This is a genomic window from Rhodococcus sp. TAF43 (assembly GCF_052113525.1).
GTDB lineage: Bacteria > Actinomycetota > Actinomycetes > Mycobacteriales > Mycobacteriaceae > Prescottella.
In genome coordinates this window covers 1-115,343 of sequence record NZ_JBFRDL010000005.1, presented here as the reverse complement: position 1 = coordinate 115,343, position 115,343 = coordinate 1, and the positions used below count along the sequence as shown (strand labels likewise).

At 68.8% G+C, this 115,343-nt stretch carries 103 protein-coding genes, 6 tRNA genes and 2 pseudogenes (1 of these 111 running past the window's edge); 34 read left to right on the top strand and 77 right to left on the bottom strand.

Annotated elements, in window-relative coordinates:
* The 15 genes from metK to AB4Z09_RS05555 form a co-directional block, all read right to left on the bottom strand.
* Positions 1-109, bottom strand: the 5' portion of a protein-coding gene (gene metK / locus AB4Z09_RS05625; protein WP_114722680.1) for a methionine adenosyltransferase. 1,103 nt of this gene lie to the left of the window's left edge; the window shows 109 of its 1,212 coding nt (coding positions 1-109); its start codon is at positions 107-109; its stop codon lies off the left edge, out of view.
* Positions 110-282: 173 nt separating this feature from the next.
* Positions 283-1,566, bottom strand: a complete 1,284-nt coding sequence (gene coaBC / locus AB4Z09_RS05620; protein ID WP_429516383.1) for a bifunctional phosphopantothenoylcysteine decarboxylase/phosphopantothenate--cysteine ligase CoaBC — start codon at positions 1,564-1,566, stop codon at positions 283-285.
* A complete protein-coding gene (gene rpoZ / locus AB4Z09_RS05615) occupies positions 1,563-1,844 on the bottom strand; it encodes a DNA-directed RNA polymerase subunit omega (protein WP_114722678.1) in 282 nt (93 codons plus the stop codon). The genes coaBC and rpoZ overlap by 4 nt, the downstream gene beginning before the upstream one ends.
* Positions 1,845-1,949: 105 nt before the next feature.
* The gene (gene gmk / locus AB4Z09_RS05610) at positions 1,950-2,516 is read right to left on the bottom strand and encodes a guanylate kinase (protein ID WP_442239328.1); all 567 of its coding nucleotides are present in this window, start codon (positions 2,514-2,516) and stop codon (positions 1,950-1,952) included.
* Positions 2,517-2,594: 78 nt separating this feature from the next.
* On the bottom strand, positions 2,595-2,915 hold the full coding sequence (mihF, locus tag AB4Z09_RS05605; protein ID WP_007535578.1) for an integration host factor, actinobacterial type: 321 nt from the start codon (positions 2,913-2,915) through the stop codon (positions 2,595-2,597).
* A gap of 474 nt (positions 2,916-3,389) precedes the next feature.
* Positions 3,390-4,238: an orotidine-5'-phosphate decarboxylase gene (gene pyrF / locus AB4Z09_RS05600; protein ID WP_442239327.1), complete on the bottom strand. Its 849-nt coding sequence runs from the start codon at positions 4,236-4,238 to the stop codon at positions 3,390-3,392.
* On the bottom strand, positions 4,235-7,582 hold the full coding sequence (gene carB / locus AB4Z09_RS05595) for a carbamoyl-phosphate synthase large subunit (protein ID WP_442239326.1): 3,348 nt from the start codon (positions 7,580-7,582) through the stop codon (positions 4,235-4,237). Before carB ends, pyrF begins: the two co-directional genes overlap by 4 nt.
* Positions 7,582-8,742 carry a glutamine-hydrolyzing carbamoyl-phosphate synthase small subunit gene (gene carA, locus AB4Z09_RS05590; RefSeq protein WP_174909931.1) on the bottom strand — a complete coding sequence of 387 codons (1,161 nt, stop codon included), beginning with the start codon at positions 8,740-8,742 and terminating at the stop codon, positions 7,582-7,584. Before carA ends, carB begins: the two co-directional genes overlap by 1 nt.
* A complete protein-coding gene (locus tag AB4Z09_RS05585; protein ID WP_114722673.1) occupies positions 8,739-9,281 on the bottom strand; it encodes a PH-like domain-containing protein in 543 nt (180 codons plus the stop codon). Before AB4Z09_RS05585 ends, carA begins: the two co-directional genes overlap by 4 nt.
* Positions 9,281-10,600, bottom strand: coding sequence for a dihydroorotase (locus AB4Z09_RS05580; RefSeq protein ID WP_442239339.1), 1,320 nt, complete (start codon positions 10,598-10,600; stop codon positions 9,281-9,283). Before AB4Z09_RS05580 ends, AB4Z09_RS05585 begins: the two co-directional genes overlap by 1 nt.
* 56 nt (positions 10,601-10,656) lie before the next feature.
* On the bottom strand, positions 10,657-11,598 hold the full coding sequence (locus tag AB4Z09_RS05575) for an aspartate carbamoyltransferase catalytic subunit (RefSeq protein WP_442239325.1): 942 nt from the start codon (positions 11,596-11,598) through the stop codon (positions 10,657-10,659).
* Entirely contained in the window at positions 11,595-12,206 is a 612-nt protein-coding gene (pyrR, locus tag AB4Z09_RS05570; protein WP_114722671.1) for a bifunctional pyr operon transcriptional regulator/uracil phosphoribosyltransferase PyrR, read from the bottom strand. Before pyrR ends, AB4Z09_RS05575 begins: the two co-directional genes overlap by 4 nt.
* Before the next feature lie 170 nt (positions 12,207-12,376).
* Positions 12,377-12,916: a transcription antitermination factor NusB gene (nusB, locus tag AB4Z09_RS05565; protein ID WP_114722670.1), complete on the bottom strand. Its 540-nt coding sequence runs from the start codon at positions 12,914-12,916 to the stop codon at positions 12,377-12,379.
* On the bottom strand, positions 12,917-13,480 hold the full coding sequence (gene efp / locus AB4Z09_RS05560) for an elongation factor P (protein WP_114722669.1): 564 nt from the start codon (positions 13,478-13,480) through the stop codon (positions 12,917-12,919). It lies immediately after the preceding gene.
* 16 nt (positions 13,481-13,496) lie between these two features.
* On the bottom strand, positions 13,497-14,615 hold the full coding sequence (locus AB4Z09_RS05555) for a M24 family metallopeptidase (RefSeq protein ID WP_174909929.1): 1,119 nt from the start codon (positions 14,613-14,615) through the stop codon (positions 13,497-13,499).
* Between the two features lie 134 nt (positions 14,616-14,749).
* On the opposite strand from AB4Z09_RS05555, the gene AB4Z09_RS05550 reads away from it, so the two are divergent.
* The gene (locus AB4Z09_RS05550) at positions 14,750-15,430 is read left to right on the top strand and encodes a B-4DMT family transporter (protein ID WP_174909928.1); all 681 of its coding nucleotides are present in this window, start codon (positions 14,750-14,752) and stop codon (positions 15,428-15,430) included.
* A 107-nt stretch (positions 15,431-15,537) separates the two neighbouring features.
* Here the strand turns inward: AB4Z09_RS05550 and aroQ are convergent, their stop codons facing one another.
* From aroQ to AB4Z09_RS05490, 12 genes are all read right to left on the bottom strand, one after another.
* Positions 15,538-15,966, bottom strand: coding sequence for a type II 3-dehydroquinate dehydratase (gene aroQ / locus AB4Z09_RS05545; RefSeq protein ID WP_174909926.1), 429 nt, complete (start codon positions 15,964-15,966; stop codon positions 15,538-15,540).
* The gene (gene aroB, locus AB4Z09_RS05540) at positions 15,963-17,072 is read right to left on the bottom strand and encodes a 3-dehydroquinate synthase (RefSeq protein ID WP_114722665.1); all 1,110 of its coding nucleotides are present in this window, start codon (positions 17,070-17,072) and stop codon (positions 15,963-15,965) included. The genes aroQ and aroB overlap by 4 nt, the downstream gene beginning before the upstream one ends.
* Before the next feature lie 4 nt (positions 17,073-17,076).
* The gene (locus AB4Z09_RS05535; RefSeq protein ID WP_114722664.1) at positions 17,077-17,631 is read right to left on the bottom strand and encodes a shikimate kinase; all 555 of its coding nucleotides are present in this window, start codon (positions 17,629-17,631) and stop codon (positions 17,077-17,079) included.
* Between the two features lie 4 nt (positions 17,632-17,635).
* Positions 17,636-18,823: a chorismate synthase gene (aroC, locus tag AB4Z09_RS05530; protein WP_114722750.1), complete on the bottom strand. Its 1,188-nt coding sequence runs from the start codon at positions 18,821-18,823 to the stop codon at positions 17,636-17,638.
* Positions 18,824-18,883: 60 nt separating this feature from the next.
* On the bottom strand, positions 18,884-19,465 hold the full coding sequence (locus AB4Z09_RS05525) for a prepilin peptidase (protein WP_174909923.1): 582 nt from the start codon (positions 19,463-19,465) through the stop codon (positions 18,884-18,886).
* 108 nt (positions 19,466-19,573) lie between these two features.
* Positions 19,574-20,389, bottom strand: a complete 816-nt coding sequence (locus tag AB4Z09_RS05520) for a shikimate dehydrogenase (protein WP_441346812.1) — start codon at positions 20,387-20,389, stop codon at positions 19,574-19,576.
* Between the two features lie 5 nt (positions 20,390-20,394).
* Positions 20,395-21,858 carry an endolytic transglycosylase MltG gene (mltG, locus tag AB4Z09_RS05515; protein WP_174909919.1) on the bottom strand — a complete coding sequence of 488 codons (1,464 nt, stop codon included), beginning with the start codon at positions 21,856-21,858 and terminating at the stop codon, positions 20,395-20,397.
* Entirely contained in the window at positions 21,855-22,328 is a 474-nt protein-coding gene (gene ruvX / locus AB4Z09_RS05510; RefSeq protein WP_254622984.1) for a Holliday junction resolvase RuvX, read from the bottom strand. Before ruvX ends, mltG begins: the two co-directional genes overlap by 4 nt.
* Before the next feature lie 137 nt (positions 22,329-22,465).
* Positions 22,466-25,150: an alanine--tRNA ligase gene (gene alaS / locus AB4Z09_RS05505; RefSeq protein WP_174909915.1), complete on the bottom strand. Its 2,685-nt coding sequence runs from the start codon at positions 25,148-25,150 to the stop codon at positions 22,466-22,468.
* A 204-nt stretch (positions 25,151-25,354) separates the two neighbouring features.
* Positions 25,355-26,770, bottom strand: coding sequence for a replication-associated recombination protein A (locus AB4Z09_RS05500; protein WP_442239324.1), 1,416 nt, complete (start codon positions 26,768-26,770; stop codon positions 25,355-25,357).
* A 53-nt stretch (positions 26,771-26,823) separates the two neighbouring features.
* A complete protein-coding gene (locus AB4Z09_RS05495; protein ID WP_174909912.1) occupies positions 26,824-26,982 on the bottom strand; it encodes a hypothetical protein in 159 nt (52 codons plus the stop codon).
* Between the two features lie 130 nt (positions 26,983-27,112).
* Positions 27,113-27,646: a hypothetical protein gene (locus AB4Z09_RS05490; protein ID WP_442239323.1), complete on the bottom strand. Its 534-nt coding sequence runs from the start codon at positions 27,644-27,646 to the stop codon at positions 27,113-27,115.
* A gap of 63 nt (positions 27,647-27,709) precedes the next feature.
* On the opposite strand from AB4Z09_RS05490, the gene AB4Z09_RS05485 reads away from it, so the two are divergent.
* On the top strand, positions 27,710-28,471 hold the full coding sequence (locus AB4Z09_RS05485; RefSeq protein WP_442239322.1) for a TetR/AcrR family transcriptional regulator: 762 nt from the start codon (positions 27,710-27,712) through the stop codon (positions 28,469-28,471).
* Between the two features lie 6 nt (positions 28,472-28,477).
* Here the strand turns inward: AB4Z09_RS05485 and AB4Z09_RS05480 are convergent, their stop codons facing one another.
* Together AB4Z09_RS05480 and aspS are read right to left on the bottom strand one after the other, a co-directional pair.
* Positions 28,478-29,656 (bottom strand): kinase, encoded by a 1,179-nt coding sequence (locus AB4Z09_RS05480; RefSeq protein WP_442239321.1) that lies wholly within the window; start codon positions 29,654-29,656, stop codon positions 28,478-28,480.
* Between the two features lie 200 nt (positions 29,657-29,856).
* Complete coding sequence (gene aspS / locus AB4Z09_RS05475) at positions 29,857-31,638, bottom strand: aspartate--tRNA ligase (protein ID WP_114722654.1); 1,782 nt, start codon at positions 31,636-31,638, stop codon at positions 29,857-29,859.
* 167 nt (positions 31,639-31,805) lie between these two features.
* Between aspS and ypfJ the strand changes: the two genes are divergently transcribed.
* The 3 genes from ypfJ (at position 31,806) to AB4Z09_RS05460 (ending at position 35,615) form a co-directional block, all read left to right on the top strand.
* Positions 31,806-32,747 carry a KPN_02809 family neutral zinc metallopeptidase gene (gene ypfJ, locus AB4Z09_RS05470; RefSeq protein WP_442239320.1) on the top strand — a complete coding sequence of 314 codons (942 nt, stop codon included), beginning with the start codon at positions 31,806-31,808 and terminating at the stop codon, positions 32,745-32,747.
* Between the two features lie 58 nt (positions 32,748-32,805).
* Positions 32,806-34,344: an AMP-binding protein gene (locus AB4Z09_RS05465; RefSeq protein WP_442239319.1), complete on the top strand. Its 1,539-nt coding sequence runs from the start codon at positions 32,806-32,808 to the stop codon at positions 34,342-34,344.
* Positions 34,345-34,463: 119 nt separating this feature from the next.
* Positions 34,464-35,615 (top strand): acetyl-CoA C-acetyltransferase, encoded by a 1,152-nt coding sequence (locus AB4Z09_RS05460; RefSeq protein ID WP_442239318.1) that lies wholly within the window; start codon positions 34,464-34,466, stop codon positions 35,613-35,615.
* A gap of 9 nt (positions 35,616-35,624) precedes the next feature.
* Here the strand turns inward: AB4Z09_RS05460 and AB4Z09_RS05455 are convergent, their stop codons facing one another.
* On the bottom strand, positions 35,625-36,650 hold the full coding sequence (locus AB4Z09_RS05455) for an Rv2578c family radical SAM protein (protein ID WP_114722650.1): 1,026 nt from the start codon (positions 36,648-36,650) through the stop codon (positions 35,625-35,627).
* A 119-nt stretch (positions 36,651-36,769) separates the two neighbouring features.
* Between AB4Z09_RS05455 and AB4Z09_RS05450 the strand changes: the two genes are divergently transcribed.
* Entirely contained in the window at positions 36,770-37,135 is a 366-nt protein-coding gene (locus tag AB4Z09_RS05450; protein WP_174909900.1) for a RidA family protein, read from the top strand.
* A gap of 115 nt (positions 37,136-37,250) precedes the next feature.
* Here the strand turns inward: AB4Z09_RS05450 and AB4Z09_RS05445 are convergent.
* Positions 37,251-37,658, bottom strand: a pseudogene (locus AB4Z09_RS05445) (M23 family metallopeptidase); the annotation flags it as partial.
* 664 nt (positions 37,659-38,322) lie between these two features.
* Entirely contained in the window at positions 38,323-39,369 is a 1,047-nt protein-coding gene (locus AB4Z09_RS05440) for an alpha/beta hydrolase (protein ID WP_174909896.1), read from the bottom strand.
* Between the two features lie 269 nt (positions 39,370-39,638).
* Between AB4Z09_RS05440 and AB4Z09_RS05435 the strand changes: the two genes are divergently transcribed.
* Positions 39,639-39,962 (top strand): hypothetical protein, encoded by a 324-nt coding sequence (locus AB4Z09_RS05435; RefSeq protein WP_114722647.1) that lies wholly within the window; start codon positions 39,639-39,641, stop codon positions 39,960-39,962.
* Between the two features lie 134 nt (positions 39,963-40,096).
* On the top strand, positions 40,097-40,693 hold the full coding sequence (locus tag AB4Z09_RS05430) for an AAA family ATPase (RefSeq protein ID WP_442239317.1): 597 nt from the start codon (positions 40,097-40,099) through the stop codon (positions 40,691-40,693).
* Positions 40,694-40,704: 11 nt separating this feature from the next.
* Here AB4Z09_RS05430 and AB4Z09_RS05425 read toward each other — a convergent pair whose 3' ends face one another.
* From AB4Z09_RS05425 to AB4Z09_RS05400, 6 genes are all read right to left on the bottom strand, one after another.
* On the bottom strand, positions 40,705-41,262 hold the full coding sequence (locus tag AB4Z09_RS05425) for a TetR/AcrR family transcriptional regulator (protein ID WP_442239316.1): 558 nt from the start codon (positions 41,260-41,262) through the stop codon (positions 40,705-40,707).
* Between the two features lie 14 nt (positions 41,263-41,276).
* On the bottom strand, positions 41,277-42,761 hold the full coding sequence (locus tag AB4Z09_RS05420; RefSeq protein WP_254622911.1) for an MFS transporter: 1,485 nt from the start codon (positions 42,759-42,761) through the stop codon (positions 41,277-41,279).
* 124 nt (positions 42,762-42,885) lie between these two features.
* Positions 42,886-44,868, bottom strand: coding sequence for a 5-oxoprolinase/urea amidolyase family protein (locus tag AB4Z09_RS05415; protein ID WP_442239315.1), 1,983 nt, complete (start codon positions 44,866-44,868; stop codon positions 42,886-42,888).
* Entirely contained in the window at positions 44,865-45,530 is a 666-nt protein-coding gene (locus tag AB4Z09_RS05410; RefSeq protein ID WP_441346819.1) for an urea amidolyase associated protein UAAP2, read from the bottom strand. The genes AB4Z09_RS05415 and AB4Z09_RS05410 overlap by 4 nt, the downstream gene beginning before the upstream one ends.
* Positions 45,531-45,538: 8 nt before the next feature.
* The gene (locus AB4Z09_RS05405; RefSeq protein WP_442239338.1) at positions 45,539-46,372 is read right to left on the bottom strand and encodes an urea amidolyase associated protein UAAP1; all 834 of its coding nucleotides are present in this window, start codon (positions 46,370-46,372) and stop codon (positions 45,539-45,541) included.
* A gap of 25 nt (positions 46,373-46,397) precedes the next feature.
* Positions 46,398-47,918, bottom strand: coding sequence for an amino acid permease (locus AB4Z09_RS05400; RefSeq protein ID WP_442239314.1), 1,521 nt, complete (start codon positions 47,916-47,918; stop codon positions 46,398-46,400).
* Between the two features lie 248 nt (positions 47,919-48,166).
* On the opposite strand from AB4Z09_RS05400, the gene AB4Z09_RS05395 reads away from it, so the two are divergent.
* The 4 genes from AB4Z09_RS05395 (at position 48,167) to AB4Z09_RS05380 (ending at position 52,100) form a co-directional block, all read left to right on the top strand.
* Positions 48,167-49,588 carry a putative nucleotidyltransferase substrate binding domain-containing protein gene (locus AB4Z09_RS05395; RefSeq protein WP_442239313.1) on the top strand — a complete coding sequence of 474 codons (1,422 nt, stop codon included), beginning with the start codon at positions 48,167-48,169 and terminating at the stop codon, positions 49,586-49,588.
* A gap of 48 nt (positions 49,589-49,636) precedes the next feature.
* A complete protein-coding gene (locus AB4Z09_RS05390) occupies positions 49,637-50,317 on the top strand; it encodes a TetR/AcrR family transcriptional regulator (RefSeq protein WP_442239312.1) in 681 nt (226 codons plus the stop codon).
* A 95-nt stretch (positions 50,318-50,412) separates the two neighbouring features.
* Positions 50,413-50,742 (top strand): type VII secretion target, encoded by a 330-nt coding sequence (locus AB4Z09_RS05385; RefSeq protein WP_442239311.1) that lies wholly within the window; start codon positions 50,413-50,415, stop codon positions 50,740-50,742.
* A complete protein-coding gene (locus tag AB4Z09_RS05380) occupies positions 50,739-52,100 on the top strand; it encodes a hypothetical protein (protein WP_442239310.1) in 1,362 nt (453 codons plus the stop codon). The genes AB4Z09_RS05385 and AB4Z09_RS05380 overlap by 4 nt, the downstream gene beginning before the upstream one ends.
* A gap of 26 nt (positions 52,101-52,126) precedes the next feature.
* On the opposite strand, the gene AB4Z09_RS05375 is transcribed toward AB4Z09_RS05380, so the two are convergent.
* The 5 genes from AB4Z09_RS05375 to AB4Z09_RS05355 form a co-directional block, all read right to left on the bottom strand.
* Positions 52,127-53,131 carry a malate dehydrogenase gene (locus tag AB4Z09_RS05375; protein WP_442239309.1) on the bottom strand — a complete coding sequence of 335 codons (1,005 nt, stop codon included), beginning with the start codon at positions 53,129-53,131 and terminating at the stop codon, positions 52,127-52,129.
* A gap of 106 nt (positions 53,132-53,237) precedes the next feature.
* Complete coding sequence (locus tag AB4Z09_RS05370) at positions 53,238-55,841, bottom strand: helix-turn-helix transcriptional regulator (protein ID WP_174909878.1); 2,604 nt, start codon at positions 55,839-55,841, stop codon at positions 53,238-53,240.
* A gap of 99 nt (positions 55,842-55,940) precedes the next feature.
* The gene (locus AB4Z09_RS05365; RefSeq protein WP_174914655.1) at positions 55,941-56,522 is read right to left on the bottom strand and encodes a hypothetical protein; all 582 of its coding nucleotides are present in this window, start codon (positions 56,520-56,522) and stop codon (positions 55,941-55,943) included.
* A 46-nt stretch (positions 56,523-56,568) separates the two neighbouring features.
* Positions 56,569-57,843: a histidine--tRNA ligase gene (hisS, locus tag AB4Z09_RS05360; protein WP_174909876.1), complete on the bottom strand. Its 1,275-nt coding sequence runs from the start codon at positions 57,841-57,843 to the stop codon at positions 56,569-56,571.
* A 15-nt stretch (positions 57,844-57,858) separates the two neighbouring features.
* Positions 57,859-58,539, bottom strand: a complete 681-nt coding sequence (locus tag AB4Z09_RS05355; protein ID WP_114722637.1) for an MBL fold metallo-hydrolase — start codon at positions 58,537-58,539, stop codon at positions 57,859-57,861.
* A gap of 185 nt (positions 58,540-58,724) precedes the next feature.
* On the opposite strand from AB4Z09_RS05355, the gene AB4Z09_RS05350 reads away from it, so the two are divergent.
* Together AB4Z09_RS05350 and AB4Z09_RS05345 are read left to right on the top strand one after the other, a co-directional pair.
* Positions 58,725-59,594 (top strand): peptidylprolyl isomerase, encoded by an 870-nt coding sequence (locus AB4Z09_RS05350; protein ID WP_174909874.1) that lies wholly within the window; start codon positions 58,725-58,727, stop codon positions 59,592-59,594.
* Positions 59,594-60,382: a peptidylprolyl isomerase gene (locus AB4Z09_RS05345; protein WP_174909872.1), complete on the top strand. Its 789-nt coding sequence runs from the start codon at positions 59,594-59,596 to the stop codon at positions 60,380-60,382. Before AB4Z09_RS05350 ends, AB4Z09_RS05345 begins: the two co-directional genes overlap by 1 nt.
* A gap of 88 nt (positions 60,383-60,470) precedes the next feature.
* On the opposite strand, the gene AB4Z09_RS05340 is transcribed toward AB4Z09_RS05345, so the two are convergent.
* The 10 genes from AB4Z09_RS05340 to AB4Z09_RS05295 all read right to left on the bottom strand — a co-directional run bounded on the left by AB4Z09_RS05340 (position 60,471) and on the right by AB4Z09_RS05295 (position 71,932).
* A complete protein-coding gene (locus AB4Z09_RS05340) occupies positions 60,471-62,813 on the bottom strand; it encodes a RelA/SpoT family protein (RefSeq protein ID WP_174909870.1) in 2,343 nt (780 codons plus the stop codon).
* Between the two features lie 82 nt (positions 62,814-62,895).
* Positions 62,896-63,462, bottom strand: a complete 567-nt coding sequence (locus AB4Z09_RS05335) for an adenine phosphoribosyltransferase (protein WP_114722633.1) — start codon at positions 63,460-63,462, stop codon at positions 62,896-62,898.
* Between the two features lie 8 nt (positions 63,463-63,470).
* Entirely contained in the window at positions 63,471-65,225 is a 1,755-nt protein-coding gene (locus tag AB4Z09_RS05330; RefSeq protein WP_114722632.1) for an ABC transporter substrate-binding protein, read from the bottom strand.
* Between the two features lies 1 nt (position 65,226).
* A complete protein-coding gene (gene secF, locus AB4Z09_RS05325) occupies positions 65,227-66,408 on the bottom strand; it encodes a protein translocase subunit SecF (protein WP_114722631.1) in 1,182 nt (393 codons plus the stop codon).
* 4 nt (positions 66,409-66,412) lie between these two features.
* The gene (gene secD, locus AB4Z09_RS05320) at positions 66,413-68,113 is read right to left on the bottom strand and encodes a protein translocase subunit SecD (RefSeq protein WP_429516398.1); all 1,701 of its coding nucleotides are present in this window, start codon (positions 68,111-68,113) and stop codon (positions 66,413-66,415) included.
* A 138-nt stretch (positions 68,114-68,251) separates the two neighbouring features.
* Positions 68,252-68,587, bottom strand: a complete 336-nt coding sequence (yajC, locus tag AB4Z09_RS05315) for a preprotein translocase subunit YajC (RefSeq protein ID WP_114722629.1) — start codon at positions 68,585-68,587, stop codon at positions 68,252-68,254.
* Between the two features lie 166 nt (positions 68,588-68,753).
* On the bottom strand, positions 68,754-69,893 hold the full coding sequence (ruvB, locus tag AB4Z09_RS05310) for a Holliday junction branch migration DNA helicase RuvB (protein ID WP_254622909.1): 1,140 nt from the start codon (positions 69,891-69,893) through the stop codon (positions 68,754-68,756).
* Positions 69,890-70,495, bottom strand: coding sequence for a Holliday junction branch migration protein RuvA (ruvA, locus tag AB4Z09_RS05305; protein ID WP_114722628.1), 606 nt, complete (start codon positions 70,493-70,495; stop codon positions 69,890-69,892). Before ruvA ends, ruvB begins: the two co-directional genes overlap by 4 nt.
* The gene (gene ruvC / locus AB4Z09_RS05300) at positions 70,492-71,067 is read right to left on the bottom strand and encodes a crossover junction endodeoxyribonuclease RuvC (protein ID WP_114722627.1); all 576 of its coding nucleotides are present in this window, start codon (positions 71,065-71,067) and stop codon (positions 70,492-70,494) included. Before ruvC ends, ruvA begins: the two co-directional genes overlap by 4 nt.
* Positions 71,068-71,179: 112 nt before the next feature.
* Positions 71,180-71,932, bottom strand: coding sequence for a YebC/PmpR family DNA-binding transcriptional regulator (locus AB4Z09_RS05295; protein ID WP_114722626.1), 753 nt, complete (start codon positions 71,930-71,932; stop codon positions 71,180-71,182).
* Positions 71,933-72,226: 294 nt separating this feature from the next.
* On the opposite strand from AB4Z09_RS05295, the gene AB4Z09_RS05290 reads away from it, so the two are divergent.
* A complete protein-coding gene (locus AB4Z09_RS05290) occupies positions 72,227-73,261 on the top strand; it encodes an alpha/beta hydrolase (RefSeq protein ID WP_442239308.1) in 1,035 nt (344 codons plus the stop codon).
* Between the two features lie 31 nt (positions 73,262-73,292).
* Here AB4Z09_RS05290 and pdxT read toward each other — a convergent pair whose 3' ends face one another.
* The 10 genes and pseudogenes from pdxT to AB4Z09_RS05240 form a co-directional block, all read right to left on the bottom strand.
* The gene (gene pdxT, locus AB4Z09_RS05285) at positions 73,293-73,898 is read right to left on the bottom strand and encodes a pyridoxal 5'-phosphate synthase glutaminase subunit PdxT (protein WP_114722624.1); all 606 of its coding nucleotides are present in this window, start codon (positions 73,896-73,898) and stop codon (positions 73,293-73,295) included.
* Positions 73,899-73,988: 90 nt separating this feature from the next.
* On the bottom strand, positions 73,989-74,810 hold the full coding sequence (locus AB4Z09_RS05280; RefSeq protein WP_114722623.1) for an acyl-CoA thioesterase: 822 nt from the start codon (positions 74,808-74,810) through the stop codon (positions 73,989-73,991).
* 108 nt (positions 74,811-74,918) lie between these two features.
* Positions 74,919-75,821 carry a pyridoxal 5'-phosphate synthase lyase subunit PdxS gene (gene pdxS, locus AB4Z09_RS05275; RefSeq protein ID WP_174909860.1) on the bottom strand — a complete coding sequence of 301 codons (903 nt, stop codon included), beginning with the start codon at positions 75,819-75,821 and terminating at the stop codon, positions 74,919-74,921.
* Positions 75,822-75,980: 159 nt separating this feature from the next.
* Positions 75,981-76,800, bottom strand: a pseudogene (locus AB4Z09_RS05270) (exopolyphosphatase).
* A complete protein-coding gene (locus AB4Z09_RS05265; protein WP_114724170.1) occupies positions 76,797-77,924 on the bottom strand; it encodes a glycosyltransferase family 4 protein in 1,128 nt (375 codons plus the stop codon). The pseudogene AB4Z09_RS05270 and the gene AB4Z09_RS05265 overlap by 4 nt, the downstream one beginning before the upstream one ends.
* Positions 77,921-78,826: a phosphatidylinositol mannoside acyltransferase gene (locus tag AB4Z09_RS05260; RefSeq protein ID WP_442239307.1), complete on the bottom strand. Its 906-nt coding sequence runs from the start codon at positions 78,824-78,826 to the stop codon at positions 77,921-77,923. The genes AB4Z09_RS05265 and AB4Z09_RS05260 overlap by 4 nt, the downstream gene beginning before the upstream one ends.
* Positions 78,823-79,515 (bottom strand): phosphatidylinositol phosphate synthase, encoded by a 693-nt coding sequence (gene pgsA, locus AB4Z09_RS05255; RefSeq protein ID WP_114724172.1) that lies wholly within the window; start codon positions 79,513-79,515, stop codon positions 78,823-78,825. Before pgsA ends, AB4Z09_RS05260 begins: the two co-directional genes overlap by 4 nt.
* 103 nt (positions 79,516-79,618) lie before the next feature.
* Positions 79,619-80,179, bottom strand: a complete 561-nt coding sequence (locus AB4Z09_RS05250) for an HIT family protein (protein WP_302675483.1) — start codon at positions 80,177-80,179, stop codon at positions 79,619-79,621.
* Positions 80,176-82,227 (bottom strand): threonine--tRNA ligase, encoded by a 2,052-nt coding sequence (gene thrS / locus AB4Z09_RS05245; RefSeq protein WP_114724174.1) that lies wholly within the window; start codon positions 82,225-82,227, stop codon positions 80,176-80,178. Before thrS ends, AB4Z09_RS05250 begins: the two co-directional genes overlap by 4 nt.
* A 110-nt stretch (positions 82,228-82,337) precedes the next feature.
* Positions 82,338-82,748 carry a TIGR02611 family protein gene (locus AB4Z09_RS05240; protein WP_174914651.1) on the bottom strand — a complete coding sequence of 137 codons (411 nt, stop codon included), beginning with the start codon at positions 82,746-82,748 and terminating at the stop codon, positions 82,338-82,340.
* Between the two features lie 417 nt (positions 82,749-83,165).
* Between AB4Z09_RS05240 and AB4Z09_RS05235 the strand changes: the two genes are divergently transcribed.
* Genes AB4Z09_RS05235 through AB4Z09_RS05225 form a run of 3 tightly spaced genes read left to right on the top strand, consistent with a single transcriptional unit; the run spans position 83,166 to position 87,835 of the window.
* A complete protein-coding gene (locus tag AB4Z09_RS05235; protein ID WP_442239306.1) occupies positions 83,166-84,416 on the top strand; it encodes a hypothetical protein in 1,251 nt (416 codons plus the stop codon).
* Positions 84,417-84,471: 55 nt separating this feature from the next.
* Positions 84,472-85,479 (top strand): transporter substrate-binding domain-containing protein, encoded by a 1,008-nt coding sequence (locus AB4Z09_RS05230; protein WP_254622907.1) that lies wholly within the window; start codon positions 84,472-84,474, stop codon positions 85,477-85,479.
* A gap of 4 nt (positions 85,480-85,483) precedes the next feature.
* Positions 85,484-87,835, top strand: a complete 2,352-nt coding sequence (locus AB4Z09_RS05225) for a serine/threonine-protein kinase (RefSeq protein ID WP_174909852.1) — start codon at positions 85,484-85,486, stop codon at positions 87,833-87,835.
* A gap of 103 nt (positions 87,836-87,938) precedes the next feature.
* Here the strand turns inward: AB4Z09_RS05225 and AB4Z09_RS05220 are convergent.
* A tRNA-Val gene (locus AB4Z09_RS05220) sits at positions 87,939-88,010 on the bottom strand.
* A gap of 470 nt (positions 88,011-88,480) precedes the next feature.
* Here AB4Z09_RS05220 and AB4Z09_RS05215 point away from each other — a divergent pair.
* The 5 genes from AB4Z09_RS05215 to AB4Z09_RS05195 all read left to right on the top strand — a co-directional run bounded on the left by AB4Z09_RS05215 (position 88,481) and on the right by AB4Z09_RS05195 (position 88,981).
* Positions 88,481-88,553 (top strand) — tRNA-Gly (locus AB4Z09_RS05215).
* A 25-nt stretch (positions 88,554-88,578) separates the two neighbouring features.
* Positions 88,579-88,649, top strand: a tRNA-Cys gene (locus tag AB4Z09_RS05210).
* Between the two features lies 1 nt (position 88,650).
* Positions 88,651-88,725, top strand: a tRNA-Val gene (locus AB4Z09_RS05205).
* Positions 88,726-88,770: 45 nt separating this feature from the next.
* A tRNA-Gly gene (locus AB4Z09_RS05200) sits at positions 88,771-88,846 on the top strand.
* Positions 88,847-88,906: 60 nt separating this feature from the next.
* Positions 88,907-88,981 (top strand) — tRNA-Val (locus AB4Z09_RS05195).
* Between the two features lie 213 nt (positions 88,982-89,194).
* Here AB4Z09_RS05195 and AB4Z09_RS05190 read toward each other — a convergent pair.
* A complete protein-coding gene (locus AB4Z09_RS05190; protein ID WP_254622981.1) occupies positions 89,195-90,580 on the bottom strand; it encodes a GH1 family beta-glucosidase in 1,386 nt (461 codons plus the stop codon).
* A 58-nt stretch (positions 90,581-90,638) separates the two neighbouring features.
* Here AB4Z09_RS05190 and AB4Z09_RS05185 point away from each other — a divergent pair, with 58 nt between their 5' ends.
* Positions 90,639-91,841: an MFS transporter gene (locus AB4Z09_RS05185; protein WP_174909850.1), complete on the top strand. Its 1,203-nt coding sequence runs from the start codon at positions 90,639-90,641 to the stop codon at positions 91,839-91,841.
* Positions 91,842-91,953: 112 nt separating this feature from the next.
* On the top strand, positions 91,954-92,484 hold the full coding sequence (locus AB4Z09_RS05180) for a GNAT family N-acetyltransferase (RefSeq protein WP_174909848.1): 531 nt from the start codon (positions 91,954-91,956) through the stop codon (positions 92,482-92,484).
* Between the two features lie 32 nt (positions 92,485-92,516).
* On the opposite strand, the gene zapE is transcribed toward AB4Z09_RS05180, so the two are convergent.
* Positions 92,517-93,530, bottom strand: a complete 1,014-nt coding sequence (gene zapE / locus AB4Z09_RS05175; protein WP_174909846.1) for a cell division protein ZapE — start codon at positions 93,528-93,530, stop codon at positions 92,517-92,519.
* A 22-nt stretch (positions 93,531-93,552) separates the two neighbouring features.
* Here zapE and AB4Z09_RS05170 point away from each other — a divergent pair, with 22 nt between their 5' ends.
* From AB4Z09_RS05170 to msrB, 4 genes are read left to right on the top strand one after another with little or no spacing between them, the layout of a single operon-like run.
* Positions 93,553-94,350, top strand: coding sequence for a pyrimidine reductase family protein (locus AB4Z09_RS05170; protein ID WP_174909844.1), 798 nt, complete (start codon positions 93,553-93,555; stop codon positions 94,348-94,350).
* Between the two features lie 22 nt (positions 94,351-94,372).
* Complete coding sequence (locus AB4Z09_RS05165) at positions 94,373-95,947, top strand: alpha/beta hydrolase (RefSeq protein ID WP_442239305.1); 1,575 nt, start codon at positions 94,373-94,375, stop codon at positions 95,945-95,947.
* A gap of 52 nt (positions 95,948-95,999) precedes the next feature.
* On the top strand, positions 96,000-97,250 hold the full coding sequence (locus AB4Z09_RS05160) for a glycosyltransferase family 87 protein (RefSeq protein WP_442239304.1): 1,251 nt from the start codon (positions 96,000-96,002) through the stop codon (positions 97,248-97,250).
* Positions 97,251-97,284: 34 nt separating this feature from the next.
* Positions 97,285-97,722 carry a peptide-methionine (R)-S-oxide reductase MsrB gene (gene msrB, locus AB4Z09_RS05155; protein ID WP_442239303.1) on the top strand — a complete coding sequence of 146 codons (438 nt, stop codon included), beginning with the start codon at positions 97,285-97,287 and terminating at the stop codon, positions 97,720-97,722.
* A 72-nt stretch (positions 97,723-97,794) separates the two neighbouring features.
* On the opposite strand, the gene AB4Z09_RS05150 is transcribed toward msrB, so the two are convergent.
* From AB4Z09_RS05150 to hemE, 8 genes are all read right to left on the bottom strand, one after another.
* A complete protein-coding gene (locus AB4Z09_RS05150; protein ID WP_442239302.1) occupies positions 97,795-98,217 on the bottom strand; it encodes a hypothetical protein in 423 nt (140 codons plus the stop codon).
* 69 nt (positions 98,218-98,286) lie between these two features.
* Positions 98,287-99,291, bottom strand: a complete 1,005-nt coding sequence (locus AB4Z09_RS05145) for a DUF1648 domain-containing protein (RefSeq protein WP_442239301.1) — start codon at positions 99,289-99,291, stop codon at positions 98,287-98,289.
* Positions 99,288-99,638 (bottom strand): GntR family transcriptional regulator, encoded by a 351-nt coding sequence (locus tag AB4Z09_RS05140; RefSeq protein ID WP_174909838.1) that lies wholly within the window; start codon positions 99,636-99,638, stop codon positions 99,288-99,290. Before AB4Z09_RS05140 ends, AB4Z09_RS05145 begins: the two co-directional genes overlap by 4 nt.
* Before the next feature lie 36 nt (positions 99,639-99,674).
* Positions 99,675-101,945, bottom strand: coding sequence for a molybdopterin-dependent oxidoreductase (locus tag AB4Z09_RS05135; RefSeq protein WP_442239337.1), 2,271 nt, complete (start codon positions 101,943-101,945; stop codon positions 99,675-99,677).
* Between the two features lie 49 nt (positions 101,946-101,994).
* Positions 101,995-102,414: a hypothetical protein gene (locus tag AB4Z09_RS05130; protein WP_174909836.1), complete on the bottom strand. Its 420-nt coding sequence runs from the start codon at positions 102,412-102,414 to the stop codon at positions 101,995-101,997.
* A gap of 119 nt (positions 102,415-102,533) precedes the next feature.
* Positions 102,534-103,229 (bottom strand): hydrogen peroxide-dependent heme synthase, encoded by a 696-nt coding sequence (gene hemQ / locus AB4Z09_RS05125; protein WP_114724213.1) that lies wholly within the window; start codon positions 103,227-103,229, stop codon positions 102,534-102,536.
* A 5-nt stretch (positions 103,230-103,234) separates the two neighbouring features.
* Positions 103,235-104,599: a protoporphyrinogen oxidase gene (locus AB4Z09_RS05120; RefSeq protein ID WP_429516405.1), complete on the bottom strand. Its 1,365-nt coding sequence runs from the start codon at positions 104,597-104,599 to the stop codon at positions 103,235-103,237.
* Entirely contained in the window at positions 104,596-105,663 is a 1,068-nt protein-coding gene (hemE, locus tag AB4Z09_RS05115; RefSeq protein ID WP_174909834.1) for a uroporphyrinogen decarboxylase, read from the bottom strand. Before hemE ends, AB4Z09_RS05120 begins: the two co-directional genes overlap by 4 nt.
* A gap of 118 nt (positions 105,664-105,781) precedes the next feature.
* Between hemE and AB4Z09_RS05110 the strand changes: the two genes are divergently transcribed.
* On the top strand, positions 105,782-106,369 hold the full coding sequence (locus tag AB4Z09_RS05110) for a DUF3000 domain-containing protein (RefSeq protein ID WP_114724190.1): 588 nt from the start codon (positions 105,782-105,784) through the stop codon (positions 106,367-106,369).
* 45 nt (positions 106,370-106,414) lie between these two features.
* On the opposite strand, the gene AB4Z09_RS05105 is transcribed toward AB4Z09_RS05110, so the two are convergent.
* Positions 106,415-107,695, bottom strand: a complete 1,281-nt coding sequence (locus AB4Z09_RS05105) for an alpha/beta hydrolase (RefSeq protein WP_258558162.1) — start codon at positions 107,693-107,695, stop codon at positions 106,415-106,417.
* Positions 107,696-107,797: 102 nt separating this feature from the next.
* Here AB4Z09_RS05105 and AB4Z09_RS05100 point away from each other — a divergent pair, with 102 nt between their 5' ends.
* Positions 107,798-109,225 carry a WS/DGAT/MGAT family O-acyltransferase gene (locus tag AB4Z09_RS05100; RefSeq protein WP_174909832.1) on the top strand — a complete coding sequence of 476 codons (1,428 nt, stop codon included), beginning with the start codon at positions 107,798-107,800 and terminating at the stop codon, positions 109,223-109,225.
* On the opposite strand, the gene AB4Z09_RS05095 is transcribed toward AB4Z09_RS05100, so the two are convergent.
* Positions 109,170-110,021, bottom strand: coding sequence for an alpha/beta fold hydrolase (locus AB4Z09_RS05095; RefSeq protein ID WP_114724192.1), 852 nt, complete (start codon positions 110,019-110,021; stop codon positions 109,170-109,172). The two genes, AB4Z09_RS05100 and AB4Z09_RS05095, sit on opposite strands and share 56 nt — an antisense overlap.
* A 266-nt stretch (positions 110,022-110,287) precedes the next feature.
* Between AB4Z09_RS05095 and AB4Z09_RS05090 the strand changes: the two genes are divergently transcribed.
* From AB4Z09_RS05090 to AB4Z09_RS05080, 3 genes are all read left to right on the top strand, one after another.
* On the top strand, positions 110,288-111,520 hold the full coding sequence (locus tag AB4Z09_RS05090; protein WP_442239300.1) for an HRDC domain-containing protein: 1,233 nt from the start codon (positions 110,288-110,290) through the stop codon (positions 111,518-111,520).
* 120 nt (positions 111,521-111,640) lie between these two features.
* Positions 111,641-112,867, top strand: coding sequence for a thiolase family protein (locus AB4Z09_RS05085; RefSeq protein WP_429516407.1), 1,227 nt, complete (start codon positions 111,641-111,643; stop codon positions 112,865-112,867).
* On the top strand, positions 112,868-114,973 hold the full coding sequence (locus AB4Z09_RS05080; protein WP_442239299.1) for a 3-hydroxyacyl-CoA dehydrogenase NAD-binding domain-containing protein: 2,106 nt from the start codon (positions 112,868-112,870) through the stop codon (positions 114,971-114,973). It abuts the gene before it with no gap.
* Between the two features lie 71 nt (positions 114,974-115,044).
* Here AB4Z09_RS05080 and AB4Z09_RS05075 read toward each other — a convergent pair.
* Positions 115,045-115,343: hypothetical protein (locus AB4Z09_RS05075; protein ID WP_442239298.1), on the bottom strand; the 299-nt coding region annotated here is incomplete at its 5' end.

The window sequence follows — 115,343 nt, the reverse complement described above, 5'->3', positions numbered from 1 at the left end:
TCTCGAGCATCGCGTCGAGGATGGAGTCACTGATCGCATCACAGATCTTGTCCGGATGACCTTCGGTCACGGACTCACTGGTGAATAGCCGCTTGCCGGACGTGCTCACAGATCTCCCTCTCGACGTTCTGTCCAGGGTCCGTGTCCCTCGAATCCGACGACGCGAATTCGGTTGGCCCCGATACGACACCTGAGCTGATTTTCGTTTCTACTTCTATTCAATACCGCGCTCGACCCTAGTGCCAGAAAGCGGGTCCCGGCGGCGATCGCCACCGGAGTGTGTTACTCGGGAACGAGCAGCGCTGCGAGTGCATCGAGCACCCGACTGGCCATCAGTGACTTCGACCCGGGCTCGATCGCGGACTCGGTACCGTCGGCGCCGAGCAGCCAACCGTCGTTGTGGTCGACCTCGAAGGCCTTACCCTCACCGACAGCGTTGACGACGAGAAGATCACAACCCTTGCGTGTCAACTTCGTTCGCGCATGATCGAGAACACTGCCCGACGCGTCACCGGTCTCGGCCGCGAAACCGACGATCGCGGTCGCGGTATCGACGGTTCCGTCCCGTCGAGCCTGCACGAGACCCGCGAGAATGTCCTCGTTTCGGATCAGCGGAATCGAATCGGGTTCGTCGGCGCCCTTCTTGATCTTGCTGGTGGCGACGGTGGCCGGCCGGAAGTCCGCCACCGCGGCCGACATGATCACGGCATCCGCATCGACGGCGTGCTTCATGACCGCCTCGCGCATCTGCTCCGCGGTCCGCACATGGACGACGTCGACGGCAGCGGGATCCGCGAGTTCGGCCGTGGCACCCGCCACGAGCGTCACCTCGGCGCCACGCTGGGCTGCGAGGCGCGCGAGCGCGTACCCCTGCTTACCGGAACTACGGTTCCCGAGGAACCGCACCGGGTCGAGGGGTTCGCGGGTACCACCGGCCGAGATCACGACCCGTCGCCCCTCGAGATCCCGGGGCAACGCGGCCGGTCGCTCGAGCAGGAGCGACGCGAGCGCGACGATCTCCTCGGGATCAGGCATCCGGCCCGCGCCGGTGTCCTTGCCGGTGAGCCGACCGGACGCCGGTTCGATCACGGTGTTGCCCCGCTCGCGCAGGGTCGCGACGTTACTCACCGTCGCGGGGTGCTCCCACATCTCGGTGTGCATCGCCGGAGCGAACACGACCGGACAACGCGCGGTCAGCAGCGTCGCGGTCAACAGATCGTCGGCACGACCGGCGACGGCCCGGGCCATGAGGTCCGCGGTGGCCGGCGCGATGACGACCAGGTCGGCCTCCTGGCCCAGACGCACATGCGGCACCTCGGGCACGTCGGCGAACACGCCGGTGTGCACGGGGTTGCCGGACAGCGCCTCGAAGGTGGCCCGACCGACGAACTGCAGCGCAGACTCGGTAGGAATCACCCGGACGTGGTGACCGCTCTCGGTGAAGCTGCGCACGATCGCACAACTCTTGTAGGCGGCGATCCCGCCGCCGACACCGACGACGATCCGCTTGGGGCCCTCGGATGCCGTGCCGGGTTCGCGCTCAGGCACGGACGTTGCTCCGCTCACTCGCCTTCGGTGTGCTCGAGCAGGTCGGCGTGGATCTCGCGCAGCGCGATGGACAGCGGCTTCTCCTGCAGACCCGGCTCGACGAGCGGGCCGACGTACTCGAGGATGCCGTCACCGAGCTGGTTGTAGTAGTCGTTGATCTGCCGGGCGCGCTTGGCCGAGTAGATGACCAGCGCGTACTTGGACGACGTGCGCTCGAGGAGCTCGTCGATCGGCGGGTTGGTGATGCCGAGCGGGGTGTCGTAGGCAGGCAGGGCACGACCTGCGGTGTCGGACACTACTGCTTCGGTGCTGCTCACTCGGTTCTCCTGAACTTGACTGGAAACTGTCAAATTGAATGTCGGAATTAGGGGCAACGGCACTTGGTCAGGACCGGAAAGGACCTAGACCTGTCGTCCAGCCAACAAGGATACCAACTCATCGCAGGCCTGGCTGACGTCCTCGTTCACGATGACCGTGTCGAACTCGTCCTGGGCCGCCAATTCGACCTTCGCAGTCTGCAGGCGGCGCTCGACGACGTCGGCCGGTTCGGTACCGCGACCGGTCAACCGCGAGACCAGAACGTCCCAGCTCGGCGGTGCCATGAACGCCAGGATCGCTTCCGGCATCGACGCCCGCACGGAGCGGGCACCCACCAGATCAACCTCGAGCAGCACCGGCTTGCCGTCCACGAGCGCCTGGCGCACCGGCTCGGCCGGAGTACCGGAGCGCTGCAGGCCACCGTGGATCTCGGCCCATTCGAGCAGGTCACCGGCGGTGATCATGCGGTCGAACTCTTCCCGCGAGATGAAGTGGTAGTCCTGTCCGTCCACTTCGCCCGGCCGCGGGTCCCGGGTGGTCACCGAGACGCTGAAGACGATCTCGGGCATACGTTCACGCAGCAACCGGACAACGCTGGACTTACCCACGGCCGAGGGGCCGGCCAGTACTACCAGCCGGCCCCTCCGCACTGCGCTGCCATCCTCGGTCGAGGCCGAGGTGACGTTGCTGCCTGACACTCGTTGTGCGTCAGCAATCACTTGTCGCGCTCAGGCCTCGAAATCGAACCTGGCGAGCAGAGCCTTGCGCTGCCGATCGCCGAGGCCACGAAGGCGACGGGTCGGAGCGATCTCGAGCTCGGTCATGATCTCCTGCGCCTTGACCTTGCCAACCTTGGGCAGGGCCTCGAGCAGAGCCGACACCTTCATCTTGCCGAGGATCTCGTCCTCTTCGGCATCCTTCAGGACCTGCTTCAGGTCGGTGCCGCCGCGCTTGAGGCGCTCCTTGAGCTCAGCCCGGGCCTTACGGGCGGCAGCCGCCTTCTCCAAAGCAGCAGCGCGCTGCTCGTCGGTCAACTGGGGAAGGGCCACGGTTCCTCCGTCTCGTCGTGTGCAAATGGTCTACAACCACTGGATAACCAGCGGCGATAGCGACCGTACTCACGCCGGGCGCCGATTGCTAACCCACCCCCCGACGTCAGCGCCCGATTCGGGTGGGTTATGTGTTCATTCGACGGTGCGTTCGAAGGGACCGCGTCCGAGCACCCACATCCGCCGACCGCCGGGCGCCGACACCCCGAAGTCTCCCTGTTTTCGCAGGTCGACGGACATTTATCCCGATCGGAAGCGCCGCCGGACCGGCCCCGCGACGTGGCATGTCCCACAGTTCGTCCGGTGGGAGGCGCCAGGTCGGAAAAATTTGGAAAAGATTACGAAAACTTCCGTGCGTCAGCGCGTGTCGTGCAATCGCCGGGTGGCCCGAACCGGCCGTCACGACGACGAAGGCCGGGTTCGGGCCGAGCCCGAACCCGGCCTTGCCGGAGATTGCACGACGCGCGCCGGCGCCTAGTCCTGCAGGAACGCGAACGCGTCGACGGAACGCGCCACAGCCTCCTGGATCGCCGACACCGACGGCCCCGCCCGCAGCACCTCGCGCGACACGCTCGGCACCACGGCACGCAGGCTGTCGCCCGCCAGCCGCCGGACGTCGTCGGCGGTGCCGCCCTGATGGCCCACACCGGGCATCAGGATCGGCCCGTGCAGGCCGCTCAGGTCAGGGGCCTGCGTGAGCGTGGCGCCCACGACGACACCGACCGAGCCCAGGACGTCCGCGCCGGCATTGCGGGCGGCGGCTTCGTCGACCATCACCTGACTGACCTTGCGGCCGTCCACGGCGGTCGAGAGCTGCACCTGCGCGCCCTCCGGATTGGACGTCGCCGCCAGCACGAACAGTCCACCGTCGTTGCGCTCGGCGAGCTCGAGCACGGGATCGAGCGACCCGAAGCCCAGGTACGGCGACACCGTCACTGCGTCGGACGCGAGCGGCGAGCCCTCCCCCAGCCACGCCTGGGCGTACGCGCTCATCGTGGAGCCGATGTCGCCACGCTTGGCGTCGGCCAGGACGAGCGTGCCGGCCTCCCGCAGGACCGTGATGGTGCGTTCGAGGACCGCGAAGCCACCGGAGCCGTACGCCTCGAAGAACGCGACCTGAGGCTTGACGAGGGCAACCCGGCCGACGAACGCCTCGACGCAGATCTCACTGAACTGCTCGAGGCCCTCGACGGTCTGCTGCAGGCCCCAGGCCTGCAGCAGCTCGGGGTGCGGGTCCACGCCGACGCACAGCGGGCCGTGATGGCCCAGTGCCGCGTGGACCCGCGCCCCGAAGGACGTGCCCGACGTCTGCTCCGACGTCACTGCTGCGAGTCCCGCAGACGCGAGTGCAGCTCCTGCAGCGACTGGACGCCGATGTCGCCGCGGATGGCGGCCTCGATGCCCTGCACGGCTGCGGACGCACCCTGCACGGTGGTGATGCACGGGATGTTCTTCGACACCGCGGCGCTGCGGATCTCGTAGCCGTCGACGCGCGGGCCGGAGTTGCCGTACGGGGTGTTGATCACCATGTCGACGTCGCCGGCCTTGATCTGCTCGACGATGGTCTGCGCACCCTCGGGCAGGTCCTCGCCGGACTGCTTGTGGACCTGCTCGCACGTGATGCCGTTGCGGCGCAGGACGTCGGCGGTGCCCTCGGTCGCGAGGATCCGGAAGCCGAGGTCGGCGAGACGCTTGACCGGGAAGATCAGCGAACGCTTGTCCTTGTTGGCGACCGAGACGAACACCGAGCCGCTGGTGGGCAGCGAGCCGTACGCGGCGGTCTGGCTCTTGGCGAACGCGGTACCGAAGTCCGCGTCGATGCCCATGACCTCGCCGGTGGACTTCATCTCGGGGCTCAGCAGCGTGTCGACGCCGGTGCCGTCGGCGCGACGGAACCGGTTGAACGGCAGCACCGCTTCCTTGACGGCGACCGGTGCGTCCATCGAGACCGTTCCACCGTCGCCCTCGGCGGGCAGCAGTCCCTGGGTGCGCAGTTCGGCGATCGACTCGCCGAGCATCACCCGGGCACACGCCTTCGCCAGCTGCACCGCGGTGGCCTTGGAGACGAACGGCACGGTCCGCGACGCGCGCGGGTTGGCCTCGAGGACGTACAGGATGTCGTCCTTGAGCGCGTACTGCACGTTGAGCAGGCCCTTGACGCCGATGCCCTTCGCGAGCGCCTCGGTGGAACGACGGACGTTCTCCAGGTCGGCGCGGCCGAGGGTGATCGGGGGCAGCGCGCACGCCGAGTCACCGGAGTGGATACCGGCCTCCTCGATGTGCTCCATGACGCCGCCGAGGTACACCTCGGTGCCGTCGCACAGGGCGTCGACGTCGATCTCCACCGCGTCCTCCAGGAAGCGGTCGACCAGCACCGGCCGGTCGTCGGAGATCTCGGTGGCGCGGGAGATGTAGCTCTCGAGCGCCTTCTCGTCGTACACGATCTCCATGCCGCGGCCGCCGAGGACGTACGACGGACGCACCAGCACCGGGTAGCCGATGCCGGACGCGATGTCGCGCGCACCCTCGAACGTGGTGGCGGTGCCGAACTTCGGAGCCGGCAGGCCGGCCTCGGTCAGCACGCGACCGAACTCGCCGCGGTCCTCCGCCAGGTCGATGGCCTCGGGGCTGGTACCCACGATCGGCACACCGGCCTCCTTGAGGCGCTTCGCCAGGCCCAGCGGGGTCTGGCCGCCGAGCTGGACGATGACGCCCGCGACGGTGCCGGACTCCGACTCGGCGCGGTAGACCTCGAGCACGTCCTCGAACGTGAGCGGCTCGAAGTACAGGCGGTCGGCGGTGTCGTAGTCCGTCGAGACGGTCTCCGGGTTGCAGTTGACCATGACGGTCTCGTAGCCGGCCTCGGACAGCGTCTGCGCGGCGTGCACACACGAGTAGTCGAACTCGATGCCCTGACCGATGCGGTTCGGGCCCGAGCCCAGGATCAGCACCTTGGGACGCTCGGTCTGCGGCGCGACCTCGGTCTCCGCCTCGGGATCGAGCTCGTACGTCGAGTAGTGGTACGGCGTCTTGGCCTCGAACTCGGCGGCGCAGGTGTCGACGGTCTTGTAGACCGGGCGCACCTTCAGCTCGTCGCGCAGCGCGCGGACCGCGTCCTCCGCGGCCTGGCCCTCACCGAACTCGGGGCGCAGTGCCGCGATCTGCCGATCCGACAGGCCGTGGTACTTGGCCTGACGCAGCAGCCGCTCGTCGAACTTCTCCGCAGCGCGGATCTGCTCGCCCAGCTCGTGGATCTGCTGCATCTGATCCAGGAACCACGGGTCGATCGCGGTCGCGTCGAACAGCTGCTCGATCGTGGCGCCCAGCGCGAACGCCTTCTCGATGCCGTACATGCGGCCGTCGTGCGGAACCTTCAGCTCCTCGAGCAGCGACTCCAAGTCCGTCGCCTCCACCTCGGGGCCCGTCCAGTAGCCGGCGCGCTTGGTCTCGAGCGAGCGCATGACCTTGCCGAACGCCTCGGTGAAGTTGCGGCCGATGGACATGGCCTCACCGACGGACTTCATCGTGGTGGTCAGCGTGCCGTCGGCGCCCGGGAACTTCTCGAACGCGAACCGCGGCGCCTTGACGACGACGTAGTCGAGGGTCGGCTCGAAGCAGGCCGGGGTCTCGCCGGTGATGTCGTTGACGATCTCGTCGAGCGTGTAGCCGATGGCCAGCTTCGCGGCCATCTTCGCGATCGGGTAGCCGGTCGCCTTCGACGCCAGCGCCGACGAGCGGGACACGCGCGGGTTCATCTCGATGACGACGAGGCGACCGTCGGTCGGATCCATCGCGAACTGGATGTTGCAGCCGCCGGTGTCGACGCCGACCTCGCGCAGGATGTCGATCGAGAGGTCGCGCATCTTCTGGTACTCGCGGTCGGTGAGCGTCATGGCCGGGGCCACCGTCACCGAGTCGCCGGTGTGGACACCGACCGGGTCGACGTTCTCGATGGAGCAGATGATCACGACGTTGTCGCGACCGTCACGCATCAGCTCGAGCTCGTACTCCTTCCAACCGAGGATGGACTCCTCGATCAGGACGTTCGCGGTGGGCGACGCGGCCAGGCCGCCTCCGGCGATGCGCTCGAGATCCGCCTCGTCGTACGCCATGCCGGAGCCCAGGCCGCCCATCGTGAACGACGGCCGCACGACGACGGGGTAACCGAGCTCGGCGACCGTGGCCTTGACCTCGTCCATCGTGTAGCAGACACGCGAGCGCGCGGACTCGCCGCCGACCTTCTCGACGATGTCCTTGAACTTCTGGCGATCCTCGCCGCGCTGGATGGCGTCGAAGTCGGCACCGATCAGCTCGACGTCGTACTTCTCCAGGATGCCCTGGTCGTGCAGCGCCACGGCGGTGTTGAGCGCGGTCTGGCCACCGAGCGTCGCCAGCACGGCGTCGATCTTGTGGCCCTTCTCCGCCTCCCGGGCGATGACCTTCTCGACGAACTCGGCCGTGATCGGCTCGACGTACGTGGAGTCGGCGAACTCGGGGTCGGTCATGATCGTGGCCGGGTTGGAGTTCACCAGGGAGACGCGCAGGCCCTCCTCGCGGAGAACCCGGCAGGCCTGGGTGCCCGAGTAGTCGAACTCGCAGGCCTGTCCGATGACGATCGGCCCGGAGCCGATCACCAGGATGTGCTCGAGATCTGTACGACGTGGCATTACTTCTTGACTCCCTCGAGCAGGTTGGCGAAACGGTCGAACAGGTACGCGGCGTCGTGCGGGCCGGCCGCGGCCTCGGGGTGGTACTGCACGGAGAACGCGGAATCGTCGAGCAGGCGGACGCCCTCGACGGCGCCGTCATTGGCGCATGTGTGGCTCACGACCGCGCGGCCGAACGGGGTGTCGAACTCCTGGCCTGCTTCACCCTCGAGCGCGAAGCCGTGGTTCTGCGCGGTGATCGCGATGCGTCCGGTCTCGTGCTCGACGACCGGGATGTTGATGCCGCGGTGGCCGAACTTCATCTTGTAGGTGTTCAGTCCCAGCGCGCGGCCCAGGATCTGGTTGCCGAAGCAGATGCCGAACAGCGGCAGCCCCTGGCCCAGGATCTCCTTGGTGAGGTGCACGGCACCGTCCGCGGTGGCCGGGTCGCCCGGGCCGTTGGACAGGAAGACGCCGTCGGCCTTGATGTCCAGGATGTCGTGCAGCGTCGCGGTGGACGGCAGCACGTGCACGCGCATGCCGCGCTCGGCGAACATGCGCGGCGTGTTGGTCTTGATGCCGAGGTCGATGGCCGCGACGGTGTAGCGGGCCTCGCCGCCGGCCGGCTCGACGATGTAGCCGTTCGGGGTCGACACCTCGCCGGCCAGGTCGGCTCCGAGCATCGTCGGCTGGCTCTTCACCCGATCCAGCAGGACATCCACGTCGGCGAGCGCGTCGCCCGAGAAGACGCCGGCGCGCATCGAACCGCGGGTGCGCAGGTGCCGAACCAGGGCGCGGGTGTCGATGCCGGCGATGCCGACGACGCCCTGGCGCTCGAGCTCGTCCTGCAGCGACCCGGTCGCCCGCCAGCTGGAGGTGCGGCGCGAGGGGTCGCGCACGACGTAGCCCGCGACCCAGATCTTCGACTCCGACGACTTACCGGTGGGGCCGACGGACTCGTTGTCCTCGTCGTTCCAGCCGGTGTTGCCGATCTGCGGTGCCGTCGACACCACGATCTGACGGTGGTAGCTGGGATCGGTAAGGGTCTCCTGATAGCCCGTCATGCCGGTGCTGAAGACCGCCTCGCCGAGGGTCTGCCCCACGGCACCGAACGTCGTTCCCCGGAAGACACGGCCGTCCTCGAGAACCAGGACCGCCGTATTGCTGTCAAAGCCGCTCATGCGTCTTCTCCGTTCTGCTCGACCTCACCAGAGCCCGCCGCATTCGCTGTGTCATCACTGTCTGTGTCGCGCACCCACTCGGGGTACACCGTCTTGTCGTCTCCGCGGAATCCCGTGTCGATCTCGGTGCCGGTGGGCAACTCCCACCGGATCACCAGGACTCCGTCCTTCGTCATCACTTTTCCGGCAAGGCCGCGCTCGGTGCGGATCGCCCGGATCGATCCCTCGGGAATCCAGATCGCCGACGCGCCGTCCCGCTCGAGCAGGATGCCGCCCGTCCAGCGGCTGAGCGCACCGGTCGCACGGAAGCCGATGTCGCCGACCGCGATGCGGTCCTGCCAGCTCGGGGCGATCGTGCTGCCCACGTACAGGCCGGTGCTCGGGGCGATCAACTGCTTGCCGAGGTCCGCGGGAACCTGCGGCAGCTCACCGATCCGGTCGGCCTGGCGCCTGGCCCGACCCTTCCAGCCGCGGTACATCAGGAAGATCGCCAGCGCCCAGACCGCGATGCAGCCGACCACCCACAGAATGCGCTCCATCAGTACACCTCTCCCAGTGGCCGGACCTTGCCGTCACGTGCGGTGACGCGGCCGCGCAGCACCGTGGCCGTCACCCTCGCGGGCAGCGTCATCGACTCGTACGGCGTGTTGTTCGCGACGCTGGCCAACTCCGGGCCGTGCACCGTCCACTCGGTGTCGGGGTCGACGAGCACCAGATTGGCCGGCTCGCCCACCTCGATCGGGCGACCCTGGTCGTCGAGTCCGACGATCTCGGCGGGCCGCTCGCTCATCACGCGGGCCACGCCGCGCCAGTCCAGCAGGCCCGGACGGACCATCGTGTCCACGACGATCGACAGTGCCGTCTCGAGCCCGAGCATGCCGGGGCGGGCCTGCGAGAACTCGCAGCACTTGTCCTGTTCGGCGTGCGGCGCGTGATCGGTGGCCACGCAGTCGATGATCCCCTCGGCCAGCCCACGGCGCAGCGCCGCGACATCGGACGCCTCGCGCAGCGGCGGGTTGACCTTGTTGACCGCGTCGTACGTCTCGAGGCGCGAGTCGTCGAGCAGAAGGTGGTGCGGGGTGACCTCGGCGGTGATGGAGATGCCTTGACCGCGCGCCCACTTCACGAGCTCGACGGAGCCGGCGGTCGACGCGTGGCAGATGTGCACGCGAGCGCCGGCGTCACGGGCCAGGAGCGCGTCGCGGGCGACGATCGACTCCTCGGCTGCGCGCGGCCAACCGGTCAGTCCGAGTCGGGCCGCGGTGGGGCCCTCGTGTGCGACTGCACCCTCGGTCAGGCGCGGCTCTTCCGAGTGCTGCGCAATCAGGACGCCGAGCGACGCGGAGTACTCCAGCGCGCGGCGCATGATCAGCGGGTCCGCGACGCAGTGGCCGTCGTCGGAGAACAGCTTCACCCGGCCGACACCGCCCGCCATCGTCGCCATCTCGGCGAGCTGCTTGCCTTCGAGGCCGACCGTGACCGCACCGACCGGGTGCACGTCGACGAGCCCGACCTCCTGGCCGCGTCGCCACACGTGGTCGGTGATGACGGCGGAGTCGGCCACCGGGCTGGTGTTCGCCATCGCGAACACCGCGGTGTAACCGCCGAGGGCCGCCGCCGCCGAACCGGAGTCGATGGTCTCGGTGTCCTCGCGGCCCGGTTCACGCAGGTGCGTGTGCATGTCGACGAAGCCGGGCAGCAGGATCTGCCCCTGCCCGTCGATCACCTCGGTGTCGTCGCCGGCATTCAGTCCGGCACCGATTTCGAGGATCTGGCCGTCGCCCAGCAGCAGGTCGGTCGGATCGCCCTCGCCGTACACCAGAACGTTCTTGATCAACACGTTCCCGCTCGCGGACATCTGCGGCGCCACCTTCTCGTTTCTCGTCTTGTCGTTACTCGTTGTGTTCAGGTCGCTCACGCGACCTCTTCCGTTCCCACCAACAGCCGGAACAGCACTGCCATCCGGACGTGGACACCATTTGTGACCTGCTGCAGCACAGCCATTTTCGGCGAATCCGCGACCGACGACGCGATCTCCATGCCGCGCAGCATCGGACCGGGGTGCAGCACCACCGCGTGGTCGGCGAGCAGGCCCAGGCGCTTCTCGTTGAGGCCGTAGGTGATCGAGTACTCGCGCGGCGACGGGAAGAACCCGCCGTTCATCCGCTCGGCCTGCACCCGCAGCATCAGGACCGCGTCGAGTCCGGGCAGTTCGGCGTCGATCGAGTGCGACACCCGCACCGGCCACGTCTCGACCCCGGCCGGCAGCAGCGTGCGCGGCGCCACCAGGACCACCTCGGCACCGAGCATCGACAGCAGTAACGCGTTCGACCGCGCCACCCGGCTGTGCAGGATGTCGCCGACGATCGCGATCCGCCGACCCTCGATGCCGCCGAGCCGCTGACGCAGCGTCAGAGCATCGAGCAGGGCCTGCGTCGGATGCTCGTGGGTGCCGTCACCGGCATTGATGATCGACGGACCGCCGTCCTCGGCGGCACCGGTCCACGCCGCGATCTGATGCGCCGCACCCGAGGCCGGGTGCCGGACGATCAGCGCGTCGGCGCCGGCCGCGCGCAGCGTCATCGCGGTGTCGCGCAGCGACTCGCCCTTCGACACCGACGAGCTGGACGCGCTGACGTTGATCACGTCGGCACTCATCCACTTGCCGGCCACCTCGAACGACACCCGCGTGCGGGTGGAGTTCTCGAAGAACACCGTCATCACGGTCCGCCCGCGCAGCGTCGGGAGCTTCTTGACCTCACGCCCGAGTAGCGCCTGCTCGAACCGTTCGGCCTCGTCGAGTAGCTCGGTCGCGGAATCCCGGTTCAGATCCGCGATGGAGAGCAGGTGCTTCACTTCTCGTTCTCCTCTGCGTGCCCGCTCGAGAGCACCACACCGTCACGGCCGTCGTGCTCGGCAAGGAGCACGGCAACATCCTCGGTGCGTGCGGTGGGCACGTTCTTGCCTACGTAGTCGGCGCGCAACGGCAGCTCACGATGTCCGCGGTCGACCAGGACCGCCAACTGGACCGCACGCGGGCGGCCGAGGTCACGCAGCGCATCGAGCGCGGATCGGACCGTCCGGCCGGAGAACAGGACGTCGTCGACGAGCACGACGAGCGCGTTGTCGACACCGCCTTCCGGAACCGAGGTCCGCTCGAGCGGGCGGTGCGGCTTGGTCCGCAGATCGTCGCGGTAGAGCGTGATGTCGAGGGAGCCGACCGGCGGGCGGACACCCGCGAACTCCTCGATCTTGTCGGCGAGGCGTGCGGCGAGCGTGGTGCCTCGGGTGGGAATCCCGATCAGGACGACGCGAGGTGCGGAACCATCCGTGGCGTCGAGCGCGGTCTTCTCGATGATCTGATGCGCGATGCGGGCGATGGTCCTGCCGACGTCGGCCGGGGACAGCAGTTCGCGCGCGTTCGCGGGGGGAAGACCGGATGAGGGCCCTTCGGGCATACGCATAGAGCGACCTCCTTCTCCGCCTCTCTGGACGGATCGTTAAAGGATGTCTGACGCCGGTCAGCCTATCAGCGGCGACCACCGCGCCAGATTCCGGGTAGGCCGAGTCCTCGAAGTGTGCCGAACGCGCTGCCGCCCACCCCGAAATCGGGATGGGCGGCAGCTTGTCCACTTCAGGACTCGGAATCTTCACCGCCGGCAGGGCCGGCGGGGGTGTCAGCGTCGTCGGCGGTGTCCGCCTTCGCGCGCTGCGAGGTCGCCGCGGCCGCGGCCCGGACCTGCGGGGCCACCAGCACGACCTGACCCAGCACTCCGTTCACGAAGCTGGGCGAGTCGTCGGTGGACAGCTCCTTGGCGAGTTCGACAGCTTCGTCGACGGCGACGACGGGCGGGACGTCCGTCGCGTGGAACAGCTCCCACACGGCGATCCGCAGGATCGCCCGGTCGACCGCAGGCAGACGCTCGAGCGTCCAGTCCTGCAGATGCGACTCGATCACCTGATCGAGCCGGTCGAGGTTCTCCGCGACACCCTGCACCACGGTCACCGTGTACGGGGCCACCGGGGCAACGGAATCGTCGCGGGTCGCGAGCTGCGCCCGCTCCTCCGCGAGATCGACCGGGTCGACGTCACGCGCCTCGGCCTCGAACAGGAAATCGACGGCCCGCTTGCGGGCCTTGTGACGTGCTCCGAGTTTCTTATGCGTACCCGACACTCAGGAATTCACGCGCCCGAGGTAGTTGCCGTCACGCGAATCGACCTTGAGCTTGTCGCCGGTGTTGATGAACAGCGGGACCTGGATCTCGGCGCCGGTCTCGAGGGTGGCGGGCTTGGTGCCGCCGGTCGAACGGTCACCCTGCAGGCCCGGATCGGTGTGCTTGACCTCGAGCTCGACCGTGACCGGGAGCTCGACGAACAGCGGGGCATCCTCGTGCGTCGCGACCTGGACCTGCATGTTCTCGAGCAGGAAGCGCGCGCCGTCGCCGACGGTGGCCTCGCCGATCGGGATCTGGTCGTAGGTGTCGCCATCCATGAAGATGTAGTCGCTACCGTCGTGGTACAGGTAGGTCATGTCGCGGCGGTCGACCGTAGCGGTCTCGACCTTGACACCCGCGTTGAAGGTCTTGTCGACGGTCTTGCCCGACAGGACGTTCTTCATCTTGGTGCGGACGAACGCAGGGCCCTTGCCCGGCTTGACGTGCTGGAACTCGATGATCTGCCAGAGCTGGCCCTCGATCTTCAGTACGAGCCCGTTCTTGAAATCACTGGTGTCTGCCACTTAGTTCGCGTCTCCTTCAGACGATTACGAGATCCTTGCTGGTGAGAGTGAGGAGTTCCGGCCCCTGCTCGCGAACGACGAGCGTGTCCTCGATCCTGACGCCACCGCGCCCGGAGAAGTACACACCCGGCTCGACGGTCACCACCGCACCGCAAAGCAGTGTACCGGTGCCGAGCTTGCCGATCCCGGGTGCTTCATGGATCTCCAGCCCCACGCCGTGGCCGAGTCCGTGCAGGAACAGGTCGCCGTATCCGGCGCTCTCGATCACCGACCGGGCCGCCGTGTCCACCGCGCCGACCTCGGCGCCGGGCGCGAGCGCTGCCCGACCCGCCGCCTGCGCCTCCCGAACCAGGTCGTAGAGGTCCCGCTGCCACTGCGAGACCTTCTCCAGCACGTACGTCCGGGTCATGTCGGAGTGGTAGCCGCCGATCTGCGCACCGAAGTCCAGTTTGAGGAGGTCGCCGGACCGCAGGACGGCGTCGGTGGGTCGATGGTGCGGGATCGCCGAGTTCGGGCCGGCGGCGACGATCGTCTCGAACGAGATTCCGTCGGCACCGTGGTCGAACATGAGCGACTCGAGTTCGCGACCCACCTCGCGTTCGGTCCGCCCCGGCCGCAGTCCCCCGCGCTCGATCAACGCCGCGAGGGCATCGTCGGCCGCCGCGCACGCCCGACGCAGCAGGTCGATCTCGCCCTCGTCCTTGACGGTTCGGAGTTGCTCCACCAGACGCGGGGCGCGGGTGAAACCGATCTCCGGTGCCGCCTCGACCCAAGCGGCGTGCTGGTCGAACGTCACGACGTGGCTCTCGAAGCCGAGCTTGCCGGCGCCCCAGGCGACAGCGAGTTCGAGCAGGCGCGGCGCGCTCGCGCGGGCGATCTCCGCCCGCAGGTCCGGCACCTGCTCGGCGACCTGCACCAGGTATCGACCGTCGGTGCAGATGACGGTCCGGTCCTCGGCACCCGACTCGTCGGCGGCGGTCACGAGCAACGCCGCATTCGAGCCGGTGAATCCGGTGAGGTAGCGGATGTTGAGCAGGTCCGTCACCAGCAGCGCGTCGAGGCTGTGCTCCCGCAGGAGAGCACGAAGTCGGCCGCGGCGCGCAGCGGTCGAAGCGGTCACCCGGTGGATCGACATGCCTCCGAAACTACCCTGCAACTACCCTGCGCCCACCCTGCTCCCCCGGCGCGACAGACGTGTCCGACGCCTCTTCGACCCGTTTGTGTGGGTTAGGACACAAGTGCCGAACCCTGCTGGTTACGCTGTGTCACATGAATGGGTGGGTCGTACGCGGTCTCGGTCTGGCATTGGTACACGTCGTGGTGCGCACTTTCCTGGGAGCCGCGGTGACGCAGTGGCCCCAGCAGGGCAGCATCCTGAGGTGGTTCTCGTTGATCCTCGTGATCCTCGCGGCGTTCCTGTGGGGCGCGCTCGACGGCATCCGCGACCGTCGCGCCAATCCCGACCCGGACGAGTCCGCGGATCTGACGATGATGTGGCTCAAGGCCGCCGCCGTCGCCGGCATCCTCGCCGGCGCCGCGGCCTGGATCCTCGGACTGATCTTCGACATCGCGATCACCAACGGCTCGCTGTTCTTCGAGGTCACCTCCGGCGCAGCCTTCACCATCCTGCTGATCTTCATCCCGGCGACGATCGGCGTCGCCCTCGGCCGGTTCCTCGTGGGACGCGATTCCGCGAAGGCACGGGCCGCCGGCGCAGTCGCGTATGCGGACGACGCCGATGTCGACGTCGAAGAGTCCGCCGCCGAGAACTACGCCGGCAGCGAGTGGTCGTACGAGCACGGCACCGAGGCCGGCTACGGCTACACCGACAGCGCCGCGGGAGACGGGAGCGGCGAAGGCGCGGTGCCCGCCGACAACACCGACACCGAGGTGTTCGCGCCGGTCGACCCGGACGGCAAGCCCGGTGGGGCGCACCGGGCCGACACGTAGACCGCGCAACGAACTCGCACTGAGAGACGAACGGGCCGGGGCGGATGATCCGCCCCGGCCCGTTCTGTCGTGCCAGGCTTCCCGACTCGCGTCGAGGCGCAGCTGTGTCAGCCGCGCTCGGCCAGGAACCGCAGCGCCAACGCATAGCCGGCGACGCCCAAGCCGACGATCGACCCGGTCGCCACCGAACTCAGGTACGAGTGGTGACGGAACTGCTCCCGCGCATGGACGTTCGAGATGTGCAGTTCCACCAGGCCGGCGGTCAGCTCGGCGCACGCGTCGCGCAGCACCACCGAAGTGTGGGTGAGCCCGCCCGCGTTCAGGATCACCGGCTCGCGGGCGTCCGCCGCGTCGTGGATCCAGCCGAGCAGTTCGCCTTCGCTGTCGCTCTGCCGGACGACCACCTCGATACCGAGGTCGGTGGCGGCCTTCTCACAGAGTGCAATCAGGTCGTCGTGCGTGGTCGAGCCGTAGACCTCGGGCTGCCGCTTGCCGAGCCGACCCAGGTTGGGTCCGTTGATGACCTGCACCCTCACAGCAGTACCGCCCCGCCGCTCGGGCTCTCGTCGCGTGCGACAGCCGAGTAGGCGGCGGCGAGCAGCGACGGATCCGGCCCCTCGAGCCGACCCGGCTTGGCGAGTCCGTCGAGCACGACGAAGCGGAGCAGGCCGGCGCGGTTCTTCTTGTCGGTCTGCATACCCTCGAGAAGCTGCCCGAACGCGTCGCCGTCGTACGTCGTGGGAAGACCGACCAGCTGCAGGATCGAGCGGTGCCGGTCGGCGGTGGCGTCGTCGAGTCGTCCGGCCAGGCGGCCGAGCTCGGCGGCGAAGACGAGTCCCACCGACACGGCGGCACCGTGGCGCCAGCGGTACCGCTCGCGGCGCTCGATCGCGTGGCCGAGGGTGTGGCCGTAGTTGAGGATCTCGCGCAGGTTCGACTCGCGCAGGTCGGCGGCGACCACCTTCGCCTTGACCTCGACCGAGCGGCGGATCAGTTCGGGCAGCACGGTGCCCGTCGGGTCCAGCGCGGCGGCGGGGTCGGCCTCGATGAGGTCGAGGATCACCGGGTCGGCGATGAATCCGGTCTTGATGACCTCCGCCATGCCCGCGACGATCTCGTTGTGCGGCACCGTCTCGAGCGTCGCCAGGTCGATCAGGACCGCCGACGGCTCGTGGAACGCACCGACCAGGTTCTTGCCGGCCTCCGTGTTGATCCCGGTCTTGCCGCCCACTGCGGCGTCGACCATGGCCAAAAGCGTCGTCGGGACGTGCACGATCCGCACGCCGCGCATCCACGTCGCGGCGACGAAGCCCGCGAGGTCGGTAGCGGCGCCGCCGCCGAGGCTGACGACCGCATCGCTGCGCGTCAGTCCGATTCGACCGAGCACCTCCCAGCAGAAGCCCGCGACCGCGAGGTCCTTGCCGTCCTCGGCGTCGGGGATCTCGACACGGTGGGCGTCGATTCCCTTCTCCGCCAAGGCTGCGCGCACGGCCTCCGCGGTCTCCGCGAGCGGCGGCTGGTGGAAGATGGCCACCGTGCGGGTGCCCTCGAGTTCCTCGACGAGCTCGCCGAGCAGACCTCGCCCGATGATCACGGGGTAGGGATCGGCCGTGGCGACCTCGACGCGTACCGGTTCGGTCACTTCTCTACTGCTCCGCTTCTGTGTCGTCTCTTGCCGGGTCGCCTGCGGCGGCCCCGTCGGTCAACTTGGTCACCAGCTGCTGGACGACCCGGCTGGGACTCCGGCTGTCGGTGCGTACCCGAATGGTCGCCACCTGCCGGTACAGCGGGCGGCGGCGACGCATCAGGGCGTGGTACTTGGCCTTGGGGTCGGCGCCGGCCAGCAGCGGTCGCCCCGTGTTCGCTCCGGTTCGCTTGAGCCCCTCGGCGACACTGATCTCCAGGTACACCACGGTATGCCCCGCCAACCGGGAACGGGTGCGTTCGGACAGGATCGCGCCGCCGCCCAGGGACAGGATCCCGTCGTGCGACTCGAGGGCCTCCCCGACCACCCGCTCCTCGATCTCCCGGAAGAAGGGCTCCCCATCCGTCTCGAAGATCTCCGGGATGGTGCGCCCGGTCTCGCGCTCGATCTCGGTGTCGGTGTCGAGCAACTCCAGATCGAGTGCCTGCGCGAGACGTCGGCCGATGGTCGACTTTCCCGCGCCCGGCGGCCCGATCAGGACGGCGCGCGGCGTCATCGCATCACCGCGACAGACGGGCCGCGATGCCGTCGACGTAACGCTGGTAGTTCGAGCGGGTCTCCGCGAGGGAGTCGCCACCGAACTTGTCGAGCGCGGCCTGGGCCACCACGAGCGCAACCATCGCCTCGGCCACGACACCGGCGGCCGGAACCGCGCACACATCCGAACGCTGGTGGATCGCCACGGCCTCCTCGCCGGTCGACATGTCGACCGTGGACAGCGCGCGCGGGACCGTCGAGATCGGCTTCATCGCGGCGCGCACACGCAGCGCCTCACCGTTGGTCATGCCGCCCTCGAGGCCGCCGGCGCGGTTGGTCGAACGCAGGACGCCGTCGGGGCCGGGACGCATCTCGTCGTGCGCGGCGCTGCCGCGGCGGCGTGCGGTCTCGAAGCCGTCACCGACCTCGACGCCCTTGATCGCCTGGATGCCCATCAGGGCGGCGGCGAGCTTGGAGTCGAGCCGGTCCGCGCCGCTGATGAACGAGCCGAGGCCGACCGGCAGACCGTGGACGATCACCTCGACGACACCGCCGAGGGTGTCGCCGTCCTTCTTGGCGGCCTCGATCTCGGCGATCATCGACTCTTCCGCGGCCTTGTCGCAGGCACGCACGGGGCTGGCATCGATGGCGTCGAGCGCGTCGGCGGCGGGACCGGGGCCGACGTAGGGGTCGGAGGCGCCGATCGAGATGACGTGCGAGACGACCTCGACGCCGAACAGCTGGCGCAGGAACTGACGGGCCACGGTTCCGGCCGCGACGCGGGCCGCGGTCTCACGGGCGCTGGCGCGCTCGAGGACGGGGCGGGCGTCGTCGAAGCCGTACTTGAGCATGCCCGAGTAGTCGGCGTGGCCGGGGCGCGGACGGGTCAGCGGCGCGTTGCGGGCCTGACCGGCGAGCTCCGCCTCGTCCACCGGGTCGGCGGACATGATCGTCTCCCACTTGGGCCACTCGGTGTTGCCCACCTCGACCGCGATCGGACCGCCGAGGGTGCGACCGTGCCGCACGCCACCGATGATCGTGACCTTGTCGGCCTCGAACTTCATGCGGGCACCGCGGCCGTAGCCGAGGCGACGGCGCGCAAGCTGCGCCGCGATGTCGTCGGACGTCACCTCGACGCCGGCAACCATCCCCTCGAGCATGGCAACGAGGGCGGGACCATGGGACTCTCCAGCAGTTATCCAGCGCAACACATCCAGCATCTTTCCACGAGCACGGCGTCCGGTACGACAGCGGGCCGTCCGCCGCTCCCGTCACACCGGCCACATCGCCAACGCGGTCGCCGCGCACATCGACGGACCGTGGGCGATCATCCCGTCCGCTCTCCCCCGCAACACGCCCACCACGGCGGTGAGGACTGGCGCGAGGGCGGCGGCCGCGAGCCACGTCTGGGCCCCGCCGAGGCCCGCCGCGGCGCCCAGACCGAGCGCCAGTTTGACGTCGCCCGCACCCATGGCCGCGGGCGCCGTCAGGTGCACGAGCAGGTACAGCCCCGACAGCATCAGGCCGCCGACGACCGCCGTCCGCCACTGCCCCGTGGCGGTCGCGAAGCCCACGATCGCCACCGCGCCCGGAAGGGTCAGGACATTGGGGAGACGGCGCACCCGCAGGTCGACGACACCGGCCGCGATCGTCCACCACACGAACAGCAGCGCCGGTGCGAGGGTGGGCACGAGCCCGTTCCGCACCGCGACCGCCGCGAACCCGAGTGCACACGCGACCTCGCACCATCCGGCGGGCACCGGCGACTCGCGCGCGAGCCGTGCCACGACGCGCCTGGTTCCGGCCCCGGCGGCGACACCCGCCGCAACGCCCACCACACCGATCCACCACATGCCGAGAGCATGCGGTGCGTCCAGGACGCCCGGCCCCGGGAATCGGCGGCCGCGAACAGATCTGTGGATGCGTGTGCGGCTGTGGAGAACCGCGGACCGGGTCCGGGCTCAGCGCGGCAGTGCCGCCGCCATCGCCTCTCGCGGTGCGGGCATGCCGGTGAACTGCTCGACCTGCCCGTACGCCTGGTTGAGCAGCATCGCCAGACCACCGACGACGGTTCCGCCGGTGCGCTCGACCGCGTCCGCCAGCGGGGTGGGCCACGGATCGTAGATCGCGTCGAGCACGAACGGGGCCCGACCGATCGCGTCGGCGAACGGCGCGGCGGCCCCCGCGGGAACGGTGCTCACCAGTGCAGCCGACGCGGTGCAGACGTCGGCCAGTCGCCCGTCGTCGAACGTCAGGTGCCGCACGGACAGCCCCACCGCCTCCGCGCACTCGAGCGTGGGCCGAGCGCGGTCGGCATCACGCGCGACGACCGTCACCGATGCCACGCCCATGTCGGCGAGCGCGACGAGAGCCGGGCGGGCCGTTCCGCCGGCGCCGACCACGACGGCCGCGGCACCGGCGAGGTCACCGATCCCACCCTCGACGAGGGCGCCGCGGACACCGTCGACGTCGGTGCAGTCGGCGCTCCAGCCGCCGTCGATGCGGACGAGGGTGTTCGCCGAGCCGATCGTGACCGCCCGCTCGGTGCGTTCGGTCGCGAACTCGAGGGCCGCGACCTTGCCAGGCATCGTCACCGACAGTCCCACCCATTCGGGGCCGAGGCCCGCGACGAGACCGGGCAACTGCTCACCGGTGCATTCGATGCGCTCGTACGTCCAGTCCGTCAGCCCGAGCGCGCGATACGCCGCCAGGTGCAGATCCGGGGACTTCGAGTGCGAGATCGGACTGCCGAGAACGGCGGCCTTACGCGCGGCCACTGCGATCACCTTCCACTGTCGAGGATGCCACTCTGCTGCGCCAACCCGATGTTCGCGAGGTGCTCGTCGTAACTCCGGGTGAACAGCGTGGTGCCCTTCTTGTCGATCGTCACGAAGTACAGATAGTCACCGGGAGCCGGATTCTCCACCGCGCGAAGAGCATTGATGCTCGGCGACGAAATCGGCGTGGCCGGCAACCCCGGGCTGGCGTAGGTGTTCCACGGCGTGACGCGGGCGCGATCGGCGTCGGTCGTGGCGACCTCCGTCGCGTCGAGCGAGTAGTTCACCGTCGAGTCGAACTGCAGCGGCTGGTTCACCGCGAGCCGGTTGACCACGACGCGGGCGACCTTGTCGAAGTCCGCGGGCAGCGCCTCGCGTTCGACGAGCGACGCCACGATCAGCATCTGGTACGGGTCGAGGCCGACGTTGCCACCGGCCGTCTTGATACCGGTGGACTCGTAGCTCTCCGCACTCGAACTGACCAGGTGCTCGAGAATCGCGACGGGCGACTCGGTGGGATCGAAGTCCCAGCTGCCGGCGGCGATCAGCCCCTCGAGCTGGCGGTCGCGGTCCGGGACGTTCGCCACCTGCTTACGCGCCCAGTCCGGGACGCCCAGGGCGGCCAGATCCGAGCTCGCGCCGGCGGTGTTGAGGTCGTCGTAGCTGATGCACTTACGTGCCTCGGTCGGGCCGACACAGCTGGCCTCCGAGATCAGCGTGTAGATGCCCTTCTTGATCGCACCGGTCTGCACGTCGCGGGTGTCGTGGAGCTGACGGCCCTCCGAGATCACCGTCTGACCGACGCGCGCGGACGGCGACACGAGCGCGGACACCGCGTCGGCGCCCGAGATCTTCGTGGCGACCGCATAGAAGCCCGGTTGCAGGGAGTTCATGGCGTCGTTGCGCAGCGCTGCCCGGTAGAACGCGGACTCGCTCGCGACCACGTCCTTGTCTGCCATCGAGTTCGCGATCTCGTCGGCGGTATCGCCCGCGTGGACCTGCACCACCACCTCGGGCCCGGCGGGCCCGGCGTAATCGGCGAAGTCGCTGCCGCTCAGCTTGCCGTAGACGGCGACGGCAGCGGCGCCCATGCCGCCCAGCAGCACCGCTCCGGCGAGGACGCCGATGACCCGGCCCCGACGCTTGCGCTGCGCGGCCGCACGCTCCCGCCGGACCGCACCGCGGCTCAACGGTTGCGCGCCGACCGCGGTCGGCAGTGCCCGTCGGGTGGAGTCGTCGTACGTGTAGTGGTCGAACTCCGGTTCGTAACCGTAGTCCTGACCGGTGGGGTAACCGTGCTGTGCCTGGTAGCCGTCGTGGTCGTCGCCGTAGACGCCTGCGGTGTCGTAGCCGGGGTCCGAGTAGTAGCCCTGCCCGGGATCGTCCTCGTACCCGTCGTTGTAGCGGTGATCGTCGTAGCCGGGAGCCGACTCGAACTCGGGACGCCCCGGCTGCCGATGATCGTTCACAGGCCGTCCTCCGTGGGTCGGCCGCTACCGTCCGAGTCCGTTACGTTCACCGCTCTGCTCCGCTCGTCCAACCATCCCTGCAAGATCGCCACAGCGGCGGCCTGATCGATCATCGGCCGCTGTCCCTTCGCACTGACGCCGCTCTCGCGGAGTGCACGCGACGCCGTGACCGTCGTCAGCCGCTCGTCGGCCATCCGCACCGGAATCGGATCGATGCGGCGGCGCACCCTCTGCGCGAACGCGGACGCGAGGCCCGCGGCCTTCCCGCGTTCCCCGCGCAGAGTCTGCGGCAGACCGACGATAACCTCGACGGCCTCGTACTCCTCGACAAGCTCGACAATCCGCCGGATATCCGGCGCGTCGGGCCCCTTCTCCTTCGAGCGGGGGACGGTCTCGACCGGCGTCGCGAGAATGCAGTCGGGGTCGCACGAGGCCACCCCGATCCGCACGCTTCCGACGTCGATGCCGATCCGACGGCCGCGCCCGGGATCGTCGACTCCGGGCCGATCAGGCCCCGGCTGTGCGGGACGGTCGGGACCCGGCTGTGCGGGACGGTCGGGACCCGACGGGGCAGGACGGTCGGGACCCGACGGGGCCGGGGGCACCGCTAGGAGTTCCCGGCCAGCTCAGCGACCCGACCCCGGACACCCTCGAGTGCTGCGGGGATACCGGAGACGTCGGAGCCGGCGCCCTGGGCCATGTCCGCCTTGCCGCCGCCGCGGCCGCCGATCTGGGGTCCGAAGCTCGCGACGAGGTCGCCGGCCTTGATGCCCAGGTTCTGCGCCGCCTTGGTGGTGGCCACGACGAACGGGACCTTGCCGTCGGCGCTGCCGAGCAGCACCACGACCGCGGGCTGGGTGCCGAAGCGGCCCCGGACGTCGGTGACGAGGCTGCGCAGGTCGTTACCGGCGACACCCTCGGGCGCCCGCTCGGCGACGAGCAGCACCTCACCGAAGCGGTGGGCCTTGTCGACGAAGGTTCCGGCGGACGCCAGGACCGCGGCGGCCTTGGTGGCCTCGAGTTCCTTCTCGGCCGCGCGCAGACGCTCGACGAGCGCCTCGACACGGGCCGGGACCTCGTCCGACGGCACCTTCAGCGACGACGCCACACCGGCGAGCAGCGCCCGCTCCTTGGCCAGGTAGCGGTACGAGTCGAGTCCGACGAACGCCTCGACGCGACGCACACCGGAACCGACCGACGACTCACCGAGGAGCGTCACCGGGCCGATCTGCGTGGAGTGCTGGACGTGCGTGCCGCCGCACAGCTCCATCGAGAACGGTCCACCGATCTCGACGACGCGGACCTCGTCTCCGTAGTTCTCGCCGAACAGCGCCATCGCGCCCATCTGCTTCGCGCGGTCGAGATCGGTGACGAACGTGTTCACCGGGTGGTTCGCGGCGACGGCCTCGTTGGTGACGACCTCGATCTCCTGCTTCTGCGACTCCGACAGCTGGCCCTGCCAGTTGAAGTCGAAGCGCAGGTAGCCCGGCTTGTTGAGCGAGCCGGCCTGAACGGCGTTGGGGCCCAGCACCTGTCGCAGTGCCGCGTGCACCATGTGGGTGCCGGAGTGGCCCTGCGTAGCGCCCTTGCGCCACTCCGGGTCGACCTGCGCGAGGACGACGTCGCCCTCGGTGATCTGACCCTCCTTGACGGTGACCTTGTGGACCCACACCTTCTTGGCGATCTTCTGCACGTCGTTCACCTGCACGCGCAGGCCCGCCGCCGAGATCGAGCCGATGTCAGCGATCTGGCCGCCGGCCTCGGCGTACAGCGGGCTGCGGTCGAGAATGACCTCGACGTCCTGGCCCGCGGTAGCCGTGGGCACGCGAACACCGTTGGAGATGAGCGCGAGCACGTGCGCTTCGGAGACCAGCTCGTTGAAGCCGGTGAACTCGGTGGGGCCGCGGTCGACGAGCTCCTTGTAGACCGACAGGTCGGCGTGGGCGTGCTTGCGCGCCTGCGCATCCTCCTTGGCGCGCTTGCGCTGCTCGGCCATGAGGGAACGGAAGCCGTCCTCGTCCACGTTCAGGCCGGCCTCGGCCGCCATCTCGAGGGTCAGGTCGATCGGGAAGCCGTAGGTGTCGTGCAGGACGAACGCCTCGTTGCCGCCGAAGACCGTCTTGCCGGCCGCCTTGACCTGGTCGGCCTCCGCCTCGAACATCTTCGAGCCGGCCGCGATCGTGCGCAGGAACGCGGTCTCCTCACCGACCGCGACACCCACGATGCGGTCGAAGTCGGTGGCGAGCTCCGGGTACGACGGCGACATCGTGTCGCGCACGACGGTGACGAACTCACGCATGCTCGGCTTCTCGGCGCCGAGCAGCTTCGCCGAGCGGATGATGCGGCGCAGCAGACGGCGCAGCACGTAGCCGCGACCCTCGTTGCCGGGGTTGACGCCGTCGGCGATCAGCATGACGGCGGTGCGTGCGTGGTCGGCGATGACTCTGAAACGAATGTCTGCAGCGGATCCGTCCGGGCCCTCGGCGCCGTACGTGCGGCCGGAGAGCTCCTCGGCCTTGGTGATCACGGGGCGGACGAGGTCCGTCTCGTAGACGTTGTCGACTCCCTGCAGCAGGAACGCGACGCGCTCGACACCCATACCGGTGTCGATGTTCTGCTTCGGCAGCGGGCCGAGGATCTCGAAGCTGTCCTTGCCGGTGCCCTCGCCGCGCTCGTTCTGCATGAACACGAGGTTCCAGATTTCGAGGTACCGGTCCTCGTCGGCCTCGGGGCCACCCTCGGCGCCGTACTCGGGGCCGCGGTCGTAGTAGATCTCCGAGCACGGTCCGCACGGTCCGGGGATGCCCATCGACCAGTAGTTGTCGGCCATGCCGCGGCGCTGGATGCGCTCGTCGGGGATGCCGGCCTCTTCCATCCAGATGTCGCGGGCCTCGTCGTCGTCGAGGTAGACGGTCACCCACAGCCGCTCGGGGTCGAAGCCGTAGCCGCCGTCCGAGGTGCTGTTCGTCAGCAGCGCCCACGCGTGCTTGATAGCACCGCGCTTGAAATAGTCGCCGAAGCTGAAGTTGCCCGCCATCTGGAAGAACGTGTTGTGGCGTGTGGTGATGCCGACGTTCTCGATGTCACCGGTGCGCACGCACTTCTGCACGCTGGTCGCGGTGTCGTAGGGCGGCGTCTGCTGGCCCAGGAAGAACGGCTTGAACTGCACCATGCCGGCGTTGACGAACAGCAGGTTCGGGTCGTCGAGAATCAGCGAGGCGCTGGGCACCTCGGTGTGGCCCGCCTTGACGAAATGGTCGAGGAAGCGCCTACGGATCTCGTGGGTCTGCACCTGTGTTCGTCCTAACGTATGTCCGTCGAAATTCACTGTGTCCGGCCGCCGATAACGCCTCCGAGACGCGAAACGACCATTGGCAAGCTTAACGCCCCCGCGCCAATCGTTTATTCGGCGCACGTGATGCCCCGCTGGTTCCCGGCGTCACCGTGACGAGCCCCACGCGACCGGACGACGTTCTCACCGACGGCGCAACAGGTCTCAGCGGCCGCGCACGATCCGGCGGAGCTTGCCCACCCGTCCGGCGATCTCCCGCTCGGCGCCGTGGGTGGTGGGCTCGTAGTAGTCGACACCGACCAGTTCGTCCGGCGGGTACTGCTGAGGCAGGACGCCGTCCTGGTGGTCGTGCGGGTACTTGTATCCGACGGCGTTGCCGAGCTGCGCCGCGCCCGCGTAGTGGCCGTCCCGCAAGTGCGGCGGGACCAGGCCCGACTTGCCGGCCGCGACGTCGGCCATCGCGGCACCCAGCGCGGCGATGACGGCACCGGACTTGGGTGCGGTCGCGAGGTGGATCGTGGCCTGCGCGAGGGCGAGCCGCGCCTCGGGCATGCCGATCAGCTGCACGGCCTGAGCCGCGGCGGTCGCGGTCTGCAGCGCGGTCGGGTCGGCCATGCCGATGTCCTCGCTGGCGTGCACGACGAGGCGGCGGGCGATGAACCGCGGGTCCTCCCCCGCCGTGATCATCCGGGCGAGGTAGTGCAGCGCGGCGTCGACATCCGAGCCGCGAATCGACTTGATGAACGCGCTGATCACGTCGTAATGCTGGTCACCGTCACGGTCGTAGCGGACGGCGGCCTTGTCGACGCTGGACTCGACCGTCTCGAGGTCGACGACCGCGGGGCGTTCGTCGGTGCGGTCGAGCGCGGTACCGGCGGCGGCCTCGAGCGCGGTCAGCGCCCGCCGCGCGTCGCCTGCGGCCAGCCGGACGAGATGCTCGAGCGCGTCGTCGGTGAGGTCGACGGACCCGCCGAGGCCGCGCTCGTCCTCGCGGGCGCGCTCGATGACGCTGCGGATGTCGTCCGCGGTCAGCGACTGGAGTTGCAGCACGAGCGACCGCGACAGCAGCGGCGACACCACCGAGAACGACGGGTTCTCAGTGGTCGCGGCAACCAGGAGCACGATCCGGTTCTCCACGGCCGCCAACAGCGCGTCCTGCTGGGTCTTGGAGAAGCGGTGGACCTCGTCGATGAACAGCACCGTCTGCTCGCCTTGAAGGAGGCGGCGGCGGGCCAGTTCGAGGACGCCGCGCACCTCCTTGACCCCGGCGGACAGCGCGGACAGCGCCTCGAATTTCCGGCCCGTCGCACCCGAGATCAGCGATGCGAGCGTGGTCTTGCCGGTTCCCGGCGGCCCGTAGAGCAGTACCGACGATGCACCGGAGCCCTCCACGAGACGCCGTAGCGGCGCCCCGGGACCCAACAGGTGCTGCTGACCGACCACCTCCGACAGCGCGGCCGGACGCATCCGCACCGCAAGCGGCGCCCCCGGACTCGGCGATGCGGCCTGCCGTGGCACCGACGTCAGCGGCTGCGACTCCGGGTCGGGCTCGGCCGCGGGAGCCTCGAACAGACCCGCCCCGTCGCCCGCGGTGTCGGTGTCGCCGAAGAAATCAGTCACGCCCCGACGCTACTAGCCGCCACCGACGGCGGGCGACGCCGCTCGCGTCGCGGTCAGCGCCCGAACAGCGACTTGAAGAACCCCGGCTTGGCCGGCTGCTCACACTTGCACCGTTCGGCGGCCGGCACCGTGCGCATGACGCTGTCGACGTGCCGGCCACAGCCTCCCCAGGTGGTCTTGTTGCAGGTCCGGCAGGTAACGGGGTAGCACACGATGAATCTCCTCGAGCGTGGGTTGCAGGTGGCACCCACCATACCCCCAGGGGTATCTACTGCAATGTGCCGATCCCCACTCTCGACTCGATCGGTCAGCGGTCCACCCGCACCCCGGCCAGCCATCCGGTCAGCGGTCCACCCGCACCCCGGCCAGCCATCCGGTCAGCAGCGGCAGCACGACGTCCGCGCCCATCGCGCTCATGTGATGCCGGCCGGGCATCACCTCCACCACCCAACCGCGGGCTTCGAGGTCCGCGCGACGCTTCAGCAGCGGCTCGGCCACCTTCACAGTGACGTCACCCCAGCCGGGCCCGTAGGCGATCTCGTCGGCCGCACCGGCGAAGCACAGCCGCGGAACCGTCGGTACCGCCCCGGACGCGGTGTCGTCGAATGCCTGCAGTGCCTCGTACAGCGTCACGAACTGCCTGGTCTGCGCCTCGGTACTGGTGACCGCGACGGCGTCCCAGTCCCCGGCCTCGACCGATGTGTGGGTTGCAGACGGCGCGGCCGCCATGGCGTGGGCCGCACGGGTGACAGCGAGCATCTCCAGGTACGGGGCAGGGTGCGCCATCCGGTGTCCTAGTCGGCGGCGATCACCGCGAACGAGTACCGGAATCCGGGTGCCGTCGTGCAGCACCGCCTCATCGTGCCGTTGCCCCATCTCCAGCGCTCCTTACGACGTATAGTGCAATGGACCAGGAACTATACAATGTAAGGAACGGAAATGGGTCCTATCACCGGGCGCGGGGATGCGGCCCGCACACTGTCCCTGCTCTGGGAATCCCCCACCGCCGGATCCGACGCCGGCTCGGGACTCACGCTCGACTCGATCGTCGCGGCGGCTACCGCCATCGCCGATGAACGCGGCGACGCGTCCGTCCCCCTGCGCGCGATCGGCGATCGCCTCGGGTGCACCGCGATGGCGCTCTACACGTACGTCGGCGGGAAGGCCGAGTTGCTCGACCTCATGTACGACCGGGCCTACGCCGGCTTCGCGGCGACCCGACCGGTATCGGTGACGGAGTGGGCCGAGCATCTGCTCGAGCTGTACGTCGAGCACCCCTGGATGCTCGACCTCGCGCACGCCCGTCCGGTGCTGGGCCCACACCAGCAGGACGCGTTCGAGTCGCTTCTCGGAACCCTGCTGCCGATCGGACTCCACCACGCCGACGTGGCCGCGATCGCGTCGTCCGCGTTCTCGCTCGCGGCGGCCGCCGCCCGCACCGTCGTCGACGCCCGCCGGGCACCGTCGGTGACCGGCGAGGGCGACGAGCAGTGGTGGGCCGACAGGATGGACGCGCTGGCCGCGGCGGCCCCTGACTTCGCCGACCGTTACCCGCTGTCCAGCAGATTGATGGGCAGGGACGAGTCGGCCGTTCCTCCCCCGGGCGACGACGCCCCGATCATGGAACGTGCGGCGCGCGCAAACCTGCGCCGCGCACTCGAGTTGCTGCTGGCGGGCGCCGCCGGGTCCGACCGGGACTGAGTCGGATCAGCCGAGGCGTTCGCGCAGGCGCTCCAGCACCTGCGACGCGTGCTCGGCGACGGCGTCGTGTCCCGACCGCTCCGCGAATCGGGCCAGGCCCTCCCACCGCGCCGCGAGCGCCTCGTTCCGGGGCGCCGACAGATGGTGCTCCCGCACTGCGGCGATCCGCGTGTAGTCCTCGGGCAGGAACAGGAACGTGCTGAGCCACACCCACACGAGCTGCGCGTCGATCACCCGTTCGGTGAGGAATTCGTCGTCCGCCAGCACCGGCCACATCCCGACGACCTCGGCCCGCCACGCCTCGGTCATCGCACTCGCCCGCTCGTACGACAGGTCGATGCTGCACAGGCACGCCGGGAACGACACCAGCGCGTACGCGAGGTCCAGCGTCGCGTCCCGGAAGCCACCCCACTCGTAGTCCAGGAACCGGACACCCTCGTCGTTGACGATGATGTTGTCCGGGCACAGATCGGACGGGCTGAAGGCGCGGAACCGACCGCCACCGAAGAGCCTGCCGGCGCGTGCCGCGATCGCGAGCACCTCCGGTGACACCTCGACGTCGAGGTGCTCGGCGAGTAGTCCCGGCACAACCTCGAGCGAGGCTGCCGCCTGCTCGGCGACCACATCGCCGCAGTGCGCCACCTCCGCACGACGCAGCAGGGCGGTGAAGTCCTCCTCGCGCCCGACGGTCGCAGCATGCATCCGCCCGAGCGCCTGAGCCATCGCCATCAGCGAGTTCGTGACGGTGTCCGGATCGGCGTTCTTGAGCAGCGCGGCGAACGGAGTGGAGTCGCCGAGGTCACCCAGGACGAGCAACCGGGTCTCGAAGTCGTACGCCAGTAGTTCGGCGCCCGGACGGCTCTCGGTCGCGAGCGCGGTCGCGAACTGGTAGGAGACCGCCTCGCGGAGGAAGGCGACGTCGACCGTGGCGGTGTCCGCCATGCCCTCGAACTCGATGCGTCGCGGATCGGCCTTGCGTGACGTCTCGCGAACCTGCTTGATCACCAACGTCCGTGGCAGCGAGAACGGGTTCTCGGCGACCCGGACGCGGAGGACGATGGTGCGGCCGCTCCCCCCGAGATCGACGGGGTCGACGAGTCGGACCGGCGCCCCGGTCCGACGAGTGAGCAACTTCTCGGCTGCGGCAACTACCTCGGAGAGGGGTTCCGCCAATATTGCGGTCATCGATCACCAACCTACCCGGCGCGGCCCCTCACGGCCCGACATTCATCGCCCGCCCCGCCATCCGGATCTCATCGACCTGGGGGAATACAGGGTTGCAGGTCGGTTACGGCCGTTTTCGGCGCGTCGGCTGAGCACGGTTCGACGACGGAGCCCCGCGCCACGGCGATGTGCGTGACGCGGGGCTCCGACGAACTGCGTGGTTACTTGCCTTCTGCGCCGACCGGCTCCGGCTTGACGTCGATGCCGGACTCCTTGCGCTGCAGCTCGGTGATCGCCGCCGGCGCGTCGGTGAGCGGATCGACGCCGCCACCGGACTTCGGGAACGCGATGACCTCGCGGATCGAGTCCACGCCCGCGAGCAGGGCCGTGATGCGGTCCCAGCCGAAGGCGATGCCGCCGTGCGGCGGGGCGCCGAACGCGAAGGCGTCGAGCAGGAAGCCGAACTTCTCCTCGGCTTCCTCGTGCGAGATGCCCATCACCTTGAAGACGCGTTCCTGGATGTCCTTGCGGTGGATGCGGATGCTGCCGCCACCGATTTCGTTGCCGTTGCAGACGATGTCGTAGGCGTAGGCCAGCGCCGAACCCGGATCGGTGTCGAAGGTGTCGATCGACTCCGGCTTGGGCGAGGTGAACGCGTGATGCACCGCGGTCCAGGCGCTGTAGCCCAGGGCCACGTCGCCGCTGGCGGTCGCGTCGGCGGTGGGCTCGAACATCGGCGCGTCCATGATCCACACGAACGCCCAGGCATCCGGGTCGATCAGGTTCTGCTTGCGCGCGATCTCGCCGCGGGCCGCGCCGAGCAGCGCGCGCGAGGACTTGGTCGCACCCGCACCGAAGAAGATGCAATCGCCGGGCTTGGCGCCGACGTGCGCGGCGAGACCCGCGCGCTCGGTGTCGGTCAGGTTCTTCGCGACCGGACCGGTCAGTGCGCCGTCCTCGCCGACCAGCACGTAGGCGAGACCCGGCGCGCCGCGCTGCTTGGCCCAGTCCTGCCAGCGGTCGAGCTCGCGGCGCGGCTGGGCGGCCCCGCCCGGCATGACCACCGCGCCGACGTACTCGGCCTGGAAGACGCGGAACGTGGTGTCCTTGAAGAACTCCTTGCACTCCACGAGTTCGACGCCGAACCGCAGGTCGGGCTTGTCGGAGCCGAAACGGCGCATGGCCTCGGCGTAGGTCATCCGGGCGATCGGCGTGGTGATCTCGTGACCGATGAGCTTCCACACGGCGTGCAGGATCTCCTCGGCCAGCAGGATGACGTCCTCCTGGGTCACGAAGCTCATCTCGATGTCGAGCTGCGTGAACTCGGGCTGACGGTCCGCACGGAAGTCCTCGTCGCGGTAGCAGCGGGCGATCTGGTAGTACCGCTCGATGCCGCCGACCATGAGCAGCTGCTTGAACAGCTGGGGGCTCTGCGGAAGCGCGTAGAAGTTGCCGGGCTGCAGGCGCGCGGGCACCAGGAAGTCACGCGCACCCTCGGGGGTGGACCGGGTCAGCGTCGGGGTCTCGACCTCGACGAACTCGTGGTGAGCCAGGACCGAGCGGGCCGCGGCGTTGGCCTTCGAGCGCAGCCGAATCGCGTGGCCGGGGCCCTCGCGGCGCAGGTCGAGGTAGCGGTACTTGAGCCGCGCTTCCTCGCCGGCCTGGTCGTCGAGCTGGAACGGCAGCGGGGCGCTCTCGTTGAGCACCTCGAGCTCCGTCGCGTTGACCTCGATGGCACCGGTGGGGATTTCGAAGTTCTGGTTCCCCTCGGGGCGGACCTCGACGACGCCGGTGACCTTGACGCAGTACTCGGCGCGGAGGCGGTGCGCCTGCTCGAGCACGTCGCCCGCGCGGAACACGACCTGGGACACGCCCGAGGCGTCACGCAGGTCGATGAAGATCACCCCGCCGTGATCGCGCCGCCGCGCCACCCAACCGGTGAGGGTGACGGTCTGCTCAGCGTGCTCGGGTCGTAGCGAGCCGGCCAGGTGGGTGCGCAGCACGGGATTCCTTTCACAAACTTCCAGCACAGTTGTCGATCCGTGCTTCCAACACGGTGTTCTGTCTGCTGCGATCCTACGGAGGCACCGCGTGTTATCGCCAAACGCATGCCGGATTGCTGGAAAGCTGTAACGACCAGCACAGGTGTTTCGGACAGGGAGCCAGCGCAATGACCTTCAACGACGATGTCCGCATCAACGCGGGGCGCGTCTCCGTCGGTGGAGGCGGAGGCGGCGGGCGCGGCGGCAAGTTCGTCCTCGGCGGCGGCGCCGGAGGCCTGATCGTGCTGGTCCTGGCGCTCCTGCTCGGCGGCGATCCGGGCTCGATCCTCGGCGGTCTGAGCGGGGCGACAGGAACACCCCTGGACTCCGGCACCAGCGCGGTCAGCGGCGCGGCCCTCGACGACTGCGAATTCGGCACCGACGCGAACCGCGACATCGGCTGCCGCATGGCGGGTACCGCGGAGAGCCTCGATGCCGTGTGGGGCGCCCAGCTGCCCGCGCAGACGGGGGTGGAGTACGTCGCGCCGAAGGTGCGGCTCTTCTCCGGCTCCATCAACACCGGATGCGGATACGCCACGAGTGACGTGGGCCCCTTCTACTGTCCCGCCGATTCCACCGCCTACTTCGACACAAGCTTCTTCCAACTCCTCGTCGACCAGTTCGGCGCCAATGCCGGTCCGCTGGCGCAGGAGTACGTGGTGGCCCACGAGTTCGGCCACCACATCCAGAACCAGCTCGGTGACATCGGACGGGCGCAGCAGGATCCACGTGGTGCAACCTCGCAGGCCGTGCGCACCGAACTGCAGGCCGACTGCTACGCCGGCATCTGGGCGCACTACGCATCCACCCAGCCAGGCCCGAACAGCTCCCAGCCGTTCCTGAAGCCGCTCACCGAGAACGACATCCGCGACGCGTTGTCGGCGGCGTCGGCGGTGGGCGACGACCGGATCCAGCGGTCCGCGGGCGCCAGTGTGAACCCCGAGGGCTGGACCCACGGGGCGTCGGACCAGCGTCAGGCCTGGTTCCTGGCCGGCTACAACACCGGGAAGGTGAGCGCGTGCGACACCTACTCGGCGCGCAGCCTGGACAATCCCCCGGCACTGCGCTGAGAGCCTGCCGCATAGCCTGTCTTCGACACTCGCAGTAGATCGTTCGAAGGAGGCCGCCGTGGCGACCGTGCACCGCGAACGCGCGCTCAGCGCACCCGACGAGGTCGCGTTGCGCGACGGCCGCGCCGAGTTGTCGTGGGCGGACGTCGAATCGGTCGTGAACCGGGTCGCGAACGCGCTCCGCGAGGTGGTCGTCGGCCCCGATCGCCGGGTTGCGGTGTTCGCCCGCAACTCGGCCGAGACCATCCTGGCCCACGTCGGCATCATCTACGCGGGCAGCTCACCGGTGCCGGCGAGCTATCACCTGACGGCCCGGGAGTTGACCTACATCCTCGAGGACTCGAAGGCCGACGCCCTGTTCGTCGGTCCCGAGACGGCCGCGATCGGTGCGGCGGCGGCCCGCGCGGCGGGGTTACCGCTGGTCGTGGGCTGGCGGGTGCCCGGCGAGGCCGTCGTCGACTGGGACGAGTGGCTCGCAGCGGCGTCGGATGCCGCTCCCCCGACCGAGGTCCCGGCGATGCCGTTCCTGAGTTACACGTCGGGCACCACCGGACGGCCCAAGGGCGTCAACAGCCTGGCCGGGAGCCCCGATCCGGGTGCGACCGTCGACGACTACGTCCGCTCGATGGGCACGCTGCCGCTGGCGCAGTGGCCCGGACATCTCGTCGTCGGCCCGCTGCACCACACCGGCCCCCTCGCCGGTGTCCGACTGGTCGCGTCCGGCAGGCCGGTCACGGTCCTCGAAAAGTTCGACGCCGAAACCGTGCTCGCGACGGTCCAGCGGCATCGCATCGCGACAACGCTGATGGTGCCCACGCATTTCCACCGTCTCCTGTCGTTGCCCGCCGCAGTCCGCGCCCGGTACGACGTGAGCTCGCTGCGGCTCGTCACCCACACCGGCGCACCGTGCCCGCAGGACGTGAAGCGCGCCATGATCGACTGGTTCGGGCCGGTGCTGTTCGACTCGTACGGTGGCAGCGAATCCGGGCCGCTGTGCGGGATCTCCAGCGCCGACTGGCTGGTGCGGCCGGGCAGCGTCGGGCGGGTGCGACCACCGTTCGTGCGGGCGGTGGCCGTGGACGACGACGGCCGCGAACTGCCCGCCGGAGCCGAGGGACGGCTCGCGTTCGAGGAACGGGACGGGCGATCAGTGGCCTATCTCAACTCGGCCGACAAGACGGCCGAGGCCCTGATCCGACCGGGACTGTTCACCCTGGGCGACGTCGGGTACGTCGACGACGAGGGCTTCATCTTCGTCACCGATCGCGAGACCGACATGATCATCTCCGGCGGCGTCAACGTCTACCCGGCCGAGATCGAGCAGGTCCTCATGGCGCATCCGGAGGTCGCGGACGTCGCGGTCATCGGGGTTCCGGACACCGACATGGGCGAGTCGGTGTGGGCACTGGTCGTGCCGCGGGACGTCGACCACCGGCCCGACCCTGATGCGCTCCTCGCCCACTGCCGAAACCGGCTGGCGGGCTACAAGATTCCCCGGACGATCGAGTTCCGAGAGTCGCTGGGACGCAGCAACATGGGCAAACTCACCAAGCGCCTCCTGCGGGCGCCGTACTGGACGTCCGCGAACTCCCGGTGACGGCCCCGCCCCGGCAACCGTGGACATCTACCCCGTCGGTTGGTATAGATTAATCATCTAACCAATTAAACCGTCGATCCGACACCGCTCGCGACGACGGCGACCGAGGAGGTCGGGCCATGGCCGAGGCATACGTAGTCGATGCGGTTCGCACCGCGGTGGGCCGCCGGAACGGCGGCCTGTCCTGCGTCCATCCGATCGACCTGGGCGCGAGCGTGATCCGGTCGATCGTGGACCGGACCGGCATCGATCCGACGGCCGTCGACGACGTGATCTTCGGCTGCGTCGACGCGATCGGCGGCCAGGCAGGCAACATCGCGCGCACCTCCGCGTTGGCTGCCGGCCTGCCCGAGACGGTCCCGGGAGTCACCGTCGACCGCCAGTGCGGCTCCAGCCAGCAGGCGCTGCATTTCGCGGCGCAGGCAATCATGAGCGGCACAGCCGATCTGGTCGTGGCGGGCGGCGTGCAGAACATGAGCCGGATCCCGATCTCCTCGGCAATGACCGTCGGACTGCAGTTCGGCTTCGAGGATCCGCATTCGGGCTCGATCGGATGGGAGCGCCGCTACGGCGCGGAGGAGATCTCCCAGTTCCGGGGCGCGGAACTGATCGCCGAGAAGTGGGATATCAGCCGCGAGCAGATGGAGCACTGGGCCCTGCGCAGTCACGCGCGGGCGAACGACGCGATCAGCGCGGGACGGTTCGACACCGAGATCGTCCCGGTCGGCACGTTCGCGGTCGACGAATGCCCCCGTGACACGAGCCTCGAAGCCATGGCGGCACTTCCGACGCTGCGCGAGGGCGGACGGCTCACCGCCGCGCTGGCGAGCCAGATCTCGGACGGCGCCAGCGCCGTACTGGTCGCGTCCGAGGCGGCCGTCGAGGCGCACAACCTCGTCCCCCGCGCCCGGATCCATCACGTCAGCGCCCGCGGCGCCGACCCGGTCTTCATGCTCAGCGCGCCGATTCCGGCCACGGAGTACGCGCTGCGCAGGACCGGGATGCGCATCGACGACTTCGACGTGATCGAGATCAACGAGGCGTTCGCATCGGTGGTGTTGTCGTGGGTGTCCGAGACCGGAGCGGATCCGGAGCGCGTCAATGTCAACGGCGGTGGAATTGCGCTCGGTCATCCCCTCGGGGCCACCGGAACCAAGCTGTTCACCACGCTCCTGAGCGAACTCGAACGCCGCGGCGGACGGTACGGCCTGCAGACCATGTGCGAGGGCGGCGGCACCGCAAACGTGTTGATCGTCGAGCGACTGGGCTGACCGCAGCACTCAGAAGAGGGTCAGTGCGGGCGCCGCGCCGGCCCCCACCAACTCGCGGCGGTCCGGCGCGGGCACGGCACGATGCTCGGAACGCCCGCCGAGACCGTACTTCTCGACCATCGGTTCCACCCGCGCCCGGAGCCATGCCTTGTACTCGGGGGTGACGTAGGCACCGCGTCCGTAGAGCTGCCGATACCGCCGGACGAGGGCGGGATGCTCGGACGCGAGCCAGTTCAGGAACCAGCCACGGGTGCTGCCCCGTAGATGCATCGGGAAGATCGTCACGCCGGCCGCGCCGGCCTCGGCGATGGCCGACAGCAGCCCGTCCAGGTGCGCCGTCGAGTCGGTCAGATACGGGATTACCGGGGCCACCATGACGTTGCACGGCAGCCCGGCATCGGTGACCGCGCGGATGAGGTCGAGCCGCGCCCGCGGCGACGGTGTCCCCGGCTCGACGGCCTTCTGCAACTCCGGGTCGTGGATCGCGAGCGACACCCCCACGCCGACCGACACGCGCTCGGCCGCCTGCCGCAGCAGCGGCAGATCCCGGCGCAGCAGCGTGCCCTTGGTCAGAATCGAGAAGGGCGTGCGCGATTCGGTGAGCGCGCCGATGATGCCCGGCATCAACCGGTAGCGCCCCTCAGCGCGCTGGTACGGGTCGGTGTTGGTGCCGAGCGCGACGTGCTCCCGCTTCCACGATCGACGCGACAGCTCTCGCCGGAGCACGGCGGCGATGTTCATCTTCACCACGACCTGCGAGTCGAAGTCGTGCCCCGAATCGAGGTCCAGATACTCATGGGTCGGACGGGCGAAGCAGTAGCGGCACGCGTGACTGCATCCACGAAAGGCGTTGACGGTGAAGTCGAACGGCAGCGACGCACCCTCCGGCACCTTGTTGAGCGCGCTCTTGCAGAGCACCTCGTGAAAGGTGATTCCCTCGAACTCCGGCGTCTGAATACTCCGCACCAGGCCTGCACGCTCGAGACCTGGAAGTGCGCCGTCGTCCGCGTCGAGCGTCTGGCCCTGCCACCTCATGAACCCAGTCGAACATGTGTACTAAACCATGTCAACCAATTCTTCGAAGAAATGTTCGAGACATCCGGACGGAGGTCAGGCCACATGCCCGAAACATTGGACTGCCAGAATCTCCGACCATGACCAGAAAGAACATCTCCTCCGGCTCCGAATGGGAGCCCAAGATCGGCTACTCCCGCGCAGTGCGGATCGGGAACCAGATCGCGGTGTCCGGCACCACCTCCCCCGGCGCGACGCTCGAGGAGCAGACGCGCGGTGCCCTCGCGACCATCGCGGCGTCGTTGACCGAGGCCGGCGCGTCGCTGAACGACGTCATCCGCACCCGCATGTACCTGCGCGACATGTCGAAGTGGGAGGACGCCGCCCTCGCCCACGGTGAGGTCTTCGGCGAGATCCGCCCCGCCACCACGATTCTCGAGGTGAGCGCGCTCATCGATTCCGACCTGCTGATCGAGATCGAGGCCGACGCCGTCGTCACCGACTGAGCGCACGGCGAAGCCGTCTCGGGCCGCACCGTCGAGGTCTCCTCGGCGGTGCGGCCCGAACCGTCCGACGACCCGGTCATGTCCCGGTCATGTCCCGGTCGCGTCAGAACATGCGTCAGAACATGAGGACGCCGCGCATCGCCAGCCAGGCGATGGGGTCGGTCTTGATTCCGCCGGGCAGGTCGACCTCGAAGTGCAGGTGCGGGCCGGTGGAGTTTCCACGGTTGCCGACGTTGGCGATGCGCTGGCCCGCGGACACGCGCTGACCGACCGAGACGAGGTTGGCGTCGTTGTGGCCGTACGTGGTGATGGTGCCGTCGTTGTGCCGGACCCGGACCCACAGACCGAAGCCCGACGCCGGACCGGCGTTGATGACGGTGCCGTCGGCCACCGCGTAGATCGGCGCCCCCATGTTGGCAGCGATGTCGATGCCCAGGTGCCCGCCGCCGAAACGGGTGGTGATCGGACCGGACGCCGGCTTGACGACGCCGCCGAGACCACCCAGGCTGCCGAAGGGCAGTCCCGAACTGGAGCCGAGGTCGAAGCTCTGGAGCGCTCCTGCAACGTTGTTCAACGTGGAGGCTGCATCGTTCAGAAACCGCGCCACGTCAGCCGATCCCGGTAAGGGTGGAAGCGCGGGTTGCGCCGATGCGGTCGATGCGGAACCGATAACGAGGGCCGTCGTCAGCCCTGCACCTGCTAACGCACCTGCAACCAACCGCCGGAATCCCAACCGCAACTTCGCGCTTCCCATGCGTGCACCCTTCTCGAAGGTCGAATCAGATCCGAATCGGATCGGTGGAACCACAAGAAAATGAGCCCGTTCGATCACGGGTGGAACAGGATCCGACGTCCCCGGGAATCAGTCGTCGAGCCGTACGGAGACGCGGCATCGACATCATCTGCGCGGGTCCGCCTTTCGTTGGGGATGGCGCAACCCCGCGCACCAGTCCTGTCGGTTTCCTTGTGTGCGGTGACGGTAGCAATGACTGAGCGATCCGGCGACCGATTCGTTTCAGTTCCTCCGGCATCCGACACGCACACGCGAATTCGGCTACCGTATTCGCGCTGCTCGAGCGCGTGCGCCCGGCCGGCACGCGGCGCCGACCCCGAATCGCGCCGAAAACGGAAGCCGGACGCGACCGTTCGCGGATCCGGACGCGGCGCACTGCGGTGCAATCGGCGGGCTAGATTCCCATCGACCGAGCGATCGTCGGCCAGTTGTTGTGCAGGTCGTCCTGCCAGTAGCCCCACGAATGGGTGCCGCCCGGCTTGAAGTCGAACGTCGCCGGGATGTTCAACTGGGCGAGACGGTTCGCCAGATTGTGAGTGCAGTAGTTGGTGGCCGCCTCGAGCACCCCGCCGACGATGACCTGGTTCGCGAGCGTCCCCACCTGCCCGTTGATACCGGGCCCGTTCAACGTCTCGTGCGGGCCGGGCAGCCCGGAACCGGTGGTGATGTAGAGCTCGGTGCCCCGGAGCTTCTCGGCGTTGACGACAGGATCGTTGTCCACCCAGCCGGGCCCGTCGAGGGGACCCCACATGTTGGTGACGTCGACACCGCCGCGCACGCCGGACACGATCTGGATGGCGTTCTTGCCTGCCCAGGTGCTGGTCTCGGCGCAGCCGCTGTAGGAGCCGACGCTCTTGTAGAAGCCGGGCTTGGCGATCGCGTAGTTGAGTACCGAGGTCGCCGTCATGGAGATTGCGGCGATGGACTGCACCCGGTTGGTGTCGAAGGCCTCGTCGATGACCGGCGGGAGTTCCTGCGTCATGAAGGTCTGCCACTTCTGGCGACCGAGCGTCGGGTCGTCCTTCACCCAGTCGGTGTAGTAGCTGAACGCACCCTCGAGCGGGGTGACGACGTTGACGTTCTTGTCCCGGAAGAAGTTCATGACATCGGTCTTGCGCTGCCAGGTGGCCGAGTCCTCGCCGCCGCCTGCGCCGTTGAGGAGGTAGAGCGTCGGGCGCGGCTGGCTGGTGTCCGCGGGAAGGATGACCTCGAGCGGGATCTTGCGGTCCATCGCAGCCGAGTACACCGAGATGGTGACCTTGCGGTCGGAGTTCTTCGTGGTGCTCACCAGGTAGGGAGCCGAAACGTCCGACGCGGCGGCGGCTCTCGTACCGGAAGCGTCACCACCGGCGGACGCCGTCGCCGGCACCGCGAGCAGTGAAGCGGACACGGCCACCGCGGCGGCCAGGACGCGGGCGCACCCGAGTGTCGAACTCCCCATGCGAATTTCCTCCCCTGAGAACCTGCAGACGCCGCGTGCCGCTGGACGTACGCACGGACGGCGATCGATCCGGATGCCGGGCCGCTCCCCCTGGACACGGCATCGGTGGTGGACCATACCGATGGAAAGGCCCCGAGTGTCCGGATCGGAGATGTCGGCTCGAGATTCACCCGCGGTTTCACCATGTGATCCGGGAAGGACCAGGGGCGTGTAACGCCGCCGCTCCCCGAATCGAGAAACACACCAACTACGACTGTTGTGGGGGTCGGATGAAGTCTTCAGGGTTTGTCGCCGCTGGGGTACTCGCAATCGGACTGAGTAGCGTTCTCGCTCCGGCAGCAGCGGCTCAGGATTTCGGCAGCTTCGGGCAGTATCAGCCCTGCAGCAATCAGTTCCGACTCCCGTGGGAGCCGGACACCCCCACCAAGAATGTCGTACTCAGCCCCTTCGGCACTGCCGACATGCACTGCGCGTCATGGCACGGCGTCACCGAGATCTATCAGATCGACCCCTGGGGCAACAAACACCGCATCAACCGCGCGCAGATCGTCGTGCCGCTGCCGTTCTTCGTCTGGAATCCCGCAACGTTCTGACGATCGCCGTGGCCTGGTTGATCCAGAGACCTCGCAGCTCAACGCTTCCCCTGCCTTCCCCTGCCTTCCCGACACCGACCAGAACGGGAAATCTCGGATGCTCAATACAGCAGGACCGGGGTAGCTTGACGTCCGTGAACGGACGAGTGATCATCCTGACCGGCCCACCCGGAGCCGGCAAGTCGACACTCGCCGCGAAGGTTGCCCGCAGTTACAGCAAGGGCGTTCATCTGCACACGGACGATTTCTGGCACTACATCGTTACGGGTGCCATACCTCCGTACGACCCCGCGTCGGATGCACAGAACCAGACGGTGATGGATGTGATCGCAGGTGCCGCCTACACCTATGCGCTCGGCGGCTTCGCCACGGTGATCGACGGAATCGTGGGGCCCTGGATGCTCGGGCACTTCCGAACCCACGCAGCGCAGCACCCGGACCTGGCGGTCCACTACGTCGTGCTCCGACCGCAGCGCGACATCACGCTGAAGCGAGCCCAAGCCCGGACCGCTCCGAACGCCTTGATCGACGAGGGACCGATCCTCACGATGTGGGATCAATTCTCCGACCTCGGCGAGCTCGGTGGCCACGTCCTCGACACGTCGGAAGAAGCGGAAGAGCGCAGTGTCCGGCGGGTGACAGAGGCAGTCGGTGATGGTCGTTTCCGACTGTTTACGAGTTTAGTTGCTGGATTCGCAGAAGAATGTCGTCGGACGCCACGAGCGAGGTGACCGATCGCGGCCTACGGCCGGTCGATCCCGTCGATGATCGACTGGACCACCGCGCCGTAGCGTCGGACGAGCTCGTCGCTGTCGAGTGCGTCCACCGGCAGCAGGCCGACCGTGCGCAGTCCCGTCGCGAGCCCGAGGAGCACCGAGACCACCATCTGGGTGGGCAGTCGATCCTCGGAGGTGTCGCCGATCTTCGACGAGATGGCGCCGATGTAGCGTTCCCGCGCCTCGGCCTGGGCGGCGTCGCGATCGGGCGCCTCGTGGATGAGCAACGGCATCATCACCCACGGCTCGGACGCGTCGGCGTCGCGCCGTTCGACGATGTTGCGCACCAGCCGAAGACCCACCGACTCGTCCTCGCACACGTGCGGATCATCCGCGGCAGACGGCAGCGACGGCGCTGCAGCCGAGTACAGCTCGGCCTTGCTCCCCAACAGCTTCATCACCATCGCGGGCGAGCACCCGGCACGTTCGGCGACGTCCTTGATCGTGGTGGCCGTGTAGCCGCGGTCGGCGAACAGGGCACGCGCCGCGTCGATGATGTTCTCTCGCGTGGACTTTCCGCTCACGTGGCCAACCCTAGTCACGACGCTGTCTCCACCCGCGCCTCGGCGGAGGCCTCCACAACCGTGGACACCGGCACCTTCCGTGCCGTCCGCGGGATGAACCACGCGACGACGGCTGCGAGGATCGCCATGCCACAGGCGACGGCGAACACCGTCTGGAAGGCGGCGAGCGTGGGCAGTTGGACCCCGGCGACGTCGAGCGTCATCGCGGTCAGGAGGGCGGTGACCACCGCACTCGAGGTCGAGGTTCCGATCGAGCGGAGCAGCGAGTTCAGGCCGTTGGAGGCGGCGGTCTCCGAGATCGGCACGGCCTGCATGATGAGGATCGGCATCGCCGAGTACGTGATCGCCGTACCGATGTTGACCATCATCGAGCCCAGGATGATCAGCTCGATCGAACCGTTGAACAGGACCCGGACCACGTACGCGACGGCGAGGATCAGCGCGCCGGTGATGAGCGTGATCCGGGCGCCGAATCGCGTGGTGATCTTCGCGGACAGCGGCGAGAAGACCACCATCGCCAGACCTGCCGGCACCATGCACAGTCCGGCGGTGAACACGCTGAGCCCGAAGCCGTAGCCGGTACCCTCCGGCATCTGCAACTGCTGGGTGGTCGAGAGCATGTTCGCGAACATCGCGAACCCGACGATCATCGATGCCAGGTTGGTGAGCAGGACCGGGCGCCGCGCCGAGGTCCGCAGGTTGACCATCGGATCCTTCACCCGCAACTGGTACGGCATCCAGATCGCGAGCACCACCACGGCGAGCACGAAGCAGCCGATCGTTCGGCTGCTGCCCCAGCCCCACGACCCGCCCTTGGAAATGCCCAGCAGGAGCGATGCCAGCGCGACCGACAGGATGAGTGCGCCCGGGAAGTCGAACCGTCCCGGCGTCCGCACCTTCGATTCGGGAACCACCAGCACCACGGCCACGAACAGCAGCGCCCCGGCCGCGGCGGAGATCCAGAAGATCGCATGCCACCCGAGGTTCGCGTAGATGACGCCCGCCAGCGGGAGTCCTAGTGCGCTGCCCAGGCCCAGCGTCGCGCTCATCAGCGCGGTCGCGGCCGGGACCTTCTCACGGGGCAGTTCGTCGCGCATGATCCCGATGCCCACCGCGATCAGGGACGACGCGAAGCCCTGCAGACCGCGTCCGATCAGCACCGCGACGAACGTGCCACCGAGCGCGGCGACCAGCGAACCGCAGACCATCATCCCCATCGCGACCAGCATCATGCGGCGCTTGCCGACCATGTCCGCCAGGCGCGAGACGATCGGGGTGGCCACGGCCGCGGTGAGCAGAGTGATCGTGACCAGCCAGAACGCGTCGTCGGCGCTCACTCCGAGGATGTCTCGGAGATCCGGTAGCAGCGGGACGACGAGGGTCTGCTGCAGCGACACGATCGTTCCGCACATGCACAGGACCGCGGTGATGAGCGCGCTGGAACGGCGGGTCGGGGACGGGGGCTGCGAGAGCGGCGCGGTCGCGGGTCGTGCTGACAATGGATCATCTCCGAGCTGCAGTGGCACAGTAAAGGCGGTGAATGGGCGTTCACCCCCGAGTGAACACCCATTCACCACCCCGCGGCAAATCGCCTCCCACTCCCAGGGACGTCAACTGGGCGGTTCATCCGCGCGCGAACTCGCCGGCTTCCGCCCACCGTCGCCGCTCGTCGCCGAACGCCACCGCTTGCCGTGCCCGGAATGCCTCGATCGAGTCGGAGTTGGTGTCGAGGAACGCCTCGTGTTCGACCAGCGAGAAACTGCCGTCGCCGATCTCGATGCCGCCGCCGCGTCCCGCCGCGAGATCGGCCCGCAGGTCCAGCAACTCCTCGGGTTCGACCGGATACCAGGAGATCCGGTCGAAGAACCGGAGCAGCCACGGCGTCCCGTCCTCGAACGGACCCGACCGTTGCGGATGCCGGTGGTTCCACACCTGGGTGGTGCGGCCGACGAACTGGTAGCCCCCCGGGCCCTCCATGCCGTAGATGCACAGGTAGGCGCCGCCGATGCCCACCGCGTTCTCCGGGGTCCAGGTGCGCGCCGGGTTGTACTTGGTGGTCACCAACCGGTGCCGCGGATCCAGTGGCGTCGCGACCGGGGCGCCGAGGTAGACGTCGCCGAGGCCCAGGACCATGTAGTCCGCGCCGAAGACGGTGTCGAAAACGTCGTTCACCGACTCGAGCCCGTTCATCCGGCGGATGAACTCGATGTTCCACGGGCACCACGGCGCGTCGGACCGGACGCCGTGCATGTACCGCGCGATCGCCTCCCGGGTGGCCGGGTCGTCCCACGACAGCGGCATCCGCACCGTCCGACTCGGCACCACCAGCTCGTTCGCGGCCGGGATCGCGTCCTCGGCCGCGGAGAGCAGGCCGAGCAGCGTCGACACCGGCAGGACGTCGGGGTCGACACGGACCTGGAGCGACCGGATGCCGGGCGTCAGGTCCAGCAGTCCGGCGGTCGAATCCGCGGCGAGGTGCTGGTGCAGCGCGTGCACGCGGGACCGCAGCGCCAGGTCGAGGGTCATGTCGCCATACTCGACGAGGACGTTGTCGTCGCCGGAGCGCCGGTACGTGACCGCGGTGTCGCCGTCGCGGCGGGCGATCACACCGTCGTCGCCGTCGCCGCCGGCCGAGAGCACCGCCGGTAGCGATGCCCGGCGGCCCAGGCCCAGCTCACGCCGCGACGCCGCATGCTCGGCCCGCACCGGCGCGAACCGCACCGTGTTGCCCGGTGCGAGCTGCCCCAGCTTCCACCGGTCCGCGGCGACGACCGTGACCGGGCAGACGAAGCCGCCCAGGCTGGGTCCGTCCGGGCCGAGCAGAATCGGGGTGTCCCCGGTGAAGTCCAGCGCGCCGACCGAGTACGCGTTGTCGTGGATGTTCGACGGGTGCAGTCCGGCCTCCCCGCCGTCCGGCCGGGCCCAGTCGGGCTGTGGGCCGATCAGTCGCACGCCGGTGCGGTCGGAGTTGAAGTGCACCTCGTAGTCGGTCCGGTACAGGGTCTCGATGTCGGCGCGGGTGAAGAACTCGGGCGCCCCGTGCGGCCCCTCCGTCACGGCGATCTCCCAGTGCCGAGACAGCGCCGGCACCGCTTCGGCGGGAACGGGATTCGGCCGCGCCTCGGGTGTCTCGCCCAGCGCCAGGGTGTCGCCCTCGCGCAGCGTGCGGCCCTCGTGTCCACCGAACCGGCCCAGTGTGAACGTCGCCGCGCTGCCGAGGAACTCGGGGACGTCGAGCCCGCCCGCGACGAGCACGTAGATGCGCAGTCCCGGCCCGGAGACGGCACCGACGTCCAGCACTCCCCCGGCCGGCACCGCGACGGGGCGCCACTGCGGGACCATCACTCCGTCGACGGTCACCCGGGTGGGCGCACCGGTCACGCACACCTGAGTGGGCTCGTCGAAACGCAGCGCGGGGCCCGCCATGACCGCCTCGAATCCCGCGACCCCCTCCGGGTTTCCGAGGGCGACGTTGCCGAGACGGAACGACAGGTCGTCCATCGGACCCGACGGCGGCACCCCGATCTGCCAGTAGCCGGTGCGGCCCGGGTAGTCCTGGACGGTGGTGCCCATACCCGGACGGAGCACTGTGCACTTCGCGGTCACGACCGCACCTCCGCGAATCCGGAGGGTCGGGTGACGATCATCCGGACCGCGGTGGGATCGAACCCGTTGCAGGGGTTGTTGATCTGCGGGCAGTTCGAGACCAGCACCAGCGCGTCGACGTCGGCTCGCAGTGCGAGCCGCTTGCCCGGCGCGGACAGCCCGTCGACGATGCCGAGCGCGCCGTCCGGATCCACCGGCACGTTCATGAAGAAGTTGATGTTCGAGACCAGGTCCCGCTTGCCGAGTCCCCAGCGCGCGCCCTCGCTCAGGAAGTTCTCGACGCACGCGTGCTGATGGCGGGTGTGGTGGCCGTATCGCAGGGTGTTCGACTCCTGCGAGCACGCGCCGCCGACGGTGTCGTGATTGCCCACCTCGTCGGCCACGATCGTCATGAGCGCGCCGCCGTCGCCGGCCCGCAGCACGCTGCCCGTGGTGAGGAACAGGTTGCGCTGCGCGACGACGGTCGCCGCGGCCGAGTACCTGCGGGAGTGCTCGTCGGCGGCGTAGACGAGGGTGTCGACGGCCTGGTTGCCGTGCAGGTCGACGATCGTGAGCACGTCGCCGGCCGCGATCACGGCCGACCACGGGCCGCGGGCCGCGACCGTCTCGTCGAGGACCACCTCGCCGGATACGAGGGCCAGGGTGTGGGCGGCGGGCAGCATGGTGGTCATCACGCGTCCTTTCCGGGGTGCAGCGCGGTCCAGGCGTCCTCGGTGTTGAGAACGGCCCGGCGGTACTCGGGGTCGTCGGTGGGGAGGGTGTCGAGGTCGTCGGGGGCGGACCACGCGAGAACCTCGAGGGCGGTGGTGGAGAACTCGGGGTCGGGATCGAGCGGGTGCGCCGCGTCGGCGATCAGCACGATCAGCGGAAGATGCAGCAGCAGTTCCACGTACGCTCCGGCGCCGGCGGTGCCGATGCTCGTCAGCGCGCCGTCGGTTTCGACGCGGACGCCGTGGAAGAACGACAGCGCCGGCGGCAGGTCCCGGGGTTCCAGTCCGTGCTTCGCGGCGGCGAGGGTCAGCAGCTCCCGGCCCGCGGGCGACGGCGAGTGCACCGACCCGGACCCGTACTTCGCGGTGTTCCCGGCACGGCTGGTGGTACCGCACAGCGCATCGTGCCGACCGGAGGTGTCCGCGACCACGGTGGCCAGCACCCGGCCCGCGTCGGAGAGCAGCGGGTGCCCGACGCCGAGGTAGGCCTGCCACGGCACCTTGACCGTGTCGGCGACGTTGAGCCGCTCCCACGGGCCGTCGGCCCGGTACAGCAGGACGTTGGCGCAGGCCGCTCCGTCGATGTCGCGCAGCCGGATCCGGGTTCCGCGAGCGAGCACCTTGGAGGTGTAGCGTCCGCCCGGCACCGTCTCGGCCCACGTGAGGCGCTCGGCGGGGATACCGGCGGGTGGGGTCGGCCAGGCGGAGGCCGGGAGAATGGGCATCGAATCGGTGATGGTGCCGGCCTGGGCGCGGGCGTGCGCCCTGGCTCCGTTCGTGGTGGAGGTCGACAGCTCGGCGGGGCTGGTGGTGGTCACTTCAGGCTCCAATCGTGACGGGGTTCGGGACGGCCTTGCTGCGCGGATAGCAGAGCGCTCCGACGAGCACCACTGCCACCACGGTGATCGGCGCGGACCACTGGAGGATCGGGAATTCCCCTGTGGGGTTGAAGATTTCGGCGCGAGGCCAGGACAGATTGACGACCATCAGCAGCCCATAGGCGACGGCTGCGATGTTCACCGGGATCGCGAACACACCGAGCGAGAACAACTTTCGCCCGTCCGCGTCGACCTGTGCGCCGCCGTTGGGCCACCCCTTCAGCCGGCGGACCAGAAGCGGAACGGTCACCATCAGGTAGGCGAGATAGATCAGCACGATGCACACGCTCGACAGCGTCGTGAAGATCGCCGAGTTACCGACGTTCACGGCGAGGACCACGATGCATGCCAGACCGATCAGCACAGACGGCGCGATCGGGGTACCGGTCCTGCCGTTGACCTTCGACAGCGCGCCGCTGGCGGGCAACCGGCCGTCGCGTGCCATCGAGAACATCAGCCGGGAGGCAGCGGTCTGGATGGCGAGCGTGCACACGAACACCGCGATCGCGACGTCCACCAGGAGCAGGGTTCCCCACGGCGAGCTCAGGATCGACGTCAGCACGTACGGCAGACCCTCGGCGGCCAGGCGGCCGTCGGTGAGACTCGGCGCCGCCATCAGTGCACCCACGATCATGAGGCCACCGCCGAGTGCGGACACCGACAGCGCCAACCGGATGGTGCGCGGGGCGACGCGACGAGGGTTCCGCGTTTCCTCCGCGAGTTCACCGGCCGACCCGAAACCGACCATGACGTACGCCGCCATCAGGCCCGAGACGATCCACGCCCAGATGTACCCGGGCTGGGTGCCGGCGGCACCCGTGTCGAACACGACCTCGGGCCCACGCTCGGCGTGGGTGAACAGCATGCCCACCACCGCGACGACACCGACGATCTCGCAGGTCACTCCGATGTTGTTGATGCGGGACATCCAGTTCACACCGACGCAGTTGATGGTGGTCGTCAGCACCAGCAGGATCGACCCGAGCAGGACGGCGTTCGTGGCACCGCTCGGCGACGTGAGCGCCGAATCCTCGCCGATCACCTGGAAGCCTCTCCAGACGGACGGCAGCACCACCTGCAGCGCGATCGCGGCCGCGGACGCGGTGACGATCTGCGCGAGGATCATGAACCAGCCGGCGAACCACCCGACGATCTCGCCGCCCATCCGACGCGACCACTGATAGACCGCTCCCGAGATCGGGTAGCGCGCCGCGAGTTCCGCGAAGCACAGCGCGACCATGAACTGGCCGAGGAACACCACGGGCCACGTCCAGAAGAAGGCCGGACCGGCGAATCCGAAACCGAGACCGAACAATTGGAAGATCGTGGTGAGGATCGAGACGAAGGAGAAGCCCGCCGCGAAGGACGCGAACTTCCCGAGGGATCGGTGCAACTGCTGCTCGTAGCCGAACTCGGCCAGGTCGCCCCGGTCGTTCGACGCTGTCGGCGCGGTACTCGTCATGAACTCTCCTGCAGAGGACGGAAGCGTCACCTCTCCCGGGCCGCCCCGGGTACCGGTTTCTGTCACTCGACAGTTTTCCGAGCCAAATGACGCGGTCAATGTCGCCGACGTTGCAAACGTGAGTCCAGGTGGACGTCTTCGGTTGCAGTCCCGTGTCATCGGTTACCTGCGGATGACCAACCACTCACACGCGCAGGTCACGGGCGCGGCGACCCGGGCGCGGGGGTACCACTGCCAGGATGGACATCGTGGACGAACAGGTGAACCGGCGTCCGTCGGTGGCGACCAGCCCGGCGATCCGGCCGGTGGGCGAGCTGTTGCGGGGACGCGCACCGTTGTGTCCGGCGACGGCGACCGTCCGCGACGCCGCCGTTCTCATGACAACTACGCGCCGGCGATGCGTTCTCGTGCCACTGGCCGACGGATCCCACGGCATCGTGACCGAAGGCGACCTCACGCGGCGGGTCGTCGCCGCGGGCCTCGGCCCGAACACGCCCGTCACCGCCGCGATGACCAGCCCGGTACACACGTGTCCCGCCGACCGACTGGGCGCCGACGCCCTGCGCGACATGCTCGAATGCGGGGTTCGCACGATGCCGGTGCTCTCGACACGGGGCGAGGTGCTCGGCATCGTCGAGGACGCCGATCTCCTCGCCGGCGCAGCGCGCGGCGGCTTCCTGCTGCGCGGCGCCGTGGCGCGCACCGCCGACACCGATCAGCTCATCGCCACCGCAAGGCAGATCCCCGCCCTGGTCCTGGACCTGCATCGAGCGCGGGTGGCACCGACCGACGTCAGCGCAATCCTGTCGGTGATCGTCGACGCGACCGTGGCACGAGCACTCGATCTGGTGGCCGCGCGCGCCGCGCCGGACCTCACCTGGCTGAGCCTGGGCAGTGTCGCTCGGCGCGAGGCGCTACCGAACTCCGATCTCGACACCGCGGTCGTCGTCGGAGCCGACATCGAGACCGACACCGTCACCGCGCTCGCCGCTCGGGTTCACGATCTCCTGGACTCGTGTGGGCTTCGCGCGGACGCCAAGGGCGCGACCGCCGACCGCACCCGGTTCTCCCGATCGCACCAGCGCTGGCTCGGTGCGGTGGAGGGGTGGATCGCCGACCCGTTCACCGATCGCGGTCTGGTGATGCTGTCGATGCTCGCGGACAGCCGGGAGACCTGGGGAGATGGGCGTCCCCACCTCGCCGAGTGGGTGGCGACTCGACTGCGCACCGCCCCCGCCGCGACGAGGCTGCTGCTGCGCCAGGCCGTGGACGAACCCGCGCGCCTGCACCCGCTGCGCCGCCTCCTGACCCGCCGCACGGGGAACATCGATCTCAAGGCCGATGCGGCGATGCCCGTCGTGAACATCGCGCGATGGGCCGGGATCTGCGCCGGCGTCAGCGACCGCTCGACGACCGAACGCCTGCGGGCGGCGGCCGGCACCGGACTCTTGCTCGACGACGATGCCCGCGTACTGTCCGAGTCGTTCGAGGTCGTGCAACAGATCCGGCTCCGACACCAGTGCGAGCTCCTCGAGCAGGGCCACGCCGTCACCGACGAGATCGCGGCCGGGTCGCTCACTCCGCTGTTCCGGAGCCTCTTGTCCGAGGCGGTCCGCGAGATCGCCGGCGTGCAGCGACGGCTGTCGTATGCGGGCCCACCCGCCGACTGACCGCGCTTCGCGAATCGCACTGCGTCGCTTTCCTGTAAGGATGGATCCATGACGACAACTGGTGCCGGCCGGCCGAGACTGTCGACGCGCAAACGGCCCGGCGCGACCGCACGCGAGGAGATCCTCGACGCGGCGGCGGAACTGTTCACCACCCGCGGCTTCACGGGAACGTCCACGCGGATGATCGCCGACGCCGTCGGGATCCGGCAGGCGTCGATGTACCACCATTTCGCCACCAAGGACGACATCCTCGCCGCCCTCCTGCTCGGGACCGTCGCGGCTCCGGTGGAGTGCGCCGAACAGCTGCGCCGGGACTGTGACGATCCCGTCGTGGGCATGTACGCCCTCGCGCTCTTCGATGCCGGGCAGCTCGTCGCGTCCCGCTGGAATCTGGGCGCCCTGTACCTACTGCCCGAGGTGACGACGGAGCGGTTCGCCGAGTTCCGCGGACTGCGGGCGGACCTCATGGCGCGGTACGCGGCGTTCGCGCACGACGCCCGCGACGCGATCGCCGGCCCTGACTGCGGTTCCGTCCCCCTCGAACTGCCGTTCCGGCTCGTCGAGGCGACCATCAGCTCACGTTCGGACGCCGCGGTGCACGACACCACGTCGCCGCTCACCCCCGACGCGGTCGCCGACGCGGCCCTACGGGCCCTGGGCTGGACTGGTCCGACGGACGAGATCGCGAGACGGGCAACGGCCCTCCTCGACCGAATACCCGAAAGCTGACTGCCGAGAGTTGTCCACAGCCCGGCCCCGACGCTGCGCGCACGCCCCACCGCCTCCGCTACAGTGTCACCGGAATCACTGACTGGGGGGTCGACATGGACGGATTCACGGCTGCGCCGGACGAGATTCGCGCGTACGGGGACATAGCGGCGGAGACTGCCGCGAACATCGGAGCGGCCGGCGCGTTCGACGCCGCCGCCAACGTCGTGGCACTGGCGCCGGTGTTCGGTGTCATCGGCGCCGACTTCCTCGCGACATTTGCCACGACGCAGGTGACGCACGCGAGATCGGTTGCGGCCCTGGCGAACGTGTACGCGGGCACGAGTTCGCTCGCGCACACCATCGCGGCGGCCTACGACGGCGCGGACCGGTCCACCGGTGCCGCACTCGGCGCCGCACGAGATGCTCTGGGGGAGAACGCATGACGGCCTCGGATTCGACGGCATCGGGGAGCGATCAGCCGACGGTGCTGGATCTGTTGCAGGCGTCACCGGTCGCACCGGTGCTCGACATGCCGGTCCCCCGCACCCCGATGGAGGCGCTCGCCGCGTCGCCGCTCGGGCCGCTGCTGGACACACCGTTCACCGACATCGCGGCGGGCGCCCTGCCGCCGCTCCCACCACTGCCTGCACTACCGCCGCTTCCCGTGCTGCCGCCGTTGCCGGGTCTGGATCAACTGCTGCAACCGATCTCCGAGCTCGCCGGCGCGTTCGGCACCGGAACGGTCGGCGGTTTCGATCCGACGGCGTTGCTGCAGCAGTCGTCGTCGATCATCGACACCGCACTGTCCATGGGGCTGTCCGGACTGAAGACCCTCGATCAGGCGTGGGACGGTCGGGCCGCGCTCGCCGCCCAGTCCCAGGGACAGCATGCCCAGCTCGCCGGCGAGCAGCTCAGCCGACGCGGAAACGAGATCGCCACGGTCACGCAGGAAGCCGCGGGCTCAGTGGCTCGCGGCAACGCGAAACTCGTTGCCGTCGCCGAATCGTTCGTCGCGACCGCCGTTGCTGCCGGGCCGGTGGCTCTCACCCCGCCGGGACAGACCATGCTCATCGCGGCCGCTGCCGATCATCTCCAGCGCGCGTTGACCGTGATCGCCGAAACCCGCGCCGAACTCGCCGGGCACCAGTCGGCGATGGCAGCACTGGGGGCCGAGATCCCGGTTCCGCCGGCGCCCGCTCCCGCAGCCGGTCTCACGCCCGGGGGCGGGCCGTCGCCGATCGCGGTCGCGAGTTCACTTCTCGAATCGGTCGGAAAACCCCTCGTCGGGACGCTCACCGGACAGTTCGGGGATTCCGTCGCGGCGCCCACCCTGGCCGCGGGCATCACCGGGGGCGCCGGGGACTTCGCGGCCACCACGACCGCAGCGCCGACAACCCCCGCCGGCGGCGGTGTCGGAGGTGGCGGTGGCTCAGGCGGTTCCGCCACGTCCGGCTTCCTCGGAAGCATCGGAAGCGGCAGCGCTGCGGCCGCCGGTTCGGCGGGGCGCGGGCCGGCTGCCGCACAGGTGCAGGCCGGCACTCCCGCCGCCGGACCTGCGAATCCGACCGCACCGGCCCTGGGCGCCGCCGCGTCGGGAACGGGCAGCGGCTTCGCGCCCGGCGGAATGGGCTCCGGGGCTCGCAGCGGCTACGACGACACCGTGGATCGCAGCACACCGAGCTACCTCGTCGATGCGGCGCGGAGCAACGACGTTGTCGGCGACCTGCCGATGGTGGCCCCGGCGGTCATCGGCGGCGTCGACCCCGGCGAGCTGGGGGCCGACGAGTTCGACCCGCGCTGAGCGCCGTTCGTGCGCTCGGCCCGTCGTCAGATCAGGCCGAGCGCGCGGACCGCGTCCCGTTCCTGCTCGAGTTCCGCGACGGACCGGGCGATCCGTCCGCGCGAGAAGTCGTCGATCTCCAGGTCCGGAACGATGGTGAACTCACCGTCCGCGCAAGTCACCGGGAACGAGCTGATCAAACCCTCCGGGACGCCGTACGAGCCGTCCGAGCACACCGCCATCGAGACCCAGTCTCCGTCGGCGGTTCCGCGGACCCAGTCCCGGACATGATCGATCGCCGCGCTCGCGGCGCTCGCCGCCGACGACGACCCACGGGCCTGGATGATGGCAGTCCCCCGCTGCTGCACGGTGGGAACGAAGTCGTCCTCGATCCAGGCAGGATCCGAGACCGCATCGTCCGCAGGCTTGTTGCCCACGAAAGCGTGGAACAGGTCCGGGTACTGAGTTGCCGAGTGGTTACCCCAGATGGTCATCCGACGAATGCTGGCGGCCGGCTCACCGGTCTTGTGCGCGAGTTGCGCGATGGCCCGGTTGTGGTCGAGCCGGGTCAGGGCCGAGAACCGGTTTCGCGGCACGCGGGGAGCATTGTTCATAGCGATCAGCGCGTTGGTGTTCGCCGGATTGCCCACGACCAGCACCTTGACGTCGTCCGATGCGCGGGCCTCGATCGCCCGGCCCTGCGCGGTGAAGATCGCGCCGTTCGCCGACAGCAGGTCCGCGCGTTCCATGCCCTTCGTGCGGGGACGCGCCCCGACCAGCATCGCGATGTCGGACCCGTCGAAGCCGACGAGTGGATCGTCGGTGATCTCGATTCCGTCGAGCAGCGGAAACGCACCGTCCTCGAGTTCCATCGCGACACCCTCCGCGGATCTGACCGCAGCGGGAATCTCCAGCAATCTCAAGCGAATCGGGGTCTCGGGACCGAGCATGTCGCCGGCCGCGATCCGGAAGAGCAAACCGTACGCGATCTGCCCGGAGGCCCCGGTGACCGTGACAGTGGCTGGTGCGTTACCGACAGGTGCAGTGCTCATGCCGCCTCCTCGCGTCGTCATCGACACTTCCCACCGTAGCCACGAATCCGGCAGCGGGAGAAGGAGATCGGTCACACCACACGTCGATCGACGATTGTGGAACGGCTCACACCTGGACGAGCTTGGCGAGGTCGCTGCGGTGGCTCAGCGCCAGCTTCTCGCACGCCCGGTAGATGTGGCCCTCGACGGTGCGCACCGACAGCACCAGTCGGCTGGCGATGTCCTTGTTCGACAGTCCGCGACCGACCAGAACCGCGATCTCCCGTTCACGATCGGTCAGCGGCAGCGGGCGGGCCGCCTTCGCCAGGGCGGGCGTGGTCGCCCCGTCACACCGCGACGACAACCAGTGCGCCTTCGCCGCCGCCGACAGTTCACCCCGGCGGTCGCTCGACCGCGAGTACGCGGTGGCGGCCTGCGCGTACATGTCCGCCGCCGCGATCAGGGCGCCGACGCGCTCGAACTCGGCGGCGAGCCGGTCGAGTGCGGGTCCGTCCGCCTTCGCCAGCGCGCGTGCTCGCTCGGCCGCCACCTTCGCGAACGGCCCGTCCACGACCGACCCGAGCTCGACGAGCCGCTGGACGGTGGAGTAGTCGCCGAACGTGGTCGCGACGTCGAGCGCGAGCGCCTCCACCGCGAACTGGCCGGACTGCGCAGCCCGGTCCGCACCGCGGCGCGCCGCATGGACCGCGGCGGACACCTCCCCCGCCGCCCCCGCCACCCACGCCCGGGCGATGTCGATGAGCGGGTCGAAGAAGGCCAGTTCGGGGCCGGAATGGCGTTCCGCGATCGCGAGAGCGGCGGTGGCGTCGTCGGGCTTCCCCTGCGCGGCCCGCACCTCGCACAGGCTCACGGCCGCGAGCAGCATCCATTCCGATCGCGTCTCGCGGTCGAGCACCGCGAGGGCCTCCGTCAGGTGCTCGGCGGCATCGTTGAGCCTGCCGCTCGTCAGTTCCACGACGCCGGACGCCACGTCGGCCAGGGCGGCGCTGTTCGGCTGTCCGGCGGCCAGGTCGCGGTACCGGGCGGCCGTCTGCTGTGCCGCCGACAACCGGCCGACGAGCGTGAGTGCCTGGACCTCGAAGTAACCGATGTGGAATCGCAGCAGGCCGTCGCCGTGCGAGATCGCTTCCCACGCGGACGAGGCCAGCGCGCCCACCTCGAAGCCGCGGCCCGACACGGTCAGCGCCGCGACACCCGCGAACACCGCGCTGGCACGCGCCCACGGGTGGGCCTCCGGCGCCGCCCCCACCTGCCGGGCCAGTGCGATCGCCTCCGCGGGCCGACGGTCGTACAGGTGCAGGACCGCGTCCAGTGCCACCACCGACACCGCGAGCATGGGGTCGGTGATCCGGCCCCGTTCGCGCTCGAACAGCGCGACCGCCTCCTGCGGGCGACCGGCCTCCAGATACAGGCTCGCGACGCGGGTCAGGAGCCAACGGGCGACGTCGTACTCGCTCAACGCGTCCGGGTCGACGGCCGCGAACACCTTCTCGGCCTCGTCGCCCCGGCCCTGCCACATCAGGGCCCGACCCAGCGCGAACGACGCGTCGAAGCCGGCTCCGCGCCGGACGGCGGCACCCGCGAGGCGCGCACCGAGATCGAGGCTGGCCATCGCGATCGCGTCCTCCGCACCGCGCACCAGCAGATCCGGATCCGGGTCCATTCCGGACTCCATCGCCAGCTCGGCGATGCGCATCGAGGTCACCACGCCCGGATCGGGTGACGCGCGCAGCACCTCGACGAGTCGCCGCTTGATACGCTGCGCGGCGAGCACACCGGCACGATCGCGGATCACCTCACCGAAGAGCGGATGTGCCAGGCGCACGACGTGCGCGTTTCCCACGTCCCGGATGCGCACCAGATCCAGCCGCTCGGCCTCTTCGATCGACCGCCGGCTCACCAGTTCGCTGAGTACCTCGAGCTCGAGTGGCTCGCAGAAGGCGAGGTAGTCGACCACGTCGAGGGCGTCGCGCGGTGTCCGCGCGAAGCGCGACTCGAGCAGCGACGCGAGGGCCGCGGACACCCCGGGGCGACCCCGCAACTGCCACACACCCCCCGATTTGCGGAGTGTGCCGCCGTCGAGCGCGCCCTCCACGAGGTGCCGCAGGAACAGCGGATTGCCCTCCGACGCCTCCCAGATCTCGTCCGCGCTGAACCGCTCGACCGGAGCGCCGAGAACCGCGTGCAGTTCCTCGTCCATCTCCTGCCGCGTGAACGGCGGGACCACGAACGGGGTGAGCAGGCCGTCCTTCCACAGCGCCTCGATCGCCCCCGGCACGGGAGCACCGCTGCGGACGGTGACGACCAGCCGGGCATCGCGGCCGACCGCCAACTGGTGGACCAGTCCCGCCGAGAACTCGTCGAGCAGGTGCGCGTCGTCCACCCCGATGATCCCCACCCAGCCGTCGGGAGCCGAGCCGTCCTCGGCGAGCAGGTCGCGCACCGCGCGCAGCGCGACGACGGGGTCGCGCGACGTGGTGCGGGCCAGGTGCGGCGCGAACGCCCCGAGGGGAATGGACTGGGTGGACTCGGTGCCGACGATCCATCGGGCGTCACCGGTGAGCGAACCCACCAACTCCCGCGCCATCGTGGTCTTGCCGACCCCGGCGGTACCGACCAGCACCACTCCGCACGACGTGCCGTTGCGGAGCAGTTCCTCTGCGTCCTCGAAGACAGCCTTGCGATCGAGGACGGGCCAGAGTCCGACCATGCTTCGAACGATAATCCTGTCCGGCGGCGCAGCGAAGCGAACGGCCGAACCCGCAACCAGGGAGTTACCGCCCGGTCAGTCCGTCTCGGCGCACGGACGTCAGATCGACAGGGTCGCGACTTCCTGGTCGGTGAGCACGGTCTGCGGGACCCGGCCCGCATCGCGGACCAGTACGACCGCTCGGTACAGCGGGCGCTCCTCCAGACCGGCACCCCGGGCCTCCGCTCGCAACTGCTCGATGAGCAGCGATGCCGCGGCGGCCGCGGGTGCCAGTTCGCTCGCGGAGAGGGCGTCGGCGAGCTTGCGCAACCCGAGCACCTCGAGTTCGCGCCCGCCGTCCGCGGTGTAGAGCGCGAGCGGCACGGTCTGCGCAGCCCGGCCGTCCCCGATCCGTACCGCGACCTGACTGATCCGCCCGGCCCGGACGACGAACTCGACACTGACCGCCTTGCCCACCTCGATCCGACGGTGCCGGAGTCCGTTCGATGCGTGGATCACGGTGCCGTCCAACCACATTCGGCGCCGGGTTGCCAGCAGCGCCGACAGCGCGGTCGGCAGGCCGATCACCGCGCCGACGGCGACGGCGACCAGCGGGTCGGCGAAGAACGCCACCACGGCGCCCACCACGATCCCGATCACGATCGAGACGACGGCGATCCGGCGCATGCGGGGCGCCAACATCGACGCCGGGATGAGGTCGAGGGAGAACTGCTCCCCACCCGCGCCGTCAGGCGTCGGCAAGAATCGAACCGATCTGCGCGACAATATCTTCCAACGGGACCGAGGTCTGTTCGCCGGTGCCCAGGTTCTTGACGCCGATCGTGTCGGCCGCGAGGTCCTCGTCGCCGAGCACGAGCGCGAACCGTGCACCCGAACGGTCCGCCGCCTTCATCGAGCCCTTGATCCCGCGATCGCCGTACACCATGTCGACGCGGATGCCGGCCGCCCGCAGGTCCCGCGCGATCGTGACCATCCGCGCCTTCGCCGCGTCACCGATCGGCACGCCGAACACCTCGCAGCGCGCGGGGTTGCCGGCGGACTTGCCCTCCGCCGCGAGCGCCAGGATGGTGCGGTCCACACCGAGGCCGAAGCCGATACCGGACAACGGCTGACCGCCGAGCTGCTCCATGAGGCCGTCGTAGCGACCACCGCCGCCGATGCCGGACTGTGCACCGAGACCGTCGTGGACGAACTCGAACGTGGTCTTGGTGTAGTAGTCGAGGCCGCGCACCATGCGCGGATTCACGACGTAGGGCACACCGAGCGCGTCGAGGTGTGCGAGGACCTGATCGAAGTGCGACTTCGCACTCTCCGAGAGGTGATCGAGCATGAGCGGGGCGTCCGCCGTCATCTCGCGGACCTCCTTGCGCTTGTCGTCGAGCACGCGCAGCGGGTTGATTCGGGCTCGTGCCTGCGTTTCTTCGTCCAGCGGCAGCGCGAACAGGAACTCCTGCAACCGCTCCCGATACTGCGGGCGGCACGTCTCGTCACCGAGCGAGGTGATCTCGAGCCGGAAACCGTCGAGTCCGAGGGACCGGAAACCGGCGTCGGCGATCGCGATGACCTCGGCGTCGAGCGCCGGATCGTCCACGCCGATCGCCTCGACGCCCACCTGCTGCAGCTGACGGTAGCGGCCCGCCTGGGGGCGCTCGTAGCGGAAGAACGGGCCGGCGTAGCTGAGCTTGACCGGGAGTTGGCCGCGGTCGAGGCCGTGCTCGATCACGGCGCGCATCACACCGGCGGTGCCCTCGGGCCGGAGCGTCACCGAACGATCGCCGCGGTCGGCGAACGTGTACATCTCCTTCGACACGACGTCGGTGGACTCACCGACGCCGCGGGCGAACAGACCCGTGTCCTCGAAGATCGGCAACTCGATGTGTCCGTAGCCGGCCAACCTCGCCGCGCGGGTCAGCCCGTCGCGCACGGCGACGAACTCCGCGGACTGCGGCGGGACATAGTCGGGAATGCCCTTGGGGGCCGAGAAGGTGCTGGACTTACTCACGGTGCTTACTTTTCCTTACTGGGAGGCGGTCAGTCCAACGAGGAACGGGTTCGCGGCACGCTCCTGGCCGATCGAACTCGATCCACCGTGGCCGGGCAGGATTGCGGTGCTGTCGTCGAGCACGAGCAACTTGCGCGCGATCGAGCGCAGCAACTGCTCGTGGTTGCCCCCGGGAAGGTCGCTGCGGCCGATCGAACCCTGGAACAGCGTGTCTCCGGTCAGTGCGACCTGCAGCGGTCCGTCATCGGTCGACAGTTCGGTGCGGAAGACGACCGAACCCTGCGTGTGCCCGGGGGTGTGGTCGACCACGAAGTCGATCCCGGCGACGGAGAACTCGTCACCGTCGGCGAGTTCGATCACCTCGGCCGGCTCACGGAACTCGACCCCGGCGATGAACTGGTTCATGGTCGGTCCGATCCCGCGCGCGGGATCGCTGAGCATGTACCGGTCCTCGGGGTGGATGTAGGCCGGAATGCCGTACCGCTCGCAGACCGGCTGCACCGACCACGTGTGATCGAGATGGCCGTGTGTCAACAGCACCGCCCGGGGCTCGAGCTCCGACTGGGCGAGGAACTGCGCCAACGGTTCGGCCGCGTCCTGGCCGGGATCGACGACAACGCAGTCCGTCGAGTCGTCCTGCGCGAGGATGTAACAGTTGGTCTGGAACATCCCGGCCGGGAATCCGGTGACGAGCACGGCGGCAGCTCCTAAAGTACGGGTCGATTACGGGGTCCGTTGCGGACCGCATACAGCCTAGGCTGTCGTCGCGCCAGGATCTTCTCAGGTTGGAATGACAGACTCGCCCGAAGCCCTCGGGCGGCGACGGGTGCCACGAGATATTCCGGAACAAACCGAACGAGACGTACGGGAGGACTACCGCAGTGCCGAGCAATCAGCAGCGCCGGGAAGCAGCGAAGAGAAAGCTGGAACGCCAGCTCGAACGGCGCGCCGCGCGCGCACGAAAGCGCAAGCAGTTGACGATCGCCGGTTCGATCGTCGGCGTCATCGTCGTGGTCGCGGTCGGGGCCGTCGTGGTGACGCTGAGCGGCAAGGACGAGGACAAGTCCTCCGAGAACACCGCGGCCTCCCCGACGCAGACCGCCGGCGCGTTGCCGGCCGGTCGCGCCGAGGCGCTCGCGAATCTCGTGAACTGCACCTACACGCCCGACGGCAGCGCGCCGTCGAAGCCCAACACTCCGCCGCGCACCGAGGGCATCGACACCACCGTCGCGACCGTCAGCGCCAGCATGGAGACTTCGCAGGGCAACATCGGCCTGACGCTGAACAACGGCGAATCGCCCTGCACGGTCAACAATTTCGTCAGCCTCGCCTCGCAGGGCTACTTCGACGCCACCAGCTGCCACCGGCTCACCACAGGTGACAGCCTGCAGGTCCTGCAGTGCGGCGACCCCACCGGGACCGGGACCGGCGGGCCCGGCTACGGCTTCGCCAACGAGTTCCCGACCGACCAGTACGCCGAGGGCGATCCCGCGTTGAGCACGCCCGCGCTGTACCCCCGCGGCACCCTGGCGATGGCGCACAGCGCCGTGCCGAACAGCAACGGCAGCCAATTCTTCATGGTCTACGGCGATTCGCAGCTGCCGCCGGACTACACCGTGTTCGGCACGATCGACGAGACCGGCCTCGCGACCCTCGACAAGGTTGCCGCGGCCGGAAACGACGCGTCCAACCAGCCCGGTGACGGCAAGCCGAACCTGCCCGTCGAGATCACGAGTGTGAGACTGGACTGATGAAGCGCACAGCATTAGCCGCAGTCGGACTGGGCGTGGCACTCGTCCTGACCGGGTGCTCCTCCGACAACGACAGCTCCACCGACACCTCCACGAGCGCATCGAGCACCTGGACGACACCGGCCGCGCCGTCGATCGACATGTCCCGTTTCGCGGCCCTGCCCGCGGCCGCCGCACCCGCCGCGCCGACGGTCGACTGCAGCTACGCCCCGGCCGGTCCGGCCGCGAAGGACGTGAAGGCTCCGAACGGAACGGGCGTCTCGACCGAGGGCACCGTCCCGGTCGCTCTCGCCACCGATGCGGGTCCGATCGGCCTCACCCTCGACCGCGCGAAGGCACCCTGCACGGTCAACAGCTTCGTCAGCCTCACCGAGCAGGCGTACTACGACGGCACCCCCTGCCACCGCATCTCCACCGTCCCCGGCCTGGGCATGCTGCAGTGCGGTGACCCGTCCGGACGCGGCAGCGGCGGACCCGGCTACCAGTACGCCAACGAGTACCCGACCAATCAGTTCGCCGCGAACGATCCCGCGCTGAACAACCCCGTCGTGTATCCCCGCGGCACCGTCGCGATGGCCAACGCCGGCGCCGACACCAACGGCAGCCAGTTCTTCCTGGTCTTCGAGGACTCGCTGCTCCAGCCGAACTACACGGTGGTCGGCACGATCTCGGACGAGGGGCTCGCCACCCTGGACAAGATCGCCGCGGCCGGCGTGAAGGGCTCCACGTCGCCCGGCGACGGCGCCCCGACCAACCCGGTCACCATCGAGACCGCCAAACTCGGCTGACACGCCTCCCCTGCACAGCTGAAGGGGCCCTTCGTACGCTCACAGCGCACGAAGGGCCCCTTCAGCCCGTTCCGGAGGCTCGAACCCGCTAGGCGGCCGACGTCACGCGGTAGACGTCGTAGACGCCCTCGACGTTGCGCACCACGTTCAGCACATGACCCAGGTGCTTCGGGTCGCCCATCTCGAACGTGAACTTGCTGACCGCGACCCGGTCCCCCGACGTAGTCACCGACGCCGACAGGATGTTCACCTTCTCGTCGGCGAGAGCCTTGGTCACGTCCGACAGCAACCGATGCCTGTCGAGTGCCTCGATCTGGATGGCCACCAGGAACACCGACGACGGCGACGGCGCCCACTGGACTTCGATGATCCGCTCCGACTGCTGTCGCAGCGAGGCCGCGTTGGTGCAGTCCGTGCGGTGCACGCTCACCGCACCGCCGCGCGTCACGAAGCCCATGATCTCGTCGCCCGGCACCGGGGTGCAACACTTCGCGAGCTTGGCGACCGTGCCCGGCGCTCCGGGCACCAGCACGCCCACGTCGCCGGTGCCACGCGGGCGGGTGGGGATGGTCGACGGCGTCGACCGCTCGGCCAACTCCTCCTCGACGGCGCCGACGCCGCCGAGATGCGCGACCAGGCGCTGCACGACGTGCTGAGCCGAGACGTTGTGCTCGCCCACCGCGGTGTAGAGCGCCGAGACGTCGGCATACCGCAACTCGTGCGCGATCGCCGTCATCGACTCGGCATTCATCAAGCGCTGCAAGGGAAGTCCACCGCGGCGAACCTCCTTCGCGATGGCGTCCTTGCCGGCTTCGAGCGCTTCCTCGCGGCGTTCCTTCGCGAACCACTGCCGAATCTTGGTCTTCGCCCGCGGCGACACCACGAACGACTGCCAGTCCCGACTCGGCCCGGCGTTGGCCGCCTTCGATGTGAAGACCTCGACGACCTCACCGTTCTCGAGCGTGCGCTCGAGCGCCACCAACCGGCCGTTGACGCGGGCACCGATACATCGGTGTCCGACCTCGGTGTGCACCGCGTAGGCGAAGTCGACCGGCGTCGAGCCGGCGGGCAACGTCACCACATCGCCCTTCGGCGTGAAGACGAAGATCTCCTTGACCGCGAGGTCGTACCGGAGCGACTCGAGGAACTCACCGGGATCGGCGGCCTCCCGCTGCCAGTCGAGCAGCTGACGCATCCACGCCATGTCGTCGACCTCGGCGACATCGCCGGAGTGCCGCCCCTTGGTCTCCTTGTAGCGCCAGTGCGCGGCGATACCGAACTCCGCCGTGCGGTGCATGTCCCGCGTGCGGATCTGCACCTCCAGCGGCTTGCCCTCGGGGCCGATCACGGTGGTGTGCAGCGACTGGTAGACCCCGTACCGCGGCTGCGCGATGTAGTCCTTGAACCGGCCCGCCATCGGCTGCCACAGCGAGTGCACGACGCCGACCGCGGCGTAGCAGTCGCGGATCTCGTCGCACAGGATCCGCACGCCCACCAGGTCGTGGATGTCGTCGAAGTCGCGGCCCTTGACGATCATCTTCTGGTAGATCGACCAGTAGTGCTTGGGGCGGCCCTCGACGACGGCATTGATCCGTGACGCCGACAGGGTCGCGTTGATCTCCGCCCGCACTTTCGCCAGGTAGGTGTCGCGCGACGGTGCCCGGTCCGCGACCAGCCGGACGATCTCCTCGTACTTCTTCGGATGCAGGATCGCGAACGACAGGTCCTCGAGCTCCCACTTCACGGTCGCCATGCCGAGTCGATGCGCCAGCGGCGCAATCACTTCCAACGTCTCGCGGGCCTTGCGCGCCTGCTTCTCCGGCGGCAGGAACCGCATCGTGCGCATGTTGTGGAGCCGGTCGGCGACCTTGATGACCAGCACCCGTGGATCGCGCGCCATCGCGATGATCATCTTGCGGATCGTCTCGCCCTCGGCAGCCGATCCCAGGACCACCTTGTCCAGCTTGGTGACGCCGTCGACGAGGTGCGCCACCTCCTCACCGAACTCGGCGGTCAGTTCCTCGAGCGAATACCCGGTGTCCTCGACGGTGTCGTGGAGGAGCGCCGCCACCAGGGTGGTGGTGTCCATGCCGAGTTCGGCGAGGATGTTCGCGACCGCGAGCGGATGGGTGATGTACGGGTCGCCGGACTTGCGGAACTGCGTGGCGTGCCGCTGCTCGGCGACGTCGTACGCCCGCTGCAGCAGCGAGAAGTCGGCCTTGGGGTACAGCTCGCGGTGCAGGGTCACCAGCGGTTCGAGCACCGGGCGGACCGGGGCGTTGCGCTGACCGGTGATGCGCCGTGCCAACCGGGCGCGCACCCGTCGCGACGCGGAGGTCGGTACGGGCGCGGGTGCGGACTTCTCCGCAGGTGGCGTCGCCCCTGTACCGGGTGCACCTGTGTTCTGAGACCGATCAAGATGCTGGGTCATGCCGTCACCTCCTGCCACCGCGCTGCGGGCGGTCCCTCGGGACCCGGCGGCACTGCAACACCACCAGGCACAACTGTAGTCCTCAGACTCGCACGAGCGACGTCAGCGGGTACCGCTCGAACCGCTCCCGGCCACCCAGTTCCTCGATCTCGAGAACCACCGCGACGCCGACCACCTCGGCACCGGCCCGGGCCAGCAGTTCGGCGGCCGCCAACAGCGTTCCGCCGGTGGCGAGGACGTCGTCGATCACGAACACCCGCCGGCCCTTCAGGTCGGGCGCGTCGCACGGGATCTCCAGCGTCGCCGCGCCGTACTCGAGCGCATAGCTCTCCGCATACACCGGCGGCGGCAGCTTGCCCGCCTTGCGCACCGCCAGCACACCACAGCCCAACTCGAGCGCGACGCCGCCACCGAGCAGGAAGCCCCGAGCGTCGACGCCCGCGACGAGGTCGGCACCGGTGCCCGCCGCCGCGAGACCGTCGATCACGGCGCGGTAACCGGGACCGTCCGCGAAGACCGGAGTCAGGTCGGCGAACCGAACCCCGGGCGTCGGGAAGTCGTCACACCAGCGCGTCAGACGCGACACCGCTTCGCCGGCCTTCTCCAGCGCAGTCGCGAGGTTCGGCGTGGCAGCTTCAGGCGCATCCATCTGAGAAATCACCTGAGAAGTATCCACCTGTCCATGTTCCACCCGGCACCGGACCTCGTAGGGTTCGGCACCACCGCGTGCATCCCCTTCGAATGCGCGGTCGTCCGCGGCTGGTCGAACAGCGGAATCGTCGGCATCTCGTTCCAGAGGATCGCCTCCGCCTCCCCCGCCAGCGACATCCGCGCCGCCAGGGAACCGTCGACCGCGAGCTGATCGGCGATCTGATCGAAGCGACCATTGGCGAACCCGCCGAAGTTGTCGCCGTTGCCCGAGTGCAACGCGAAGGCCGCGTCGGTCGTCGCGCTCACGCCGGCGGCACCCGCCGCCGAACCCGTTCCGGCGAGCACGGCATCGACCTGGCCCGCGCCGAGGGCCGTCGGCCGGAAGTCGGGCGAGCCGGCGTCCTCGACGGTGATCCCGGCACCCGCGCACGACGCGGCGATCTCCTGAACGGTCTGCGCGCGCCGCTCGTCGGGTCCGAGGTAGCCGACACGCACCGTGAGGTGCTGCTGCCCCGTCTCCTCCCGCGCCGCAGTCGCGCCGGGGATGTCCGGATCGGTGTAGATCCCGCCCTCGGCCGCGACTGCCGACGCGTAGAAGAGCGTGTCGGGCGCCGTGATCCGGGAGTCGACCACGCCCGAACCCAGCCCGGTCGGCACGTCGAAACCGGGATGACCGAGTTGGTCGAACAACTGCTGACGCGGCAGACACAATGCCAACGCCCGCCGGGCCTCGACCGAGCCGAGGGTGCCGCGCGTAGCCAGCACCAACTGCTCGACGCTGCGCGACGGCTGGTCCACGACGTCGAAGCCGTCGCCCAGATTCAGGCCCTCGATCGATCCGGAACCGATGTCGACGACCTCGATGTCACCGTCGTCGATGCGGGACTGCACATCCGAACCCTTGGGCCACACCACGATTCGGGACGTGGCGGGCTTGTTGCCCCACCAGCGCTCGTTCTCGACGAGCACCAGCCCGCCGTCGGCGGTGTAGGAGTCGATCCGATACGGACCCGACGACGGCAGTCTCGTCAGATCCGGTTCACCAGGCGTCAGTGTCCAGCCCGTGTTCCAGAAGTCGGCGATGCGACCGACTGCGTCGGCATCACCCGAATGGACTGCACCGACCAGGTCCGGCACACCCGCGGCCTGCGCCGCGACGTGAGCCGGCATCACCTCGGTCGCCCCGAACAGCGAACGCCAGTCCAGGTAGCCGCGGCCGGGCTTGAAGACGACGGTGGCGTCCTTCGATCCGGGTTGGCAGTCGACGCGGTCGATGTCGGAGTAGCCGGCCCTCGTGGCCGCCTCGAACATCGGTCCGGTGCCGCCGTCACCGGGCCGGGTGAACCGTCCACTGCCCGCCGCCCACGTCAGCACGAGGTCGTCGCAGGAGACGGGCACACCGTCGGAGTACACCGATGCCGGGTTGAGCCGGTATTGCACGGTGAGCACGTCGCCGGGAAGCACGCTGGCCGTGCCGAAATCGGTGTCCGCGACCGGCCCACCGGCGGGACCGGTGTAGCTCATGCCGGTGAGCACCCGGCCGAGCGCCTGCCGCGCACCCGTCGCCGCGCCCTCGACGGTGTTGCCGTTGTAGGTCGTCACGACGTTGTCGATCGCGAAGCCCAGCGACGGCACCTGATCGGCGGGCTCGCCGCAGGCGGCGGTCGCACCGACCGCCGCCGCGGCCGTCAGGGCAACGATCGACCTGACGACGCGGCGGGTGGGACGGGGGGCACGACGGGAGGTTTTCGCATCCGGCATGTCAGTGCCTCTTCTTGTTGCGCTTTCCGGTCGGCGTGGCTCCCGGCCTGGGCGCACCGCCCGCGGTCGGACGCACCCGCGGCTCTACCCGCTCGGCCGAAACACTCTTCACACCGGACGCCGCCTCACGCTTGGCCAGCACCTTCTTGGTGTGTGCGGCGACGGGACCCCACCGCTCCTTGATGCTCACCAGCATCGGGGTCGCGGTGAAGATCGACGAATAGGCACCGACCAGGATGCCCACGAGCTGCACCAGCGCCAGGTCCTTCAGCGTGCCGACACCGAGGAGCCACACTGCGACGACCATCAGGCCGAGCACCGGCAGGATCGAGATCACCGTCGTGTTGATCGACCGCATCAGGGTCTGGTTGACGGCCAGGTTGGCCTGTTCGGCGTAGGTACGGCGGTTCAGGTGCAGGATGCCGCGGGTGTTCTCCTCGACCTTGTCGAACACGACGACGGTGTCGTAGAGCGAGAAACCGAGGATCGTCAGGAAACCGATCACCGTGGCGGGCGTGACCTCGAAACCGATGAGCGAGTACACGCCGGCGGTGACGATCATGTCGAAGAACAGCGAGATGATCGCCGCGATCGCCATGTCGCGTTCGAACCGGACCGCGATGTAGATACTGACGATGATCAGGAACACCACGAGCGCTATCAGCGCCTTCTGGGTGATCTGGCCGCCCCACGTCTCACTGACGTCCGCGACACTGATGGCGTTCTTCGACGGGTTGCCGTTGCTGTCCTCGGGATGGAACGCATCGAACAGCGCATTCTGCAGCGTGGCCACCTGCGCGACGTCGAGTGCCTCGGAGCGGATCTCGATCGACGAACTGGAACCGGATCCCACGGTCTGGACCGACACCGGCTCGTTGCCGAGGCTGTCCGAGTACACCGTCTCGACCTGCTCGGTGGTGACACCGGCCGGCGTCGGGAACTGGATGCGAGTGCCACCCTCGAACTCGATTCCGAGTGTGAATCCACGAACGACGATGCTCAGCAGCGACAACGCGACGATCGCGCCGGTCAGCAGGTAGTAGAACTTCCGGCGACCGATGACCTCGAAGCCACCGGTGCCGGTGTACAGGCGCTGGAGCCAGCTGTGGTGCGGCAGCAGTGCCTGGTTGACGCCGGCGTCGGTGACGTTCGTGTCGACGGCGGAGGTGTTCGACTCACTCATTGCTTCATGCCTCCATGTCGGACGATGCGGAGGTCGACGCGGCGACCATCTTGCGTTCGCGGGCGACCTGCTGGACGGCCCCGAGCCCGTTGACGCTCGGCTTGGACCAGAAGCGCGACTTCGACGCCATGTAGACCAGCGGCCACGTCACCAGGAACACCACGACCACGTCGAGGATCGTCGTGAGGCCGAGCGTGAACGCGAAGCCACGCACCTGGCCCACAGCGAGGGCGTACAGCACCGCGGCCGCGATGAAGCTGACCGCGTTGCCGGACAGGATCGTCCGACGTGCGCGCGCCCAACCGCGGGGCACCGCCGAACGGAAGCTGCGGCCCTCACGCATCTCGTCCTTGATGCGTTCGAAGAACACCACGAACGAGTCCGCGGTCATACCGATACCGATGATCAGACCCGCGATGCCGGCGAGGTCCAGGGTGAAGCCGATGTACCGGCCCAACAGAACCATCACCGCGTACACCATGACGCCCGACAGCACGAGCGAGAGCGCTGTGAGCACGCCGAGCATGCGGTAGTAGACGAGGCAGTAGACCAGCACCAGCACGAGACCGACGGCGCCCGCGATCAGACCCGCCTCGAGTGACTGGAGGCCGAGGGTCGCGGAGACGGTTTCGGCCTCCGACGCCTCGAACGACAGCGGCAGCGAACCGTACTTGAGGGTGTTGGCGAGCTCCTGCGCCTGGGTCTGTGTGAACTGACCGGTGATCGACGTCGAGCTGCCGACCGGGGTCGCGCCCTGCACGACCGGCGCGCTGACGACCTTCGAGTCGAGCGTGAAGGCGGCCTGCTTACCGATGTTCGCCGACGTGAACTGCGCCCACGTGGAGCTGCCACTGGACTTGAAGCTCAGGCTCACCTCGTAGCGCGACTGCTGCGCGTTGAAGCCGGACGACGCGTCGGAGATCTCCTGGCCGTCGATGATGCTCGGGGCGAGAAGGTACACGGTGGTGCCGTCAGTGGAGCACGCGACCAACGGCAGCGCCGGATCGTCGTTGCCCTGGAGCGGGTCGGGTGCCGAGCAGTCGAGCGTGGCCATCGCCTGCTGCTGGACCGCGGGGTCCTCGCTCTGACGGGTGGCCTTGGCCTTCGAGATCTCCGCGGCCGCGGCCTCGGGCGAACCGGGCTCCGGCGCCTGGGTGGCAGGAGCCTCGGGTGCCGGAGTCGGCGACGGTGCCGGCTCGGTGGGATTCTGCGCCGGGAACGGGCGCTCCTGCGCCGCCGGCTCCTCCGCCCCCGGAGTCGTGTTCGGCTCCGTCGGAGCAGGGGCCTGCGTGTTCGGCGCCTGCTCCGGCGCGCCGGGCGCGGCCGCGGGCTGCGAGCCGAGCACCGGACGGATGTACAGACGCGCGGTCTGTCCCAGCGAACGGGCCTGCGAGCTGTCGTCGCCGGGGACCGTGATGACGAGGTTGTCGCCGTCGATCACGACCTCGGAGCCCGAGACACCCAGGCCGTTGACGCGGGTCTCGATGATCTGCTGTGCCTGACGCAGGCTGTCCTGGCTGGGAGTGCTGCCGTCAGGCGTTCGCGCGGTGAGTGTGACTCGTGTCCCACCTTGCAGGTCGATCCCCAGTTCCGGGGTCGGGGACTTGTCTCCGGTGAAGAAGACCAACGCATACAGCGCGGCGACGATCGTCGTGAAAACGGCGAGCGCGCGCACTGGATGCACCGATCCTGTCGAAGGTGCCACGGTCTGTCTGTCTCCTCGGTACGTGCGGTTCAGGTGAATGACGCAATGGGCCGCAGATTCTCACTGCCCCTCGGCGAGCCAGGCGCGAACACGCCCCCGCCGGCAGGCTTGAACCTGCCTACGGGGGCGGCCGACGCACTACTCGCCGTTCAGACGACGCTGCGTTTCATCGGGCGTCTCGTCAGACTCGTCGACCACGTCGTCGCCGGCGGCGTCCTCGTCGACGAGGTGCTCACGGATGACCATGCGCGACCACGTCGTGACGACACCAGGAGCGATCTCGAGGTCGACGGTTCCGTCGCCGAGGCCGGCGACGGTGGCGTGCAGCCCCGCCGTCGTCATCACCCGGTCACCGATCTGCAGAGAATCCTGGAGTTCAGCGGTCTTGGCCATCTCCTTCTTCTGGCGCCGGATGCCGAGGAACATCGGCACCAGCAGAGCGAGAATCAGAACGGGAAACAGCAACTCGAGCATCGGAAAGTCAGTCCTCAGGGTTGTCACACACGTCTACGGCACGGATCCGGGTCGGTGCCGCGCCACCCACCAGTGTGCCATTAGCAGGGCCGTCGAAAGGGAATTCGGCACCGATCCCATTTCGCTCATATCGAACAAGCGTCACGGGAGCGCCGGACGAACCCGCTCAGCGTTCCTCGGTGTCGGGCTCCCCCGAGTCGAACAAGCCCAGCTGCGGCTCCCGGGCACGCACCTCGATTCCGCCGACTGCGGCATCGGGTGGCGGGGTCAACCCCAGCTGCGCCCACGCCGCCGCGGTCGCGACTCGACCGCGAGGGGTCCGGGCGATCATGCCGGCCCGCACCAGGAACGGCTCGCACACCTCCTCGACCGTCGCCGGCTCCTCCCCCACCGCGACGGCGAGCGTCGAAACACCGACCGGTCCGCCGCCGAAGCTCCGCACGAGTGCGCCGAGCACCGCCCGGTCGAGACGGTCGAGACCGAGAGCGTCCACGTCGTACACCGCGAGGGCCGCCTGGGCCACCTCGCAGGTGACGATGCCGTCGGCCCGCACCTCCGCGTAGTCGCGGACGCGACGCAGCAGACGGTTCGCGATACGGGGTGTGCCCCGCGATCGGCCGGCGATCTCCGCGCTCGCCTCGGGTCCGAGATCGACGCCGAGAATGCCCGCCGACCGCAGCAGGATCTGCTCCAACTCGGCGGGCTCGTAGAAGTCCATGTGAGCGGTGAAGCCGAACCGGTCGCGCAGCGGGCCGGTGAGCGCGCCGGACCGCGTCGTGGCCCCGACCAGCGTGAACGGCGCCACCTCGAGAGGAATGGACGTCGCACCCGGCCCCTTGCCGACCACGACGTCGACCCGGAAATCCTCCATCGCCAGGTACAGCATCTCCTCGGCGGGACGCGCGATCCGATGGATCTCGTCGATGAACAACACGTCGCCCTCGACGAGATTGCTCAGCATCGCCGCGAGATCGCCGGCACGCTCGAGCGCCGGCCCGGACGTGAGGCGCAGCGACGTCCCGAGTTCGGCCGCGATGATCATCGCCATGCTGGTCTTGCCCAGCCCGGGCGGACCGGAAAGCAGGATGTGGTCCGGCGTCCCGCCGCGCATCTTCGCGCCGGTGAGCACCAACTGAAGCTGTTCACGCACCCGCGGCTGGCCGATGAAATCGGTCAGGCTCTTGGGCCGCAGGCTGGCCTCGATCTCACCGTCCGACGCGACGAAGTTGGCGGTGACCTCGGAACCGGCAGACCCGTCGGCGTGGATGTCCGACGCTTCGTCGCCGTGCCCGGCGTCGAAATTCATCGTGTCTTACCGAGCAGCGCCAGCGCGGAGCGCAGCACGACCGACGTCGTGGCGGTCGGGTCGGCGGCCACGACCGTGTCGGTCGCCTTCTCGGCCTGGTCGAGCCGGAAGCCGAGGCCGGTGAGCGCCTCGACGACGTCATCGCGCACGACACTCGGAGATCCGCCCGGCGCCGCGCCCGGCAGGTCCCCGGCAGCCGGGACGGCCTCGACCTTGTCCCGCAACTCGACGACCATCCGCTCCGCGCCGCGCTTGCCGATGCCGGGCACCCGGGTCAAGGCCGTGACATTGCCCTCGGCGAGTGCCTTGCGCAGGGCCACGGGCTCGAGCACCGCGAGGATCGCCATCGCCAGCCGTGGGCCGACACCGGACACCGTCTGCAGGAGGCCGAACAGATCCCGGGATTCCGCGTCGGCAAAGCCGTACAGCGTCATCGAATCCTCACGGACGATCATCGCGGTCAGCAGTCGTGCATCGTCACCGCGCCGCAGCGTCGCCAACGTGGCGGGTGTGGCGTTGACGCGATAGCCGACGCCCGCGGCCTCGATCACCGCGTGGTCCAACCCGATCTCGAGGACCTCACCCCGTACCGAAGCGATCACCGTGTTCCTGCCTTCCCCGCGGCGACTTGCTTCAGCCGCATTTCGTACCGTCGCTTCTGTTCGGCGGCGGCGGCCTCGGCCGCGGCCATCCGATCGAGCATCGGAGCGCGCCAACAATGGCAGATCGCGAGCGCGAGCGCGTCCGCCGCGTCGGCCGGTTTGGGCGCGGTATCGAGCCCCAGGATGCGGGTGATCATCGCGGTCACCTGCTTCTTGTCCGCGGTTCCGCTGCCCGTGACGGCCGCCTTGACCTGGCTGGGGGTGTGGAAGCACACATCGATCCCCCGCTTGGCCGCAGCCAACGCGACGACCCCGCCGGCCTGCGCGGTCGCCATCGCGGTCCGCACATTGTGCTGCGAGAACACCCGCTCGACGGCGACGACGGTGGGCCGGTACCTGTCGAGCCACTCGTCGGCGGCATTCGAGATCCCCAGCAGGCGCTGGGACAGCTCCATGTCCGGCGGCGTGCGAACGACGTCCACCGCGACGGGTATCACCGCACGACCTCGACCGGAGTCCACGACGCCGAACCCGCACCGCGTCAGGCCGGGGTCGACTCCCAGAACACGCACGCGCCCACCTCTCGCCATTTCCGAACAGCTGTTCGATCATAGCGGGAGGTGGGCGCGGGTGGATGTACCAACACGCAGCCGGGCGCCGGAGCGTCCGCTGCGCGAGGTGGAACTACGCGTCGAGTTCGGCGAGAACCTCGTCGGAGACGTCCACGTTGGTGTAGACGTTCTGGACGTCGTCGGATTCCTCGAGAGCGTCGACCAGCTTGAACACCTTGCGGGCGCCCTCGACGTCGACGGGGACCTCCACGGATGCCCGGAAGTCGGGGTCGGCCGACTCGTAGTCGACGCCGGCATCGACGAGCGCGGTGCGCACGGGGATCAGGTCCCCGGCCTCGCACACGATCTCGAACGAGTCACCGAGATCGTTGATCTCCTCGGCGCCGGCCTCGAGCACGATCTCCAGAAGATCGTCCTCGGTGCGACCGTTCTTCTCGAGCACCACGACGCCCTTGCGGGTGAAGAGGTAGGACACCGAGCCCGGATCGGCCATGTTGCCGCCGTTGCGGGTCATCGCGGTACGGACCTCACCGGCCGCACGGTTGCGGTTGTCGGTGAGACATTCGATGAGCACCGCGACACCGTTCGGGCCGTAGCCCTCGTACATGATGGTCTGCCAGTCCGCGCCGCCCGCCTCTTCACCGGCGCCGCGCTTGCGCGCACGCTCGATGTTGTCGTTGGGAACCGAGGTCTTCTTGGCCTTCTGGATGGCGTCGTACAGCGTCGGGTTGCCCGCCGGGTCACCGCCACCGGTACGAGCCGCCACCTCGATGTTCTTGATCAGCTTCGCGAAGGCTTTGCCGCGCTTGGCGTCGATCACGGCCTTCTTGTGCTTGGTGGTGGCCCATTTGGAGTGGCCGCTCATTCGTGGGAGCCCCTTCCTGCAGTGCGCCGTGGCAGATACGACAAATCCCACGACGAAATCGACTGCACATTTGTCGGATGTTCGATGCTACCTGCATACCTCTCCACGCCGGATACACCGCCTCCGAGCGAAGGTCACGATCCGATACCTCTTGATAGGTTCGGTGGACAGTCCGTCCGGTTCGTTGGAAGCCTTCCAGGGACATCCGTGACTGGACATCGATGACGACGGAACGGCATTTCGCGCGGGGGCGCACACGACAACATGCCAGGCCGTTGGGGGAAAGGCGAACGAATGCGCACTGACAGAGCAGGTTTCTCGAAGCGACTGAAGAAGCGTCTGATCGGTGTCGCAGCAGCGGCACTCGCGCTTCCGCTGTTCGCGGCCATCGCCGGGGCCCCGGTCGCATCGGCCGCGCCGGCGGGCGGCTACGAGGAAGTGTTCGTCAATTCGGAGATGGGCCCGATCAAGGTCCAGATCCAGTGGGCGTCGCGCGGCGGGAACGCCGCGCTGTACCTGCTCGACGGCATGCGCGCCCGCGACGACGCGAACGCGTGGAGCTTCGAGACCAACGCGTTCGACCAGTTCCGCCTCGACAACGTCACCCTGGTGTTGCCGGTCGGCGGCCAGTCCAGCTTCTATTCGGACTGGTACGCGCCCAGCAACTTCAACGGGCAGAAGATCACTTACAAGTGGGAAACATTCCTCACCCGGGATCTGCCCGCGTACCTCGAAACCCGCGGCGTCTCGCGCAGCAACAACGCGGTGACCGGTCTGTCGATGGGCGGCTCGGCCGCACTGACCCTCGCCGCGTATCACCGCGACCAGTTCAAGTTCGCCGGTTCGTACTCCGGCTACCTCAATCTGTCGGCTCCCGGCATGCGCGAGTTGATCCGCATCGCGATGCTCGACTCCGGTGGCTACAACTCCGACTCGATGTGGGGTCCGCCCTGGAACGGGGCCTGGATGCGCAACGACCCGTTCGTGTTCGCACCGCAGCTTCGCGGCCTGTCGCTGTACATCGCGTCGGGCAACGGACTGCCCGGACAGTACGACGCCCCAGGTGCGCTGCTCGGCTCACTGGGATCGTCCGACCCGTCGGGATCGCTGGGCTCGTCCGGCTCGGTGACCTCGTTCAACACGTCCAACGCCATGGGACTCGAGACGATCGCCTTGGCGAACACGCGCTCATTCCAGGTTCGGTTGGACAGCCTCGGTATTCCCGCGACGTACGACTTCACCCCACGCGGCACCCACGCGTGGGGGTACTGGTCGGAGGAACTGTGGAAGTCCCGTCCCCAGATCCTGGACACCCTGAACGCGTGGTGACGGTCGCCCGCCGGTGACCCGGTGCGGGGGGTCAGTTCCCCCGCACCATGTCCACGAACAGCCCGTGCACACGCCGGTCCCCGGTGACCTCGGGATGGAACGACGTGGCCAGGACGGTGCCCTGCCGCACCGCGACGATGTGTCCGGCGGCAGGGCCTTCCGGTACCCGCGCCAGCACGTCGACGCCGGGACCGACCCGCTCCACCCACGGGGCGCGGATGAACACGGCGCGTACCGGGTCGCCATCGATACCGTCGAAATCGAGATCGGCCTCGAACGAATCCACCTGGCGACCGAAAGCGTTGCGCCGCACCGTCATATCGAGACCGTTGAGGTGCTCGGCGTCGGGCCGCGTGTCGAGGACTTCACTGGCGAGCAGGATCATGCCCGCGCACGAACCGTAGGCGGGCATGCCGGCCTTGAGTCGGGCACGGAGCGGCTCGAGCAGTTCGAAGACCGTCAGCAACCGACTCATGGTCGTCGACTCACCGCCCGGAATGACCAGTCCGTCCACGGATTCGAGTTCCGCGAGCCTGCGCACACCGATCGCTCGCGCCCCACTCGATTCGAGTGCCGCGAGGTGTTCGCGAACGTCGCCCTGTAGTGCGAGCACGCCGATCGTCGGTTGATTTGTCACGAGTGAAATTCCTGCACTATTCGAGGCTATTGACCCCGGAAACGCTATCAGCCGCGCGAGGACGCCGGTGCACGCGCCGGACGCCCGCGATCAGTCCCGCCGCAGGAACCGGGTGAGCCCTTCCTGAACCACCGCGGCCACCAGAACACCTTCGCGGTTGAAGATGCGGCCCTGGGTGAGCGCGCGCCCGAAGCCCGCCGACGGCGACGACTGGTCGTAGAGGAGCCAGTCGTCGGCCCGGAACGGCCGCATGAACCACAACGCGTGATCGAGTGACGCGCTCTGGATCTGCGCGTCCGGATGGGTGGTGCTCGCCGAGGCCAGCAGCGTCATGTCACTCATGTACGCGAGGGTGCAGATGTGGAAGACGGGGTCGTCCGGGAGCGCCTCGCGGGACCGGAACCACACCTGCTGCTGCACCGGCACCCCGCGACGGCGCTGGATCTGCTCGGCCGGCACGTACCGCAGGTCCCAATCGGCCCACTCGCGGAACTCCCACGACTGCTCCTCCGACGTGAGGGTCGACGCGTCCGGCAGGTCCTCCGGATCGGGCACCGGCGGCATCTCGTCCCGGTGCTCGATTCCCTCGTCGAGGACGTGGAACGAGGCGGACATCGTGAAGATCGCCTGGCCGTCCTGAACTGCTGTGACCCGCCGCGTCACGAACGAGCGGCCGTCCCGGATCCGGTCCACCAGGTAGACGATCGGCATCACCGGGTTGCCCGGGCGCAGGAAGTACCCGTGCAGCGAATGGACGTGGAACTGTTCGTCCACGGTGCGCACCGCGGACACCAGCGCCTGGCCGGCCACCTGGCCGCCGAAGGTCCGCGGGAGCATCGTCTCGGTTGCGATACCGCGGAAGATGTCCTTCTCGAGTCGCTCGAGTTCCAGGATCTGTTCGATCTTCGCCATGACGGTCCCTTTCGCCGATGGATCAGGCTAGCAACGCGCAAAGAGAAACGCGGTGAGGGCCGCTTCGGGCCCTCACCGCGTCAGAGATCTCGATCGACCGAAGTCAGATCACCAGCCGCGCTCGGCGAGGCGGTGCGGCTGCGGGATGTCGTCGACGTTGATGCCGACCATGGCCTCGCCGAGTCCGCGGGAGACCTTGGCGAGCACGTCGGGGTCGTCGTGGAAGGTGGTGGCCTTGACGATCGCGGCGGCGCGCTCGGCGGGGTTGCCGGACTTGAAGATGCCGGAGCCGACGAACACGCCCTCGGCGCCGAGCTGCATCATCATCGCTGCGTCCGCGGGGGTCGCGATGCCGCCGGCGGTGAACAGGGTGACGGGCAGCTTGCCGGCCTTGGCGACCTCGACGACGAGGTCGTAGGGGGCCTGCAGTTCCTTGGCCGCGACGTACAGTTCGTCCTCGGGCAGCGAGGTCAGGCGGCGGATCTCCTGGCGGATCTTGCGCATGTGGGTGGTGGCGTTGGAGACGTCGCCGGTGCCGGCCTCGCCCTTGGAGCGGATCATCGCCGCGCCCTCGTTGATGCGACGCAGGGCCTCGCCGAGGTTGGTGGCGCCACACACGAACGGGACGGTGAACGAGAACTTGTCGATGTGGTTCTCGTAGTCGGCCGGGGTGAGGACCTCGGACTCGTCGATGTAGTCCACGCCGAGGGACTGCAGGATCTGCGCCTCGACGAAGTGGCCGATGCGGGCCTTGGCCATCACGGGGATGGAGACGGCCTCGATGATGCCGTCGATCATGTCCGGGTCCGACATGCGCGAGACGCCGCCCTGCGCGCGGATGTCGGCGGGCACACGCTCGAGCGCCATGACCGCGACAGCGCCGGCGTCCTCGGCGATCTTGGCCTGCTCGGCGGTGACCACGTCCATGATGACGCCGCCCTTGAGCATCTCGGCCATGCCCCGCTTGACGCGTGCAGTGCCGGTAGTGGGGGTGGTGTCGGGGGTGCTCACAGCAAACTCCTGGGTTCTCGCCGGCTTCGGATGAAGATCTGACACTTCTGACGCTGACGGGCCGTCGCGGCACCACAGCGCATTGGCAATTCTAGGACGCCGTCGCGGAACCACCCATATCCAGTGCCAGATAGCTGGCTTGCTGTGGCGTCGGTCACATCACCGGATCGCGCGAACCTCGGGTTCTTCGATCCGGATAACCGCCATGTTCGCCTCCTCCAGCAGATCGGGCAGATCCTGCGGATACACCGCCTCCCCACCGTTCTGGATCGCACGGATCTCGGCCCCGGTGCACCACCGGTGTTCGCTGATCGTGCGCTGTTCCAGTTCGGTGAATCCGCCTCGGTGCGGGACGAACTCGTCGGTCTGCGCGGCGAAGAACAGTTCCTCGGACCGGATCAGTTCACCCGCGAACGGGAAGATCGCGACGCGCCGCCACAACGGTCCGGACCTCGGCGAGCTCGAGCCCCGACGGCTCGGACCGTTCGGCGATCTCGAAGTACGTCGGCAGCGGTGCGGTACCGCCCAGGTGGAGCCACCGCACCGGTCGGCGCGTGCGCAGGGCGAGGGTGTCGCGCACGGCGTCGTTGTGGAAGCGCCGCGCGATCAGTACCCGCGCCTCGGCGTCGGCCAGCTCGGCGACCAGCTGGGGTCGCAGACGATGGGTGTCGAGCGCCGTCAGAGCGCCGGACAGCGCGTTCTCGGCGACCTCTCGATGCGCCCGGTCCGCCCGTTCGGCCTGGTCCGCCAACGCCGACAGTCGCTTGCCCTCGACCGAGGTGGACGTCATCGCCGACGCGATCGCGCGGACCACGACGGCCCGGCGCGCGAGCGCGGCATCGAGGGCCTGCCAGGACAGATCGGAGCGCACGTGCAACCGGTCGAGCCGATTGGCGGTCGCATAGGCCCACGCCCCGACCGTCACGATCACCGCGGCAACCAGCGCGAGGATCAGGATCGTCATCGCGGAGAATGTCACGAGCGAACCTCACGGACGCCGCTGCCGCCGACGGTGACCGTCTCGTAGACCCGCAGGATCTGCTCGGCGACCACCGGCCAGTCGTACTCGGCCACCACTACACTCGCCACGTCGGTGAGCGCGCGACGGCGGCCGTCGTCGCCGAGGACGCCGTCGATCGCGGCGGCGAGCGACACCGAGTCGCCGACCGGCACCAACAGGCCCGCGGTGCCGTCGCGCAGCACCCGGCGGAACGCGTCCAGTTCGCTGGCCACGACCGGGGTCCCGGCGGCCATCGCCTCCACCAGCACGATGCCGAAGCTCTCGCCGCCGAGGTTGGGCGCGCAGTACACGTCGGCGCTGCGCAGCGCCGACGCCTTCTCCGCGTCGCTCACCTGCCCGAGCAGGCGCAGGTGCCGGGCGTACCGTCCGGCTTCCTTGCGGAGTTTGTCCTCGTCGCCGCGACCCACCACGAGAATCTCGATGTCCGGGTACTTCTCGGCGAGCGTCGGCAGCGCCCCCAACAACACCGCCATGCCCTTGCGGGATTCGTCGTAGCGTCCGAGGAACAGGACCGTCTTGCCGGGGCGCGGATAGCCGGGCAGCGGTACGGCGTTCGCGAACGCCGGCACATCCACGCCGTTCGGGATCTCCACCGCATCGGAGCCGAGCGACTCGACCTGCCAGCGACGCGCCAGTTCCGACACCGCGATCCGGCCGCTGATCTTCTCGAGATAGGGCTGTAGGACGCCCTGGAAAGTGCTGAGCACCAACGATTTCGTGGTGGACGTGTGGAACGTCGCGACGATCGGCCCCTCCGCGATCTTCATTGCGAGCATCGACAGGCTCGGCGCGTTGGGTTCGTGGATGTGGAGCACGTCGAAATCGTTGTCGGCGATCCAGCGGCGCACCCGCGCATAGGAGACGGGGCCGAACGTCAGTCGGGCCACCGAACCGTTGTAGGGAATCGCGACGGCCCGACCGGCCGAGACCACGAAATCCGGGAGTTCGGTGCCCTCGGACGCCGGCGCGAGGACGCTCACCTTGTGACCGCGTTCGATCAGCACCTGTGCCAGTTCGACGACGTGCGCCTGCACACCGCCCGGAACGTCGAAGGAGTACGGGCAGACCATGCCGATCTTCATCGCGACTCCATCCGGGCCCGGCGGGCTGCCGACAGGTCGTCCAACCACAGCGGTTGGAGCATGTGCCAGTCTGCCGGGTGCGCCGCGATGTTCGTCTCGAAACGCGACGCCAACGCCTGGGTGGCGGCGCTCAGCCCGCCCGAGACGTCGATCGGCGGATCGACCGAGAAACCCCAACCGTCGTCCGTGAACCAGCAGTGCACGGGCAACAGGGCCGCACCGGTTTCGATCGCGAGCTTCGCCGGCCCGGCGGGCATCCGGGTCGGTTCACCGAAGAACGTGACCGGAACCCCCCTGGCGGCCAGGTCCCGCTCGCCGAGCAGGCACACGATCTTGTTGTCCCGCAGGCGTGCCGCGAGCTCGCCGAACGGCGGGGTCTCGCCACCGCTGAGTGGGAAGATCTCGAATCCGAGCCCCTCGCGGTAGTCGACGAAGCGCTGGTACAGCGACTCCGGCTTCAGGCGTTCGGCCACGGTCGACAGACCACCCCAGTTCTGGGTGCACCACACGCCGGCCATGTCCCAGTTGCCGGTGTGTGGCAAGGCCAGTACCGCACCGCGGCCCTGGGCCATCGCGTGTTCGAGGTACTCCTGGCCCTCGACACTCGAATCGATCGCCGCCGCGGTCGCCTCCAGATCCATCGACGGCAGGCGGAACGCTTCCCGCCAGTAGCGGGCGTACGACCGGAGGGAGTCCCGGATCACCTCGTCCGGCACGTCCTCGGCCGGCACACCCAGCACCCGAGCGAGGTTCCGGCGCAACTGCTGCGGGCCACCGTTCCGGCGTGCCGCGAAGTCGGCACCCGCGTCGAACAATGCCGTTGCCACCCGCTCGGGCAGGGCTCGGACGACGCGCCACCCCGTCGCGTAGCCGAGATCCGTCACCCGTTCCGAGAAAGTCACGACGCGGATTCCTCTCCGCCACCGGGCTTCTCGTCGACACCCTTCGGTGCGATCGGCAGCAGATCCCGCGCACCCGCCGAATTACGTACCGCGAGGACACGCTGGAAGACGGTGATGATGCTCGCGACGGCGAGGATCCACATCGCGACGTAGACCGCCCAGTGCAACCAGCCGATGTCGAAATGTCCTGCGATACCGGTGAGTCCGGCACCGACGAGCACGATGATCAACCGGTCCGGACGCTCGATGAGCCCACCGTCCGCGGACAGGCCGCTGGCCTCCGCCCGCGCCTTCGCGTACGAGATCACCTGCGAGCTCACGAGGCAGATCAATGTCGCGATCAGCAGGCTCTTGCTGTTCTCGTGGTAGACGGCCCACCACGCCAGACCGGCGAAGATCGCGCCGTCGGCGATCCGGTCGCACGTGGCATCGAGCACCGCCCCGTAGCGCGTGCCGCCCCCTCGGGCACGCGCCATGGCACCGTCGAGCATGTCGAACATCACGAAGAACCAGATGAAGATGGTTCCCCAGAACAAATGACCGGACGGGAAGAGCGTGAGCGCACCCGCGATACTCGCGACGGTGCCGATCACCGTCACCGTGTCCGGCGTCAGCCCGGTCTTCACCAGTGCCTGACCCATCGGCGCCGTCACCTTGGACACCGACGCACGGCCGAAGAAACTCAGCATTCCGCTCCCCCCTCTCGCCACCGGTAGAGGTGCCGGGCCCTGTCGGACCCGGCTTCCGATCCTGCCATTCCGAATCCCCGAGGGACCCGGCCGACTCTGTCGATCACTCGTTCCAGGCCCCCGCGAGCAGCGCACGCGTCTCGCGCAGCAACTGCGGCATCACCTTCGCACCCCCGAGGATGGTGATGAAGTTCGCGTCCCCACCCCAGCGCGGAACGATGTGCTGGTGCAGGTGCTCGGCCAGCGAACCTCCGGCCGCCGCCCCGAGATTGAGTCCTACGTTGAAGCCGTCCGGACGCGAGACCCGCTTGATGACCCGGATCGCCTTCTGCGTGAACGCCATCAGCTCGGCGCTCTCCTCCGGCGTCAGATCCTCGATCGCCGCGACCCGCCGGTACGGCACCACCATCAGGTGACCGGGGTTGTACGGGTACAGGTTGAGCACCGCGTACACCGACTCGCCACGAGCGACGATGAGCCCCTCTTCGTCGCTCATCTTCGGGATCTCGCTGAACGGGCCCTCGCTCGTGCTGGACGTCTTGGGCGCCTCCGCGATGTACGACATGCGGTGCGGCGACCACAGCCGCTGCAGCCGATCCGGGTCACCCGGACCCGTGTCGACGAGCGCACCGGCTTCGTTGGTGCCGTTCGACTGCTCGGTCACTGGGCACCGCCGACGAGTTCGGCTGTGGGCGAGGCGTTCTCGCGACGGCCGATCCACGACACGATCGTCTCGACCGCATCCGCGACCGGTACGCCGTTGACCTGGGTGCCGTCACGGAAGCGGAAGCTGACCGCGCCCGCCTCGACGTCCCGCTCGCCCGCGAGCAGCATGAACGGCACCTTCTGGGTGGTGTGGTTCCGGATCTTCTTCTGCATGCGGTCGTCGCTGACGTCCACGTCGGCCCGAACGCCGGCGGCCTTGAGCTGCTTGACGACGTCGAACAGGTGATCCTCGAACGCCTCGGCGACCGGGATACCGACCACCTGGACGGGCGCGAGCCACGCCGGGAACGCGCCCGCGTAGTGCTCGGTGAGCACGCCGAAGAACCGCTCGATCGAGCCGAACAGCGCGCGGTGGATCATCACCGGTCGCTGCTTGGTGCCGTCCGAACCGGTGAACTCGAGGTCGAACCGCTCGGGCAGGTTGAAGTCGAGCTGAATGGTCGACATCTGCCAGCTGCGGCCCAGTGCGTCCTGCACCTGCACGGAGATCTTGGGGCCGTAGAACGCGGCTCCGCCCGGATCCGGCACCAGGTTCAGCCCGGACGCCTCACCGACCTCGCGCAGCGTCTCGGTCGCCTCTTCCCACAGCGCGTCGTCGCCCACGAACTTGTCGGGGTTCTTGGTCGACAGCTCCAGGTAGAAGTCGTCGAGGCCGTAGTCCTTGAGCAGGCCCAGCACGAACTTCAGCGTCGTGGTCAGCTCGTCGCGCATCTGCTCCTTGGTGCAGTAGATGTGCGCGTCGTCCTGCGTCATGCCGCGGACGCGAGTGAGGCCGTGCACGACGCCGGACTTCTCGTAGCGGTACACCGAACCGAACTCGAACAGCCGCAGCGGCAGCTCGCGGTACGAACGGCCACGCGACCCGAAGACCAGGTTGTGCATCGGGCAGTTCATCGGCTTGAGGTAGTAGTCCTGGCCCGGCTTGCGCACCGTGCCGTCCTCGTTGAGTTCCTCGTCGATGTGCATCGCCGGGAACATGCCGTCGCGGTACCAGTCGAGGTGACCGGAGACCTCGTACAGATGTCCCTTGGTGATGTGCGGCGAGTAGACGAACTCGTAGCCCTCCTGCACGTGGCGCTGGCGGGAGTAGTTCTCCATCTCCTGACGGATGATGCCGCCCTTGGGGTGGAACACCGGCAGGCCGGAGCCCAGCTCGTCGGGGAAGGAGAACAGGTCCAGCTCGGCACCGAGCTTGCGGTGGTCGCGACGCTCGGCCTCGGCGAGCAGCTCGAGGTGCTTGTCGAGCGCTTCGGTCGACTCCCACGCCGTGCCGTAGACGCGCTGCAGGTCCTCACGGCTCTGATCACCGCGCCAGTACGCGGCCGAGCTGCGGGTGATCTTGAACGCCGGGATGTACTTCGTGGTCGGGATGTGCGGGCCGCGGCACAGGTCCTTCCAGATCACCTCGCCGGTGCGCGGATTGAGGTTGTCGTAGATCGTCAGCTCGTTGCCGCCGACCTCCATGACCTCGGGGTCGTCGATGCCCGACTTGTCGCTGATGAGCTCGAGCTTGAACGGCTCGTTCGCGAGTTCGGTGCGGGCGTCCTCGATGTCGTCGACGACGCGGCGGGAGAAGCGCTGCGCATCCTTGATGATCTTCTTCATCCGCTTCTCGAGCTTCGCCAGATCCTCCGGCGTGAACGGGCGGTCCACCTGGAAGTCGTAGTAGAAGCCGTCCTTGATCGGCGGGCCGATGCCGAGCTTGGCCTCGGGGAACTCCTGCTGCACGGCCTGCGCGAGGACGTGCGCGGCCGAGTGCCGGATCACGCTGCGGCCGTCCTCGGTGTCGGCGGCAACCGCCTCGACCTCGACGTCGACGTCGGGAATCCAGGACAGGTCCTTGAGCTGACCCTCGGCATCGCGGACGACGACGACGGCGTCGGAGCCCTTACCGGGCAGTCCGGCCTCGCGCACCGCCGTGCCCGCGGTCGTCCCGGCGGGCACTCGGACGCGTGCGGCTGGGGTGGCGGATGCGGGCGTGGTCACGGCGATGCGCTCCTAGGTATGAGGGTGTGCCCCGGGATGAGGGGCGATCCCATGTTATCGGCACCGCGTCGCCATCAGTGGCACCGTCCCGCCGTCGCGCCGACAGACGGCTACAGGGGGCTCTCCAACCACGACTGATCGAGCCCCACCCACGTTCCGATCAGGCCGAACGTGCCGAGCACCCACAGAGTCGCGATGACGACGATCGTGGTGAAGAGCACGCCGAGTGCCTTGATGACGACGGACTGGCGCGAGAACCACACCATGAAGCGGTCGTAGCGAGCGCGTACCCAGTGCAGCAATCGGTGCGCCCACGCGAATTCGGACGCGAGGATGCCCAGCCCGGCGAAGACGATCAGCCAACCCGGCCCGGGGTACGGAATTGCCACGATTCCGGCCGAGAGAACGAGGAGACCGACGATCCCGACACCGATCCGGTAGGCGAGATTCAGTGAGGTGTTCGCGGCGATCCGCCGGCGTCGACGGCGCCAGCGGTTCTCGACTTCTTCGAGTGCCTCGATCGGATGGAAGCCGTCGTGGCCCGACCCGGCGCCGGCCTTCCCGCCGACCGTTCGGTCGTTCACAGTTCGGTCACCCACACGTCCACACCCACCGTCGCTTCGAGTTTTCTGCCAGTCGACCTACCGACAGATCCAGCGTACCGACGGCGATGGTCGACCGGATCCACCCGCCACGGCGCCGACGGTAGGAAGATGGGTACGGGCAGACCCGGCCACGTATTCGTTGTCGCATCTCCCGACCGTCGGCGGTGAATCACGCGGATTGGATCGCCACCGTCGGAAGTCGAACCCTCACCGCCCGGGAGGAGTGTGACGCCGGTGTTTCTCCGCCGCGGTTCCGGCACGGCCGGTCCAGGCCCAACTCTCGACGAAACGCGTCTCATCGATCCCGAGCCCAGTCCTCGGTCGGCGCGCGGGTTGGTCTCCTCCACGCCCGGCAAGCTGGCGCTCATCGGGGTGGGGTTGATCACGATCGTGCTCCTCGCGGGCGCCCTGACTTCCGTCGCGATCGTCGCCCGCGAGAAGCGGATCGACACCCTGCATCTGGAGACAGGGCCACTCACCAACTCCGCCCAGGAGCTCTACAGCTCGCTGTCGATCGCGGATGCGGCCGCCACGGCAGGGTTCCTCTCGGGCAGAGTGGCACCGCAGGCCATCCGATACCGCTACCGTCAGGCGATCGGCGAGGCGTCGACCGCACTGATCTCGGCGGCGAACGGCATCTCGGCGAACGACACGCAGTCGCAGGAGTTGCTCGCGGAGATCTCCAGAGGCCTGTCCACGTACACCGGAATCGCCTCTACTGCACGTGCGAACAGCCGGGTCGGAAACGCGGTCGGGGTCTCGTACATCAACGAGTCTTCCGCGCTGATGCACGACACCATACTGCCGGCGGCGCAGCATCTGTACACCAAACAGGCCGACGCCCAAGCGAACACCCAACAGAGCCTTGCTCGGCCGCCGTGGACCGCGATCGCGCTGTGTATGTTCACGCTGGTCGCGCTGATCGGCACCCAGATGTATTTGACCAGGCTCAGCCATCGCCGTTTCAATCCGGGCCTGATCGTGGCCTCGGCGTTGATGGCCCTGCTGGCGATCTGGCTGTCGATCGCCGGACTGCTCTCGGCCAACGCCAGCGCAAACGAGATGGCGTCCGCCGAGTCGATGGACGCGCTCGTTCGGGCGCGAATCCTGGCCCAGCAGGCCCGCGCCGACGAGACCTTGGGTCTGCTCCGTCGGGATTCCGACACTCAGAGCGAACAGGAATATGCCCAACACACCGCGGAACTCGCCCGGATACTCGACGGTTTCCGGGCCACGACCGCACAGAACGATGCGGCGGATGCCCAGCTGAACGACGCCATCGCCGCGCTCGACGGCTGGGAGAGCGCCCACCGGGACCAGCGCCAACGACTCGGCGCGGGAGACTACGTCGGCGCGGTCGACGTCGCAGTGGGCGGCGGGCCGCACGATGCGGCGGCGCAGTTCACCCGGCTCGACGACACGTTGGAAAGTGGGATTGCGAGCCTGCGGGGGCAGTCCAGCGAGTACATCGCGCGCTCCTCCTCGTCGCTGAGCCACCTCGACGTCGGCGGTGCGACGCTCGGCGTGCTGTGCGGATTCGCCGTCGGCGCCGGCATCTGGCCCCGTTTGAGCGAGTACCAGTGACAAAGCGAGTACAACTGATGAAGAAGGCCACGGTTTCAGGGGCCACATGGTGAGCATGACGGCACGAAGCATCGCGAACATCGCGCGGCGGCCGAAAGGACGTCGCTGGTTGACGGTTGCCTGCGCGGTCGGCGCAAGTGTGCTGGTCGGATGCGCCGACGCCCACCCCCCGCCGCCGACGCCTGTCGGCACCTACACCACGCTGCCCCTGCCGAGCGCGGCGACGATCGTCCCTCCCCCGACGACGACCGTCCCCGGGGTCGCGGACTGCGATGCCACCGCCAGCCTGCGCCCGAGTCCGCCCGGCGTCATTCCTCCCGGAGGCACCGTGTCTGAGATCGTCGCGCGGGGGAAGGTGATCATCGGAGTCGACCAGCGCAACTACCTGTTCAGCAACCGCGACCCCGCCACCGGCACGCTCGAGGGCTTCGACGTGGACATTGCACACGAAGTCGCCCGTGATCTGCTCGGCGACCCCGCGAAGGTCGAGTTCCGGCTGATCAACCCGGCCGACCGGATCAAGTCGGTACAGACTTCCGATGTCGACATGTTCATCATGTCCACGACGATGACCTGTGCCAGGGCTGAACAGATCGCCTTCTCCACCCAGTATTTCGAGGCCCATCAGCGGTTGCTCGTGCCGCGGAACTCCGGGATCAGCGAACCGGCGGACCTGGCGGGCAAGCGGGTGTGTTCCGTGGCCGACACCCCCGCGGTGTACGCCGTGCAGCGGGAAGTGCCCGACGTCGAAATCGTCAGCGTGGTCGACTGGGGTGACTGCCTGGTCGCCATCCAGCAAGGGCAGGTAGATGCGGTGAGCACCGACGACGGCCTCCTGCTCGGTATGGCGGTGCAGGATCCGACGCTGGAGATCGTCGGCCCCGTCATGGAGGTCGCGCCGTACGGCATCGGCATGAACAAGAACGACGACGACCTGGTGCGCTCTGTCAACGGCACGCTCGAGCGCATCGGGAAGGACGGAACGTGGACGCAGATCTACAACCGTTGGCTCACTGCGCTCGGGCCGTCGCCCGGTCCCCCCGCACCCCACTATCAGGACTGACCGGATGACTCCGCCAACGGAAGGCACAGCCGACAGCGCCGCCACCGATCGCGCCGAACCCCCGGACACCACCGCCGCCGATACTGCTGCGACCACTCCCGACACTGCGGCGACCGCCCGTGACGCCGCCACCACCGCTGGCGCGACAGGTGCTGTGCCGCCGCCCCCCAGGTCGAGACGAGCCGGACAACGTGGCGGGCCCCGGGTCACCTCGGGTCACCGAACCATCGGCGACGGACTGGTCGAGATCCCCGTCATCGCGGCGCTCGATCCCTCGTCCGCGGTGCTCAGCAATCCGGTGCTGGCGGAGGACAAACGCTACTGCACCAAGTGCCGCAACCCTGTCGGACGCACGCAGGCAGACGCTACGGCGCCGACCCGGGGTGTGTGCGCGAATTGCGGCACCGGTTTCTCGTTCGGTCCGCGGCTCGAACCAGGCGAATTGGTGGCCGGACAGTACGAGGTGCAGGGCTGCATCGCCCACGGCGGTGTCGGCTGGATCTATATCGCCATCGACCGAAATGTCGACGATCGCTGGGTGGTACTCAAAGGACTGCTGCATGCGGCCGATCCGAAGGCCCAGGCGGTGACGGTCGCCGAACGGCGCTTCCTCGCCGAGGTCACCCATCCGAGCATCGTCAAGATCTTCAATTTCGTCGAGCATCCCGACGCGGACGGCTCCCCCGTCGGGTACATCGTGATGGAGTACATCGGCGGCACCACACTCAAGGACCTGCTCCGCACCAGCGCGGACGAGGTCGGACCGGCACGGATGCTGCCGCTCGACCTGACCCTCGGCTACATCCTGGAGATCCTGCCGGCATTGAGCTACCTGCACTCGATCGGGCTGATCTACAACGACCTCAAGCCCGACAACATCATGGTCAGCGAGGGGCAGGTCAAACTGATCGACATGGGCGCCGTCGCCGGGTTCGAGGACTGCGGATTCATCTACGGAACCCCCGGCTTCCAGGCGCCCGAGATCGTGGCGACCGGGCCCACCGTGGCGAGCGACATCTACACCGTCGGGCGCACCCTCGCGTCGCTCACCGTTGCGCTGCCGACGAAGCAGGGCCGCTACCTCGACGGCCTGCCCGATCCAGCCCACGAACCACTGTTCCAGCAGTACGAGGCGTACTACCGCATGCTGCGGCGGGCCACGAATCCGGACCCGGCCCAACGCTTCTCGTCGATCGACGAGATGTCCACCCAGTTGACCGCGCTCCTGCGCGAGATAACGTCCAGGGAGTCCGGCCGGCCACGACCGGGACTGTCGCAGCAGTTCAGCCCCCCACGCGGGAGCTTCGGCACCGACCTGACTATCCGTCGGACGGATGTGTTCGTCGACGGCCGGCCCCACCACGGGCGCCCGAGCGCGCTCGCAATGGGTCGAGCGTTGCCCGTTCCGCTGGCGGATCCCGCCGATCCCGGGGCCGCGCTACTCACCGCAGCGATGCACAGCACGCCGCGCGAACTCCTCGGCACCCTCCGCGTGGCGCGTGAACGCAGTGCCGCCGCTCCCCGCGGCCGGCTCGGGGACAGCCTGGAACTGCCCCTGATGGAGGTTCGCGCGCACCTCGATCTGGGCGACGCGCAACGGGCCGCTGATCGGCTGGCCGAGCTCGCCCGGGAACACCCGCGCCGCTGGCGGATCAGCTGGTATCAGGGCCTGTGCGACCTGCTCCGCGGGGAGTACGAGGCGGCGTTCTCCCGTTTCGACACGGTGCTCTCGGCGTTGCCCGGCGAATTGGCACCGAAGCTGGCACTGGCCGGGACCGTCGAACTGATCCTGGACCGACGTACCGACAACCGCCTGTCCACCGACTCCCCGGCTGTGGTCGACGAGCAGTGGCGCACGGTGGCCGAGCGGTACTACGGGACCGTATGGCAGACGGACCACAGCCTGGTCAGTGCCGCGTTCGGTCTCGCGCGGCAGCTCGAGGCCCGCGGCGATCGGCAGGGCGCAGTACGGATACTCGACCAGGTACCGCCCGACTCCCGACACTTCGGCGAGGCCCGGCTGACGACCGTATTGGTCCTGGTCGGTCGCCTACCGGTGGCCGAGATCAGCGAACGGGATCTCAAGGAAGCGGCCGATCGGGTCGAGCGGCTACCGGAGACGGAACCTCGCGCACTGCAGATGCGCGCGCACGTGCTCGGCGTGGCAGTGGACTGGCTCGAGTCCGGCCGGTCGGCGGCGCTGCCTCTGATCCTGGGGGCCCAGTTCACCCAGCGCAGCCTGCGCGCCGGCGCCGAGGAGGCGCTGCGAACGCTCGCCCGGAACACCGCCGAGCGCACACACCGATACACGCTGGTCGACCTGGCGAACGCAATCAGACCCACGACATGGGTGTAGCGGTGACCAGATCCACGATTTCCGCCCGAACGCAAAAATCGCCCCTCGGAGAGGGGCGATTCTGCAATCAGCCGTGGCGAACCCCGACCTTGGTTATCTTCTGTGGTCCCGGCTGGGATCGAACCAGCGACCTTCCCGGTGTGAACGGGACGCTCTTCCACTGAGCCACGGGACCGAACCGCGCTAACCACTCGCGGTCGAACGAGACGAAACACTAACACGCACTTGTCGCGAACACGAATCCCCTGGTTGTTATTCGTTTTCGGGCCCGCGACGCCTCGACGTAGGACCGAAGCTCACCGATCGCACCCGACCGCGCGCCGGTCACCGCGCGACCCAGGTCCTCAGGACGGCGCTAGCAGCCACGCTCCCAGGTATGCGCTCGCGCGCACGCGCGCACGTGGGTGAATCACTTCCAGGAGCGCCTCGATGGGCGCGCCACTTCGCCTCGCTTCCGCCCGCTTCGCCGACGCCGGAAAGAACCGTTCGTGCCTGTCGGTCCGGTATTCATCGGGCGTTCACCAGCGCACTCGACCCGAAGGTCTGCCATATTTCGCCGCTGACCTGCTGATTTGTGCCTTTCTCGAATGGTCCGCTAATGTTCTCACCGCACCGGGGAAGCGGAAACGCCCCGCCGGTGCGAATGCGGATGTAGCGCAGCTGGTAGCGCATCACCTTGCCAAGGTGAGGGTCGCGGGTTCGAATCCCGTCATCCGCTCGAGAGGTTGGACTCGACCTTTTATGGTGGAGTGGCCGAGTGGTGAGGCAACGGCCTGCAAAGCCGTGCACACGGGTTCGATTCCCGTCTCCACCTCGCGCGATTAGCTCAGCGGGAGAGCGCTTCCCTGACACGGAAGAGGTCACTGGTTCAATCCCAGTATCGCGCACCAAGTTTCGAGGCAGTATGCTGCTGAGAATCTTGAGTGTTACAACATGCGGATGTAGCGCAGCTGGTAGCGCATCACCTTGCCAAGGTGAGGGTCGCGGGTTCGAATCCCGTCATCCGCTCCACGGTCGGCCCTGGTAGCCGGCCAAGGGAGCCCGGTTTTCCGGGCTTCCGATCTTTGACCCGCGCGATTAGCTCAGCGGGAGAGCGCTTCCCTGACACGGAAGAGGTCACTGGTTCAATCCCAGTATCGCGCACCACCGAGAAGGGCACCTCCACTGGAGGTGCCCTTCTTGCGTTCGATCCCCATCGAGTTCCGGGGCGCCCGCTCGATTCGAACCTGAGGGATTCCTCATGTATCGTCGGGCGTGCCATCCCCCCCGATGGTGCGGAGCCCCAGCCCTGACCCCCCATCCACGGCTGGGGCTCACTCATTTCCGGGCGGGCAGCCTCCCGCCACCCGCCCGTCGCGCCTACCCGCCGTGCCGCTTCGCGAGCAGATCGCGGAACCAGTAGTAAGAATCCTTGGGCGTCCGCTCCAAAGTGTCGTAGTCCACATGAACGAGCCCGAAGCGTTCGCGGTACCCGGCGGCCCATTCGAAGTTGTCGAGGATCGACCACACGAAATAGCCACGGACGTCCACGCCGGCATCCATCGCCTCGCGAACTGCGGCCAGGTGGTCCGCGTGATACGCGATTCGACGATCATCGCGCACACGACCCGACGAGTCCGGATCCGGGTCGTGGAACGAGCACCCGCTCTCGGTGATGTACACCGGCGGCAGAGCCGCTCCGAACCGGTCCCGGAAGATCGTGAGGATCTCCCGCAGGCCGTCCGGGACGATCGGCCAGCCGAAGTCGGTCTTCGGATAGCCTTCCAGCGGCACCGGCGCGAACGGCATCCCTGGCGGCAGATCGACCTCGAGCACCCCCTCCGTTCCCTCGCCGTCCCGGGGCGCGGCGATGATCGTGGGCTCGTAGTAGTTGATACCGAACCAGTCGAGTGGCTGGGCGATGATCGCCAGGTCGTCGTCGACGGGTCCGGTGAGCAGGGCCGCGAGTTCGTCGGCCGGATACTTGCCGAGCAGGACCGGGTCGGCGAACGTCCAGTTGACGATGTGGTCGTAGATGTCGGCGGCCTCGATGTCGGCCTCGGAGTCGCTCGCTGCATGGACGGGCGCGTGGTTGGACGCGATTCCGATGTTGCCGCAGCCCGCCGAACGCAGTGCCTGCACCGACAGGCCGTGGCCGAGCAGCTGATGGTGCGCGGCCTGCAGTGCGCCGAAGCCGAGCGACAGCCCGGGCGCGTGGACTCCGAGGGCGTGACCGTAGAGCGTATGTACGACGGGCTCGTTGAGCGGCATCCACATTCCGACCCGGTCACCGAGTCGCTCCCCCACGATGGCGGCGTACTCGGCCAGGCGCTGCGCCGTCGCCCGGTTCAGCCATCCCCCGTCGTCCTGGAGGGCCTGCGGCAGATCCCAGTGGAACAGCGTGACCGCCGGCGTGATTCCGGCCGCACACAGTTCGTCGACGAGCCGGTCGTAGAAGTCGAGGCCGGCGGGATTGACTTCGCCCTTGCCGTCGGGCTGGATCCGCGGCCACGACACGGACAGCCGGTACGAGTCGGTGCCGAGCTCGCGCATCAGGCGCACGTCGTCGCGGTAGCGGTGATAGTGGTCGATCGCGATGTCGCCGGTTTCGCCGCGCACGATTGCTCCAGGGACAGAGCAGAATTCGTCCCAGATCGAACGGCCACGCCCGTCCTCGGTCACCGCCCCTTCGATCTGGTACGCCGCTGCCGCGACACCGAAGACGAAATCGTCGGGGAATTCGGGAATTGTTCGTTGTACCGCCATGATGAGCAGTGAAGCAGAGAACCCCACGAAACGGAGCGAAATATTGGACACTCGTCCAGTGATTCGAAACACGAAAACCCTTAGCGGCGCGCGCGTCTCGGCCTCCGTCGCCTTCGGCCTGCAGGGGTTCATGCTGGCCGTACTGCTCACCCAGCTCCCCCAGTTCAAGGAGGACCTCGGGTTCAGCGACACCCTCGTGGCCGTGACGGTCGTGGGTGTCTCGGTCGTCGCGGGTGTCGGCAGCGTCGTCGCCGAGCAACTCGCGAAGGCCACCTCCAGTCGCACCACGCTCCGCGTGGGCCTGTTCGTCATTGCGGCCGGTGCGGTGGTGATCGCGCTCGCGACATCGACACCGGCGTTCCTGGCCGCCTTCGCGTTCTACGGAATCGGACTCGGCATCGTCGACGCGTCGGCCAACATGCAGGCGGTGTCGATTCAGCACGCGTACGGCCGCGTCATCCTCTCGTCGTTCCACGCATCGTGGAGCGTCGGCGCGATCGTCGGTGCCGGGTTCGTCGCGGTCTTCTCGACGCTCGAGCTGTCGGTCATGGCGTCCGTGCTCGTCGCAGCCGTACTGGTCGCGGCGATCTGTGCATGGATCGGCCCGCGCCTGCTGCACGCCGGCCACCAGCGGTCCGCGACCGCTGCCGCCGTCCCGGTCGCGATCCCGCTACGACCGTTCCTCGCACTCGGGATCGCGATGATGCTGTTCTACGCGATCGACTTCGGCGTCGGCACCTACTCACCGCTGTATCTCAAGGAGGTACTGCTGTCCGATGCCGGTACCGCAGCCCTCGCGATGGCGGCCTACCAGGTGACCGCGCTGATCTCGCGGCTGACCGGCGACCTCTGGGTCCGGAAGTTCGGCGAGATCGCCGTGGTGCGGGTCGGGGCGATCATCAGCGTGATCGGTCTTCTGATGGTGGTCGTCGCGCAGGCACCGGCGTTCGCGATCGCCGGATTCTTCGTGGTCGGCCTCGGCGCCCCCGTCATCGCGCCCCTGAGCTTCAGTGCCGCGGGCCGGCTCGCGCCCCCGGACCAGACCGACGTGGTCGTCGCCCGCATCAACCTGTTCAACTACGCCGGGACCGTGATCGCCGGCGCCGTCATCGGCGGCATCGCGGCGGTGTCGGACCTGCGGGTCGGATTCGTCGCCCCGCTGCTGTTCGCGGTGGCATTGTTCCTGCTCGCGCCCGCATTCGCGCCGCGCCGCGTACCGTCCGGCACCACCCCGACCGAATCCGCGCCCACCGGCGCCTGACCGTGTGTGTCCCGGACCGAGCCATCCGGTCCGTCCAAGACCGAGTCTTCGAGTCCGTCCCGGACAGTGGTGTACTTACCCGGGACACACACGACGTACACGAGGTGGAGCTGTGACGATTTCCGTCGACCGGGCCGGACTCTGGGATGCCGAGGCATTGGCCGACGTCGCCGCGGTGACGTTCCCGCTCGCATGCCCGCCGCACGCCACGCGGGAGGACATCGCGGCGTTCATCGACAACGTGCTCTCCGCGGAGAAGTTCAGCGAGTACCTCACCGACTCGACCCGCACAGTGCTCAAGGCCACCAGCAACGGGGAGATCGTCGGCTACGTGATGCTGATCGACGGAACCCCTGACGACGACGCGGTGCGGTCCGCGGTGTCCCTGCACCCCACCACCGAGATCAGCAAGCTGTACGTGCTGCCCGGTCGGCACGGCACCGGCGTCTCGGCGGCGCTGATGGACGCGGCGGTCGATCATGCACGGAACGCGAACTGCGCCGGGGTGTGGCTGGGCGTCAACCAGGAGAACGAGCGGGCGCAGCGGTTCTATGTCAAGAACGGCTTCGAGAAGGTCGGCACCAAGACGTTTCAGGTGGGCGCCCAGACCCACCACGACTTCGTGATGCAGCGCAGCGTCTGACCGCTGCGCCGCCTCACGAGGCGTGGATCAGATCAGGCAGCGACCTCGAAGCGCGACAGCGCGAGCAGGCGCGACGTGGCACGCAGGTACTTCTTGCGGTAGCCACCGGCGACCATCTCCGGGGTGAAGATCTCGTCGAGCTTCGCGCCCGACACCGTCACCGGGATGCTGGCGTCGTAGAGGCGGTCGGCGAGAACCACCAGTCGCAGGGCGACGGACTGGTCCGCGGCCGGGTGGACGCCCTTGATGAACACGGCCGGGACGCCCGCGACGAGCTTGCCGTAGCGCGACGGGTGCAGCGTGCTCAGGTGCGCGCACAGCTCGTCGAAGTCGTCGAGCGTGGCGCCCTCGATCGCGTCGGCGCGCTCGAGTAGATCGGCGTCGTCGGTGGGCTCGGGGGCGGGCGGCAGGTCCCGGTGGCGGTAGTCGGGTCCGTCGACGCGGATGGTCTCGAAGATCGAACCGAGCTTCTTGATCTCGCGCAGGAAGTCCTGCGCCGCGAAGCGCCCCTCACCGAGCTGGCCGGGCAGCGTGTTCGACGTCGCGACGATCGAGACGCCGCGCGCCGACAGCTCGGTCAGCAGACGCGAGACCAGCATGGTGTCGCCCGGATCGTCGAGTTCGAACTCGTCGATGCAGAGCACGCTGTGGGACGACAGTTCCTCGACCGCCCGGTTGAAGCCGAGGGCACCGACGACGTGCGTCAGCTCGACGAACGTGCCGAACGCTTTGGGCGAGGGCGAGCTGTGGAAGATCGATGCGAGCAGGTGAGTCTTACCGACGCCGAAGCCGCCGTCGAGGTACAGACCGGCGCCCGTGGACGGCGCCTTCTTGCCGAACAGGCCGCGGCGTCCGCCGCCACGGATCTTCGCGACCTTGCCCGCGAACTCCTCGGCCTTGCTGACCGCGGCAGCCTGGCTCGGCTCCTTGGGATCGGGAATATAGGACGCGAAACTGACCTCGTCGAACATCGCCGGGGGCACCATTTGAGCAACCAATTGATCGGCCGGCACCACCGGATTGCGATCGACAAGACGTGCATGCATGCACTGAGCGTATCGACGTGCTGTGATCGAACACGTGCACCGTCTGGATATTGCGACCTACCTCACACGAGAAGCAGACAGCAGCGACCGGCCGTCCGAGCTGAGCGACGACGACCTGCGCTCACTGTACGGATATCCGGCGGGTCTCGACAGACCGTGGGTTCGCGTCAACTTCGTCGCCAGCGTCGACGGCGCCGTGTCCGTCGACGGCGCCAGCGCGGGGCTCGGGACCCCTGCGGACAAGCGGGTGTTCACCGTTTTGCGTGAGCTCGCCGAGGTGATCGTCGTCGGCGCCGGCACCGTCCGCGCGGAGAACTACGGCGGCGCCCGCACCTCCCCCGAATTGGCCCGGCGGCGACGGGACGCGGGCCTGGCGGCGGTGCCTCCGATCGCGGTGGTGACCGCGAGCGCGAACCTCGACCCCGAATCGCGACTGTTCACCGACACGTCCGTCCCACCGCTCGTCCTGACCTCTGCCTCCGCGGACCCGGACCGCCTGGCCCGGCTCCGCGACGCCGGAGCCGACGTCGAGATCGTCTCCGATCGGGACGTCACCGGGCCCGCCGTGGTCGCCACTCTCGAGCGTCGCGGGCTGCGACGGGTGCTGTGCGAGGGCGGACCCGGCCTGTTCGGCACCCTGGTCGCCGACGGCGTCGTCGACGAGTTGTGTCTGACGACGTCTCCGCAACTGGTTGCCGGCGGCGCGGGCCGCATCGCGATGTCCCCTGCGGCGAACCCCACGCCGATGAGCCGAGCGCACGTGCTCGGCGACGACGACGGCACACTGCTCACGCGATGGGTACGCGCCCGCGGTGTGTGACGCACCTGGCAGGCTGTTCCGCATGCAGTCGCTTGTGAGCAGGATCGGGGTCGCCGCGATCGCCGGGGCCGTTCTGGCCGTCTGCACCGCGTGCGGCGCGGGCCCGTCGGTTCGACCCGACGTCGCCGTTGTCGAGCAGGGCGGCGGCAACCCGACGACCACGGAGACCGACGCACCGGCGCCGAAACTGCAGACACCGGTGAAGGATCTGAACTGGGTCGACTGCAAGGACGCCACGCTCGCCGCCGCCGGCCTCGAACCCGGCCCGGCCGGGCTGTCGCTGGAATGCGCCGATTACGCGGCGCCCCTCGACGCCACCGGGTCGGCGATGGGCCCCGTCGAGGTGGGCGCACTGCGCGCGCGTCTGCCGCAGACGCCCGCCGATGCCGCGCCCGTGGTGCTGACGTCCGGGTCCGACGTCGCGTCCTCGACCACCCTCGCGGCGCTCGCGACCGGCCCGAGTTCCACGCTGCTCGAGCGGCAGCCGATCGTCGCGATCGATCGACGCGGGATCGGGTCGTCGACGCCGATCGATTGCGGCCGGTCGATGGACCGACGCGCGCTCGCCGATCTGGGACAGTTCGGTCCCGCTGATCCGGCCGCTTCGCAGGGCGTGGACGAGGTGGCGACGCTGGCCCGGGACGCGACGGTGGCGTGCACCGATGCCCTGCAGCCGTCCGAGCTCGCGTACGACACCGCGCACGCCGCCGACGATCTCGAACAGCTGCGGCGCATCTGGCAGGTCGAGCGCCTGGGCATCCTCGGCACCGGCAACGGCGCGTCGGTCGCCCTGGCGTACGCGGCTCGGTACCCCGACCAGGTGGGCCGGCTGGTGCTCGACGCGCCGGCCGCCACGACCGTCGATGCCGCAACGGCGGCCGAACACCGGGTGCAGGGCCAGGAAGCGGCACTCGCCGACTTCAGCCGGCGCTGCGCCGCCCTGAACTGCTCGCTCGGACCGGATCCGACGGCCGCGATCACGGCGCTGCGAGACCGCGCCGCCGCCGGCGAGCTGGCGACGGTGTCGTCGAGCGCACTGCTGGCGACGGTCTCCGCATTCCTGGGATCCCCGCGCGGCGACCAACCTGCGCGCGTGCGCGAACTGGCGGACATGCTCTCGGCCGCGGGACGCGGCGACACCGGCCCGTTGCTCGGACTGATCGGCACGACCGACGCCGCGATCGGCACCGACGGACAGTTCGTCGCACGATGCAGCGACGGCCAGCAGTGGCCGGGCCCGGGACGAGCCCGCGAACTGCAGGAGGCGTGGGGCGTGAAGTATCCGATGTTCGGCGCCGACGCCGCTGTCGGGTTGATGCGCTGCTCGGCGTGGCCGACCATGTCGCCGCCCCCGCTCCCCGGACGCCTCGACGTACCGGTCCTGGTGTTCAGCGGCGCGGCGGACCCCGTCGTCGGCAATGCGGGCCTGCCCACCGTGACCGGCTCCCTCGCGAGCGCCGGCGCCGAGTGGTCGAGCATGACGTGGGAGGGCTACGGCCACCCGGTGACGACGCATTCGGACTGCGCGCGTCAATCCCTGACCCGCTACCTCGCTTCCGCCGAGCTCCCGACCGACGGCAGCGCGTGCCCGGCGTGACGCGCGGGGGTTGCCGCGGCTGACCGAGGCCGCGGCGGTGTACCGTGCCGTAGTGTTCCTTCGACGATTCGAGCCGCGTACCGGCCGCACCACCGCCGAGGTCATCAACTTCGCTCTGTGGCCTATCGCAGTGATGACTGTGCTGCATCGAGTGTTCGTGTTGGCGGTCAACGGATCCCACACCGACGACTTCGCCCCGGTGTACCGAGCGGCCCTGGCGTTCCTCAATCGCCGTGAGGTCTACACCGCCGATTTCAATTCGGTGGATCCGCACTACCTCTACCAGCCCAGCGGCACGTTGTTGTTGTCGCCGCTCGCGCTCATCGATCCCGAGAAGTCGCGCTGGCTGTTCATCCTCGCCAACGCGATCGCCGTGATCATCGCGCTGTATCTGTTGCTGAAGATGTTCGACCTGGCACTGAACTCGGTGGCCGCACCGATCCTGCTGTTCGCAGCGTTCTCGACGGAAACCGTCACGAACACGCTCGTCTTCTCGAACATCAACGGCATCATCCTGCTGGGCGAGGTGGCGTTCCTGTTCCTGCTCCTGCGACGGCGGGACCTGTGGTCCGGCGCCGCGATCGGACTGACGCTCGCGGTCAAACCGATCCTCGCGCCCCTGCTGCTGCTGCCGCTGGTGCGGGGTCAGTGGAAGGTGTTCGTCACCGCGATCGGCATCCCGGTGGTCCTGATGGCCGTGGCCTGGCCGCTGTCGGCGGATCCGATGGCGTTCATCGAGCATACGCTGCCGTACCTGTCGGAGTCCCGCGACTACTTCAACAGCGCGATCGTCGGAAATGGCACCTACTTCGGCCTGCCCGTCGCGCTGATCTGGGCTCTGCGTATCGCTTTCGCGGCGATGGTCCTGGTGTCGCTGTGGCTGCTGTACCGGTACTACCGGCACGACGAACTGTTCTTCGTCGCGACCGCCTCGGGCGTGATCATGGGAGCGTCGTTCCTGCTGCTGTCGCTGGGCCAGATGTACTACTCGATGCTGCTGTTCCCGCTGATCATGACGGTGGTGCTGCGCAACTCCGTGATGCGTAACTGGCCGGCGTGGCTCGCGGTGTACGGGTTCCTCAGTGCGGACGCCTGGTTCTCGAACCGGTTCATCGAGACCGGCCGCGCAGCCGAATACCTGAAGCCGACGATGGGCTGGAGCCTGCTGCTGATCGTCATCTTCGCGGTGCTCGCGAACCGCTACCTGACGTCGAAGCGCGAGGGACGGCTGGACTCGGGTATCGATCCGGACTTCCTCGTCGCCGAACAGAGCGCCGACACCCCGGTGCCGGCCAAGGTCTGACGCACGGGTTCGCGGATCGTATTAGCGTGAGGCCATGAGTTCCACACAGGATTCCGGCCTGCCCGCACCCACGTTCCGGCGCAGTGACGCCGAATGGCGCGCACATCTGACACCCGAGGAGTACCAGGTGCTCCGCCAGGCGGGGACCGAGCGTCCCCACGTCGGCGAGTACACCGACACGACCACCGAGGGTGTGTACTCGTGCCGCGCGTGCGGTGCCGAGTTGTTCCGCAGCACCGAGAAGTTCGAGTCGCACTGCGGATGGCCGTCGTTCTTCGACCCCGCGGGCTCGGACGCCGTCATCCTGCGAGCCGACAATACGCTCGGCATGCACCGCGTCGAGGTGCTGTGCAGCAACTGCCACAGCCACCTCGGGCACGTCTTCGAGGGCGAGGGCTACCCCACCCCGACCGACCAGCGGTACTGCATCAACAGCATCTCGTTGCGGCTGCAGCCGGCGGACGGCTCGTAGAACGACGCTGCCCCCGGCAACCCGGGCTGCCGGGGGGGGGCAGCCGGGCGCCACAGCCGGCCGGACAACCGCCTACGGGCGGTCCGGCCAGCCGGGTTGAGTCAAGACCACTGCCGGCACCGCCCTCAGCGGCGGGATCGGGTCGAGTTCCCGGAGATCCTCGTCGTCCTCGATCTCAGCCCAGAACTCGTCCGCCGAGACATCGAGGCCGAGAACGATCCACGGCGGCCCGGCTTGCTGGTACGCGTACGAGACCGTTCCGGTGCGGGGAATCGTCGTAGCGAACAGCCGATCGCCGACGGGATACCCCTGCTGCTCGCCGACCAGCGTGAGCGCTTCCGGTGCGAGGTCGGCGTCGAGAAGGATGCTCGCGACCGCATCGTCGAAAACTCGCTGGGCACAGACTTCCTCGTCCGCAGCCCACCCGGCGAACTCCGGGAAACGTGCGCAACACAATACGTGGGAGCTGTCCGAGTCTCGGTACAAGCGAAACACGGGAAATCCGCCGGCCATCGGACACGACTGTACAGAACCCCGAGACCGCCTGGTCCGCCGTCGGTCCCGCTACTTGGCGACACGCCCCCGCGCGGCGAGCGAGTTCAGCACGGCCGCGGCCTCGTCGGCGCCGTCGACGGTAACGGTGAACTTGGAGCCGTCACCGCGCGTGACGCGCAACGCGGCACCGGGCCGGACCAGCAGGCCGACGCCGTCCGGGCCGACACGGTAGCCGATGCCGCCGTACCGGTTGATCAGCCCGATGTGTACGACATCGGCGCGGGCGATCTCGTCGAGCGGGATCCGCCGACGACCGCCGGTGAGCACGTAGCGCGTCTCGAGTCCACGCCCGTCCACGACGACGTACACCGGCGCGAGCGTGAGGCCCATCAACACCGCGCCCAGCACGGCCGCACCGAGCAGCATCAGGACGGCTCCGCTCGACGCGGTCGCGGCCGACCAGGCGATCAGCGCGGTCGGCAGCAGCGCCAGCGCCGCCCCGAGCCACCAGGACATCGCGGCCGACCCGGTCCACACGACGGTCTCGGTATCGGCCAGATCGAGGCGAGCCGCGTCCGCCGGCGGGGCCGAGGCCGCCGCCGCCGGCGCCGGTCGCCCGATCAGCGCCAGGCCGGCGAATGCGGCGACGACGCCCACCGCGGCAACCGGCAGGAGCCACCATCCACCGAACGACGCATCCGCCGCGTCGGCGAGGCCTCGCTGCGAGGACAACAGGGCGACGGGCAGGATCGCGACCGCGGTGCCCGTTCCCGCCGACACCGCCGCACCCGTCCGCGCGGCACGCACGTCACGACGGGTGAGCGCCAACAGGATTCCCCCGAGCAGCACGGCGAAGGCGAGACCGAGCACCGGCGACCACTGCGCGGCCGCGCGGGAGGCGAAGCCGTCGGCGGCGCCGCCGGGACCGAAGTGGACGGCGACCGGGTCGGGCAGGTCACCGGACCATGCCGCCAGGACGGCGATCGCGGCGGTCGCCGCGGCGACCGGGGCGAGTAACGCACCACCCAGCCCCCGAACCCACGAAACGTTTTGCACCGCAGTCGAGTCGGTCATGTCATCTCCTTCTTCACCAGGTCGAGCAGGTCTGCCGCGCTCATGCCGTGCCGCCGCGCCTCCGCGACGAGACCGCGGACCGCCTCCTGCAGCCGGCCCCGCACCGAGGCATCTGCCGAGACGACGGCACCGCGACCGCGGCGCAGTTCGATCAACCCCTCGTCCCGCAGCATCTGGTAGCCGCGCAGCACGGTGTGCACGTTGAGGTCGAGGGACGACGCCAGATCCCGGGCGGAGGGCAACCGCTCCCCCGCGACGACGGACCCGTCGGCGATCGCGCCTCGCACCGACGCGGCGAACTGCTCGTACAGCGGGACGGACGACGACTGATCGATGCGAATGAGCACACACCCACCATATTGTTCTAGTTCAAATAGAACAAGTCAGAGCGGCGGGTCGAACGCCTTGATCGGCGGCAGCACCCCGTCGAACCGCTCGACCTGCACCAGTGCGTGCTGCCCGGAGCAGCCGTGCGACAGCCGGGAGGTGCCGATGTCGGCGGTCAGCACGTTCGGATTGCCGTGCACGCACATCGAGTCGGGGTCCGCCGGGTCGAGCGGGTCGTACCAGGCGCCGGTCGACAGTTGCACCACCCCGCGCAGGACGCCGTCGTCGAGCACCACACCGGCGAGGCAGGATCCGCGATCGTTGAACACCCGCACCACCTCACCGGCGCCGAGTCCCCGCGCGGCCGCGTCGGACGGATGGATCCGGATCGGCTCCCGCCCACGGATCTTCGACGCCTGACTGACCGCACCGTGGTCCAGCTGCCCGTGCAACCGGGTCTTCGGCTGATTGGCGATCAGGTGCAACGGGAAACGCTGCGCCCGCTCGCCGCCGAGCCACTCGTCGGGTTCGTACCAGCGCGGGTGCCCGGCACAGTCGTCGTAGCCGAAACCGTCGACGGCGGCGGAGAAAATCTCGATCCTCCCGCTCGGGGTGGTGAGCGGGTTGCGCTCGGGATCGTCACGGAACTCAGAGAACAGCGACAGACCGTCCTCCGTCCGCATCCGCACGTGCCCGCGCCGCCAGAACTCGCCGAACGGGGGTGCTTCGAGGTGCGCCGGGTCCGTGAGCACGAATCCTCGCCACTGCTCGTACAGGTGCTCGATCCACTGATGTGCGGTGCGGCCCTCGGTGAACCGGGCCCCGAACCCGAGACGGTGCGCGAGCGCGGCGAACGTGTCGTAGTCGTCGCGCGCATCGGCGTACCGGGGCACCGCGCGGTGCATCGCGACCAGCAGCGGATCGTTGCGGGTGCACGCGAGATCGTCGCGTTCGAGCGATGTGGTCGACGGCACCACGATGTCAGCGTGCCGGGCCATCGGCGTCCAGTACGGTTCGTGCACGACGATCGTGTCCGGTCGGGCCAGCGCACGCCGCAGCCGGGCCAGGTCCTGATGATGGTGGAACGGATTGCCGCCGGCCCAGTGCACGAGTCGGATGTCCGGGTAGGTGAGGCGTCGGCCGTCGTAGTCGAACTCCTCCCCCGGATGCAGCAGCAGGTCCGAGATCGCCGCGACGGGGATGAAGTCCGGGACGGGGTTGGCGCCCTGGAACAGCGTCGGCAGCGGGTACGGCACCGGCGCCAGCCCGGGTTCGTTCATCGATCCGTAGCCGTGCCCGAATCCGCCTCCGGGAAGCCCGATCTGGCCGAGCATCGCCGCGAGCGTCACGCCCATCCACGGGGCCTGCTCGCCGAACCGGACGCGCTGCAGCGACCACGTCACCGTCACCATCGTGCGTCCGCCGGCCATCCGTCGGGCCAGCGCGGCGATCTGCTCCGCCGGGACGCCGGAGAGTGCCGACGCCCAGCCCGGCGTCTTGGGCACGCCGTCGGTGCGTCCCAGGAGATAATCCTCGAATCGGTCGTACCCCACGCAGTAGCGGCTCAGGAATGCCTTGTCGTGCAATCCCTCCGACGCCAGTACGTACGCGAGCGCGAGCATGATCGCGACGTCGGTGCCGGGGATCGGTGCGATCCACTCGCACCGGCCGTGCAGGTCGTCGCGCAGCGGGCTGATCGAGACCACCTCGCCGCCGCGATCCCGAAATCGGTCGAGGGCACCGCGCGTGGGATGTGCGCTGGTGCCGCCGCTGTTGACGGCGGTGTTCTTGAGCGGCACGCCGCCGAAGCACACCATCAGATCGGTGTGGTCGGCGATCACGTCCCAGTTGGTGGAGCGGGCGAACAGCTTCCAGTGGGTGCCCACCACGCGCGGCATGATGACGCCGGTAGCGCCGAGCGAATAGCTGTGCACCGAGCGGGTGTAGCCGCCGAGCATGTTGAGGAAGCGGTGGATCTGGCTCTGCGCATGATGGAATCGTCCGGCGCTGGCCCAGCCGTACGAGCCGCCGAAGATCGCGCGATTGCCGTGGGTGTCGACGACGCGACGCAGTTCGTGCGCCAGCAGATCGAGCAACTCGTCCCACGACACGGCCACGAACTCGTCGGAGCCGCGGACGTCGGACGGCCCGGGCCCCTGCTCGAGCCAGCCGCGGCGGACCGCGGGGCCGGCGATGCGTGAACGGTGGCGCACCGACCCGGGCAGGTTACCCAGAATGGGTGACGGATCAGCGTCCCCGGAGAACGGGTTCACTGCGCTCACGTCGCCGCCGGCGGACTCGACCTCGAACATGCCCCAGTGCGCCATGTGCTGGTACCGCGCCGACGAAGTCACGGCCTCAGTCTTCCAGCCGGACTCAGGGCACGGAGAAGACACCTGTTCCGGCGATGAACTCGAAGCCCGTCGTCATCGATGCGGTCACGAGTCCCGCCCCGGTGAACACGCTGACCGCCTCGCTGTAGGGAAGCACCAGCATCCCGGCGGTTCCGGTGCCGAGGTTCCTCCAGTGCATGTAGTAGCTGCCCTTGACGTTCGGTTGCCCAGGCTCGGTCGGATACAGAGCGGGGAACGTCACCGTCCCCGGCACCTCACCGGTGATCGCCACCGGGTTGAACGAGCATGGGTTGAAGAAAGTGCTGCAGTTCGTGACGAACGGAACCTGAAAGGTGTTCATGGTGGGTGTGGCCGATGCTTGGGGAATCGGACACATCGCGACACCAATCACGACGCCGACCGTCAGGACACCCGCACCGAGGAACCGTCGTGGACTCCACATCGCATGCCCCTCTCGTGGGCCCGCTGATGTGCTCAGGATACGAGGGCCGAGCCACCTCGCGCCGCGGTACACACGAAACACCCCGCCACCTGTCGGGTGCGGGGTGTGGTCGTATCGGGTCAGGGCAGCGAGTTGACCAGCTGCTCGACGGTGACCCGCGGACCGGTGAAGAACGGGGTCTCCTCACGCACGTGCATGCGGGCCTCGGTAGCGCGCAGGTCGCGCATCAGGTCGACGATGCGGTCCAGCTCCGGGGCCTCGAACGCGAGGATCCACTCGTAGTCGCCGAGCGCGAACGCCGGGATCGTGTTGGCGCGGACATCCGGGTAGGTGCGGCCGGCCATGCCGTGATCGGCGAGCATCTTGCGACGGTCGGCGTCGGGCAGCAGGTACCACTCGTACGAGCGGACGAACGGGTACACGCAGATGTAGTCGCCCGCATCCTCGCCGGCGATGAAGGCCGGAACGTGGCTCTTGTTGAACTCGGCGGGACGGTGCAGCGCGACGTTGGACCACACCGGGTCGCTCACCTGGCCGAGGTCGGTGGTGCGGCGGAAGTCCTTGTACAGCTTCTGCAGATCCTCGAGGCGCTCCGCGTGCGTCCAGATCATGAAGTCGGCGTCGGCGCGGACGCCGGCGACGTCGTAGATGCCGCGCACGACGACGTCGGTGTCCTCGAACGAGTCGAAGAACGCCTGCGCCTGCTTCACGGCTGCGGCGCGGTCGTCACCGAGGACGCCGGGCTGCACCTGGAAGACGGAGAACATCGCGTAGCGAAGGGTGGAATTGAGCTTGTCGAAATCGAGGCGTGCCATGCCGCTCATCCTGCCACTCGGGCCGCGAGCCGTGTCGCCGCCGTCGTCGCGGACGCCACGCATGCCGGGACGCCGACTCCGTGCAGGTACGCACCCGCGATCTCGAGCCCGTCCACGTCGGCCGCGGCGGCCTCGATCGCGGCCACCCGATCCAGGTGACCGGGTGCATACTGCGGCAGCCCGCCGTGCCAGCGCGCGACGATCGCGTCGACCGGGTCGGCGCGCACGCCCGTGACGGTCTCCAGATCGGCGCGGGCCTTCGCGATCAACTGCTCGTCGGTGGAATCGACGACGGCGGCGTCCCCGAACCGTCCGTACGACGCCCGCACCAGCGTGACGTCCCGGTCGGCCAGGTGCGGCCACTTGCGGCTCGACAGCGTGAACGCCTTCGCGCCCAACGACTCCCCCGTCGCGACGAGGACCCCGGAGTTCTCCGGGACACCGGCGTCGGTGGGCAGGGCAAGCGCGACGACCGCGGAGGATGCGAGTTCGATGCCGCGGGCCGCCTCGGCCAGCAGGGGTGCGGCGTCGGCGACCAGGCCGACCATCTGCGGCGCCGGCACCGCGAGCACGATCCCGTCGACGTGGCCGAGGGGATCGATCCACCAGCCGTCCTCGTCCCGGCGCAGGCCGGTCGCGGACGCGTCCAGGACCATCTCGGGTGCGGCGGCGTCGCGCAGCGCGGCGAGCAGGACGCCGTAGCCGTCGCGCAGGGCGCCGAACACCGGCCCCGGGGACGGTGTCGGCAGCGCCGCCCGCACGGCCGCGGACAGGCTCGGGGCACCCGAGTCGAGCGCGGCGGCCAGCGTCGGCAGCGCGGCCCGGACCCCGATCGAGTCCGACAACCCCGAATAGACGCCACCGAGGAGCGGATCGACCGACCGGCGCACCACCTGCTCACCGAAACGGCCGCCGACCAGGGTCGCGACGTCCACATCGGCCGCCGGATCCCACTCGAACGGCACGGTCGGCTCGGCGACGATGCGCGCGAGGGTGTCCGCGTCGACAAGTCCGGCCATCGACTGCGGATCCGACGGGATGCCCATCAGCGTCCGTGAGGGCAACGGGTGGAGCGAGCCCTGCGACCAGATCAGTGGCGATCGTCCCGCCGGATGGACCAACTGGTCCTGCAGGCCCAGCTCGACGATGAGGTCCGCAACCTCCGGGCGGCGCGCGATGAACGCCTCGGCGCCCACGTCGACGGGATCGCCCGCGAGATCGACGGTCCGCAGCTTGCCACCGGTCCGTGAGCCCGCCTCGACGACGGTGATCCGGGCGCCGTCACCGAGCCGCTGCCGCAGCCGATAGGCCGCGACGAGCCCGGTGACGCCGCCACCGACGACCGCTACCGAGACGCGCCGACCGGTCACAACGAATGCACCAGCTCCACGACGTCGGTGAGCACGGCCGGATCGGTCTCCGGCAGCACGCCGTGGCCGAGGTTGAAGATGTGCCCGGTGGCGCCGGCCGCGATCGCGGCGTCCGCCTCCGCGGCGATGCGCCGCACCTGCTTCTCGATCGCGGGCCAGCCCGCGAACAGGACGGCGGGATCGAGGTTGCCCTGCAGCCCCTTGCCTGGCCCGACGCGGCGGGCGGCGACGTCCAGCGGGATCCGCCAGTCGACGCCGACGACGTCGGCGCCGGCTTCGCCCATCGCACCGAGGAGTTCACCGGTGCCGACACCGAAGTGGATGCGCGGCACCTGGGCCGACTCGACCTCGGCGAACACCCGCTCCGAGTGCGGCAGCACGAACTCGCGGTACTCGGCCAGCGACAGCGCGCCCGCCCACGAATCGAACAACTGGACCGCGTCGACGCCGGCATGCAGCTGCGCCTGCAGGAACGCGATGGTGGTGTCGGTGATGGTGCCGAGGAGCGCGTGCCAGGTCTTGGGATCGGCGTGCATGAGCGCCTTGGTGCGCTCGTGGTTGCGACTCGGGCCGCCCTCGACCAGGTACGACGCGAGCGTGAACGGGGCACCGGCGAAACCGATCAGCGGCGTCTCGCCGAGCTCGGCGGTGAGCAGCCGGACAGCCTGCGACACGGCGCCGACCTCGTCGGGAACCAGGCGGGGCAGCGCCGCGACGTCGGCGGTGGTCCGCACGGGGTTCGCGACGACGGGTCCGACACCGGCCACGATGTCGAGGTCGATGCCCGCAGCCTTCAGCGGAACGACGATGTCGGAGAACAGGATCGCCGCGTCGACCTTGTGCCGCCGCACGGGCTGCATCGTGATCTCGCAGACCAACTCGGGATCGAAGCAGGACTCGAGCATCCCGATTCCCGCCCGGATCTCCCGGTACTCCGGCAACGAGCGTCCGGCCTGACGCATGAACCACACGGGTCGATGCTTCACCGGACGGCCGGTGGCCGCCGCCAACAACGGTGCGTCGCCCAGGACCCGTCGAGACGGGTACTCGGCACGCCCGGTCATACCTGCATTCGTATCTTCCAAGCCGCTCATCGGGCTCCATGCTGCCATGGCCCGGCGCCGGGGCGGAATCGGCGCGCCTCCGACGCCCTACCAGGTGCGGCGTCTAACGTCCGCTGGTGTGACGACCCCGGGATTACCCAACGAACCCGCCCAGTTCCGCGCCGCTGTCGACGCGATGAACTCGGCCGAGGTTCACCCGGATATCGAGCTCGGCCCGATCCGTCCCCCGCAGCGCCTCGCGCCGTTCAGCTACGCGATCGGCGCGGAGGTCCGCCACCCCGACGACGCGGCCGTCGCGGAGCAGTCCGAAGGGGACGCATTCGGACGGCTGATCCTGCTTCACGATCCCGACGGCGACGAGGCGTGGAACGGCACCATGCGGCTGGTCGCCTACATCCAGGCCGACCTCGAGCCGGCCCTCGCCGCCGATCCCCTCCTCCCCGAGGTCGCGTGGAGCTGGCTGGTCGACGCCCTCGACGAGCGGGCCGACGAGGTGGTCGCGCTCGGTGGCACGGTGACGGCGACCAGCTCGGTGCGCTACGGCGACATCGCGGGGCCACCGCGGGCCCATCAACTCGAGCTCCGGGCGTCGTGGACGGCGACATCCACCGCCCTGGCCTCCCACGTCGAGGCCTTCTGCGAGGTCCTCGCCTACGCCGCCGGCCTGCCGCCGGCCGGAATCGCGAGGCTGGGTCGGCGGCCCTGAGCCGCAGCGGCCACCGATCGCTACACCTCGACGCCGCTCCATCCGCTAACCCGTCCCTTCCTCGTCCACATCGTCCGCATCCACGGTGTCCGCTGCGCCGGCTCGGGTGCCGGCATGCCCCGGGACGCCCGCCGACAGCCGGCGGGCGTGCGCCCAGTCGAAAAAGTCGGCGACACCCTGCGCCACCCGGAAACTCCGGATGGACGGGAAGATGTCGAACGCGTGCTGGGCGCCCCGCAGCTCGGCGTACGCCACCGGATTCGCCGACACCTCACGCAGACGATCGACGAACTCGCGGGCCTCGGCGACGGGAATGAACGAGTCGCTGGTCCCGTGCACCACGAAGAACGGGGGCGCATCCTCGCGCAGGTGCGCACGCGGCGACGCCGCGAGGTAGTCCCGCGGGAACTGCGCCTTCTTGCCCAGCACCATCGGTGAGAGCGCGGATTCGACCCGCTGACGCGTCGCCTTGATCCCCGTCTCCCCCGCGAAGTCGTACACGCCGTAGTGCGGGGCGCACGCCTGGACCGAGGTGTCCGCATCCTCGAAACCGGGTTGCAGGCCGGCGTCGCCACCCGTCAACGCCAACATCGCTGCCAAGTGGCCGCCGGCCGAACCGCCGGTGACAGCGATGAAATCGGGATCCCCGCCGAACCGGGCGACATTGCCGCGCAACCACGAGACCGCCCGCTTGATGGCGATGAGGTGCTCCGGCCACACCGCCTTCGGCGACAGCGGATAGTTGATCGCGGCGCACACCCACCCACGCGACGCCATCTCCAGCATCAGCGGGATGCCCTGATGATCCTTGGTGCCGATGACCCACCCGCCACCGTGGATCTGCAGCAGGACAGGCGCATTCGCCGGAGTGTCCCGGCGGTGGTAGATGTCGATCCGGAATCGTCGACCGCCGGGCGCATAGTCCAGGTTCTTCACCCGCACGACGTCGTCCCGGCGCATCCGGAACGGGAACGCCAACTGCCGCCACGGCGTCTGCGGGACCGGACGCGCCGCGCCGCCCACCGATCGATAGTCGGGTCCCAACGCCGATTCGAGCGCCGACTCCACCTCGGCCCGCGCCCCACGTCCGGTCGCGATCACGGCTGCGAGTCCCGCGATCGAAGCCCCGGCGGCGGCGAGTCCGACGGCGTCGCCGCGACTCCGGACGCCGTGGCGGGCGACGTGGACAGCAGCATCGGCCGCGGTCGCAGCAAGCAACTGAGGAGCGAGTTCCGTGGTCAGCCATCCGGACAGGAACGTCGGCACCGACATCGGCATCCCCGGCACCGGTCGCAGCGCGTTGGCCGTCAGCGCAGTATTTGCCACCTGACGTAACAGGAACCTGTTATCAATCCTCATAAACCTATTTAACCATGATGTTTGTCACAACGCCCACGTCAAAATGGAACAGGTTCTACCGTTAGCTGCATGGAGAGACTCAGTGGATTGGATGCCAGCTTCCTCTATCTCGAAACCCCGACCCAGATGCTTCACGTGTGTGGCCTCATCATTCTCGACGGGTCCACCATCCCGGGTGGCTATTCTTTCGCAAAGCTGCGAGACGAGTTGGCCGTTCGCGTCAAATCGATGCCGAGCTTCAAGCGTCGGCTCAAGGACACGCGCTTCAACCTGGACCACCCCGTGTGGGTCGACGACACCGACTTCGACATCGATCGCCACTTCCACCGGATCGCGGTACCCGCGCCGGGCGGCCGTGACGAGCTTTCGGAAATGTGCAGTTCGATCGCCAGCCAGCCCATGGACCGCACCCGCCCGCTGTGGGAAATGTTCGTCATCGAGGGCCTCGAAGACGGCTCGGTAGCCGTGATGTCGAAGATGCACCACGCCAACGTCGACGGTGTCACCGGCTCCAACCTCATGTCACAGCTCTGCGGGCTCGAGCCCGACGCCCCCAGGCCCGAGTTCGATCAGCTTCCCGAGGGAGCCGGTCGCGCGAGCTCACTCGACATCGCCGTCAACGGCCTGCTGTCGTTCGCCACGCGACCATTGAAGATGGCGAAGCTGCTCCCGGACAGCGTGTCGCTGCTGCCGAACTGGATCGGGCGGGCCCGCAAGGGCGAGGCGATGCCGACGCCGTTCACCGCGCCGCGCACGTCGTTCAACGGCGCGATCACCGGACGCCGGACCATCGCGTACAACGAACTGAGCCTCGACGACGTCAAGCTCGTCAAGAACGCTTTCGGCGTCAAGGTCAACGACGTCGTGCTGACGATGTGCGCCGGCGCGCTGCGCAAGTACCTCGAGGACCGCAACGAACTCCCCGACAGCTCACTGGTCGCGACGGTACCGGTCTCCGTCCACGACAAGTCGGACCGTCCGGGCACCAACCAGATCTCGGTCATGTTCACCCAGCTCGGGACCGACATCGCCGATCCGGTCGAGCGGCTGCACTTCATCGCCGAGCACAACGCGATCAACAAGGACCACCACAACGAGGCGCTGGGCGCGACCCTGCTGCAGGACTGGGCGCAGTTCGCGGCGCCGGCCACGTTCGGCAGCGCGATGCGGGTGTACTCCAAGCTGAAGCTGGCCGAGCGTCACCCCGTGGTGCACAACCTCGTGGTCTCGAACGTCCCCGGCCCGCCGATGCCGCTCTACTTCCTGGGCGCGCGCATCAAGCAGATGTATCCGCTCGGACCGGTCTTCCACGGCGCCGGCCTCAACGTGACGGTGATGTCGCTCGAGGGCCGACTCGACGTGGGCCTGGTCTCCTGCAAGGAACTCGCGCCGCACCTGTGGGATCTGGCGGACGCGTTCCCGGCGGCCCTGGCCGAACTCGTCAAGGCCGCACGCGCGCAAGCACGGAAGAAGAAGCAGCCAGCAGTCCCTCGGTGAACGGCCCGGCGTTCATGACGCACGACGAGTGACCGCAGTCCACCTCGTACGTGGCGGCGCCGGCGATCTGGCGAGCGAGCCAGCGCTGGCGCCGCGGGGGGATGATCAGGTCCTTCGTGGGCACCACGACGGCGGTGGGGACGTCGATGTCGCCGACCCACGCCGTCGAATCGAACTTGCCGATCTCGGCGGTGGCCCGACCGATCGCACCGTAACTGGTCTCCCGGAACTGGGAGTACGCCCACACCCGATCTCCGCCGAACCGCGGCCCGCCGACCGGGACCGGACCGGGACGCGGCTTGAGCGCACCGAGCCCCGCACTGAGCGATTCGAGCGCCACCCGTTCACGCGAGTTCCGCTTGAAGTGCGCCGCGCCCGCGCACAGCACCAGACCCGCGACGCGGTCGCGGTGCCGCTTCCACGTGAGCTGCGAGACCAACGAACCCATCGAGTACCCGACCGGCACGACACGGTCGAGCTCCAGAGTGTCGGCGAGCGCGACGACGTCGTCGGCGCAGTCCTCGAGCGTGAATCGCTCCGAGCGGATGCCACGCCCGTGCCAACGCTGATCGAGGACCACCACCCGCGACTTCGCCGCGAGCTTGGCGATGGCCGGGTACCACGTCAGCGTGCCGGTGCACGCGAGCGCGTGCAGCAGCACCAGCGTCGGCTTTCCACGGTTCTCCGGGGTGGCACCCGTATCGATGACGTAGGTGCTGCCCCGGCCCGGTAACTCCACCATGGACCCGGCCGGCACCTCGCCGACGGGAGCGACGGCGGCCGCAAGGTTGAGCATCGATCTGCCTTCCGATCAGGTGTCCTCGATCCGCCCGGAGAAGCCGAGCGGACAAAACTGAAACTCGTTCTACCTCATGGGCCGCACCGCCCGCGAGCGATTCCGACATTCCGCCCGGGCGCACCGACGGGCCGGTCGGTGCGCCGACCAGGCACCGTCACCCGCCGGAGTGGTCTTGGTCACATGTTCAACTTTTTGGCAGAATCGCCGCGCGACGCGCAGATCTCGACGTGAGATCGCGCCCTCGCCACGTAGAGTTGCCCCCTATGCCAGATACCACCGAGCCCACCCCCGTCCCCGTACCACTATTGGTTCCGGCAGACGGGGTGCCGCCGGTGATCGAGACGGCCGACGGCGTCCGCGACGCCGCCGAGCGCATCGCCGCGGGCGCCGGCCCCCTCGCCGTCGACGCGGAGCGCGCGTCCGGATTCCGCTACTCGTCCCGCGCGTACCTGGTGCAGTTGCGGCGTGCCGGCGCCGGCACGTTCCTGCTCGATCCGATTCCGACGTCGGAGGATCTGGCACCACTTCGTGACGCGATCAACGACCTCGAGTGGGTGCTGCACTCCGCCGACCAGGATCTGCCATGTCTCGCCGAGCTCGGCCTCGAACCGGCCGCACTGTTCGACACCGAACTGGCCGGACGGCTCGCCGGCTTCGAACGCGTGGGCCTGGCCGCGATCGTCGAACGCACGCTCGGGCTCGAGCTCCGCAAGGGTCACGGGGCGGCCGACTGGTCGTCGCGTCCACTGCCCGACGCGTGGCTCAACTACGCAGCCCTCGACGTCGAGGTGCTCCTCGAGCTCCAGGACGCCATGGCGAAAGAGCTTGCATCCCAGGACAAGACGGAATGGGCGAGGCAGGAGTTCGAGCACGTCCGGCTCGCCGGACCGCCGCAGCCCAAGCCGGAGCGGTGGCGGCGAACGTCACAGATCCACAGCCTCAAGAGCCCCCGCCAACTCGCCGCGGTCCGCGAGTTGTGGACCGCCCGCGACGAGGTGGCCCGCAAGCGCGACATCTCCCCCAGTCGCATCCTGCCGGACTCGGCGATCGTCGCCGCGGCGAGCGCCGATCCCAAGAGCATGGAGACGCTACGGGCCCTGCCCGTCTTCGGCGGACCGCGCCAGCGCCGGTCGTCACGGCTGTGGCTGTCCGCTCTCGAGCGCGCCCGTGCGCTGCCGCAGACGGAACTGCCCCCGATCAATCAGCCCTTCACCGGGCCGCCGCCGCCCAGCCGATGGGCCAAGCGCGACCCCGAGGCGGCCGCACGCCTGAACGCCGCCAAGGCCGGCATCACCGAACTCAGCGAGCGAGTGCAGGTGCCTGTCGAGAACCTGCTCAGCCCCGACCTGGTGCGTCGGATCTGCTGGGAGCCGCCGGTCGACGAGTCGGATCCGTCGGCGGCGATCGACGCGGCTCTCGCGGTGGGCGGCGCGCGTCCGTGGCAGCGCGAACTGACCGTGCCCATCCTCGCGGAAGCGGTCCGGGCACAGCCCTGAACTGCGTCGATGGGGTCAGCTACGCCCCGTATGTTACCGGCGGGTAATTAGCGCTACAGTGGTGCGTGTCGGGTCTTCGACTCGGCGTGACCGCTCCACTCCCGCCAGGAGGAATCCAGCGTGGCTGCATCCGCTACCCAGAGAAACGTCGTCTTCGTCGACGGCATCCGCACGCCGTTCGGCAAGGCCGGCCCGAAGGGCATCTACGCCGAAACTCGGGCCGACGACCTGGTCGTCAAGGCCATCCGTGAGCTGCTGCGCCGCAACCCCCAGCTCGATCCTTCGCGGATCGACGAGGTGGCGATCGCCGCGACCACCCAGACCGGCGACCAGGGCCTGACCATCGGCCGCACGTCCGCGATCCTCGCGGGTCTACCCGAGACGGTCCCGGGCTTCGCGATCGACCGCATGTGCGCCGGCGCGATGACCGCCGTCACCACCACCGCGTCGGGCATCGGCTTCGGCCAGTACGACGTCGTGATCGCCGGCGGCGTCGAGCACATGGGCCGCCACCCGATGGGGCAGGGCGCCGACCCGAACCCCCGCTTCCTCGCCGACCGCCTGGTCGACCCGAGCGCACTGGTGATGGGCAACACCGCCGAGAACCTGCACGACCGGTTCCCGAGCATCACCAAGGAACGCACCGACGCCTACGCCGTCGCGTCGCAGAACAAGTACGAGGCCGCCAAGAAGGCTGGTTTCATCGCCGACACCCTGGTGCCGGTCGCCACCCGTTCCGAGGCGGGCTGGGGCCTGGCCACCGAGGACGAGCCGCCGCGCCCGGGCACGACGCTCGAGGACCTGGCCAAGCTCAAGACCCCGTTCCGGCCGGCCGGCCGCATCACCGCCGGTAACGCGGCGGGCCTCAACGACGGCGCCACCGCCGCGATCCTCGCCGGTGAGGACATCGCCCGCGAGCTGGGCCTGCCCGTCGGCATGCGCATGGTCGGCTTCGCCTTCCAGGGCGTCGACCCCGCCGTCATGGGCATAGGTCCCGTCCCCGCGACCGAGAAGCTGCTCGCCCGCACCGGCATGAAGATCGAGGACATCGGTCTGTTCGAGATCAACGAGGCGTTCGCCGTGCAGGTGCTCGCCTTCCTCGAGCACTTCGGTATCGCCGACGACGATCCGCGGGTCAACCAGTGGGGCGGTGCCATCGCATGCGGCCACCCGCTGGCCTCCTCGGGCGTCCGCCTGATGACCCAGCTCTCGCGCCAGTTCGCGCAGAACCCGGACGTCCGCTACGGCCTGACTACGATGTGCATCGGCCTCGGCATGGGCGGCACCGTCATCTGGGAGAACCCCAATCACAAGGACTACGCAGCCGACGAAGCGGGAGCCAAGTAAATGACCGACATTGCATCCGCTTTCGCCGACGAAGTCGTCACGAACGCCTACACCAAGCTGATCTCGGTGCCCGGCATCGAGGGTCCGGTCGCACTGGTCACCCTCGACAACGGCTTCGACCACACCAAGCCGAACTCCTTCGGCCCGCGGGGCCTGCTGGCGCTCGACAAGGCGCTCGACGAGGCCTTCGCCGCCAACCCGGCCGCCATCGCCGTCACCGGCAAGCCCTTCATCTTCGCGGCCGGCGCGGATCTCAAGGGCGTCCCGAGCATCAGCACCCGCGAGCAGGGCGTCGAGCTCGGCCAGCTGGGGCACCGTGTGTTCCGTCGTCTGCGCGAGTCGTCGGTGCCGACGTTCGCGTTCGTGAACGGCGTCGCGCTCGGCGGCGGCCTCGAGGTGGGTCTGCACTGCCACTACCGCACCTTCGCCGACAACGTCGGCGCGCTCGGGCTGCCCGAGGCGATGCTCGGCCTGGTTCCCGGCTGGGGCGGAACCCAGTTGCTGCCCAACCTGATCGGGCCGTCGAATGCGGTCACCGTCGCGGTCGAGAACCCGCTCAACAACGGCAAGGTCATAGGCTCGAAGAAGGCCCTCGAGCTCGGCATCGCCGACGTCGTACTCGGGTCCGCCGACTTCATCGAGCAGTCCCTCGCGTGGGCCGCACAGGTCCTCGCCGGCGACATCACGCCCGCGCGACCGGAGATCGACCGCGGCGCCGGCTGGGACGAGGCCATCGCCCGCGCCAAGGCGATCGTCGAGGGCAAGACCAAGAACAACGCGCCCGGCGCGGTGCGCACGGTCGAACTGCTCGAGCTGGCCCGCACCACCGACCTCACCGACTCGAAGTCCCTCGACGCCGGGTTCGCCGCCGAGGACAACGCCCTCGCCGACCTGCTCATGACCGACGAGTTGCGCGCCGGCCTGTACGCGTTCGACCTGGTGAACAAGCGCGCCAAGCGCCCCGCCGGAGCGCCCGACAAGTCGTTGGCACGCAAGGTCACCGGTGTCGGCATCGTCGGTGCCGGCCTGATGGCGAGCCAGCTGGCAATGCTGTTCGTCAAGCAGCTCAAGGTGCCGGTCATCCTCACCGACATCGACCAGGAGCGCATCGACAAGGGCGTCGGCTACGTCCACGGCGAGATCGACAAGCTGCTGGCCAAGGGCCGGCTGTCGCCGGACGGCGCGAACCGCCTCAAGGCGCTGGTGACCGGCTCGCTCGACAAGGCCGCGTTCGCGAAGACCGACTTCGTCATCGAGGCCGTCTTCGAGAACATGGACGTCAAGAAGAAGGTGTTCGCCGAACTCGAGGAGCACATCTCCCCCGAGACGGTCCTGGCGACCAACACCTCGTCGCTGTCGATCACGGAGATGGCTGCCGACCTGAAGCATCCCGAGCGCGTGGTCGGCTTCCACTTCTTCAACCCGGTCGCGGTGCTGCCGCTGCTCGAGGTCATCAAGGGTGAGCAGACCGACGATGCCACCCTCGCAACGGCGTTCGCCACCGCCAAGGCGCTCAAGAAGTCGGCCGTCGGATCCGCCGACCTGCCGGGCTTCGTCTTCAACCGCCTGCTGATCCGCGCGCTCGGCGAGGTCATGAACGCGGTCGACGAGGGCACCCCGTTCGACGTCGCCGACAATGCGATCGCCGAACTCGGCATGCCGATGACGCCGTTCACGCTGCTCGCGCTCGTCGGCCCGGCCATCGCACTGCACACCGGCGAGACCCTCAACGCGGCCTACCCGGAGCGCTTCAAGCCGTCCCCCGGACTCGAGGCCATCGTCGAGGCCCGCAAGCCCGGCGTGTGGTCCTGGACCGACAAGGGCCAGGTCGTCGACCCCGAGGTCGCGGCGCTGTGGCAGCAGGGCGACAAGCCGTCCACGTCGGACGAGGTGCTCGAGCGCACGCGTCGCGCGTTCGCCGAGGAGATCCGGATCATGCTCGAGGAGGGCGTCGTCGCCGGTCCCGAGGACATCGACCTGTGCCTGATCCTGGGCGGCGGCTTCGGCTTCTGGAACGGTGGCATCACGCCGTACCTGGACCGGACCGGAACGTCGGAGGCCGCGAACGGCAGGACGTTCCTGGCCAAGGGTGTCGCGAGCGTCTAGCCCGACCCGTCACGAGAGGAGCGCGTCCCCGAGATTGGGGCGCGCTCCTCTTCGCATCGACGGGGTACCGGTCAGGAGATCGCATCCTCCGGAAGCGACTCCCGTGCCGGGATCGTTTCCGGCTCCGACGACTCCGGAACGACGGAGGTATCCGGATCCGCGAGATCGCGCACGTCGCCCCGGGCCAGTTCGCTGTCGAGGATCGGTTCGCCCAGCCCGACCTTCTCCTGGATGCGCTTCATCCAGGCAGGCGCCCACCAGCAGTCGTCGCCGAGCAGCTTCATCACCGCCGGCACCAGGAACATGCGGATCAGGGTCGCGTCGATGACGAGCGCCGAGATCATGCCGTACGCGATGTACTTCATCATCA

What these genes read in the sequence shown, in the direction of transcription:
- carB (WP_442239326.1), bottom strand. Translation starts at nt 7,582, where the DNA reads ATGCCACGTCGTACAGATCTCGAGCACATCCTGGTGATCGGCTCCGGG.
- carA (WP_174909931.1), bottom strand. Translation starts at nt 8,742, where the DNA reads ATGAGCGGCTTTGACAGCAATACGGCGGTCCTGGTTCTCGAGGACGGC.
- AB4Z09_RS05585 (WP_114722673.1), bottom strand. Translation starts at nt 9,281, where the DNA reads ATGGAGCGCATTCTGTGGGTGGTCGGCTGCATCGCGGTCTGGGCGCTG.
- AB4Z09_RS05580 (WP_442239339.1), bottom strand. Translation starts at nt 10,600, where the DNA reads ATGTCCGCGAGCGGGAACGTGTTGATCAAGAACGTTCTGGTGTACGGC.
- pyrR (WP_114722671.1), bottom strand. Translation starts at nt 12,206, where the DNA reads ATGCGTATGCCCGAAGGGCCCTCATCCGGTCTTCCCCCCGCGAACGCG.
- AB4Z09_RS05555 (WP_174909929.1), bottom strand. Translation starts at nt 14,615, where the DNA reads ATGTCGATCCACCGGGTGACCGCTTCGACCGCTGCGCGCCGCGGCCGA.
- AB4Z09_RS05550 (WP_174909928.1), top strand. Translation starts at nt 14,750, where the DNA reads ATGAATGGGTGGGTCGTACGCGGTCTCGGTCTGGCATTGGTACACGTC.
- AB4Z09_RS05535 (WP_114722664.1), bottom strand. Translation starts at nt 17,631, where the DNA reads ATGACGCCGCGCGCCGTCCTGATCGGGCCGCCGGGCGCGGGAAAGTCG.
- AB4Z09_RS05525 (WP_174909923.1), bottom strand. Translation starts at nt 19,465, where the DNA reads ATGTGGTGGATCGGTGTGGTGGGCGTTGCGGCGGGTGTCGCCGCCGGG.
- AB4Z09_RS05490 (WP_442239323.1), bottom strand. Translation starts at nt 27,646, where the DNA reads ATGGGGCAACGGCACGATGAGGCGGTGCTGCACGACGGCACCCGGATT.
- AB4Z09_RS05485 (WP_442239322.1), top strand. Translation starts at nt 27,710, where the DNA reads ATGGGTCCTATCACCGGGCGCGGGGATGCGGCCCGCACACTGTCCCTG.
- AB4Z09_RS05480 (WP_442239321.1), bottom strand. Translation starts at nt 29,656, where the DNA reads ATGACCGCAATATTGGCGGAACCCCTCTCCGAGGTAGTTGCCGCAGCC.
- ypfJ (WP_442239320.1), top strand. Translation starts at nt 31,806, where the DNA reads ATGACCTTCAACGACGATGTCCGCATCAACGCGGGGCGCGTCTCCGTC.
- AB4Z09_RS05460 (WP_442239318.1), top strand. Translation starts at nt 34,464, where the DNA reads ATGGCCGAGGCATACGTAGTCGATGCGGTTCGCACCGCGGTGGGCCGC.
- AB4Z09_RS05455 (WP_114722650.1), bottom strand. Translation starts at nt 36,650, where the DNA reads ATGAGGTGGCAGGGCCAGACGCTCGACGCGGACGACGGCGCACTTCCA.
- AB4Z09_RS05450 (WP_174909900.1), top strand. Translation starts at nt 36,770, where the DNA reads ATGACCAGAAAGAACATCTCCTCCGGCTCCGAATGGGAGCCCAAGATC.
- AB4Z09_RS05440 (WP_174909896.1), bottom strand. Translation starts at nt 39,369, where the DNA reads ATGGGGAGTTCGACACTCGGGTGCGCCCGCGTCCTGGCCGCCGCGGTG.
- AB4Z09_RS05435 (WP_114722647.1), top strand. Translation starts at nt 39,639, where the DNA reads ATGAAGTCTTCAGGGTTTGTCGCCGCTGGGGTACTCGCAATCGGACTG.
- AB4Z09_RS05410 (WP_441346819.1), bottom strand. Translation starts at nt 45,530, where the DNA reads ATGCTGCCCGCCGCCCACACCCTGGCCCTCGTATCCGGCGAGGTGGTC.
- AB4Z09_RS05400 (WP_442239314.1), bottom strand. Translation starts at nt 47,918, where the DNA reads ATGACGAGTACCGCGCCGACAGCGTCGAACGACCGGGGCGACCTGGCC.
- AB4Z09_RS05390 (WP_442239312.1), top strand. Translation starts at nt 49,637, where the DNA reads ATGACGACAACTGGTGCCGGCCGGCCGAGACTGTCGACGCGCAAACGG.
- AB4Z09_RS05385 (WP_442239311.1), top strand. Translation starts at nt 50,413, where the DNA reads ATGGACGGATTCACGGCTGCGCCGGACGAGATTCGCGCGTACGGGGAC.
- AB4Z09_RS05380 (WP_442239310.1), top strand. Translation starts at nt 50,739, where the DNA reads ATGACGGCCTCGGATTCGACGGCATCGGGGAGCGATCAGCCGACGGTG.
- AB4Z09_RS05375 (WP_442239309.1), bottom strand. Translation starts at nt 53,131, where the DNA reads ATGAGCACTGCACCTGTCGGTAACGCACCAGCCACTGTCACGGTCACC.
- AB4Z09_RS05370 (WP_174909878.1), bottom strand. Translation starts at nt 55,841, where the DNA reads ATGGTCGGACTCTGGCCCGTCCTCGATCGCAAGGCTGTCTTCGAGGAC.
- AB4Z09_RS05365 (WP_174914655.1), bottom strand. Translation starts at nt 56,522, where the DNA reads ATGTTGGCGCCCCGCATGCGCCGGATCGCCGTCGTCTCGATCGTGATC.
- AB4Z09_RS05345 (WP_174909872.1), top strand. Translation starts at nt 59,594, where the DNA reads ATGAAGCGCACAGCATTAGCCGCAGTCGGACTGGGCGTGGCACTCGTC.
- AB4Z09_RS05340 (WP_174909870.1), bottom strand. Translation starts at nt 62,813, where the DNA reads ATGACCCAGCATCTTGATCGGTCTCAGAACACAGGTGCACCCGGTACA.
- AB4Z09_RS05335 (WP_114722633.1), bottom strand. Translation starts at nt 63,462, where the DNA reads ATGGATGCGCCTGAAGCTGCCACGCCGAACCTCGCGACTGCGCTGGAG.
- AB4Z09_RS05330 (WP_114722632.1), bottom strand. Translation starts at nt 65,225, where the DNA reads ATGCCGGATGCGAAAACCTCCCGTCGTGCCCCCCGTCCCACCCGCCGC.
- secF (WP_114722631.1), bottom strand. Translation starts at nt 66,408, where the DNA reads ATGAGTGAGTCGAACACCTCCGCCGTCGACACGAACGTCACCGACGCC.
- yajC (WP_114722629.1), bottom strand. Translation starts at nt 68,587, where the DNA reads ATGCTCGAGTTGCTGTTTCCCGTTCTGATTCTCGCTCTGCTGGTGCCG.
- ruvB (WP_254622909.1), bottom strand. Translation starts at nt 69,893, where the DNA reads ATGAATTTCGACGCCGGGCACGGCGACGAAGCGTCGGACATCCACGCC.
- AB4Z09_RS05295 (WP_114722626.1), bottom strand. Translation starts at nt 71,932, where the DNA reads ATGAGCGGCCACTCCAAATGGGCCACCACCAAGCACAAGAAGGCCGTG.
- AB4Z09_RS05290 (WP_442239308.1), top strand. Translation starts at nt 72,227, where the DNA reads ATGCGCACTGACAGAGCAGGTTTCTCGAAGCGACTGAAGAAGCGTCTG.
- AB4Z09_RS05280 (WP_114722623.1), bottom strand. Translation starts at nt 74,810, where the DNA reads ATGGCGAAGATCGAACAGATCCTGGAACTCGAGCGACTCGAGAAGGAC.
- AB4Z09_RS05265 (WP_114724170.1), bottom strand. Translation starts at nt 77,924, where the DNA reads ATGAAGATCGGCATGGTCTGCCCGTACTCCTTCGACGTTCCGGGCGGT.
- pgsA (WP_114724172.1), bottom strand. Translation starts at nt 79,515, where the DNA reads ATGCTGAGTTTCTTCGGCCGTGCGTCGGTGTCCAAGGTGACGGCGCCG.
- AB4Z09_RS05230 (WP_254622907.1), top strand. Translation starts at nt 84,472, where the DNA reads ATGACGGCACGAAGCATCGCGAACATCGCGCGGCGGCCGAAAGGACGT.
- AB4Z09_RS05225 (WP_174909852.1), top strand. Translation starts at nt 85,484, where the DNA reads ATGACTCCGCCAACGGAAGGCACAGCCGACAGCGCCGCCACCGATCGC.
- AB4Z09_RS05190 (WP_254622981.1), bottom strand. Translation starts at nt 90,580, where the DNA reads ATGGCGGTACAACGAACAATTCCCGAATTCCCCGACGATTTCGTCTTC.
- zapE (WP_174909846.1), bottom strand. Translation starts at nt 93,530, where the DNA reads ATGCATGCACGTCTTGTCGATCGCAATCCGGTGGTGCCGGCCGATCAA.
- AB4Z09_RS05165 (WP_442239305.1), top strand. Translation starts at nt 94,373, where the DNA reads ATGCAGTCGCTTGTGAGCAGGATCGGGGTCGCCGCGATCGCCGGGGCC.
- msrB (WP_442239303.1), top strand. Translation starts at nt 97,285, where the DNA reads ATGAGTTCCACACAGGATTCCGGCCTGCCCGCACCCACGTTCCGGCGC.
- AB4Z09_RS05145 (WP_442239301.1), bottom strand. Translation starts at nt 99,291, where the DNA reads ATGACCGACTCGACTGCGGTGCAAAACGTTTCGTGGGTTCGGGGGCTG.
- AB4Z09_RS05135 (WP_442239337.1), bottom strand. Translation starts at nt 101,945, where the DNA reads ATGGCGCACTGGGGCATGTTCGAGGTCGAGTCCGCCGGCGGCGACGTG.
- AB4Z09_RS05130 (WP_174909836.1), bottom strand. Translation starts at nt 102,414, where the DNA reads ATGTGGAGTCCACGACGGTTCCTCGGTGCGGGTGTCCTGACGGTCGGC.
- hemQ (WP_114724213.1), bottom strand. Translation starts at nt 103,229, where the DNA reads ATGGCACGCCTCGATTTCGACAAGCTCAATTCCACCCTTCGCTACGCG.
- hemE (WP_174909834.1), bottom strand. Translation starts at nt 105,663, where the DNA reads ATGACCGGGCGTGCCGAGTACCCGTCTCGACGGGTCCTGGGCGACGCA.
- AB4Z09_RS05100 (WP_174909832.1), top strand. Translation starts at nt 107,798, where the DNA reads ATGGAGAGACTCAGTGGATTGGATGCCAGCTTCCTCTATCTCGAAACC.
- AB4Z09_RS05095 (WP_114724192.1), bottom strand. Translation starts at nt 110,021, where the DNA reads ATGCTCAACCTTGCGGCCGCCGTCGCTCCCGTCGGCGAGGTGCCGGCC.
- AB4Z09_RS05090 (WP_442239300.1), top strand. Translation starts at nt 110,288, where the DNA reads ATGCCAGATACCACCGAGCCCACCCCCGTCCCCGTACCACTATTGGTT.
- AB4Z09_RS05080 (WP_442239299.1), top strand. Translation starts at nt 112,868, where the DNA reads ATGACCGACATTGCATCCGCTTTCGCCGACGAAGTCGTCACGAACGCC.